Source organism: Cereibacter sediminicola (genome assembly GCF_007668225.1).
GTDB lineage: Bacteria > Pseudomonadota > Alphaproteobacteria > Rhodobacterales > Rhodobacteraceae > Cereibacter_A > Cereibacter_A azotoformans.
In genome coordinates this window covers 1-113,043 of record NZ_VDEK01000002.1, presented here as the reverse complement: position 1 = coordinate 113,043, position 113,043 = coordinate 1, and the positions used below count along the sequence as shown (strand labels likewise).

Here is a 113,043-nt window from a genome sequence, read left to right as displayed (position 1 = left end):
CCTTTGCGGCGCCGGCGGCGGGGCGTGCGTCGAACGTGTTGGCGAGCGGGTCGCGGCGACGGGCCGGTCCGGCCGATTTCGGCGCTGTCCCGGCATTGCGGCCGCGCGAGGCGCCTTTCAACCCGCCGGGCGCCTCATCGGGCGGAAGGGATTTCGATGCCGCGGGCCGGGCGCCGGGGTGCGGGCGGCCGGAGGCCGCGCCGGCCGCGCGCGGAGGCCGTGCAGCTTTGGGCGGGCGCCCTTCCTCTTCGCGCGGATCGAGGCCGAGCTGGTCGCGCAGGACCTTGGGGCGGACCTCCTCGACCATGCCGGGCTGAAGCTCGTTCAGCCGGAAGGGGCCGTAGCTGATGCGGATCAGCCGGTTGACCGTCAGGCCGATCGCGGACATGGCGCGCCGGATCTCGCGGTTCTTGCCCTCGCGCAGGCCGACGGTGAGCCAGGCGTTGGCGCCCTGCACCCGGTCGAGCGTGACGGTCATCGGCTGGAAACGCTCGCCCTCGACGGTGATGCCCTTGCGCAGCGGCTCGAGATCGGGATCCGTGGGGTTGCCCTTCACCCGGACGCGATACTTGCGCAGCCAGCCGGTCGAGGGAAGCTCGAGCCGGCGCTTGAGTTCGCCGTCGTTGGTCAGGAGCAGCAGCCCCTCGGAGTTGAGGTCCAGCCGGCCGACCGACATGACGCGGGGCAGGTCCTCGGGCAGATGGTCGAAGACCGTGTCGCGGCCCTTCTCGTCGGAGGCCGAGGTGACGAGACCCTCGGGCTTGTAATAGAGCCAGAGCCGCGCGGGTTCGGGCGGGGCGAGCGGCTGGCCATCGACGGTGATCCGGTCCTTCGGACCCACGTTCAGCGCGGGACTGTCGATGGTGCGGCCGTTCACGGCGACGCGGCCGAGTTCGATCATCCGCTCGGCGTCGCGTCGCGAGGCGACGCCCGCGCGGGAGAGAACCTTGGCGATGCGCTCGCCGTCTGTGCTGTCGGTCATGGAGGGTCCCGGGTTGAGGATGTTCCGCTGGCGGAACCCCCGGGGGTTTTCCACCCCCGGACCCCCGGAGGATATTTGGACCGGAGTGAAAGGGCAAGGCGGGTGCCGGGGCGGCGGTCGGGCTTGCGCGGGGGCGGGGGGCGCGGCAAGAGGGGGCATGAGCCGGTTCAGGAGTTTCATGGGGGAGGCGCTGGCCGAGGCGCTGGCCGCGGGGGCGCGGGGCGAGGTGCCGGTGGGCGCCGTGGTCGTGTCGCCCTCGGGTCGGGTGGTGGCGCGGGCCGGCAACCGATGCCGCGAGCGGTCCGATCCCACGGCCCATGCCGAGATGCTGGCGATCCGGGCGGCCTGTGCGGAGCTGGGCGAGCGGCTGACCGGCTGCGATCTCTATGTGACGCTGGAGCCCTGCCCGATGTGCGCGGCGGCGATCTCGGCGGCGCGGATCGCGCGTCTCTATTACGGGGCGGCCGACCCCAAGTCGGGCGGTGTGGCGCAGGGGGCGCGCGTCTTCGCGCATCCGCAGTGCCATCATGTGCCCGACGTCTATGACGGGATCCGCGAGGAGGAGGCCGCGGCGCTGCTTCGGGACTTCTTTGCCGCGCGGCGGGTGGTCTGACCGGGGCGGTTTGCAGGCCGTCGGGAGGAGGAGCGGGGGGCCGCGAGGGCCCCCGGCGGGTCAGATCGTGATCGGCTCGAGCACCTCGGGCTCGATGACCTCGACCCCCGGCAGGCCCTGGCGCAGGGCCTCGGCGGATTGCTCGAGGAGCGGGAAGGTGCGGTAATGGCAGGGGATCACGGTTCGGAAGTCGAAATACTTGCGGGCGGCGAAGGCCGCGCGTTTCATGTCCATGGTGAAATGGCCGCCGGCTGCGAGGATGCCGATGTCGGGGCGGTGATACTCGCCCATCCAGCCCATGTCGGCCGTGATGTCGGTGTCGCCCGAGAGGTAGATCGTGTGCCCCTCGCCCGCGATCATGTAGCCCGATTCGGTGCCGGTATAGACCGGGCCCGCCTCGCCCGTGATGGAGGAGGAGTGGGTGGCATTGACCATCGTGACGCGGGCGCCGTCCAGCGTGACCGTGCCGCCCTTGTTGAAGCCGATGCCGTCCACCCCGTCCCGCGACTGGAGCCAGGTGACGAGGTCGTAGATGCCCACGATCGGCAGGCCAAGGTCGGAGGCGATGGCGACAGCATCGCCGGAATGGTCGCCGTGGCCGTGGGTGAGCAGGATGTGGGTGGCGCCCGCGATCGCCTCGTCGCGCCGCTCGATGGGGAACATCGGATTGCCGTTGAGCCAGGGATCGACGAGCAGCACGGCCTCCTCGATCTCGATGCGGAAGCCGGAATGGCCGAGCCATGTGATCTTCATATCAGAGCCTCAGGTTGAATGAACGGGCCTTCGGTCGGTGAACGGGGCAAGTGTAGCGCAGGAAGGGCGAGAGAGAATGGACTGGTTTGCCGCTGTCGATGCCTATTGCGAGCGACCGGGGCCGGGCTACTGGGCCGAGCCGGTGAACGCGCTGACCAATCTCGCGTTCCTGCTGGCCGCGGCCGTGATGTGGCCGCGGGTGCGGGCGCAGGCTGCGGGGCGGAGGCTCTGCGCGCTGCTGGCGGTGATCGGCGTGGGCTCGTGGCTCTTTCACACCCATGCGAACCGGCTGACGGGGCTGCTCGATGTGCTGCCGATCCTTGCCTTCATCCTGCTCTATCTGCAGGCCGCCTCGCGCGACATGCTGGGGCTGGGGCGCTGGCAGGCGGTGGCGGTGACGCTGGGTTTCCTGCCCTACGCGGCTCTGACCGTCCCGCTCTGGTCGCGTGTGCCGGGGCTTGGCTCTTCGGCCGCCTATGCGCCGGTGCCGGTGCTGATCCTTGGGTTCGCGGGCCTGCTGTGGCGGAGCGCGCCCGCCACGGCGCGGGGGCTGGCGGCGGGGGCGGGGCTTCTGGTGCTGTCGCTCACCTTCCGCTCGCTGGACGGGCCTCTGTGCGCGGCGCTGCCCTTTGGCACGCATTTCCTGTGGCATCTGCTCAACGCGCTCATGCTCGGCTGGATGATCGAGGTCTGGCGCCGGCACCGGCTTGCAGCGGCAGGGCGGCCTCGCTAAACGGACCCAAACGGCAAGCGGAGCGAAGGACATGTCGATCGACATCGAGACCGCGCGGCGGGTGGCGCATCTCGCGCGGATCCGCGTGGACGAAGCGGACCTGCCGGCGCTGGCCGGCGAGCTTTCGGGCATCCTCACCTTCATGGAACAGCTGAACGAGGTCGATGTCGAGGGCGTCGAGCCCATGACCTCGGTCACGCCCATGCGGCTGAAGCGCCGCGCCGATGTGGTGACGGATGGCAACATGCAGGACAAGGTGCTGTCGAACGCGCCCGACGCCCGCGAGGGCTTTTTCGCCGTGCCGAAGGTGGTGGAATGAACGCGAACGAACTGACGATCGCCGACGCCCGCGACGCGCTGGCGAAGGGCGAGCTTTCGGCGGTGGACCTGACCATGGCCTGCCTCACGGCCATCGACGCGGGCACGCCGCTCAATGCCTTCGTGCATCTGACGCCCGAGATCGCGCTGGATCAGGCGCGCGCGGCCGATGCCCGCCGAGGCGAGGGTGCGCTGAACGGTATCCCGCTGGGGATCAAGGACCTGTTCTGCACCCGGGGCGTCGCCTCGCAGGCGGCCTCGAACATCCTCAAGGGCTTCAGGCCGGAGTATGAGTCGACCGTCACCTCGAAGCTGTTCGAGGCGGGGGCGGTCATGCTCGGCAAGCTGAACATGGACGAGTTCGCCATGGGCTCGTCGAACGAGACCTCGTGCTATGGCGATGCGGTGAACCCGTGGAAGGTCGATGACCGCAAGCTGACGCCCGGCGGCTCGTCGGGCGGCTCGGCCGCGGCGGTGGCGGCGGATCTCTGCCTTGGTGCCACGGGCACCGATACCGGCGGCTCCATCCGCCAGCCCGCGGCATTCACCGGCATCGTGGGGATCAAGCCGACCTATGGCCGCGTCTCGCGCTGGGGGATCGTGGCCTTCGCCTCGTCGCTCGATCAGGCCGGGCCGATGACCAAGACGGTGCGCGATTCGGCGATCCTGCTGGGCGCGATGGCGGGGCACGACCCGAAGGATTCGACTTCGGCCGACATTCCGGTGCCGGATTTCGAGGCGGCGCTGACCGGGGACATCCGCGGGCGTAAGATCGGCATTCCGCGCGAATACCGCATGGACGGCATGCCCGCCGAGATCGAGGCGCTGTGGGCGAAGGGCCGCGAGATGCTGGCCGATGCCGGCGCCGAGATCGTGGACATCAGCCTGCCGCACACGAAATACGCGCTGCCGGCCTATTATGTCATCGCGCCGGCCGAGGCGTCCTCGAACCTCGCGCGCTATGACGGGGTGCGCTACGGCCACCGCGCCAAGCTCGGTCAGGGCGACGGCATCGTGGACATGTATGAGAAGACCCGCGCCGAAGGCTTCGGCAAGGAAGTCCAGCGCCGGGTGATGATCGGCACCTATGTGCTCTCGGCCGGCTTCTACGACGCCTATTACAACCGCGCGCGGAAGGTGCGGGCGCTGATCAAGCGCGACTTCGATCAGGTCTTTGCCGAAGGGATCGACGCGATCCTGACGCCGGCCACGCCGTCCTCGGCCTTCGGTCTGGGCGAGATGGCCAATGCCGACCCGGTCGAGATGTATCTGAACGACGTCTTCACCGTGACGGTGAACCTTGCCGGGCTGCCGGGGATCTCGGTTCCGGTGGGGCTCGACGCCAAGGGGCTGCCGATGGGACTGCAGCTGATCGGGCGTCCGTGGGACGAGGCCGGGCTGCTCAATCACGCCCATGTGCTTGAACAGGCGGCGGGATTTGTGGAAAAGCCCCGCAAATGGTGGTAAGGGCGCCCGGATCCATGCGTCACAGGACCAAAGCCATGCGCGCTTCCGCGGCCCTTCTTCTCGTCGTTGCCACTGCCGCCTGCCAGCCGACGGTGCCCGACTCGGGCGCCGGGTTCGAGGATTACTCCTCGTATCTTCAACGCCGCGAGGCCGAGCTGATGGGCCAGCGCGGCGCGTCCGCGATGCCGCAGGCGGGCGCACCCGCCGCGCAGCCGCAGTTCTCGCCCGAGATCATCGGCTCGGCGATCGACGCGGCCGAACAGGGCGGCCGCGCGCCTGCGCCGGCCTATGGCGCGCCGGGATCGACCTATCCGGCCGCGCCCGCGCCCGGGGCGCTGATCGGCGGCACGACAAGCTACACGACCGGCGAGGCGGGGCTGCCGGCCAATCGCCCGCGGGGAGATGCCCCGGCCGGGATCCGCACCGAGTCGGGCGAGATGGCCCGCGCGGGCAGCCATACCGGGATCTCGGACGAGAATGACTTCAACGCCGTCTCGGAACGCCGGAGCCGCGAGGACGATGCCGAATTCATGGCGCAGAACCGGGCCAGCTACACGGTGATCCCGCCCCAGCCCGTGCCCGAGCGGGTGAATGCGAACGGGCCGAACATCGTGCAGTTCGCCCTTTCGACGAGCCACAATCCGGGCACGCCGGTCTACAAGCGGTCGTCGCTGCGCCTGTCCAATCCAGGGTCGGCCTGCGCGAAATACGCCTCGCCCGATCTGGCGCAGCAGGACTTCCTCGCGTCCGGTGGGCCCGATCGCGACCGCAAGGGGCTCGATCCCGACGGGGACGGCTTTGCCTGCGGCTGGGATCCCCGACCGTTCCGCGCCGCCCGCTGAGGCGTGAGTCTCTCGCCCAACCACGGGCCGCGGCGCGAGGGCGCCCGGCCCGATCTCGTGGTGATCCACTATACGGCCATGGCGAGCGCCGAGGCGGCCTGCGCGCGGCTCTGTGATCCGGCGGCCGAGGTGTCGGCCCACTGGCTGATTTCCGAAACGGGAAAGTGCCGGGCCCTTGTGCCGGAAGAGCGGCGCGCCTGGCACGCAGGGGCGGGCGCCTGGGGCGCGGTGACGGATGTCAACTCGCGCTCGATCGGGATCGAACTGGCCAATCCGGGCGACAGGCCGTTCCCCGAGCCGCAGATGGCGGCGCTCGAGCGGCTTCTGGCGGGCATCCGTGACCGCTGGTCGATCCCGCCCGAGCGGGTGATCGCCCATTCCGACATGGCGCCGGGGCGCAAGATCGATCCGGGTCCGCGCTTCGACTGGCGCAGGCTGGCGCGCGCGGGGCTGTCGGTCTGGCCCGAACCGCGCACCCCCGGCGACTTCCGCGCCGCCGCCCGCGCCTTTGGCTATCCCGATCTGGCGGAGGAGGTGATCCTTGCCTCGTTCCGGCTGCGGTTCCGCCCCTGGGCGCGCGGACCGCTGGAGACCGAGGATGCGGCGCTCGCCGCCGACCTCGCGGCGCGCTTCCCGGTTGACGGACGCGGGGCGGCGGCGTAAGCCCCCGTCGTGCGGGTGGCCGGATGACCGCGTGCCTTCGGGCGCGAGGAAAGTCCGGACTCCATGAGACAAGGGTGCCGGGTAACGCCCGGCCGGGGCAACCCGAGGGAAAGCGCCACAGAGAAGAGACCGCCCCACCGGCCGCAAGGCCCGGGGCAAGGGTGAAACGGTGGGGCAAGAGCCCACCGCGGGACTGGCAACAGGACCGGCACGGCAAGCCCCACCCGGAGCAATGCCGAATAGGGGTCTCGCGCGGGGCTGATCCGTCAGGATATCGCCGCAGGGAAGTCTCAGCCCGAGAGACCCGGGTTGGCAGCTCGATCCCGTCGGCAACGGCGGGGCCAGAGGAATGGTCATCGAAGGGGGCAACCCCGGAACAGAATCCGGCTTACAGGCTGCCCGCACATCCAAGCCCGGCCCGCCGCCGGGGGCTTCGCGCCCCCGGACCCCCGCGGGATATTTGGGCAGAGTGAAAGACGGGGCCGGTCCGTGACGTACTGGTGCGGCGGGGGACCTCAGCCGTAGGTTCGGCGGTCTTCGATCACCTTGCCGTCGTTGGGCAGGGTGCCGGGCGTCACGATCTCGATCCGGCCGCGGAGCTTCAGCGCGGCGAGAACCGAGGCCTCGTACACCGCCGGGTTGGTGGCGCGACTCTCGATCTGGACCGTCATCGCGTCCATCTCGCCCTCGCGGGTGGCGATGACGCGGGCGCGGCTGACCTCGGAGTGCCGTGCCACGAGATCGGCCACCTGTTCGGGGCGGACGAACATGCCCTTGATCTTGGTGGTCTGGTCGGCGCGGCCCATCCAGCCACGGATGCGGCGGTTGGTGCGTCCGCAGGGGCTGGTGCCGGGCATGAGCGCGGAGAGGTCTCCGGTGGCGAAGCGCACCAGCGGGTAGTCGCGGTTCAGGGTGGTGACGACGACCTCGCCCACCTCGCCCTCGGGCACCGGATCGCCGGTGCCGGGGCGGACGATCTCGACCAGCACGCCCTCGTCGAGGATCATCCCCTCCATCGCCTCGCTTTCGTAGGCGATGTTGCCAAGATCGGCCGTGGCGTAGCATTGCAGGGTCAGGATGCCGCGATCGGCGTAGTCCTTGCGCAGGCTGGGAAAGAGTGCGCCGCCGCCGACGGCCGCGCGGGTGATCTTCAGCCGCTCGCCCATCTCCTCGGCGCGGTCGAGGATGACCTTCAGGTAATCCGGCGTGCCGGCATAGGCGGTGGTGCCGATATCGGCCGCGGCGCGGACCTGAAGGTCGGTCTGGCCGGTGCCGGCGGGCAGGACACGGGCGCCGACCGCGCGGGCCCCGGATTCGAAGATCATGCCCGCAGGCGTCAGATGGTAGCCGAAGCAGTTCTGGACAATGTCCGCGGGCCCCACGCCGCAGGCGTGCAGGAAGCGGCCCATCCGCCACCAGTCGGGCGTGGTGCGGCCGATCTCGTAGATCGGCCCCGGTGACTGAAAAACATGTTCATAGGCGCCGCCCTCGGGGGTGAACCCGCCGAGCGGCGGGTGCGCCTTCTGGGCCGCCGTGAGGTCCGACTTGCGGATCACGGGCAGGCGGGCCAGCGCCTCGAGGCTGGTGATGCCGGCGGGATCGACGTCGGCCAGCGGATCGCGCAGGGCGGGCGTGGCCCGGGCGTGGGCGATCAGGCCGGGCAGGTCGCGGGCAATGGCGGCCGCGCGCTCGTCGGCGGAACGGGTTTCGAGTTCGTCGAAGTGGGTCATGGTCCGTTCTCCCCTCATGCCAGCCACCGCTTGCGGCGACGGTAGGAGCGCACGTCGCGGAAGGACTTGCGGCCCTTGTCGGACATGCCGAGGTAGAATTCCTTTACGTCCGGGTTCTCGCGCAGCTCTTGCGCGGTGCCCTCCATCACAACCCGGCCGCTTTCGAGGATGTAGCCGGTGTGGGCATAGCGCAGCGCCACGTTGGTGTTCTGCTCGGCCAGGAGGAAGGTCACGCCCTCGCCCTCGTTCACCGCCCGGACGATCTCGAATATCTGTTCGACAAGCTGCGGGGCGAGGCCCATCGAGGGCTCGTCGAGCAGGATCATCTCGGGCCGGCTCATCAGCGCGCGGCCCATCGCCACCATCTGCTGCTCGCCGCCGGAGGTGTAGCCCGCCTGGCTGCGGCGCCGCTCGCGCAGGCGCGGGAAATACGTGTAGACCATCTCGAGATCGTCCATGATCGCGGCGCGCCCGTCCGTGCGGGTGTAGGCGCCGGTCAGCAGGTTCTCTTCGACGGTCAGATGCTCGAAGCAGTGGCGGCCTTCCATCACCTGGATCACGCCGCGCCGCACCAGCGCCGCCGGGTCCAGATCCTGCACCCGCTCGCCGCGGTAGAGGATCGAGCCCTTGGTGACCTCGCCGCGCTCGGACTGCAGCAGGTTCGAGATCGCCTTCAGCGTGGTGGTCTTGCCCGCGCCGTTGCCGCCCAGAAGCGCCGTGATCCCGCCCTTCGGCACATGCAGGCTCACCCCCTTCAGCACGAGGATGACGTGGTTGTAGATGACCTCGATATTGTTGACCTCGAGCAGGGTCTCGGTCTCGGCTTGGGGGCGTTCGTCAAACATGGGTCTGGCCTCGGCGGGGGAGGGGGGAGGCCCCGGGCGGGGCCTCCCGTGTCGTCAGTTGCAGCGTTCGGAAAGGCCCGCTTCCTTGGCGTAGGCGGCGGAGTCCTCCATCACGAGCGGGGTCAGAACCTCTTCATCCGGGGCGATCCAGTCCGAGATCAGCGTCCATTTGCGCTCGGTGGCGTCCCACTGCTGGATGCGCGCCATGCCGGGGCCGCCGTGATCCTCGCAGGAGGCGGCGAAGGGTTGGCCGAAGTCGGGCAGGCCGAGTTCCTCCATCCGCGCCTCGGTGATCTCCAGCGCCTCGAAGCCGTCGCGCACCTGCGCCGCATTCACCGCCGACGTGCCGGCCAGTTCCTGCGCCTTGCGGATCGCCTCGGAGATGACCATCGCCGCATACATGCCGCGCGAGTAGAGCACCGTGCCCACGTTCGAGCCGTCGCCCGCCGCCTTGCCCGCGTCATGCACATACTGCTTCAGGTCGGCATAGACGGGATAGTCCGAGCCCACGCCGTGCATGGTCAGCGACTTGTAGCCGTTCGCGCCCGCGCCCGCCGGGATCACGTCATTCTCGGAGCCCGACCACCAGATGCCGATGAAGTTCTCCATCGGGAAGCGGATGTTGGCGGCCTCCTGCACCGCGACCGAGTTCATCACGCCCCAGCCGTAGAACACCACGAAGTCGGGCTTTTCGCGGCGCACCTGCAGCCACTGGCTCTTCTGCTCCTGTCCGGGGCTGTCGATGGGCAGCAGCGACAGGCCGAAGCCGTGCTTGCGCGACAGTTCCTCCAGCGTGCGGATCGGCTCCTTGCCGTAGGCCGAGTTGTGGTAGAGCAGCGCGATCTTCTTGCCCTCGAGGCTGCCGCCGTTCTGGTCGAGCAGGTATTTCACCGCAACCGAGGCGGCGTCCCAGTAGTTCGCGGGATAGTTGAACACCCACTCGAAAACCTTGCCGTTGGCGGCCGAGGTGCGGCCGTAGCCCGGCGTGTAGAGCGTGATCCCGTCGGCCTGCATCTTCGGGATCAGCTGGTAGGTGATGCCGGTGGATAGCGGGTTGTAGACCAGTGCGCCCTGGCCCTTGGTGGCCTCGTAGCACTCGACGCCCTTCTCGGTGTTGTAGGCCGTCTCGCATTCCGGGGTCAGCACCCTCTCGCCGCCGATGCCGCCGTCGCGTTCGTTCAGCAGGGTGAAGTAGTCCTGGAACCCGTCGGCGTAGGGAATGCCGCCCGCGGCGAAGGGGCCGGTGCGGTAGCTGAGGTTCGGCACGACGAGATCCGCCTGCGCCGCACCCGCCGCTCCGGCCGCGATGGCCGCCGCCGCGAGCAGGGTGAAACTCTTTTTCATGGACACTCCTCCCGTTGGTCCTGTGCCGGTTGACCCGGCGTTCATCCAGCCGCGCCCCGCCTCAGTGCGGGAAGGGCCACAGTCGCAGTTTCTCCTTCAGCACGCGCCAGAGCTGGGCCAGCCCGTGCGGTTCGACAATGAGAAAGCCGATGATGAGGCCGCCCACGATCATCAGCTCGATATGGGCCGCGAGGTCCGAGGGCCAGCCGAGGCCACCCACCAGCACGTTCTTCAAGAATACCGGCAGCAGGACGAGGAAGGCCGCGCCGGCAAAGCTGCCGAAGATGCTGCCTAGGCCCCCGATGATGATCATGAAGAGGATCAGGAACGATTTCTGGATGCCGAAGGCCTCGCCCACCTCGGCCGCGCCCAGATAGACCGCAAAGAACAGCGCCCCCGCGATGCCGATGAAGAAGGACGAGACGGCGAAGGCCGACAGTTTCGTGGTCAGCGGGTTCACCCCGATGATCTCGGCCGCGATGTCCATGTCGCGGATCGCCATCCACTTGCGCCCGATGGTGCCGCGGGTCAGGTTCCGCGCGATCCAGGCCAGCACGAACAGGAAGGCCGCGCAGAAGAGATACTTGGCCCACGCCGGCGTGTTGGCGCCGGTGACGGCGATGCCGAAGAGCGTGCGTTCGGGCGCGGTGATCTGCCCCGAGGCCGAGTAGTTGTAGAACCACGGCACCTTGTTGAAGAGCCAGACAAGGAAGAACTGCGCGGCCAGCGTCGCCACGGCCAGATAGAAGCCCTTGATCCTGAGCGAGGGCAGGCCGAAGAGCACGCCTACGGCCGCGGTGATCCCGCCGGCGAGGATGACGTGGATCACGATCGAGATCTCGGGGAAGGCGGTCATCAGCTTGTAGACCGCATAGGCCCCCACCGCCATGAAGCCGCCGGTGCCGAGGCTGACCTGCCCGCAGTAGCCGGTCAGGATGTTCAGCCCGATCGCGGCGATCGCATAGATCAGGAAGGGCACGAAGACCGCGTTGGCCCAGTAGTCGGTCATGAAGAACGGCAGGACGAGGAAGCCCACCACAAGTGCCACCTGATACCAGAGCCGGTCCCACCAGATCGGGAAGGTCTGGCTGTCCTGGGCGTAGCTTGTCTTGAACTCGCCCGCTTCACGGTAAAGCATGGATCAGACCCTCTCGATGATGCGTTCGCCGAACAGGCCCTGTGGCCGGAAGACGAGGAACAGGAGTGCGAGGACGTAGGCGAACCAGTTCTCGGTCGCGCCGCCGATCAGCGGGCCCGCAAAGAACTCGAACAGCTTCTCGCCCATGCCGATGATCAGCCCGCCGACGATGGCGCCCGGGATCGAGGTGAAGCCGCCCAGCATCAGCACCGGCAGCGCCTTCAGCGCGATCAGGCTCAGCGAGAACTGCACGCCGGACTTCGCCCCCCACATGATGCCCGCGATCAGCGCGACAAAGCCCGCGATCGACCAGACCAGCACCCAGACGAAGCGCAGCGAGATGCCGACCGACAGGGCCGCCTGGTGGTCGTCGGCCACCGCGCGCAGCGCCCGGCCATATTTGGTGTACTGCGAGAAGAGCGTCAGCGCCGCGACCAGCGCCGCCGCGACGAGGGCGGCCACCACATCGAGCTTGTCGATGAAGAAGCCATAGCCGAACCAGGCGTCGGTGACGCTTTCGATGCTTTCCGAGATGCCCTGCGGCAGGCCCACGTCCAGCTTCTTGATGTCAGCGCCCCACATGACGTCGCCCAGGCCTTCCAGGAAGTAGGCCAGCCCGATGGTGGCCATGAAGAGAATGATCGGCTCCTGGTTGACCAGATGCTTCAGCACCAGCCGCTCGATCAGGAAGGCGAGCCCCACCATCACCAGTGCGGTCAGCGCGATCGCCACGACGCTCGGCAGCGTCCAGCCGAAATGGTGCAGCTTGGTGCCGAAGGTCGCGTTGATGAGATGGGCAAAGGGGATCTGCCCGTTCTGGAGGCCTACCAGCGTCAGCGCGGCAAAGAGAGCCAGCACCCCCTGTGCATAGTTGAAGATGCCCGAGGCCTTGAAGATCAGCACGAAGCCGAGCGCCACGAGCGCATACATCACGCCCGCCATCAGGCCGTTCAGCGTGACCTCCATCGCGAAGAGAAGCTGGTCAGGCAGCATCGGGGCGGACCTCCTCGGGGCGAGTGCTGGGGCCGCGAGGGCCGGGTATGGGGGGCGGGGCGTCCTCGGCCAGAAGGCGCGGTCTCGGGACGGCGATCAGCGTGTCGGGCGGCAGGCGGTCAGTCATGCTGCACCCCCAGATAGGCCTCGATCACGGCCTGGTTACTGCGCACCTCGTCGGGGGTGCCGTCGCCGATCTTCTTGCCGTAGTCCATCACCACGACCCGGTCGCTGAGGTCCATCACCACGCCCATGTCATGCTCGATCAGGCAGATGGTGGTGCCGAACTCGTCGTTGGTATCGAGGATGAAGCGGCACATGTCCTCCTTCTCCTCGACATTCATGCCGGCCATCGGCTCGTCCAGAAGCAAGAGCTTCGGCTCGGTCGCCAGCGCGCGGGCCAGTTCCACCCGCTTCTTCAGGCCGTAGGGCAGGCGGCCCACCGGCGTCTTGCGGATGTGCTGGATCTCGAGGAAGTCGATGATCTTCTCGACCTTGGCTCGGTGCTCGACCTCTTCGGCCTGCGCGCGGCCCCACCAGAGCGCCTGGCTCCAGAGGCCCGTCTTCATCAGCGTGAGGCGGCCCGTCATGATGTTGTCGAGAACGCTCATCCCCTCGAACAGGGCGATGTTCTGGAAGGTGCGGGCGATGCCCTGCTGGGCGACCTCGTAGGGCTTCATCTGCGGGCGGCGCTTGCCCTTGAACCAGACCTCGCCCTCCTGCGGGACGTAGAAGCCCGAGATCACGTTCAGCATCGAGGATTTGCCCGCGCCGTTCGGGCCGATGATGGCGCGGATCTCGCCCTCGCGGATGTCGAAGCTGATGTCGGTGATCGCCTTCACGCCGCCGAAGCGCAGGGTGATGTTCCTCATCTCCATCAGCACCCCGCCGATGCGGGGAGCCTCGGCTGCGGCCGGGGCCGCCTCAATGTCCATCGCGTTCATTCCGCTGCCATCCTCTGCGCGGGGCCGGGGTGGGTCGCGGCCTCCTCGATCCTCAGCGTGGCGCGGATCGCGCCCTTGCGGCCGTCCTCGTAGGTGACTTCCGTCTCGGTGTAGATGCTGGTGCGCCCGTCATAGAGCGCGGCGATCAGGTCGTGATACTTCTCCTCGATGATCTTGCGGCGCACCTTGCGGGTGCGGGTCATCTCGCCGTCGTCGGCGTCGAGTTCCTTGTGCAGGATCAGGAAGCGGTGGATCTGGCAGCCCGACAGCATCGGGTCGGAGGCGACCGAGGCGTTCACCTCCTCGACATGACCGCGGATCATGTCATAGACGGCCGGGTTCGCTGCCAGCTCCTGGTAGGAGGAATAGGCGATGTTGTTGCGCTCGGCCCAGTTGCCGACCGCGTTCAGGTCGATGTTGATGAAGGCCGTGCACATCGGCCTGCCGTTGCCGAACACCACCGCCTCGAGGATTGAGGGGAAGAACTTGAGCTTGTTCTCGACATATTTCGGCGCGAAGAGGCGCCCGTCGGCCATCTTGCCCACGTCCTTGGCGCGGTCGATGATGCGCAGGTGGCCCGTCGCCTCCTCGAAGAAGCCCGCGTCGCCGGTGGCGACCCAGCCCTCGGCGTCCTTGGTCGAGGCGGTGCTTTCGGGGTTCTTGTAGTAGGAGACGAAGGTGCCGGGCGAGCGGTAGAAGACCTCGCCATTCTCGGCGATGCGGACCTCGACGCCCGGCGAGGGCACGCCCACGGTGTCCGAGCGCACCTGCCCGTCGGGCTGCTGGGTGATGAAGACCGAGGCCTCGGTCTGGCCGTAGAGCTGTTTCAGATTGATGCCGAGCGAGCGGTAGAAGTCGAAGATCTCGGGCCCGATCGCCTCGCCGGCCGTGTAGCCCACGCGCACGCGGCTGAACCCCAGCGTGTTCTTCAGCGGGCCATAGACCAGCTTGTCGCCGATGAAGTAGGCCAGCCGGTCGGCGAGCCCCACGGGCTTGCCGTCGAGGATGTCGGGGCCGACGCGGCGGGCCACGTTCATGTAATGGTGAAACAGCGCCTTCTTGATCCGGCCGGCATCTTCCATGCGGATCATGACGTTGGTCAGCTGGCCCTCGAACACGCGGGGCGGCGCGAAGAAGTAGGTCGGCCCGATCTCGCGCAGGTCGTTCATCATGGTGGTGGCGCTTTCGGGGCAGTTCACGCAGAAGCCCGTCCACATCGCCTGGCCGACCGAGAAGATGAAATCGCCCACCCAGGCCATGGGCAGATAGGCGAGGATCTCGTCGCCGGGGCGCAGCCGGTCGAACTCGGCCGAGTTCTTCGAGGTCTCGATGATGTTGCGGTTCGACAGGACCACGCCCTTCGGCTTGCCGGTCGTCCCCGAGGTATAGAGCATCACGCAGGTCGAGTCGTAGTCGAGTTCCGCGATCCGGTGGTTCAGTTCCTCGTCGAAGCGCCAGTGCGCGGCGCGGCCCTCGGCCACCACGTCGGCCAGCCAGTTCATGCGGGAATGGTCGTATTTCCGCATGCCGCGCTTGTCGACATAGACCACCTGCTCGATGTGGTGGATGCGGTCCTGCACCTCGATGACCTTGTCCACCTGCTCCTGGTCGCCGCAGACGACGAAGGTGGCGCCGCAATGATCCAGCACATAGGCCATCTCGTCGGCCGCCGCGTCCTGATAGAGCGGCACCGGCACCGCGCCGCACATCTGCGCCGCCACCATCGACCAGTAGAGCGCGGGGCGGTTGCGCCCCACCACGGCGACGAAATCGCCGCGCTTCAGACCCAGCGCCATGAAGCCCAGAGCGATCGCGCGGACCTCGTCGGCGGCCTCGGCCCAGGTCCAGACCTGCCAGATGCCGAATTCCTTCTCGCGATAGGCGGGCTGGTTGGCAAACTGGCTTGCATTGCACGCCAACAGCGCCGGAATCGAGACGAGATCCCCCGTTTCGGCCATTCCTCTCCTCCCTGATGCGGCCTGCCTCCTCCTCCGGGGCGGGCCGGGCCGAGGGATGGTTCTTCATGACCCTTTCCCTCGCAATCGGAGCCTCGCCCGCAATGGTTGCGCGACTTTTTCGCAATCCTTGCGAATTGTAACAGGCCGCCGGCGGCGCCTGTCCGCTCGTCCCGCGCGCCGTGACGCGGCGCCCTGACGGCCGGAACCCTCTTCCGTGGAGCGCCCGTGCAATGCTAGCCAATCTTCGGGGAGGACATGCGATGCCGGAGAGAGAGGAGGCGCTCGAGGCCCTGACGCGGGCCGGGCTGAACCTGATTCAGCAGGCGCTGTCGATCTATGACAGCGACCTGAAGCTCGCCGTCTGGAATCGCCGCTTTCGCGAGATGTTCGACCTGCCCGAGCGGCTGGCGACCTCGGGCGCCGACTTCACCGAAACGATCCGCTATCTTGTCGAGCGGGGGGAATACGGCCCGGTGGACGATCCCGAAAGGGCCGTTCAGATCAGGGTCGCCGCGGCGCGCACCTTCCAGCCGCATTACATGGAACGCGAACGCCCCTCGGGCCGCTGGATCTCGGTCGAGGGGGCGCCCCTGCCGCAGGGCGGATGGGTTACCGTCTATACCGACATCACCGAGATCAAGCTGCAGGAAAGCCTGCTTCGGGCACGCTCCGAGGTGCTGTCGGGCGAGGTTCTGGCCAATGCCGAGCGGTTGGCGCAGGCGAACCGGGCGCTGGCGGCCACCAACGCGGCGCTGGAAGAGGCGCAGCGCGAGCTGACCGAGATGGAGGCGCGCACCCGGCTGACTACCGAGATGATGCCGGCCCACATCGCCCATGTCGGCCGCGACCTGCGGTACACCTATTCCAATCGCCGGCTGTCGCAGGTGATTCCGGGGCGCCCGTCCGACATCCTCGGCTTGACGGGACGCGAGGCCCTGGGCGACGAGGTCTTCGCCCGGATCCGCCCCTGCCTGCTGCGCGCGCTGGAGGGCGAGCCGTCGGTGCTGGAATTTACCGCCGAGGACAGCGGCACCCGCATCCGCTCGGCCTTCACGCCGGACCGGATCGGCGAGGGGCCGATCAACGGCGTCTATATCCTGTCGATGGACGTGACCGCCGAGACGCAGGCCCGCGAGGCGCTGATCCAGACCCGCAAGCGCGAACTGACGGCGCAACTGACCAGCGGGCTCGCGCATGATTTCGCGAACCTCCTGACCGTGATCCTCGGGTTGCAGGGCCGGCTCGAGCGCATGGACCTGTCCGAAGAGGGCCGGCAACTGGTCGCGGCCACCGTCGCCGCGGCCCGGCGGGGCGGGGGGCTTCTCGACCAGATCGCCTCGATCTCGGGCAAGCGCGCCCTCAACCCCGTCGCCACGGTGCTCGCGCGGTTCCTGTCGGACCTGAGGCTGATGGCGGGCCCGACCCTGCCCGACGGGGTGGCGCTCGAGATCGTCATGCCGGAGCCGATCCCGCCGGTCATGCTCGATGCGGGGGCGCTGCAGGATGCGGCGCTGAACCTGATCCTGAACGCGCGGGACGCGATCGGAGGGCGGGGGGGCACGATCCGCCTGACGGCGCGGGCGGTGCGCGATACCTGGATCGAGATCCTCGTCGAGGATGACGGGCCGGGCTTTTCCGAAGCGGCGCTGGAACATGCGCTCGACCCGTTCTTCACCACGAAGGGGGGCGTCGGGTCGGGCCTCGGCCTGTCGATGGTCTATGACCAGATCAAGCTGGCGGGCGGCACGGTGCGGATCGGCAACCGCCCGGGCGGCGGTGCGGCGGTGCAGCTCCGCCTGCCACTCCGGCGCGCGGACGAGCCCGCCGCGCCGATGCTGGTGGTGCTGGTCGAGGACGATCCCGACATCCGCGAGGCGGTGCGCGGGATGCTTCGGGCCGCCGGTCACAGCGTGATCGAGGCGGCCTCGGCCGATGAGGCGCTGACGCTGATCGACCTGCCGGGGGTGGGGCTTGTCCTGTCGGACGTGAACCTGCCCGGCCAGCGGTCCGGTCTCGACCTCGCCGCAGAGCTGGCCGCGCGGACCCCTCCCGCGCGGCTGGTCCTGATGACCTCGCTGCCCGCGGGCGACGCCCGCCGCCAGCGCGCCGAGGCGCTGGCGCCTGTCCTCGCCAAGCCTTTCGACGCCACGCAACTTGCCGCCTGTCTCGGAGCCTTTGCATGAGCCGCGTGCCCCATGTCGCCATCCTCGACGACGAGCCCGAGATCCGCCGGATGCTGGCGCTCGCGCTGGAAGAGGCCGGTTTCCAGACCACCGCCTTCGGCCGCGCGACCGAGTTCGAGGCGGCGCTGAAGCGGCGGACGCCGGACGTGTGCCTTGTGGATCTCGGGCTTCCCGACCGTGACGGGCTGGCCGTCGTTCACCGGCTGGCGCTCGAATCCGGGGCTGCCATCATCATCGTGTCGGGCCGGGCGCAGGTGCAGGACCGGGTGACGGGGCTCGAACTCGGGGCGGACGACTACATCATCAAGCCCTTCGATCCGGCCGAGGTGGTGGCGCGGGTCCGGGCGCGGCTGCGCAAGGGCCGGGCCGAAAGCGCCCCCGCCACCCAGACCGCGCGGTTTTCGGGCTGGACCGCCCATTTCGGCCGCTATCTCCTTGTGGCGGATGACGGGACCGAGGTGGCCTTCAGCCATGCCGAGGGCGAGGTGCTGCGGCTGTTCCTCGAAAGTCCGCGCCGGCTGATCTCGCGCGCGCAGATGCAGGAGAGCCTCGGCGGCGCGGCCGGAGAGAGCTTCGACCGGGCGATGGATGTGCGCATCTCGCGCCTGCGCACGAAGCTGGGTGAGGACCCGCGCAACCCGACCCTGATCAAGACGATCTATGGCGCGGGCTACATCTTCCTCGGCGAGGTGGAGTGGCGCTGACCGTAACGGTCTGCGGTGTGTGCTTGCGCCTGGTTCGGGGGCGTTGACTCTCCATCCGGGGCCTGTATAAGCGCGCATCCCCGGGTATTCGGCCCGGGGTTTTCATTGGTGTTGGTGGCCCCCGCAAGGGGATGACCTGTCGCCCGGGGATCCGGGAAAGGACAACGCCCTTCACGCTCGAAGGAGATCAGCGGTGACCAAACGCACCTCTGCCAAATACAAGATCGACCGCCGCATGGGCGAAAACATCTGGGGCCGTCCGAAGTCCCCGGTGAACAAGCGCGAATACGGCCCCGGCCAGCACGGCCAGCGCCGCAAGAACAAGCTGTCGGACTTCGGCACGCAGCTGCGCGCCAAGCAGAAGCTCAAGGGCTACTACGGCGACCTGACCGAAAAGCAGTTCCGCAAGATCTATGCGGAAGCCGAGCGCGTCAAGGGCGACACCGGCGAGATGCTGGTCGGCCTGCTCGAGCGTCGGCTCGACGCCATCGTCTATCGCGCCAAGTTCGTGCCGACCATCTTTGCCGCGCGCCAGTTCGTGAACCACGGCCATGTGACCGTGAACGGCCAGCGCGTGAACATCGGTTCCTACCGCTGCAAGGAAGGCGACGTGATCCAGGTGCGCGAGCGGTCGCGCCAGCTCGCGATCGTTCTCGAGGCCACCCAGCTCTCCGAGCGTGACGTGCCGGATTACATCGAGGTCGATTACTCGAAGATGACGGCGACCTTCGTCCGCACCCCGTCGCTGGGCGACGTGCCCTACCCGGTGGTGATGGAACCGAACCTCGTGGTCGAATTCTACGCGAAGAACTGATCCTGAGACCCGCGGCGTCACCCGGCGCCCGCGTCCAGGGACCTTCCGGCCGTTCCGCTTGCGGAGCGGCCTTTTTCTTCCGCAACATGCAGGGCAGGTGGCTAGGTCTTGTGGCCTGCGGGTCGCATCGCCCCAGCGCCTTCTGTTCCTGATCAGTTCGCACTGGTCTCATGACCTCGCCCCGGCTAGAACCCGCTGGCCAGAGGAAGGTGACCCATGAGCGACGCGATACGCCCCCAGCCCGGAATTCTCGACATTGCCCTGTACGAGGGCGGCAAGAGCCATGTGGCAGGCATCCAGAACGCGCTGAAACTCTCGTCGAACGAGAATCCCTTCGGACCCTCGCCCAAGGCGAAGGAAGCCTTCCTGCGCTCGGTGCATACGCTGCATCGCTACCCCTCGACCGATCACGCGGGCCTGCGCCAGGCCATTGCCGAGGTGCACGGGCTCGATCCGGCGCGGGTGATCTGCGGCGTCGGCTCGGACGAGATCATCACCTTCCTGTGCCAGGCCTACGCCGGGCCGCACACCGACGTGATCTTCACCGAGCACGGCTTCCTGATGTACCGGATCTCGGCCCTTGCGGTGGGCGCGAACCCGGTCGAGGTGCCCGAGCGCGAGCGCACGACGGACGTGGATGCGATCCTCGCCGCCTGCACGCCCCACACGCGGCTCGTGTTCCTGGCCAACCCGAACAACCCCACCGGCACGATGATCGGGCAGGCCGATCTGGCGCGGCTGGCCGAGGGGCTGCCGCCGCAGGCGATCCTCGTGCTCGACGGTGCCTATGCCGAATATGTGCCGGGCTATGACGCGGGCCTCGCCCTGGTCGAGAAGCGGACGAATGTCGTCATGACGCGGACCTTCTCGAAGATCTACGGGCTTGGCGGGCTGCGGATCGGCTGGGGCTATGGGCCGAAGGCGATCATCGACGTGCTGAACCGGATCCGGGGGCCGTTCAACCTCTCGACCACGCAGCTCGAGACGGCCGAGGCGGCGGTGCGCGATCAGGACCACGTGGCCCGCTGCCGCGCCGACAACGCCCGCTGGCGCGTCTGGCTGGCCGAGGCGCTGGCCGAGATCGGCGTTCCCTCGGACACGTCCATGGCGAACTTCATCCTCGCGCGCTTCTCGGACAGCGAAGAGGCCGAGGCCTGCGACCTCTACCTGCAGAGCCAGGGGCTGATCGTGCGGCGGGTGGCGGGATACAAGCTGCCGCACTGCCTGCGGATCACGATCGGCGACGAGGCCTCGTGCCGCCGGGTGGCCCACGCCATCGCCCAGTTCAAGAGGATGCGCTGATGGCGCTGCATGACCGCGTGGCGCTGATCGGGCTGGGGCTCATCGCCTCGTCGATGGCGCACGCGATGCGCGAGGCGGGCCTGTGCCGGGAGATCGTGGGCCACGCCCGCAGCGCCGAGACGCGGGCGACCGCGCTCGAGATCGGCCTCTGCGACCGGGTGTGCGAGACGGCGGCCGACGCGGTGGAGGGGGCCGACCTGATCGTGCTCGCCGTGCCGGTCGGAGCGATGGGCGCCATCGCCGCCGAGATCGCGCCGCATCTGAAGCCGGGCGCCACGGTCACGGATGTAGGGTCGGTCAAGCAGGCCGTCATCACGGCGGTCGCCCCGCACATCCCCGCGGGGGTGCATTTCATCCCCGGCCACCCGCTCGCCGGCACCGAACATTCCGGCCCGCGATCGGGCTTTGCCACGCTCTTTCGCAACCGCTGGTGGCTGCTGACGCCGCCCGAAGGCGCCGATCCGGCCGCGGTCGCGCGGCTTCGCGCGCTGTGCGAGGGGATGGGTGCCAATGTCGAGGAGATGGACGCGGCGCACCATGATCTGGTGCTGGCCGTCACGAGCCACACGCCCCACCTGATCGCCTACACGATGGTGGGCGTGGCCGATCACCTCCGCCGGGTCACCCAATCGGAAATAATCCGCTACTCGGCGGCGGGTTTCCGCGACTTTACGCGCATCGCCGCCTCGGACCCCACGATGTGGAGGGATGTCTTCTTGACAAACAAGGAGGCGACGCTGGACATTCTCGGCCGTTTCACCGAAGAACTTTTCGCGCTGCAGAGAGCCATTCGATTGGGTGATGGGGATCATCTTTTCGAATATTTCACGCGCACGCGCGCCATCCGCCGGGGGATCATCGAGGCGGGTCAGGACACGGCAGCACCGGACTTCGGCCGCGCGGCCGAGGCCACCAACGGGACAGGGAAGGGCTAGGGACGATGCGGGCATTCGGGGTGATGGTTCTCGTCACGGGATTCATGGCAGGAACCGCGCTCGCAGATGCCCCTTCGGTGTCTCCGCGTCCTTCGGCGCGCCCGGCTGTCGCCGCAGCGCCGGTTCCGGTCGCCGCCGCGCCCGAGCAGATGCTGCGCCCGCGGGCCCGTCCGGCCCTGAAGGTCGCGGCGGCCGAGGCCCTGCCGCGTGGTCCGGCCATGAGCCTTGTCGCGCCCGCACGGGCAGAGCCGCGGCGCGCGGGGCTTCTCGAGACGTTCTTCCGCCCGAAGGCCCGCCCGCCCGAGACCGTGACCCGCGCCGCCGCCGTCCGCACCGTGCCGGGCGGCGCGATGATCCAGAGCCGCAAGGGCTCGGTCTGCGGCGACCCGACGATCCGGGGCGCCACCCTCGCCCCCATCGTCGGAAGGATCCGCGGCTGCGGCATCGCCGAGCCGGTGCAGGTGACCTCGATCGACGGGGTGGCGCTGAGCATGGCCTCGACCATGGATTGCGGCACCGCCCGCGCGCTCAAGACCTGGATCAACCGGGGCCTGCGTCCGAACGTGCCCTCCGACGTCGTGAGGCTGGAGATCGCTGGCGCCTACACCTGCCGCAGCCGCAACAACCAGCGCGGCAACCCGATCAGCGAACATGGCCGCGGCAAGGCGGTGGATATCTCGGGCTTCACGCTCGCCAACGGCAAGTCTGTCACCATTGCCCGCGACTGGGGACGCGAGAAGATGATCCGCGCCTCGCACAAGGCGGCCTGCGGGATCTTCGGCACCACCCTCGGCCCCGGCTCGGACGGATTCCACGAGGATCACCTGCATTTCGACACGGTCGCGCGCCGCACGCCCTACTGCCGCTGAGCGATGCCCCGGCCGCTCTGGGTCTTTGGCTACGGATCGCTGATCTGGAACCCCGGCTTTCCGGTCGAGCAGAGCGTGACCGCGCGGCTCGACGGGTGGCGCCGCAGCTTCTGCATGACCTCGATCCACTACCGCGGCACCCTCTCGGTGCCGGGGCTGGTGCTGGCCCTCGATGCGGCGCCCGGAGAGGGGTGCGCGGGCGTGGCGTTCCGGGCCGCGGCGGGCACAGAGGCCGAAACCCTCGCTGCCCTGCGCGAGCGTGAACTCATCAGCCACGCCTATCTCGAGCAGTGGCTGCCGGTGGAGCTGACGACGGGCGAGACGGTCGAGGCGCTCGTCTATGTGATCGATCCCGCGCACGAGCAATATTGTGGCCGTCTCGACCTCGAGGCACAGGCCCGGATGATCGCGCGCGCCGTGGGCGAGCGGGGACCGAACCGGGACTACCTGCTGAACACCGTGGCGCATCTGCAGGAACTGGGCATCGACGACCCCGACCTGTGCTGGCTTGCAACACGGGTGCGTGCATTGGGCAACGAACCGGCGTCCTGACACTTTCCCCCGTTGGCAGCCGGTGGTGCCGCGCCTATTGTGCACAGGCAGAAGAAAGGGGCCTAACCCGCAATGCCGAGAACCGCCGTCGAGGCCGAGCCACACTTCACCCAGCCGGTCCGGCAGATCGTGATGATGCTCGTCGTCGTCGCGCTGGTCGCCATCGGCGCCTTCGTGGCCTTCACCACGCTCGAACGGGTGTTCCTCTCGAACCCCTATCTCAACGCCCTGATCTTCTTTGTCTTCCTTCTGGGGCTCTCCACCTGCTTCCTGCAGATGGCGCAGCTCGTCCAGTCCGTGAGCTGGATCGAGAATTTCGTCCGGGATCGGCCGGGGTTCGAATACGTGCGCGCGCCCCGCCTGCTTGCCCCGCTCGCCTCCCTTCTGCGCTCGCGCGGCAAGCGGATGCAGATCTCCTCGACCTCCTCGCGCTCGATCCTCGACTCCGTCGGCACGCGGCTCGACGAGGCGCGCGACATTACCCACTATCTGGCCAGCCTGCTGATCTTCCTCGGTCTGTTGGGCACCTTCTACGGGCTTGCAACCACCGTGCCGGCCCTCGTTCAGACCATCCGCGCGCTGTCCCCGCAGGAAGGCCAGAGCGGCGTCGAGCTGTTCGGCGAACTCATGGAAGGATTCGAGAGCCAGCTGGGCGGCATGGGCACGGCCTTTTCCTCCTCGCTGCTGGGGCTTGCGGGCTCGCTTGTGGTGGGCTTGCTCGAACTCTTTGCCAGCCACGGGCAGAACCGCTTCTATCGTCAGCTCGAGGAATGGCTCTCGTCCTTCACGCGCCTCACGCCCGCGGGTGTCGAGGGCGACGGGGCGGACGCCTCGCTGGTCGCGGGCGTGCTCGAGCAGATGATGCAGCAGATGGACCGGATGCAGGAGCTTTATGCCCAGGCAGACGTGAGCCGGAGCCTCGTCGATGCGCGGATGGCCGATCTCGCCGGCGCGGTCCAGATGCTGGCCGAGCGGATCGAGGCCCAGTCGAGCGGTCAGGCCGAGCTTCTCGAGCGGGTGGCCGCAGGGCAGGAGCGGCTGGTGACAGCCCTCGCGGGCGCGGAGGCTTCGGCCTTCGCGGATGCCGAGGCGCGCATGCGGCTGCGGTCGATCGACGTCCAGCTTCTGCGCATCCTCGAGGAGATTGCGGCCGGCCGCCAGGAAAGCACCTCGGACCTGCGCAGCGACCTCGCCGCGCTGACCGGCGCCGTGCGACAGCTGTCGCGCTCGGCGGCGGCGCGGGGCTAGGCGATGGCGCTGGTGCGGCGAAACGGGCGGCGCGAGACCAACATCTGGCCCGGCTTCGTCGATGCCATGACGGCCCTGCTTCTGGTGCTGATGTTCGTGCTGACCATCTTCATGGTGATCCAGTCGGTCCTGCGCGAGACGATCAGCACGCAGGACACCGAGCTTGACAGTCTGACCGGCCAGCTGGCCGATCTCGCCGACGCGCTGGGGCTCGAGCGTCAGAAGACGTCGGATCTGACCGCGGCCGTCGATGCGGCCCGCGCCGAGGGTGAGCGGCAGGCTGCCACCATCGCCACGCTGACCGCCACCCTGTCCGCCCGCGAGGGTGAGCTGTCGGCCGCCCAGGGCCGCATCGCCTCGTTCGAAGAGCAGGTGGCGACGCTCCTGTCCGAGCGCGATCGGGCGAGGGGCGAGGCGGAGCGGCTGTCGGCCTCGGTCGAGGAGCTCGAGGCGGCGCGGGCCGCCCTCATCTCGGAGCAGGAGGCGGCGCAGCTTGCACTGGCCCGGGCGCGCAGCGAGATCGATGCGCAGGCCGAGGCGGCGCGTCTTGCCGCCGCCCGGCGCGAGGCCCTGGATGCGCTGGTGGCGGATCTGCGCGGACAGGTCGCGGAAAGCGAGAAGAAGCTGTCGGACGAAGAGGCTGCCCGGCTGGTCGATGCGGCCGCGGCCGAAGCCCTGCGGGCGCGGCTGAGGGCGTCCGAGACCGAGCTGACCGCCATGACGCTGGCGCTGGAAGAGCAGCGCAAACGGGCCGAAGAGACCCTGACGCTGCTGGCGGCTGCGCGCACCGACGCCGCCCGGGCGGCGACCGAGGCGGAAGAACGGGCGGCCGCGCTGGCCGCCGCGCGCGAGCTTCTCGCCTCGCGGGAGGGGGAGGGGGCCGAGGCCGCCCGGCGCGTGGCGCTGCTGAACGAGCAGGTCGCCGCCCTGCGGGCGCAGCTCGGCTCGTTGCAGGGGCTGCTCGACGCGGCGCAGGAACGCGACGAGGAGAACATGGTCCAGCTGCAGAGCCTCGGGACCCAGCTCAACTCGGCGCTGGCGCAGGTGGCGGCCGAGCAGAAACGCCGCGCCGAGCTTGAGGAGGCGGAACGCCTCCGGCTCGAGGCGCAGAACAAGGATCTGGAACGGTTCCGGTCCGAGTTCTTCGGCCAGTTGCGGCAGGTTCTGGCCGGCCGCGAGGGGGTTCGGATCGTGGGCGACCGCTTCGTCTTTTCCTCGGAAGTGCTGTTCGAGCCGGGATCGGCCCAGCTTGCCCCCGAGGGCCGGGCGCAGATCTCGGGCGTGACGCGGACGCTGAGTGAAATCCGCGAGCAGATCCCGGACGGGATCGACTGGATCATCCGTGTGGACGGGCACACCGACGATGTGCCGCTGTCGGGCTTTGGCGCGTTCCGGGACAACTGGGAGCTGAGCTCGGCCCGCGCCCTCTCGGTCGTGCGCTACATGCAGCAGACGCTGGGCTTTCCGCCCTCGCGGCTGGCGGCGACGGGCTTTGGCGAGTATCGCCCCGTGGTGGAGGGCAGCAGCCCCGACGCCCGTGCGCAGAACCGCCGCATCGAACTCAAGCTGACCGAGCGTTAGGCCGCCCCGCTCCCGCGCCCCAACGGACGGGAGCGAGGCCGGATCATGCAGAAGGGCGGGGTTTCCCCCGCCCTTCGCACCCGTCTTCGGCCCGGAGAGACCGTCGGTCAGTCCGCCGTAAGCAGCGGCGGCTTGGAGCCCGTCAGGCGCGGTTTCGGCTCTTCGATCCTGAGATCGATCGTGCCGTCCTTGACACCCACCTTGACCAGCCCGCCCTTCACCAGCCGGCCGAACAGCAGCTCCTCGGCCAGCGGTTTCTTGATGTTTTCCTGGATCACGCGGCCCAGCGGTCGCGCGCCCATCTTGTCGTCGTAGCCCTTGTCGCCCAGCCAGGCGGCGGCCTCGGGCGACAGCTCGATATGAACGCCGCGGTCCATCAGCTGCGCCTCGAGCTGGAGGACGAACTTCTCGACCACCTGGAGGATCACCTCCTTGCCCAGCGGCGCGAAGGAGATCACCGCGTCGAGGCGGTTGCGGAACTCGGGCGTGAAGGTCCGCTCGATCGCGGCCGTATCCTCGCCCTCGCGCCGGTCACGGCCGAAGCCGATGGCCGATTTCGCCAGCTCCGATGCGCCCGCGTTCGAGGTCATGATCAGGATCACGTTGCGGAAGTCCACCGACCGGCCGTTGTGGTCGGTGAGCTTGCCGTGGTCCATCACCTGCAGGAGGATGTTGTAGACATCCGGGTGGGCCTTCTCGATCTCGTCGAGCAGCAGCACGCAATGCGGATGCTGGTCCACACCGTCGGTCAGCATCCCGCCCTGATCGAACCCGACATAGCCCGGAGGCGCGCCGATCAGGCGCGAGACCGCGTGCTTCTCCATATATTCCGACATGTCGAAGCGCAGCAGTTCCACGCCGAGGATCGAGGCCAGCTGCTTGGCCACTTCGGTCTTGCCGACGCCGGTGGGGCCGGCGAAGAGATAGTTGCCGATCGGCTTCTCGGGCTCGCGCAGACCCGCCCGCGCCAGCTTGATCGCCGAGGACAAAGCCTCGATCGCCTTGTCCTGCCCGAAGACCACGCGCTTGAGGGTCTTTTCCAGATCGCGCAGCACCTCGGCATCGTCCTTCGAGACGCTCTTCGGGGGAATGCGGGCGATCTTGGCCACCACGGCCTCGATCTCGCGCGGGCCGATGGTCTTGCGGCGCTTGCTGTCGGCCAGCAGATGCTGGGCCGCCCCCGCCTCGTCGATCACGTCGATCGCCTTGTCGGGCAGCTTGCGGTCATGGATGTAGCGCGCCGACAGTTCCACCGCCGAGCGGATCGCATCCTGCGTGTAGCGCAGGTCGTGATGCTCCTCGAAATAGGGTTTCAGACCCATCAGGATCTTCACCGTATCCTCGACCGAGGGCTCGTTCACGTCGATCTTCTGGAAGCGCCGCGACAGGGCGCGGTCCTTCTCGAAATGCTGGCGATATTCCTTGTAGGTGGTCGAGCCCATGCAGCGCAGCTTGCCGCCCTGCAGCGCGGGCTTCAGCAGGTTCGAGGCATCCATCGCCCCGCCCGAGGTGGCGCCGGCGCCAATTACGGTATGGATCTCGTCGATGAAGAGTATGGCGTCGGGATGCTCCTCCATCTCCTTGACCACGGCCTTCAGACGTTCCTCGAAATCGCCGCGGTAGCGGGTGCCGGCCAGCAGCGCGCCCATGTCGAGCGAGAAGATCGTGGCGCGGGCGAGGATGTCGGGCGTCTCGCCGTTGACGATCTTGCGCGCGAGCCCTTCGGCGATGGCGGTCTTGCCCACGCCCGGATCGCCCACCAGGAGCGGGTTGTTCTTGCGACGGCGGCAGAGCACCTGGATGCAGCGTTCCACCTCATGCTCGCGGCCGATCAGCGGGTCCACGTCGCCCTTGCGGGCCTTCACGTTCAGGTCGACGCAATATTTGGACAACGCAGACTCCTTCGCTTCGCCAGCTTCAGCCTTCGGGGTCTCATGATGCTCCTCCGCGCCGGTGACGGGGCGGGGCTCGCCATAGGACGGGTCCTTCGCCACGCCATGCGCGATGAAGTTGACCGCGTCATAGCGGGTCATGTCCTGCTCCTGCAGGAAATAGGCGGCGTTCGACTCCCGTTCCGCGAAGATGGCGACGAGCACGTTGGCGCCCGTCACCTCGGTCCGGCCGGAGGACTGCACATGGATGGCGGCGCGCTGGATCACGCGCTGGAAGGCGGCCGTCGGCACCGCCTCGGAGCCTTCGACGGTAGTGACGAGGGTGGACAGGTCGTCGTCGATGAAGTCGACGAGCGTCTTGCGCAATTCATCGAGATCCACCGAACAGGCCTTCATCACGCGCGAGGCGTCGGGCTCGTCGATCAGGGCGAGCAGCAGATGCTCGAGCGTGGCGAGTTCGTGACGGCGGGCATTCGCAAGCGCCAGAGCGCCGTGGATGGCTTGCTCGAGAGTGGTCGAAAAAGATGGCACGATCGGGTGCTCCTGTCCTGCGGGTCGAAGGGGCATCAGCTCCTCGGACCTTGGCCTCGTAAGTTTAAAGTTCGGTTTTCTTGGCCGCCCTTCAAGTGTTATTTCGGACAAGTTCTGCTTTCTGACAGCCTCCTCGCAAAAAGTGATCGCCCCTTCGCGCACGCATCAGAAATTGTCCTTCCGCCTTCGGATTTCGGCGAAAACCTCGGCATCTTCTGCATCGGCCATGCCAACGGCAGCCTTCACGGCGGCTTCTCCCGCCCGAAGGAAGGGATTGGTCGCGATTTCATCGGAAAGTTGTGAGGGAACGGTGGGACGACCCTCTTTGCGGGCCGCAGCGATGGATCCGACCCGAAAGATAAGCACAGGATTTTCGGGTTCAAGGGTGCAGGCAAAGCGGGCATTTGCCTGCGTATATTCGTGGCCCGAGCAGATCAGCGTGTCGGCGGGCAGTGCCGAAAGTTTGCGCAGGCTCTGCCACATCATCGGGGGCGTGCCCTCGAAGAGCCGCCCGCAGCCCATCGCCATCAGGCTGTCCCCGGTGAAGGCAAGGCCGGAGTCCGCGAAGTGAAAGGCGATATGTCCGACCGTGTGGCCGGGCACCTCGATGACCGTGCCTTCCTCGGAGCCGATCCGCACCCGGTTGCCCTCGGCCAGCGCGAGGTCGAGCGGCGGCAGGCGGTGGGCGTCGGCCGCCGCCCCCGCGACCCGGGCGCCGGTGGCCTCGCGCAGCGCCGCCACGCCCGCCACATGGTCGCCGTGGTGGTGGGTGAGGAGGATCTGCGTCAGGCGCCAGTTCCGCTCCGCGAGGGCCGCCATCACCGGTTCGGCCTCGGGCACGTCCACGACGGCGGTCTCTCCGCTCGCCGGATCATGGACGAGGAAGGCGTAATTGTCGCTGAGACAGGGCACCGTTACCAGTTCGAGCGGCATGGTTTCTTCTCCCTTTCCTTAGTAGTGTGGCCCGGACCTCTGCCCGGACAAGGCTTGCCTGCAATGCATCTCGACGTGCTCGACCTGCACAACTTCTACTACAGGACACCACTCGGACGGGTCGCGCAACGCGCCGTGCGGGATCAGGTCCAGAAGCTCTGGCCCGACGCCAAGGGCCAGACGGTGGCAGGCTTCGGCTTTTCGGTGCCGCTGCTGCGGCCCTATCTCGAGCAGGCCCGGCGGGTCATCGCCCTGATGCCCGGACCCCAGGGCGTGATGCCCTGGCCGGTGGGTATGGGCAACGTCTCGGTGCTTTGCGACGAAGGCTCCTGGCCGCTCTCGACCGGGATGGTGGACAAGCTCGTGATGCTACACGGGCTGGAAACGTCCGAGCACCCGTCCGAGGTCCTGGCGGAGGCCTGGCGCGTGCTGGGGCCCGGCGGAAAGGCGCTCTTCATCGTGCCGTCGCGCTCGGGGCTCTGGGCGCGGCGGGACGGCACGCCCTTCGGCTTCGGCCGGCCCTATTCGTTCAATCAGCTCGAGACGCAGCTCAAGCGCCACGACTTCACCCCCGAACGCACGCTGGCCGCGCTGTTCGCGCCGCCGCTTCATCAGCGGTTCTGGCTCAAGACCGCCGACTTCTGGGAGGCGGGGGGGCGGCGCTTCGCGCCCTGGCTGGTGGGCGGGGTGCTGATCGTCGAGGCCTCCAAGCAGATGTATGCGCCGACGCGCTCCGGGCTCAAGTCCGTCGTCACCAATCCGCTGCGCGCGCTCGAGGGCATTCCGCAGCCGCTGCCTGCGCCCGCAAGCCGCACTTCGGGCCGCTCGGGCCCCTGCAGCGACGGATGTTAGCGGCACCACGATTCCGATGTTAGCGGCACCAGCGCCGGTCATCTCGTCGCATGACAGAAAGCGACCTTGAAAGCCCTTTCCGCAGGCATCGTGCGAAAGGCGGAGGAGGGCACGGAGCGCCAAGGAAACAAAGGCTTCGCCCCGTCGCCGAAGGGCTGACCTTCGTGGTTGCGAGGCTGCAAGTCCTCTGCTACACCCGCCGCGAAACTTGAGACGCGCGGGAAAGATCCTTCGCGCCACACAGTGCCTCTGGCCTGCGGGACGCAAGACCCGCTGCCGGGGCCAAGATATCGAAAGGGTTGACGTGTCCGAACCGGCTTCGATTTCCTCTGGCATCGCCGCGCGCTACGCCGCCGCCGTCTTCGAACTGGCGAAGGACGAAGGTGCCCTGCCCGCACTCGAGAAGGATATGGACGCCCTCGGCGCCGCCTGGGCCGAGAGTGCGGATCTGCGGGATCTCGCCACCTCTCCGGTCTATGCGCGCGAGGATCAGCAGAAGGCCATCGCCGCGGTTGCCGCGAAGATGGGTCTCTCGCCCCTGACATCGAACACGCTCTCCCTGATGGGCTCCAAGCGCCGCCTCTTCGTGCTGCCCCAGATGGTGGCCGACGTGCAGAACCGCATCGCGACGGAAAAGGGCGAGATCACCGCCGAGGTGACCGCCGCCGCGCCGCTCAGCCCCGAGCAGGCCGCGCGTCTCGCCGCCACGCTGAAGGCCCGCGCGGGCAAGGATGTCAAACTGAAAACCACCGTCGATGAAAGCCTCATCGGCGGTCTTGTCGTCAAGCTGGGTTCCTCCATGATCGACACCTCGGTCAAGGCGCGGCTCGCAGCTCTCCAGAATGCAATGAAAGAGGTCGGATAAATGGGTATCCAAGCTGCTGAGATCTCTGCGATCCTCAAGGAGCAGATCAAGAACTTCGGCCAGCAGGCTGAAGTCGCCGAAGTGGGGCGCGTTCTCTCGGTGGGCGACGGGATTGCCCGCGTTCATGGCCTCGACAACGTGCAGGCTGGCGAGATGGTGGAATTCCCCGGCGGGATCCGCGGCATGGCGCTCAACCTCGAGGTTGACAACGTCGGCGTCGTGATCTTCGGCGACGACCGCTCGATCAAGGAAGGCGACACCGTCAAGCGCACCAAGTCCATCGTGGACGTGCCGGCCGGCGACGCGCTGCTCGGCCGCGTGGTCGATGGCCTTGGCAACCCGATCGACGGCAAGGGCCCGATCGCGGCGACCGAGCGTCGCGTGGCCGACGTGAAGGCCCCCGGCATCATCCCGCGGAAGGGCGTGCACGAGCCGATGGCCACCGGCCTCAAGTCGGTGGACGCCATGATCCCGATCGGCCGCGGTCAGCGCGAGCTGATCATCGGCGACCGCCAGACCGGCAAGACCGCGATCGCGCTCGACACGATCCTGAACCAGAAGAGCTACAACGAAGCCGCCGGCGACGACGAGAGCAAGAAGCTCTACTGCATCTATGTCGCCATCGGCCAGAAGCGTTCCACCGTCGCGCAGCTGGTGAAGAAGCTGGAAGAGACCGGCGCCATCGCCTACACGCTCGTCGTGGCCGCGACCGCCTCGGACCCGGCGCCGATGCAGTTCCTCGCGCCCTACGCCGCGACCGCGATGGCGGAATATTTCCGCGACAACGGCCGCCACGCGCTGATCATCTACGATGACCTCTCGAAGCAGGCCGTGGCCTACCGCCAGATGTCGCTGCTGCTCCGCCGTCCGCCGGGGCGTGAAGCCTACCCGGGCGACGTGTTCTACCTCCACTCGCGCCTGCTCGAGCGTTCGGCCAAGCTGAACAAGGACCACGGCGCGGGCTCGCTGACCGCCCTGCCGATCATCGAGACCCAGGGCGGCGACGTGTCGGCCTTCATCCCGACCAACGTGATCTCGATCACCGACGGTCAGATCTTCCTCGAGACCGAACTGTTCTACCAGGGCATCCGCCCGGCCGTGAACACGGGTCTCTCGGTGTCGCGCGTGGGCTCCTCGGCCCAGACCGACGCGATGAAATCGGTCGCGGGCCCGGTGAAGCTGGAACTGGCGCAGTACCGCGAGATGGCGGCCTTCGCCCAGTTCGGCTCGGACCTCGACGCCGCCACCCAGCAGCTGCTGAACCGCGGCGCGCGCCTGACCGAGCTGATGAAGCAGCCGCAATACGCGCCGCTGACCAACGCCGAGATCGTCTGCGTGATCTTCGCAGGCACCAAGGGCTACCTCGACAAGGTTCCGGTCAAGGACGTCGGCCGCTGGGAGCAGGGCCTGCTCAAGCACCTGCGCACCAACGCCCGCGATCTGCTGGCGGACATCACCAACAACGACCGCAAGGTCAAGGGTGAGCTGGAAGACAAGATCCGCGCCGCTCTCGACGCCTACGCCAAAGACTTCGCCTGAGGGCGGGGCAGGGGAGATAACGGATGCCCAGCCTCAAGGACCTGAAGAACAGGATCGGAAGCGTCAAGAACACGCGGAAGATCACCAAGGCCATGCAGATGGTCGCGGCGGCCAAGCTCCGCCGCGCCCAGGAGGCTGCCGAGGCCGCCCGTCCCTTTGCCGAGCGGATGACCGCCGTCATGACGGGCCTCGCGGGCTCCGTCGGCTCTTCGGAAAGCGCGCCGCGTCTCCTTGCGGGGACCGGCAGCGACAAGGTGCAGCTTCTGGTGGTGATGACCGCCGAGCGCGGCCTCTGCGGCGGCTTCAACTCGTCGATCGTCCGGCTTGCCCGGGCCCATGCGGCGAAGCTGCTTGCCGAGGGCAAGACGGTGAAGATCCTCACCGTCGGCAAGAAGGGGCGCGAGCAGCTTCGCCGTGACCTCGGCCAGCATGTCATCGGCCATGTGGACCTTTCCGAGGTCAAGCGCATGGGTTATTCGGTGGCGCAGGGCATCGCCCGTGACGTGCTCGACCGCTTCGACAAGGGCGAGTTCGACGTGGCGACGATCTTCTTCGCCCGCTTCCAGTCGGTCATCAGCCAGATCCCGACCGCGCAGCAGGTGATCCCCGCCGTGTTCGAGGGCGACGGCGAGGTCAGCTCGCTCTACGACTACGAGCCGTCCGAGGAAGGCATTCTGGCCGACCTCCTGCCGCGGGGTGTGGCCACGCAAATCTTCACGGCTCTGCTGGAGAACGCAGCGTCCGAGCAGGGTGCCCGGATGTCCGCCATGGACAACGCCACCCGCAACGCCGGCGACATGATCAACCGGTTGACCATCCAGTACAACCGGTCGCGTCAGGCCGCGATCACCAAAGAGCTCATTGAAATCATCTCGGGCGCCGAGGCGCTCTGATCCGACGGAGAAACGACATGGCAACAGCATCCCAAGGCAAGGTGACGCAGGTCATCGGCGCCGTCGTGGACGTGCAGTTCGATGGTGGCCTGCCGCCCATCCTGAACGCGCTCGAAACCGAGAACAACGGCAAGCGTCTGGTCCTTGAAGTGGCCCAGCACCTCGGCGAGAACACCGTCCGCACCATCGCCATGGACGCGACCGAAGGTCTCGTGCGCGGCGCCCCGGTGACGGACACCGGCAGCCCGATCTCGGTCCCGGTGGGCGACGCCACCCTCGGCCGCATCCTGAACGTGATCGGCGAGCCGATCGACGAGAAGGGCGACCTCGGCCAGGCCTCGACCCGCGCGATCCACCAGCCGGCCCCGACCTTCGCCGAACAGTCCACCACCTCGGAAATCCTCGTCACCGGCATCAAGGTGATCGACCTTCTGGCCCCCTACTCGAAGGGCGGCAAGATCGGCCTCTTCGGTGGCGCCGGCGTGGGCAAGACCGTTCTGATCATGGAGCTGATCAACAACATCGCCAAGGTGCACTCGGGCTACTCCGTGTTCGCCGGCGTGGGCGAGCGGACCCGTGAAGGGAACGACCTCTACCACGAGATGATCGACTCCGGGGTTATCAAGATCGACAATCTCGCGGAATCGAAGGTGGCGCTGGTCTACGGCCAGATGAACGAGCCTCCGGGGGCGCGTGCCCGCGTGGCGCTGACCGGCCTGACGCTGGCCGAGCAGTTCCGCGACCAGTCCGGCACGGACGTGCTGTTCTTCGTGGACAACATCTTCCGCTTCACCCAGGCGGGTTCGGAAGTGTCGGCGCTTCTCGGCCGTATCCCCTCGGCCGTGGGCTACCAGCCGACGCTCGCGACCGACATGGGCGCCCTGCAGGAGCGGATCACCTCGACCAAGGCCGGCTCGATCACCTCGGTGCAGGCGATCTACGTGCCCGCCGACGACCTCACCGACCCGGCGCCGGCGACCTCGTTCGCCCACCTCGACGCCACGACCGTGCTGTCGCGTGCGATCTCGGAACTCGGCATCTACCCGGCCGTGGACCCGCTCGACTCGACCTCGCGGATCCTCGACCCGCAGATCGTGGGCGAAGAGCATTACAACGTCGCCCGCGCCGTGCAGGGGATCCTCCAGCGCTACAAGTCGCTGCAGGACATCATCGCGATCCTCGGCATGGACGAACTGTCGGAAGAGGACAAGCTGACCGTGGCCCGCGCCCGGAAGATCCAGCGTTTCCTCTCGCAGCCGTTCGACGTGGCGAAGGTCTTCACTGGCTCGGACGGGGTTCAGGTCCCGCTCGAGAAAACCATCGCCTCCTTCCAGGCTGTGGTGAACGGGGAATATGACCATCTGCCGGAAGCCGCCTTCTACATGGTCGGCGACATCGAGGATGTGATCGCCAAGGCCCAGCGTCTCGCGGCGCAGGCGGCGTAAGGGGGCAACATGGCGGGAACGCTGCAATTCGACCTCGTGTCGCCCGAACGGAGGCTGGCCTCCTTCGCGGCGACCGAGGTGCAGGTCCCGGGGACCGACGGCGACATGACGGCGATGGAGGGGCATGCCCCCACCATCACCACCCTGCGCCCCGGCATCCTTCGGGCCCAGGGTCCTTCGGGCGTGCAGTCCTATGCGGTGACCGGCGGCTTTGCCGAGATCAACGCGACCTCGATCTCGGTCCTGGCCGAGAAGGCCGTTGCGGTCGAGGAACTGACCGGCACCGTGCTCGACGAGTTCATCGCCGAAGCGCGGGAACTGGTCTCGGTCGCTCTGCCCGAGGACAAGGACATGGCCGAGCGCACGCTGAACGACATGCTGGCGCTGAAGGCTTCGGCCGGTCACTGAACCCTGTTCGAGATAAGAATAAGGCCCCGGATTTCCGGGGCCTTTTTCGTTGCGGTCCGGGAAGGTCTGGCTGCGCCAGGCGCCGCCTTCGACAGTTGCCCGGTGGGAATGGAAAGGCCGCCGGAGGAGGTCCTCCGGCAGCCTTTTGACGAGAAGGGCAAGCCGCCCGGGAGGGATCAGCCGCGCTGATACATGCCTTCGTAGATGGGGACGAGCGTCTCGGTCTCGAACAGGGACGAGACCGAGGTGCCGCTCCAGATGTTCAGGATCGCCTGGGCGAAGATCGGGGCCGTGGGCACGATGCGGATGTTCGGGGCACCGCGAACAGCGGCCGAAGGTTCGATCGAGTCGGTGATGACAAGGCTCTTCATGACCGACTTGGTCACGCGCTCGACCGCAGGACCGGAGAGGACGCCGTGGGTGATGTAGGAATGGACCTCGAGTGCGCCATTCTCGATCAGCACCTCGGCCGCCTTGCAGAGCGTGCCGGCCGTGTCGCAGATGTCATCGACGATGATGCATTTCTTGCCGGCCACATTGCCGATCACCGTCATCTCGGCGATCTCGCCCGGCTTTTCACGGCGCTTGTCCACGATGGCGAGGGGCGCATTGATCCGCTTGGCGATCTCACGCGCACGGGCCACGCCGCCGACGTCGGGCGACACCACCATCAGGTCCTGCATCTGGCCCTTGAAGTGGTGCTCGATGTCCAGCGCGAAGATCGGCGCGGAATAGAGGTTGTCCACCGGAATGTCGAAGAAGCCCTGGATCTGGGCCGCGTGCAGGTCCAGCGTCAGCACGCGGTCGATCCCGGCCTCGACGATCAGGTTCGCCACCAGCTTGGCCGAGATCGGCGTCCGGGCCTTGGCGCGCCGGTCCTGCCGGGCATAGCCGAAGTAGGGGATCACGGCCGTGATCCGATCCGCCGAAGAGCGCCGCAGCGCGTCGGCAATGATCAACAGCTCCATCAGGTTGTCGTTGGCCGGGTTCGAGGTCGGCTGGATCACATACATGTCCTCGCCGCGGACATTCTCGTAGACCTCGACGAAGATTTCCTGATCGTTGAACCGTTCGACCCGCGCATCGACCAGCGAGACCGCCATGCCGCGATGAACCGACATCCGCCGCGCGATGGATTTCGCGAGCGTCAGGTTGGCATTGCCGGAGATCAGCTTCGGCTCGTTCATGGCTGGCATCGGATATTCCTCGAGGAGGCCGCAGGAGTGCGGATTCGTGACTGTGCCCCCCCCTCTAGCATCGGTCCGGGGGCTTGGAAACCGCACCGAAAGCGCCGTCCCGAAATGCCGTCCGCGCGGCACGAAAGCCGCCGGGGCAGGTTCAGGCGAGGGCCGCGAGGAAGGCATCGACCTCGGCGTCGGACGTGTTCCAGGAGCAGACGAGCCGCACCCGCACGCGGTCCCCGTTGCCGCCCATGTCGTAGAAGACCGCACCGGCGGCGCGGGCGCGGTGGGCGAGGGTCCGGGGCAGGTCGGCGAAGATCAGGTTCGCCTCGGTCGGGGCCACCAGACGCACGCCCGGCAGCGCCGCCAGCCCCTCGGCCAGCCGGGCCGCCGCCGCATTGGCGCGCCGGGCGAGCCGCAGCCACAGCCCGTCCGCCAGATAGGCCCGCATCTGCAGCGCGAGATAGCGGTGCTTCGACATCAGATGCCCGGCGCGCTTGCGCCGGATGCGCAGTTCGTCGGCCCGGGCGGGGTCGAAGACCACCACCGCCTCGACCCCCATCAGCCCGTTCTTGGTGCCGCCCAGCGACAGGATGTCGATGCCCGCCCGCCAGCTCATCTCGGCCGGAGAGGCATCGGCCGCCACCAGCGCATTGGCAAGGCGCGCGCCATCAAGGTGGCAGCCGAGGCCCCTCGTCCGGGCCACGGCGGTAAGGGCCGCGATCTGGGCCGGGCGATACAGGGTGCCAAGCTCGGTCACGTTGGTCAGCGACAGCGCCGCGGGCCGTGCCGCATGGAGATCGCCCGGCGCAAAACGGGCCAGAGCGGCGGCCAGTGTCTCGGGGGCGAGCTTGCCCTGGTCGCCCGGCAGGGTGACGAGCTTCGCGCCGCCCGAGAAGAACTCGGCGGCGTTGCACTCGTCCGCCTCGATATGGGCCTCCTCGCGGCAGAAGATCGCGCCCCAGGGCGGGCTCAGCGTGGCGAGTGCCAGCGCGTTGGCGGCCGTGCCGCTGGTGACCAGCGCGATCTCGGCCTCGGGCGCCTCGAAGAGGGTGCGGATCAGGGCGGTGACCTCCGCCGTCACCGGGTCCGCGCCGTAGGGCATCGCCGGCCCCTGATCGGCCGCCAGCGCGGCCAGCACCTCCGGGGCGACGGCCGAGCCATTGTCCGAGGCAAAGAACATCAGGGGGTTTCCTCGATGATGTGGTCTTCCCAGTCCTCCTCGGCCACCTCGAATTCGGGCACCGTCCAGCCCCGAACTGAGGCGCCCGCGTCATGCACCGAGTTGGGGTCGCCGGTCAGCAGAGGGTGCCAGCCGGGCAGGGACTTGCCCTCGTGAAGGAGCCGGTAGGCGCAGGTGCGCGGCATCCAGTAGGCGATCTTCGGCAGCGTCGCGGGCGAGAGCTGCACGCAATCCGGCACGAACTGCCGGCGGATCGCGTAGTTCGAGCAGCGGCAGGTGTCGCCGTCGAGCAGCCGGCAGGCGATGCGGGTGAAGGCCACCTCGCCCGTGTCCTCGAACTCGATCTTGTTCAGGCAGCACTTGCCGCAGCCGTCGCAGAGCGCCTCCCATTCGGCGGGCGTCATCCGGTCGAGGGGCACGCGCTCCCAGAATCGGGCGCGGAGGGCAGGGGGCTTGGTCATCGCCGCTAGATGCGCGCTCGCGCGCGGAAAGGGAAGGGGTCAGCTGCCGACGATGTCGCGCGCGCGCGCGCAATCGGCGTCCATCTGTGCAATCAGGCCGGGCAGGTCGTCGAAGACCATCTCGGGGCGCAGATAGTCCACGAAGGCCACCGAGAGGTGCTGGCCGTAAAGATCGCCCGAGAAATCGAACAGGTGGCTTTCCAGATTGGGGCGGTTGGTGCCGAACATCGGCCGGACGCCAAGGCTTGCGGCGCCGGCGTAGCTGCCCCTCTTTGGCCCGGTCAGCACGTCCACCTTCACCGCATAGACTCCGAGCCGGGGCAGATGCAGCCCGCTGACCGACATGTTGGCCGTCGGATAGCCGAGGTCGCGCCCCCGCTTGTCACCGTGCAGCACCTCTCCCTCGATCCGGTGCCAGTGGCCGAGCATGGCGGCGGCATCCCGCGGCCTGCCCTCGCTGAGGGCGGTGCGGATCGCCGTCGAAGAGATCTCGAGATGCTCGACCTTCAGCAGATCGGCGATGGTGACATCAAAGCCGTGCCGACGCCCGAGGTCCACGAGGTCCGCGGTCGTGCCGGACCGGCCCTTTCCGAAGCAGAAGTCGGCGCCCACGACCACATGGGCCACGCCCAGACCGTTCGCCAGCACATCGCGCGCGAACTCTTCCGGCGTCAGCGCGGCAAGGTCGCGGGTGAAGGGCAACTCGTAGAGCCGCTCGATCCCGAGCTTGGCGAGCCGGTTTGCCCGCGCCTCGGCGTTCATCAGCCGGAAGGGGGGCGCATCGGGGGCAAAGACCTCGCGCGGGTGGGGCTCGAACGTGACGATGCCCAGGGGGCCGCGCCCGCGGGCCAGGTCGATGACATGCTGGTGGCCAAGATGGACGCCGTCGAAATTGCCCATCGCGATCGAGGCGCCCCGGTCCGAAGCCTCGAGCCCTTGCCAGTGGTTGTAGATGCGCATCGGTCCCCGCGGGCGGGGACCCCGCCGTCAGTCGAATTTCCGGCTTGGCGCCAGCACCAGCGCCTCGCCCTTCAGGACGGTGGTATTGCCCACCAGACAGCGGGTTTCAAGCGTTACCCGGCGCTTGGCATGGTCGATCGCGGTGACGGTCACTTCCGCAAGCACCGTGTCGCCCGGACGCACCGGGGCAAGGAACTTCAGCGACTGGCCGAGATAGACGGTGCCATGGCCCGGAAGCTGCTCGCCGATCACGGCCGAGATCAGGCCGGCGGTCAGCATTCCGTGGGCGATCCGTCCCTCGAAGATCGTGTCGCGGGCGTAATCGTCGTCGAGATGCACGGGGTTCCGGTCGGTCGAGACCTCGGCGAACAGCTCGATGTCCCGATCGGTCACTTCCTTGCGGAGATGTCGGCTCATGCCGATCTCGAGGTCTTCGATGCAGATCGTCCCGCGGGGCATGTTGTCGAGCATCCTGCGAATCCCTTGGCTGGTGCGGCAAACCTAGATCCCGCTGCATTGCAGCACAAGATACACGGGCAATATAAGTTCCGACATGCGACTAAAGGCGCAAGAATATTGCCGCCACGTCAGGATTGCAGCCGGCGCGCCGCCGCGGTCGTGCCGACGCGGGCCGGCAGGGATGCCTGCGGCCGGCGGCATGCGCCCGGTGCGGTCGGTTCAGCGCAGGCGCGATATGGCGAACGGCGGGGAAAGCTCGGCCTTGGCCAGCCAGTCATCGAGGAGCGGCTGTTCGAGCCGTTCGCCGTTCTCGCCGAAGATGTCCGAAGCGAGGCCCCCGGTGATGAAGAGCGAATCGAGCCCTTCGGCCACGGCGCCGCGGATGTCGGTGGTGATCCCGTCGCCCACGCACAGGATCTCGTCGGCGGGCACGCCGGGGCGGATCGCCTCGAGCCGGCGCCGCGCCAGATCGTAGATCGGCGGATGGGGCTTGCCGAAATAGAGGCTCCGGCCGCCCATCTCATCGTAGGCCGCGGCGATGGCGCCCGCGCAATAGATGCGCTTGTGACCGTAATCCACGACGATGTCGGGGTTCGCGCAGAGCAGCTTCAGCCCTTGGGTCTTGGCATGGAGAAGGGTCGCCCGGTAATCCTCGGGCGTCTCGGTCAGGTCGTCGAAGAGGCCGGTGCAGACGATGCCCTCGGCCTCCGCAAGCGGCACCTTCACGATGGGGGCCTCGGTCGCGGCCACCTTCTGCAGGTCGGGCGAGAGTTCGGTGAAGAAGCTGTCGTCCTTCGGCGGGCCGAGGTGATGGACGCGGCGCCCGACGGCCCCGGTGATGAGCGCGTATTGCGCCGCATCGCCCGACGAGGTCACCTCGTCATAGCAGTCGGCGGGCACACCCAGCGCCTCGAGCTGGCGGACGATCGAGGGCTTGGGCCGCGGCGCATTGGTCAGCAGCACCACGGTGCCACCCTTGGCCCGGAAGGCCCGCAAGGCCTCGACCGCTTCGTCGAACGGGCGCTTGCCGTCGTGCAGGCATCCCCAGAGGTCGCAGAAGAGGGCGGTGTAACTTGCCGATACCTCGGAGAGCGAGGCGATGATGCGGGTCATCGGAAGGCCTTTCTGATCGGCGCAAGCGGCCGGTAGCGGAGGCCGGACGGGGTCCGGCCTGCGGAAGATGGGGCGCCCCACGCCTCTGTCGAGGGGCCACCGGAGCGCGCCCGGTGGCCACTAGCCGGGTCAGAGCTTGAGGACGGGGATGATCTGCTTCTTGCGGCTCATGACGCCCGGCAGCACCACCGTGTCGCCGGTGACGGTCGCGCCGAAGCTCTTCTCGGCCAGCTCTTTCACGAGGTCGTTCGGCACGAGCAGCGTGGCCTCTTCGCGCAGGATATCGACGATGAAGAGCACGACCTGATCGGCGCCATCCTCGGCGGCGACGCCCGGCATCGAGGCCATCAGGCTGTCCTTGCGGTCGAGCAGCACCTGCGGCGCCGTGGTCTCCAGAACCGAGATGCGGAACTGCTTGCCCTCGATCTCGTATTCCTTCGAGTCCATGCGCAGAAGCTCGGCATCCGAGAAGGCCGAGACGTCGGACTTGGCGGCGAACAGCTCGGCCGCGAAGGCGGGGATGTCCACGCCGAGATCGGCGGCCAGCTTTTCGGCCACGGCGCGGTCGTGCGGCGTCGTGGTGGGCGAGCGGAACTCCAGCGTGTCGGACAGGATGCAGGACAGCATCGCGCCCTTGATCTCGCGCGGGGCGCGGGCGAGGTCCTCGCCCATCAGATCGTGCATGATGGTCGCGGTGCAGGCCAGCGGCCGGATCGTGATGTCGATCGGCGCCTTGGTCTTGATCCCGCCGACGAGCAGGTGGTGGTCGATGATGCCCACGACCTTCGCCTCGTTGATCGAGGGGGGCAGTTCGGCCGGGTTGTTGGTGTCCACGATCACGCAGCTGTCCTCGGCGGTCACGTCCGAGATGATCTCGGGCTTGTCGAGACCCCAGTGGCGCAGCACGAAGGCGGCCTCGGTGTTCGGCTCGCCGAGCAGGACGGGCCGGGCCGGCGTGCCTTTGACCTCCGTGAGGTACCAGGCCCAGATGATGGGCGAGCCGGTCGAGTCGGTGTCGGGGGACTTGTGGCCGAAAACCTTGATCATGATGTTTCCCGATGCGGATGAGATTGGCGGCCTTATAGAAGCCGCGAGACCTCTTGTCACGCCCGCGGCAGGGTTTGTGCTGCATCGCGGCATGGGGGCGGGGGTCGCGCTCGCTCCGCACCGGAAGAGCGTCGGAGGATGGCCGCCGGATCGCGGGCCCAGCGGGACGGGCGCCCGTCACCTGCGGCACCGCGGGTGCGACGACAGGGAAATTGTGGGCCGTGCCTGATCGGCGCATCGTCCGCGTCAGGCCGCGACTCGTGCGGCATGAGGCGCCTCGGCGCCGCGACCGCAGACCCAAGGAGCTTGCCATGCGCGATCCCCGCTCTCACCTGCCCTACGAACTCGTCCTGGCCGAGCTGAGCCGCTCGCTCAAGCCCGCCTCGGTCTTCACCAGCCTCTTCGGCGCGCCCGGCCGCGGGTGATCCCCGAGACTGTCGGGGTGGCCGTCCGTCCACTGCCGCCCCGACGTCAGGATCAGCCGAGCGGCTCGATCCGGTAGCCCGCCCGGTCCAGCAGTTCCAGCACGCCCTCCTGCCCCGGCAGGTGCAGGGCGCCCACGGCAACCACCACCGGGCCGTTGGCCGCGGCCTCTTCGATCACCGGCAGCCAGCCGTGGTTGCGCCGGCTGATCAGCGTCTGCTCCATCCGCGCGAATTCGGCATCCGCGGCCTCGGGCGTGTAGCCGGGCATGCCGTGCGCCTCGATCCGCATGTATTCCCAGACAAGACGCGATTGGCCGGCAAAGTAGCGGTCGGCCAGCGTCACGGCGAGATCCTCGACCCGATCCTCGAGCGGCAGGGCCGTCCGAATCATCGCCAGCTGCTCTTCCGGCGTCAGTTCGGCAAAGAGGTCGAAGACCGTGTTCCAGGGCTCGAGCGACCGAACCGGCACCCCCGCATCCTCGGCCGCGCGCATGGCGAGCCTGTCGAGCCCGTCGGGGTTCCTCGCCGCCTCGACCGCGCAAGGCGGCAGGGCAAGCGTCATCGAGACATACCAGGGCTGGAACTTCGAGGCGAGCACCGGGGGAACGCCGCGGGCGCGCAGCGCGTCCGACAGGGTCTGCCATTCCTCTTCGCTCAGCACCTCGGGCAGGGTGGGCCCGTCCGAGATCATCAACGACGGATCGCGCGCCATCGCCTCCTTCAGCCGTGCTTCCTCTTCGGGGCCCGCCTCGACCAGCAGCGCCGAGGCTTCCGCGATCAGCGGCCGCAGCCGCTCGAGACTGGCGGCGTGCCGGGGGTCCGCGAGGTGATAGGTGCCCGCGAGCACGACCTGCCGCCCGTCGCGCGTGGCGCGCCAGAAGTTGCCCGTGGCGTAGGGCTGGGCGGCGGCCTCGGCCTCGACGCGCTCGCGCGCCTCCGGCGGCAGGGCCGCGATCAGGTCGGTTCCGGTGCAGGCAGCCTGCACAGCCGGGGCCGAGAGAAGGAAGAAAACACAGAGAAACTTCGTGAGACGCGCCATGCACCTTGTCCTTTGGAGGGGCGCGGCAAGGGTGGCACGCCGTGCCCGCCGCGCCAAGGCCGCGTGTGCATTTTGACGCATCCTCCCCGTTGACAGCCGCGTGAGCCTTTCCTATCTCTCGCGGCGTTGGCACTCGCCGATGCTGAGTGCTAACCGGATTTAACCTGGAACCTAGGGAGTGTTCTCAGATGGCTTTCAAACCGCTGCATGACCGTGTGCTGGTCCGCCGCGTCCAGAGCGACGAAAAGACCAAGGGCGGTCTGATCATCCCCGACACCGCCAAGGAAAAGCCGGCTGAAGGCGAAGTCGTGGCCTGCGGCGAAGGCGCCCGCAAGGACTCGGGCGAGCTGATCGCCATGTCGGTGAAGGCGGGCGACCGCGTGCTGTTCGGCAAGTGGTCGGGCACCGAAGTCACCATCGACGGTGCGGAACTGCTCATCATGAAGGAAAGCGACATCCTCGGCATCCTCAGCTGATCCCGAGCTGACCGCGGCTTGGCCCAGGGGGCTTCGAGCCGCGTCGAGACGATCGCATCAACCAGACAAACAGGAGCAACAACATGGCTGCCAAGGACGTCAAGTTCGATACCGATGCCCGCGACCGCATGCTGCGCGGCGTGAACATCCTCGCCGATGCCGTGAAGGTCACGCTGGGCCCGAAAGGCCGCAACGTCGTGATCGACAAGTCGTTCGGCGCGCCGCGCATCACCAAGGACGGTGTGTCGGTCGCCAAGGAGATCGAACTCTCCGACAAGTTCGAGAACATGGGCGCCCAGATGGTGAAGGAAGTCGCTTCCCGCACCAACGATGAGGCGGGCGACGGCACCACCACCGCCACCGTTCTGGCCCAGGCCATCATCAAGGAAGGCCTCAAGGCCGTGGCCGCCGGCATGAACCCGATGGACCTCAAGCGCGGCATCGACCTCGCCACTGCGAAGGTCGTGGAGTCGATCAAGGCCGCCTCGCGTCCGGTCAACGACCAGCATGAAGTCGCCCAGGTCGGCACCATCTCGGCCAACGGCGAAGCCCAGATCGGCCGCTTCATCGCCGACGCGATGCAGAAGGTCGGCAACGAGGGCGTCATCACCGTCGAGGAGAACAAGGGCCTCGAGACCGAAGTCGAAGTCGTCGAAGGCATGCAGTTCGACCGCGGCTACCTCTCGCCCTACTTCGTCACCAACGCCGACAAGATGACGGCCGAGCTGGAAGACGTGTTCATCCTGCTGCACGAGAAGAAGCTCTCGTCGCTGCAGCCGATGGTCCCGCTGCTCGAGTCGGTGATCCAGGCCCAGCGTCCGCTGCTGATCGTGGCCGAGGACGTGGAAGGCGAAGCCCTCGCGACCCTCGTGGTCAACAAGCTGCGTGGTGGCCTGAAGATCGCCGCCGTCAAGGCTCCGGGCTTCGGCGACCGTCGCAAGGCCATGCTGCAGGACATCGCGATCCTGACCGGTGGTCAGGTGATCTCGGAAGACCTCGGCATGAAGCTCGAGAATGTCACCATCGACATGCTCGGTCGCGCCAAGAAGGTCTCGATCAACAAGGACAACACGACCATCGTGGACGGTGCCGGCGAAAAGGCCGAGATCGAAGCCCGCGTGTCGCAGATCCGCACCCAGATCGAAGAGACCAGCTCGGACTACGACCGCGAGAAGCTGCAGGAGCGTGTGGCCAAGCTGGCGGGCGGCGTGGCCGTCATCCGCGTCGGCGGCATGACCGAAGTCGAAGTGAAAGAGCGCAAGGATCGCGTCGATGATGCCCTGAACGCGACCCGCGCGGCCGTTCAGGAAGGCATCGTGGTTGGCGGCGGCGTCGCCCTGATCCAGGCGGGCAAGGTGCTCGACGGTCTGACCGGCGAGAACCCGGACCAGAACGCCGGCATCACCATCGTGCGCCGCGCGCTGGAAGCCCCGCTGCGCCAGATCGCCCAGAACGCGGGCGTGGACGGCTCGGTCGTGGCCGGCAAGGTGCGCGAGTCGGACGACAAGGCCTTCGGCTTCAACGCCCAGACCGAAGAATATGGCGACATGTTCAAGTTCGGCGTGATCGACCCGGCCAAGGTGGTTCGCACCGCTCTGGAAGACGCGGCCTCGGTCGCCTCGCTGCTGATCACCACCGAAGCCATGATCGCCGACAAGCCCGAGCCGAAGGCGGCTCCGGCCGGCGGCATGGGCGGCATGGGCGGCATGGACGGCATGATGTAAGCCTCTGCACCGCAGAGCTGACAGGAAAGGGGGCCTTCGGGCCCCCTTTCTCATGTCGCCCGCTGCAAAAGGGCCTGCGCCGTTCCCCGGTGACGGCGGCCGGAGTGGCCGCGGATGCGCCGGGCGGGTCTCTGGAGTTGATCCTGCGTGGGTCACACCCGCCTTGCGCCGGCTCGACGGCGCGGCCATACCCGCGGCGCAGAGGGCACGTGGCACCGCCGGGAAAGGGCTCTTCCGAAGATCGTCCGAGAGGCCGAGGCGGAAGGCCCGGCGGGTCTTCTTGCCGGAGTTGAGGGGCCGGGCCTTTACTCGAGGATCTCGGCCGGGTCCACGCCCCAGAGCGCCGTCTTGATCACCCAGCCGCGGTTGCCCTCGGCGCTGACGCGGCACCAGTCGCGGATGCAGGACAGCAACCGGACCACCACGCCCCGCTGGACATGGACCGTGACGGTCGAGCCGCTGGCCGGATCCTCATGCAGGTCGGCCATCTCGGCCACGACCATCGCGCTGCGCACCCCCGACAGCAGCGAGTAATGCACCCAGCCGCCCGCGCCCTCGAAATCCTCGACGCGGCGCCAGTGCTCGTATTCCGCCGTCACGCGGAGAGGCATCCCGGCGCGCGTGAAGACCCAGTCGATCCGGTGCGTCAGGCCCGGCCCGCGGCGCGCGTTGCCCTCGGACGTCTTCAGCGAGACATAGCGCGGCAGGGGCAGGCTCGTGACCGGGCCGACACCGGCGACCGCTGCCGCCTGAGCCGCCGAGGCGAAGCCAGCGGGATCGTCCGCGGGAACGTCGGCTTCCTGCGCCGTCGCGCCGGTGGCAAGCGCCAGCGCCAACGCGAGCGCCTTGATCATGCGTCCCATCGCTCTTTTCCGCCTTTCACGCAGCCATGCCGTCATGCCGCGCCGTCCTGCCTCTGCCGGGGCTTGTGCCGCGCCCCGCTTGGCGGCACCTTGCCACCACATGTCCGGATTTGGAAGTGCAGGGGAGACAGAGAATGCCCGTGGAACGCCTTACTGTTGTCGTCACGCGACGCCTGCCGGACGTGGTCGAGACCCGCCTGAAGGAGCTGTTCGACGTGCAGCTCCGCGACCCGGACACGAAGATGTCGCGGGATGACCTGGTCGAGGCGATGGGGCGGGCGGATGTTCTGGTGCCCTGTCTCAACGATGAGATCGACGCCACCATGCTGGCGCAGGCAGGTCCGAGGCTGAAGCTGATCGCGAACTACGGCGCGGGCGTGGATCATATCGACGTGGCCACTGCTCGGCAGCGCGGCATCCTTGTTTCGAACACGCCCGATGTGGTGACCGAAGACACGGCCGACATGACCATGGCGCTGATCCTCGCCGTCACCCGCCGCATCCCCGAGGGGCTGGCCGAGATGCAGTCGGGCAACTGGGCGGGCTGGGCGCCGATGGCGCATCTGGGCGGACGGCTGCGCGGCCGGCGGCTGGGCATCCTCGGCATGGGGCGGATCGGGCAGGCGGTGGCGCGGCGCGCCAGGGCCTTCGGGATGCAGGTGCATTACCACAACCGCAAGCGCCTCCGCCCCGAGATCGAGGAGGAACTCGGCGCGACCTGGTGGGAAAGCCTCGACCAGATGGTCACGCGGATGGACATCATCTCGGTCAATTGCCCGCACACGCCCTCGACCTTCCATCTGCTGAACGCCCGTCGGCTGAAGTTGCTCAAGCCCACCGCGGTGATCGTGAACACCTCGCGCGGCGAGGTGATCGACGAGAACGCCCTGACGCGCGGCCTGCGCGCCGGAGAGATCGCGGGCGCGGGGCTCGACGTGTTCGAGCATGGGCACGAGATCAACCCGCGGCTGCGCGAACTGCCGAACGTGGTGCTCTTGCCGCACATGGGCTCGGCCACGCTCGAGGGGCGGATCGAGATGGGCGAGAAGGTGATCCTGAACATCAAGACCTTCGCCGACGGCCACCGGCCGCCGGATCAGGTCCTGCCCTCGATGCTGTGAGGCACGGGTCACGCCGCCCGGCCGGGCGGCGCGGCTTGCCTCAGAGAGGCTCGACCAGGGCCCCCGCGGCAAGGCGCTTGGCCCAGGCATGGACGTCGTCGCCGATCCGCTCGCGCAGGTCCTTCACCTGGGCCACCAGCGCCGCGGCGGCGCGCTCGCGTATCCCGGCCACGTGCGACAGGGCGGACTCGCGCACAGGGCGCCAGTCGGTCTCCTCGTCCAGCCGCAGCAGCATCTCGCCACCGATGTCGCGCACCTCCCAGCCGAGGCCATAGAGGTCGAAGCCGTTTGCGCCGCCGGCCTCCTGATCCTCGCGGCGCCGGATCATGTGCATCCGCACATATTCCTCGAGCGCGTTGCGGGTGCGCTGAAGGATCTCGGCCGCGATCTCGGACCAGCCGGCCGCCAGGTCGGACTCGAGTTCGCGCCAGGGCGAGGCCGCATCGGTGCGGAAAGCGAGCGCGTCGCTGTCAGGCCAGCCCGCGATCTCGTAGACCGAGGCGCCGATCTTCAGGCGGGCGATGGGGTCCGGCCCCTGGCGAGAGACGTCCGCCGCCGCCGCCACGGGTGCCGCAGGCTGCGGGCGGCTCTCGGTTTCGCAGCCGAGCACCGCCAGCCCTTCGGGCGTGATGGTCGGTTGGCCCTGATCGAGCGTGACGAGCCCCGCGATCTGCAGGCTCGTGCGTTCGGCCAGCGTCGGCTGCTGGCCCGCCGCCAGCCGCAAGAGGCCCGTCAGCGTGTGCGAGGCGGGGGCGCTGTCATATTCGCCGATGGCCCCGACCAGCGCGAGCATGCGCTGCGCCGTGGCCCGCGGAAGCGCCGTCTCGGGGTAGATGGGGGCTGGGGCGGCTTTCTCGGTCACGGCGGCTCCTCCGTCTTGGATGCTTCAGCACGCCAACGGACAAGCGGTCGCGGGATTTAGAGCGGGCACGGCCTGCAGCGCCGCGCAGGCGCAAAAAAACTTCGCCGGGCCCGGCGCCGTTAAGGCCTTGGAAGGGGACTCCATACTTATTGTTGTAAAGGGCCATCCGCCTGTTCCGGGGCCCGGAGGAAGCATTTGCACTAGGATTGAGGGCGGCCGTGATCCGTCAGCCGCCCCCACCACAAGCGAGAGACAAGCATGAGCGACAGCCTCACCCTTCGTGCCCCGCGCCACATGATCGTCGCCACGGCCCCTGCCGAGGCGGACGAGATCGCCGATCCCGAAGGCAAGCTGCCCTCCGGCTGGTGGCTGCTGCCCGCCGTGATCTGCGGGATCGGCATGTGGGTGGGGATCGGGATGCTCATCTTCTGACAGCCCGTCCGGGCGCCCGTGACCAGTTCAGCCTGAAGGATCGGTTCCGCCAATGACGGACATGCCCAATCTCCGCAGCAGGCTGACGGGCCAGCCCCAGGGCCCGGCCGAGGAATGCTGGGTGGCGCTGTTCGACGGCGTCGCGCATCCCGTCCTGATCAAGAACCCCGAGTCGCGCGTGATCTTCATGAACAGCGCGGCCTGCGATCTGCTCGGGTGCCAGCGGGGCGACCTTGAAGGGCGCGCCGAACATGAGCTTGTCGGCGGGCTGACCGCCGCCCGGCTGCACGATCTCGATGCCGATGCGATGCGCAATGGCTCGCTCACCGTCGAGCAGGTGGTGCCCGGCCCCGCGGGCGTGCGCCGCTTTCTCGTGTCGCGCAAGCCGGCCGGAGAGCATCTCGTCGTCACCTTCTTCGAGATCACCGAACTTCGCCAGACGGAACAGGTCCTGCGCGAGCGTGAGGCGCATCTGCGCGGCCTACTCGATCTCCACCCGGTGATCCCGTTCAGCTTCGCACCGGACGGGACGCTTTCGGACGTCTCGGATCGCCTGGTGGATCTGACCGGACTGCCGCGCGACACCTCGCATGTCGATGCCTGGTGGGGGGCCATGCATCCCGACGACCGGCCCGAGCTTCGCGCCGCCTGGGCGCAGGCCGTGTCGGACGGCGGCCCCTTCGACGCCGAGCACAGGCTCCGCATGCCGGACGGCCAGTATCGCTGGTTCCGGGCGCGCGTCGTGGCGCGGCGCGATGAAAAGGGGCGGATCGACCGCTGGTTCGGCATCCTCGAGGATGTGCATGAACGGCACGTCTCGCTCGACCATCTGCGCGAGAGCGAGGCGCGTTTTCGCGCCTTCGCCGACGATGCGCCGGTGATGGTCTGGGTGACCGATGTGGACGGGCACAATGTCTTCGTGAGCCGGGGCTGGCTGAAGGCGACGGGCCAGTCCCTCGATGACGCGCTCGGCGATGGCTGGATCGATGCCGTTCATCCCGAGGACCGCGAGGCGACGGTCGCGGTGTGCGAGAATGCCATGCGCCGCCGGATCCCCTACACGAACGAGTTCCGGCTGCGTCGGCCGGATGGCAGCTGGTGCTGGGTGATCGACGTGGGCCAGCCGCGCGTCCTGGCCGACGGCACCTTCATCGGCTTCATCGGCTGCTGCGTGGACATCAGCGCCCGCCGCCAGGCCGAGGATGACCGGGTGATGGCGCAGCTGCAGGTCTTCCACATGGCGCGCCATGACATGCTGACCGGCCTGCCCAACCGTCACTATTTCGGCGACTGCTATGAGGAAGCCGTGGCAACCCTGACGCCCGGCCGCACGGTGGCGGTTCACATGCTCGATCTCGACGGGTTCAAGGCGGTGAACGACACCCGCGGGCATCCGGTGGGCGATCAGGTTCTGCGGCAGGTCGCCGACCGGCTGCGCACATCGGTGCGCAGCAGCGACACGGTGGCCCGGCTCGGCGGGGACGAATTCGCCGTGATCCAGACGCCGGTCCGAACCGAGCAGGAGGCCTGCGATCTCGCTCGTCGCCTGATCACCGCCGTGTCGAAGCCCTTCGACATCGAGGGCACGGTGCCCGAGGTGGGGGCGAGCGTCGGCATCGCGTTCGCGCGCGGCCGCGGCGACAGCGCCGAAGAGGTCATGCGCTTTGCCGATGTGGCGCTCTATGCCGCCAAGCAAGCCGGCCGGGGCACTTTCCGCGTCTTCGACGAAGCGACCGACATCCATCTCCAGAGCCGGCAGAAGATGAAGTCCGCGCTGCGGGCGGCGCTGGGGCAGGGCGAGCTGTCGGTGTTCTACCAGCCGCTGATCGGGCTGGCCGACGGGCGCGTCACCGCCTGCGAGGCGCTGATGCGCTGGCACCGCAAGGGGGCCGGCTGGATCACGCCCGACCAGTTCATTCCCGTGGCCGAAGAGGCGGGCCTGATCGGCGGAATGGGCGAGTGGGTTCTGCACGAGGCCTGTGCCCATGCTGCCCGCTGGCCGGACAATGTGTCGCTCGCCGTGAACCTCTCGCCGCTCCAGTTCCACGGCGGCGGGCTTGTCGATGTAGTCGTGTCGGCCCTGCGAGCCTCGGGCCTTTCGCCCGAGCGGCTGCAACTCGAGATCACCGAGTCGGTGCTGCTCGACCCGACCGACCGCAACATCACGGTGCTGCAGGAACTGCGCGCGGTGGGTGTGAAGATCGTGATGGACGACTTCGGCACCGGCTACTCATCGCTGGGCTACCTGCGCAGCTTTCCGTTCGACAAGATCAAGGTGGATCGGTCCTTCATCCGCGATCTGCCTCATGCGCGCGAGGCGCTGGCGATTCTCAAGGCGGTGGCGGGCCTCGGCCGCAGCCTCGACATGCGCACCACCGTCGAGGGGGTCGAGACCCAGGCCCAGCTCGATTGCGCCATCGCCGAAGGGGTGGACGAGGCGCAGGGCTTCTTCTTCTCCCGCCCGCTGCCGGCGCCCGCGATCACCAGCTTCATCTCGGGCCGCCTGGGCCGCAGGTTCGCGGCCTCGCAAGCCTCGGAAGGGGCTGCCTGACGCGGCGTGGCGCCACTCACGCCATCCGGCCGGTCTCCGTCAGCCGGACGTGCCAGGACAGGGCTTCCTCGAGCAGATGCGGCGTGTGGCCGCCGCGCTGGCAGGCGCGCGCGACATAGTCCTGCAGCATCGGCTGATAGTCGGGGTGGACGCAGTTGGCGAGGATGGTTGCGGCCCTCTCGCGCGGGGCAAGGCCGCGCAGGTCGGCCAGCCCCACCTCGGTCACGAGGATGTCCACGTCATGCTCGGTATGGTCCACATGGCTCACCATCGGCACCACCGACGACACCGCCCCGTGTTTCGCGATCGACTTGGTCACGAAGACCGACAGATAGGCGTTCCGTGCAAAATCGCCCGAGCCGCCGATCCCGTTCATCATCTGCGTGCCGGTAACATGGGTCGAATTGACGTTGCCGTAGATGTCGAACTCGAGCGCCGTGTTGATGCAGATGAGGCCGAGGCGCCGCACGACCTCGGGGTGGTTCGAGATCTCCTGCGGGCGCAGGATCAGCCGGGGCTTGTAATCGGCCAGGCGCGACAGCACCTCCTGATACTTCCGCGCCGAAAGAGTGATCGACGAGCCCGACGCAAAGCGGAGCTTGCCCGCGTCGAACAGGTCGAAGGTCGAGTCCTGCAGGACTTCGGAATACATTTTCAGGTCATGGAAGGGCGTGTCGATGAAGCCATGCAGCACGGCGTTCGCGATCGTGCCGATCCCGGCCTGCAGCGGCTGGAGCGTCTGGTCGAGCCGCCCCGCCCGCACCTCGTGCAGCAGGAACTCGGTAAGGTGACCGGCAATGGCGCGTGTATCCTCGTCGGGATCGAGAATCGTGGCCGAACTGTCGAGTTTCTCGGTGACGACGATGGCCGCGATCTTCTCGGGCGGGATCGGGATGAAGGGGAGGCCAACGCGGCTCTCGGGTGTCACGACCGGGATCGGCATCCGGTTGGGCCGGTAGGTCGGGATGTAGATGTCGTGCAGCCCTTCAAGCTCGGCCGGCTGGCTGAGGTTGATCTCGACGATGACCTTCTCGGCCAGGATGGCGAACGAGGCCGAGTTGCCGACCGAGGTGGTGGGCACGATGCCGCCGTTCTCGGTGATAGCCACCGCCTCGATCACCGCCACATCCACCCTGGGCAACTGCCGGGTGCGCAGCATCTCGACGGTTTCGGACAGATGCTGGTCGATGAACATGACCTCGCCGCGGTTGATCGCCTTGCGGAGGGCGGGATCGGACTGGACCGGGATGCGACGGGCCAGCACATGCGCCTCGGTCAGCGTCTTGTCGAGGTCGTTGCCGAGCGAGGCGCCGGTCATCAGCGTGATCTTCAGCGGCTTGGTCCGCGCGCGGGCGGCGAGCGCCATGGGCACGGCCTTGGCCTCGCCCGCGCGGGTGAAGCCGGACATGCCGACCGTCATGCCATCCTCGATCAGCGAGGCTGCCTCTTCCGCGCTCACCAGCCGGCTGCGAAGGCCGGGGTGACGGATCCTCTCGTTGTGAACGCCGTCCAGCATGGGGCCCCTCCTCCCTGAAAAAGCAATCCGGCCGACGGGAAGTTGCGCGGACCTCAGACGGCCAGCAACTTTCGTAGTCGGCCGTCGGGCCGTTCACAACCGTAGCTTCGCCTTCGGAGCGGCATGGCAGCCATGCAGTTTTCGCATGACGCATGCGCAAGGGTCATGGGTCGCGGCGCCGTGCCAGAACCGCGGCGGTCGCAATCGCGGCCCCGGCGAGGAGAAGGCCGCCCGCCGCAAGACCCGTCCGCGCGGTGGGGCCAGAGAGGCTGAGGACGCTGTCTGACGCCTCTTCCCCGAAACGACCGGCCGCGCCCATGTCGCGCTCGACGGGTTCCATCAGGTTGTCGGCCTTCGCTTTTCCCGGTCCGATCTGGCTCTCCCACGCCTTACGGGCCATCATGCGGTCCATCCAGCCGGGCGCGACCATCGTGCCGAGGATGGCCTGCATCGAGGGGCCGCCGATCCAGATCTCGCGCGGGGCAGAGCGGGCTGCGGCGACCACCGCCTCGGCCACGGCCTCGGGCGTGTGGATCGGCGGGACGGGTTGCGGGCGGCCACGGACATGGGCGCGGGCCCAGTCGAACTGGGGCGTATCGACGGCCGGAAGCTGCGCCATGCTGAGGCGGATACGGCTCTGGTCGTGGAGCAACTCGGACCGGAGCGAGTCGGTGAAGCCGCGGACGGCGGCCTTGGCGGCGCAATAGGCGGCCTGCAGCGGGATCGAGCGGTAGGCGAGGGCCGAGCCGATCTGAAGGATCGTGCCGCCGTCCTGCGGCCGCATGTGCCGGAGGGCGGCCAGCGTGCCGTGAACCGTGCCGAGATAGGTGACCGAGGTGACGCGCGCATATTCCTCGGGCGTGGCGCGCTCGGCCGGTCCGAAGACGGTGACCATGGCGTTGTTGATCCACAGGTCGATCCGGCCCCAACGCTCCATCACCGCCTCGGCCGATGCGAAGACCTGCTCGGCGTCGGCCACATCGGCGCGCAGGGGCAGGGGCTCTCCGCCGAGGCGCGCCACATCGGCGGCGGTTGCGGTGAGACCCGCCTGCCCGCGGGCCAGAACGGCCACCCGCCATCGTCGCCGTGCATAGGCCCGTGCCAGCGCCCGGCCGACGCCCGCCGTTCCGCCCGTGATCACCACAACCGGCCCCTGCCGCATCTGGAACTCCTCCGTTGATCCGCAGGCAGAACGGACCGGCGGGAGGATCGTTCCGTCCTCCTGCGGCTGCGGAGTGCCATATCCGTCACGGCAGGCGCCGGGAGGCACGCCTTGACCGGCGCGCGCGGAACCGGGGCGCAGGGCGGGCGTTGCCGGGGCATGGACGAGTGATTGACCAGTCCGATGAATGCGCGCGGCCAAGGCGCCGCGCGGACGAAGTCATGCCTTCCTCCCGGAGAGACCGAATGAGCCGTGCGGCCCCCTTTCTTGTCGATGACCTCCTGCCGGACGGCGTGCGTCTGCGCGCCATCCGTCCGGTGAATTGCCGCCGCATTCCCGAGGCGCGGTCGGTGGCTGCCCTGACGCTGCGGGACGGCGACGGGCGCAGTCTGGCGCGGCGCCTGACGATGCTGGGCGAGGGCGTGGCGGTTCTCGTGGCGGTGGAAACGCCCGCCGCGGCGGACGAGGCGGTGCGCCTTCTTGCCGGGCAGGACCTTGCGGGTCTGGTCCTCGTGCTCGACGCGCAGGCCGAGGTGGACTGGATCGGGCGGCTCCGGGCGCTGGCGGGGCGGCTTGTCCCGCAGGCGCCGCCCGTGATGCAGGAGCCCGCGGGCGCGGATGCGCTGCGCTACCTCGCCAAGATGCGCGAACTCGAGGCGCTGATCGACCCGGACGCCGCGCAGGACGCGCCGCGCGGGCGGCCCCTGGCCGATGCGCGGAGCTGGCATTCGCGGCTTCATGCGCGGGCCGTGGCGCGGTTTCTTCATGGTCAGGGGCGGGCCTCGCAGCACGCCGTCCGTCTGCTCGACCGGACGGCGGTTCCCCGCGCGACGGCGCCGGGCACCTTCCGCGCCCTCTGGAGCGCGCTGGATGATGCCGCGCGGCCCACTGCAAGCCTCGGGCAGGACGAGATCGCGCGAGAGGAGGCGCTGCTTGACGGCTTCATCGCACAGGAGAAGGCCCGGCAGGCGGCGCTGGTGCGCCCCGCCCCGTGGCGTGGGCACCGCCGTCTCGCGGTCATGGGCCTGCGCGCTTGACTTGCGCCCGGGGCTTTCCGATGATCTCGCCGTGGGAAAGTCGGGCGGAACCGGCCGAACGGATGAGCGCGGCAATTTTGGCCGCGTGACGGGCGCGAGGCGCTCCCCGACAGATTGACCGGCGCCTGCCGGAACCAGTTGCTTTGAAAAACGCCGCCAGACGGCACGAATTGATCGGAGATGTTGATGCCCCTGAAGGTCCTTTTCACAGGCGCGGACGGCTACGTCGGCGCCCTTCTTGGCCCCTATCTGCTGGAAAGAGGCATCGAGGCCGTGGGGCTCGACACGGGTTTCTACCGCAAGGGGTGGCTCTATCCGACCTCGGCGCCGCGCCCGGCCGTCATCACCAGGGACATCCGGCAGGTCACGGTCGAGGACCTGGAGGGATTCGATGCGGTGGCCCATCTGGCCGAACTGTCGAACGATCCGCTGGGCCAGCAATCGCCCGGCCTCACGCATGAGATCAACCACGGCGGCTCGATGCATCTGGCCGAGATGGCCCGCAAGGCGGGTGCGAAGCGGTTCGTCTACATGTCCTCCTGCTCGGTCTATGGGGTGGGGCGGCCTGACCAGATCCTCGACGAGACGAGCCCGGTCAATCCGCAGACCGCCTATGCCGAGTGCAAGGTGAAGGTCGAACAGGATCTCGCCGACAGGGCCGGTGCGGATTTCGAGCCCTGCTTCCTGCGCAACGCAACCGCCTATGGCGCCAGCCCGCGCCAGCGGTTCGACATCGTGCTCAACGACCTCTGCGGCCTGGCCTGGACCACGAAGAAGATCACGCTCCAGTCCGATGGCTCGCCGTGGCGGCCGCTCGTCCACGCGCTCGACATGTGTCAGGCGGTGTGGCGTTCGCTGATCGCGCCCGCCGACGCGATCACGGGCCATTGCTTCAACGTGGGCTCCAACGACCAGAACTACCGCGTGATCGAGATTGCCCGCATCGTGGCCGACAGCTTTCCGGGCTGCGAGCTTGAGGTGGGCCAGCCCTCGGCCGACAACCGCTCCTACCGGGTGAACTTCGACAAGATCCAGCGCGTGCTGCCCGACTTCCGGTGCGAATGGACCGCCGAGAAGGGCGCACGCCAGATGCGCCAGGTGTTCGAGCGCATCGACATGACCCCCGAGGAGTTCCGCGCCGAGCCCTACACCCGGCTCAAGATGCTGATGCGGCTGCGCGCCGCCCGGCTTCTTGACGACAAGCTCTACTGGGCCAATCCGGCTCTGGAGGCGGTGGCATGATCATCGTCGACAAGGCGCTGGCCCGGCGCGCGGCCGAGGGCCGGCCGATCCGCGTCGGCATGATCGGCGCGGGCTTCATGGGGTCGGGCATTGCGTTGCAGATCGCGAACTCGGTGCCCGGGATGCAGCTCGTGGCGATCGCGGCGCGGCGGGTCGAGCAGGCGACCGTGGCCTTCGAGTCCAGTCGGACGGGCGAGAGCGTGCGCCGTGTCTCCACACAGGCCGAACTCGAGGCCGCGATCGTGGCCGGCGAGCCTGCCGTCACCGACGATCCCGCCCTCGTGGGCTGCGCCCGCGGGATCGAGGCCATCATCGAGGTGACGGGCTCGATGGACTATGCGCTGCTCGCGGTTGAGGCGGCCATCGCCACCGGCAAGCATGTGATCCTGATGAACGCCGAGCTGGACGGGACCGTCGGGCCGCTCCTGAAGAAGCGGGCCGATGCCGCGGGCGTGGTGATTACCAACTGCGACGGCGACCAGCCCGGCGTGCAGATGAACCTGATCCGGTTCGTGAAGGGGATTGGCGTCAAGCCGGTCCTGTCGGGCAACATCAAGGCCCTGCAGGATGAATACCGCACGCCTGAGACCCAGCGCGGCTTTGCCGAGAAATGGGGTCAGAACGTCCATATGGTGACCTCCTTCGCCGATGGCACCAAGATTTCCTACGAGCAGGCGATCGTGGCCAATGGCACGGGGATGCGGGTCGCGCGGCGCGGAATGCTCGGGATCGACCCCACGGGCAAGAACCCGACGCTGCCGCTGCGCCCGCTCGAGGAATATGTAGAGATGTTCGCGCCGCACCTCGATCCCGAGGGGCCGGGCATCGTGGATTATGTCGTGGGCGCGCGGCCGGGGCCGGGGGTCTTCGTGATCGGCACCCATGACGACCCGCGGCAGAAGCACTACCTCAATCTCTACAAGCTGGGCGAGGGGCCCTACTACCTCTTCTACACGCCCTACCACCTTTGCCATTTCGAAGTGCCCATGACGGTGGCGCGCGCGGTGCTGTTCGGGGATGCGGCGCTGACGCCGCTCGGCGCGCCGCAGGTGGGTGTCGTGGCGGTGGCCAAGCGGGATCTGAAGGCGGGCGAGGTGCTCGACGGGATCGGCGGCTTCACCGCCTACGGCCAGTGCGAGAACATCGAAGCGGTGGCCGCCGAGCGGTTGCTGCCGATGGGCTTGGCCGAAGGGGGGGTGCTGCTGCGCGACATCCCGCGCGACCAGACGCTGACCTTCGCGGATGTGCGGCTCCCCGAGGGCCGGCGCATCGACGCGCTTTACGCAGAGATGGAGCAGGAGTTCGGCCTCGCGCAACCGGCCGAGAGCTTTGCTCTGATCGGCTGACGGGCCGGAGCGCGGCCCGATGCCGCGCTCCGCCTGCGCCTATCCCGGCGTATGGTCGGGCCAGGCCGCGTCCTTTTCCGAGATCACCGAGACCTCGCCGGCCCATTCGATCCCGAAGATCGGATCATCCCAGCGCACGCCGCCCTCGGCGCCCGGCGTGTAGGCGGTCGAGACGAGGTAGGAGACCGCCGTCGCATCCTCGAGCGTCAGGTAGCCGTGCGCGAACCCTTCGGGGATATAGAGCTGGCGGTGGTCGCCTGCGCGCAGGTCGAACCCCTCCCATTTCATGTAGGTGGGCGAGTCCGGGCGCAGGTCGATGATCACGTCCTGAATGCGCCCCCGCGTGCAGGTGATCACCTTCACCTCGGCGTGCGGGCTGCGCTGGTAGTGCATGCCGCGCAGCGTGCCGGCCGCATGGTTGTACGAGCTGTTGTGCTGGACGAAACGGGTCGCGAGTCCGGCCTTCGCCATCTCCTCCTCGCAGAAGGTTCGCTCGAACCAGCCGCGGTGATCCTCTCTCGGCTCCGCCTCGATGAGGACGGCATCCTTCAGCGTCGTCGGAATGAAGCGCATGCGGCAAGTCTCTCCTGTCAAGATCCGCCCCGGCCCGGTGCCGGCGTCGTAATGCGACGGAAGTCGGCGTGAGGGGACTGTGTCCGGGATTGCATCGGCGAGCAAGCGCCAATCGGCACTGGTTCGGAACGGCGAACAGCCGCCCGAATCGATTCGCGGGCCGAGGCAGGAGGGCTGACGGGCGAAGTGCCGCCGTATCGTGCGCAGCTTTTCGCCGAACGGGAGCGGAAGTGGCTTGGCTCTCCCCTCGGTTGCGCCGCAACGGGCTTCCGGTTGCACTTTTAGCCAAAGGATGAAGGAAGCGTTGACGCAGCGGGCGGGGGGATACACAAGTTAAAACACATTATCACTAAGAGTAGTGCCCAAACTTTTGAACGTATTCATTCCATAACGAAATGATTGTCGGCAAGAAGACGAAGGGGCGGCGGGAGCGAGCCGCCCCTTCGCTTGTCCGGCGCAGGCTTCCACGGTCACGCCTTCTCTCGCTGTCGGACCATCTTGCCCGGACGCGACCAAGGCACTAGGGACATCCGATCCCTCAGATCAGGAAGAGTGCCGTGATGACCCCTCTCGACCAGGCGCATGAAGCGATGGAAGCGGCCCCCGGGGACGATGCCGCGCGGCTGCGCTTCTACGGGCAACTGGCGGATGGTGAGCTGTTCCTGCTGCTCGAGAGCGAGCCCGAGGATGAGACCCTGACCCCGCAACTGTTCGAGCTGGAGGAAGGGCCCGTGGTCCTCGCCTTCGACCTCGAAGAGCGGCTGGCGGCCTTCACCGGCGTGCCCGCGCCCTACGCCGCCTTGCCGGGGCGTGTGGTGGCGGGGCTGCTGGCCGGGCAGGGGGTCGGACTGGGGCTCAACCTCGGCGATGCGCCCTCGGCCATGCTGCTGCCGCCCGAGGCGGTGGACTGGCTTGCGGAAACCATCGCTCATGCGCCCTCCGAGGCCGAGGCCCGTCCCGCAGGCTTTGCCCCGCCGCGACTGCCCGAGCCGCTCGTCTCGGCGCTGGATGGCAAGCTTGCCCGTGCGGGGGGGCTTGCGGCCCACGCCCTGCTTGCGGCCGTGCGTTACGATGACGGGCGCGAGGGACATATGCTGGCCTTCGTCTCCGCCCCCGACGGGGCACAGCCGGCGCTGGCGCGCGCGGTCTCGGAGGCGCTGACCTTCTCGGGGCTCGAGGCGGGGACGCTCGACGTGGCCTTCCTCGCCGAAGGAGACGCGGCCGCGGGCGCCATGGCCCGTGTGGGGCTGCGGTTCGACTTGCCCGTGCCGGCGACCCCGGAGCTGCGCGAGGAACATGTCCCCGCCGCGCCGGGCATGGATCCCGAGCGTCCGCCGATCCTGAAGTAGCGGCGTCCGCGGGCGGAGAATCCGCAGAAGGGACGCGCGGTTTTCCGGCGCTGCGGAACGACTTGGGGAGGGGTATCTGGATACCTATTTTGCAGACCATTGAAATGACAGGCTTATTCCGCGCGCGATCCTCTTGACCTGCACGGCGAAATGCCGGAAACAGCCGCATCCGAATTCGCGGGGGCTGCCCTCGCTCCATTCCAGGAATTCCCGATGAAAACCTTCACCGCTACCCCGGCGGATATCGAGAAGAAATGGATCCTGATCGACGCCGAAGGCGTGGTTCTGGGCCGTCTCGCCACGATCGTCGCTAACATCCTGCGCGGCAAGAACAAGCCGACCTTCACCCCCCACATGGACATGGGTGACAATGTCATCATCATCAACGCCGACAAGGTGCAGATGACGGGCAACAAGCGCGCCGACAAGCGCTACTACTGGCACACCGGCCACCCGGGCGGCATCAAGTTCCGCACCGCCGCCCAGGTGCTGGACGGCGCCCACCCCGAGCGCGTGGTGATCAAGGCCGTCGAGCGCATGATCTCGCGCAACAGCCTCGGCCGTCAGCAGATGACCAACCTGCGCGTCTATGCCGGCGCCGAGCATCCGCACGAAGCGCAGCAGCCCACCGTTCTCGACGTCGCGTCGCTGAACCCGAAGAACACCCGGAGCGCGTAAGCCATGGCCGACATCAAATCCCTCGACGATCTGAAATCGGTCGTTGGCGACGCCCCGGTGGCCGAAGCCGCCGTCACGCGCGAGCCGGTGCGTGACTCGCTCGGCCGCTCCTACGCCACCGGCAAGCGCAAGGACGCGGTTGCCCGCGTCTGGATCAAGCCGGGTTCGGGCAAGGTCACCGTCAACGGCAAGCCGATGGACGAGTATTTCGCCCGTCCCGTGCTGCAGATGATCCTGCGCCAGCCCTTCACCGTTGCCAATGTGACGGGTCAGTTCGACGTGATGGCGACCGTCGCGGGCGGCGGTCTTTCGGGCCAGGCCGGTGCGGTCAAGCATGGCATCTCGAAGGCGCTGCAGCTCTATGAACCCTCGCTCCGCGCCGCCCTCAAGGCCGCGGGCTTCCTGACCCGCGACAGCCGCGTCGTCGAGCGGAAGAAATACGGCAAGGCGAAGGCCCGCCGCAGCTTCCAGTTCTCGAAGCGCTGATCCTTCGGCACGCTCTTTCGGAAAGGCCCGCCTCCTGGCGGGCCTTTTTGCGTGTTGGTGGCGTGGGCCCCATCAACAAAAAGACCGGGCAGGGCCCGGTCCAGTCATGGGGACTGTTGGGCAGGATCACTCCTGCCAGAAGGGCTTTGACGCCTCGATCTCGGCGGCGCGCGCGGTCAGGCCGATGTCGCGCAGCAGGTGCGGGTCGAGCCGCGAGAGCCCGAGCCGCGTCTGACGTCGCTCTTCCCAGCGAAGCACCAGCAGGCCGAGGCCGAACAGGGCGCGCGCAAGCGGCGGCAGGGGCCGGTTCAGGATCAGGGCGGGCGGGATTTGCAGGATCGCACGAGTCATCGGAACACCTTTGTATTGATACAATGCACTGCATCAACTAATGAAAGCATACAAAGTTGAATTGACTCGCTCCAGAGGAACATTGTGACTGATACAATATGGCGGCCGGATCTGGCACAATATCCCGGTCCAAAGTATCTCGCCCTGACCCGCGCCTTGCGGGACGCCATCCGAAGGGGCCGGCTGAAGCCCGGCGCGCAGCTTCCGACGGTGCGCGATCTGGCCTGGACGCTCTCGGTCACGCCGGGCACCGTCTCGCGCGCCTATCAGCTGGCGACGCAGGAGGGGTTGCTCGCGGCGACGGTGGGACGTGGCACCTTCGTTGCGGCCGCCGAGCCGAGGCTCGGTCCGACGCAGGAGCTGTTTGTCGAGCGCGATCCGCAGGAGGCGCCGGGTCTGCTCGATCTCCGTTCGCCGCAGTTGCCGGACGTGGGGCAGATGCCGCTGTTCTCCGAGGCCCTGAAGCGGGTGGCGGCCGGGCTGGGCGGTGACTGGCGCGACTATCCGACCCAGCGCGAAGAGGCGGCGCTGCGCGCGGCGGTGCGCGACTGGCTGGCCGACCGGGTGCTGGGGCCGATCGTCCCCGAGGACATCGCCCTCACCCATGGCGGGCAGAGCGCCATCGGGTTGGTGATGCTCTGTTGCCTGCGGGGGGACCGGCCCGTGGTGCTGACGGAAGAGCTTGCCTATCCCGGCTTCCGCCATGCGGCGCGGCTGGCTCGGGCCGAGGTGGTGGGGGTGGAGCTTGACCAGCACGGCCTGCGCCCGGATGCGCTGGAAGCCTGCTGCCGCAAGCACGGGCCGCAGGTCCTTTGTGTGACGACCGAGGCGCAGAACCCCACCGCGGCCCGGATGCCCGAGGAGCGGCGCGCCGAGATCGTCGCCATCGCCCGCCGGCACGAGCTTCAGATCATCGAGGACGATTGCTACACCGTGGCCGAAAGCACCCTTCCCGCCCTGCGCGCGCTGGCGCCCGAGCGGACCTGGTATGTGGGCAGCCTCTCCAAGACCGTGTCGGCGGCGCTGCGCTTTGGCTACATCCTGTGCCCGACGGGGCGCGGCGAGGCGGGGCGGCTGACCGCGCAGCACGCCTTCTTCGCGCTTGGCCGGCCGGTGTCGGACCTCTGCCTCGACCTGTTCCAGAGCGGGCAGGCCGCCGAGATCCGCCGCCGGGTCCAGAGCGCCTTCGCCGACCGCCTGCAGGCCGTGGTGAACGGACTTGGCGCGCACGAATTGTCCTGGCAGCCGGGGCTGCCCTTCGTCTGGCTGCGGCTGCCGGTCGGCTGGCGCACCTCGAGCTTCACGCGCACCGCCGAAAGCGAGGGCGTGCTGCTGCGCTCGGCCGATGAATATGCGCTGGTGCATGGCCGCTCGCCGAACGGGGTGCGGCTGGCCATTGCGGGGCAGGTGCCGCGCGCCCGGCTGGAAGCGGCGGTCGATCGGCTCTCGCGCCTGCTGGCGTCTCCCCCCTCCGAGCTTCCGGTGTGACGGCCTGGCTACCCCCGAGTCTCTTCCCTTGGCCCGCGAGCTATGCCAGAAGTTCGAGGCACGGCGGAACGGGGGCGCGATGGAGCAGGAAACGCGGTGGAGTCGCTTGCGTCGGTCCGAGGCGGCTCATGGCTATCTTCTCGTGGGACCACCCGCCCTCTATGCGATCCTGCTGCTGGCGGCGCCGCTGGGGACGATCCTGGTCTACAGCTTTCTGACCGACGGCTATCTCGAGATCATCCGCGAGTTCACGCTGGCCAACTATCGTGAGGCCTGGACGAACGAGCTTTACCGCAGCGTGATGCTGCGCTCGCTCGGCGTGGCGATGGCGGTGACGACGGTGACCGTGCTGCTGGCCTTCCCGGTGGCCTATTTCGTCTCGTTCCATGTCGCGCCCGAGCGCAAGTCGCTCTGGCTGTTCCTGATCACCATTCCGTTCTGGACCAGCTACCTGATCCGCGTCTTCCTGTGGAAGGTGATCCTCGGCTTCAACGGGGTGATCAACTCGGGGCTTCTCGGCCTCGGGATCATCGACGAGCCGCTGACCTTCATCCTCTACAACGTCAACGCTGTGGTGATCACGCTCGCCCACGCCTACGCGCCCTTCGCGATCCTGCCGATCTTCGTCGCGCTGGAGAAGATCGACCGCTCGCTGCTCGAGGCCGGGCAGGATCTGGGGGAATCGAAGCTGATGACCTTCTGGCGGGTGACGCTTCCGCTGGCGATGCCAGGGGTGATCGCCTCGGTGCTGATCGTGTTCATCCCGACCATCGGCGACTATGTGACCCCGCAACTGGTGGGCGGGCCCGAGGGGCGGATGGTGGCGAACCTCATCCAGCTCCAGTATCTGAAACTCGACAACTACCCGCTGGGTTCGGCCATCGCCGTCTCGGCCATGAGCATCGTCACGGTGGTGAGCCTGATCTTCCTGTTCCTGAACCGCCGCTTCCTCCGGGGGCCGAAATGAAGGGGGGCGGGTTTCGGATCTATGCGCTGGCCTACCTGATCTTCCTCTATGCGCCGATCATCCTGCTGCCGCTCTTTGCCTTCAACGAGGGCACGGTCATCGCCTTTCCGCTGACGGGCTTCAGCACCAAGTGGTTCGTGGCCGCGGCCAACCAGCCGACGCTGTGGCTGGCGGTGAAGAACAGCCTGATCATCGCGGCCTCGGCCTCGGTCATCTCGACCGCACTCGGCGTCTTTGCGGCGCGCGCCTCGACGCGCTACCACTTCCCCGGCAAGGGGAGCGTCATGGGCCTCATCATGCTGCCGCTGGTGCTGCCCGAGATCATCGTGGCGGTCTCGCTGCTGGTGGTGCTGCTCGGGCTGGGGATCAACCTGTCGATCGTCACCGTGATCCTCGGGCATGTGCTGATCTGCACGCCCTTCACCATCGCGATCCTGACCTCGGCCTTCCAGTCGCTCGACCGCTCGCTCGAGGAGGCCGCCTATGACCTGGGTGAGACCGGGATCTCGACCTTCCGGCTGATCATCCTGCCGCTGGTGATGCCGGGGATCATCTCGTCGCTGCTGATCAGTTTCACCATCAGCCTCGACGAGTTCATCATCGCCTTCTTCCTCGCGGGCACCCAGCCCACGCTGCCGATCTACATCTTTTCGCAGTTCCGCTTTCCGCAGGCGGTGCCCGTCATCATGGCGCTCGGAACGGTGCTCGTCGCCTGCTCGATCGTGCTGCTCGCCAGTGCCGAATATTTCCGCCGCCGTGGCCTTGCCCGTTCCGGCGCCAAGGATACCGGAGGCTTCCTGTGACCGCTGCCGCGAAACCCACGATGATCGAGTTCCGCGACGTCCACAAATACTACGGCGACTACCACGCGCTGCGCGGCATCACGGCGACGATCCGGGCGGGCGAGTTCTTCTCGCTTCTGGGCCCCTCGGGCTGCGGCAAGACCACGCTCCTGCGCACCATCGCGGGGTTCGAGGAGATTTCTTCGGGCGCCGTGATGATCGACGGCCGGCACATGGAGGGCGTGCCCGCAAACAAGCGGCCGACCAACATGGTGTTCCAGAGCTATGCGATCTTTCCGCACCTGACGGTGGCCGAGAACGTGGGCTTCGGCCTGCGCCGCGCCAGGCTGGCGAGGGAGGAACTGAATCGCCGCGTGGGCGAGGCGCTGGAGATGGTGGGGCTGCGCGGCTACGGCGCGCGGGCGGCCCATGCGCTCTCGGGCGGCCAGCGGCAGCGGGTGGCGCTGGCCCGCGCGCTGATCCTGAAGCCCAAGGTGCTGCTGCTGGACGAACCGCTCTCGGCCCTCGACAAGAAGATGCGCGAGCAGATGCAGGTGGAGCTGATCAAGCTGCAACGCCAGGTGGGCATCACCTTCATCCTGGTGACCCACGACCAGGAAGAGGCGCTGGTCATGTCCGACCGGATCGCCGTCATGTTCGAGGGCGAGATCGCGCAGCTCGCCGATCCCGAGACGCTCTACCGGCGGCCCAACTCGCGCAAGGTGGCGGATTTCATCGGCACGATGAACTTCCTGCCGGCGCGGATCCTGTCCGAGAGCGAGCAGGGGATCGAGGTCGAGGCGCAGGGGCTCGGGCGGATGCTGCTCGACCCGAGCCAGGCGCCCGGTGCGGCCTCGGGCACGGGCAGCTCGGTCGGCTTCCGCCCCGAGACGGCCACCATGCTGTTCGAGGGCCAGAAGGCGGACCGGGAGGCGATGGGGACCGTCGATGAGGTCGTCTATTACGGCGACATGACCTATTACGACGTGCGCCTGGACGGGACGGAAGCGCCGATCCGCATCTCGATGCGCAATGTCTTCGGCCGGCCGGTGCTCGAGATCGGGGCCCGCACGCGCGTCGGCTGGAGTCCGGGGGCCATCGTCCTGTTCCGCTGAAGGCGGTGGTTGCCGTCGGGCCAACTGGGTGGGCGGTCGGCCGTGGGATCGCGCCGGGGGGCTGTCTGCCCCCCGGACCCCCCGAGGATATTTGGACGGAGTGAAAGGGCCGGGGCCTTCAGCGATCGGGGGGCAGCAGGCCCAGGCCGCGCAGATAGATGCCGATCCCGGCCTCGAGCAGATCCTCGGGCGGAAACGGGGACTTGGCACCGGGGGCGCCGCGGGTGAAGAGCTCGACGACTCCGTGGCTGAGGGCCCAGACATGGGCCGAGAACATCGCGGGCGGCGGGCGCTTTTCGGGTGGGATATGTTCGGACAGGCGCGTCGCCGCCCGCTCGAGCACGTCCCGCGCCCCCTGGGCGGCGGCCGCAAGCTCGGGGTTCGACTGGAGGGAGATCCCGCTTTCGAACATGGCCATGTAGTGGCCGGGATATTTGCGCGCGAAGGCGAGGTAGGCCCGCCCCGTCGCCTCGAAGGCCGCGAGCGCCGAGGGGCGGCCCTCGTCGTAGGCATAGTCCATCAGCGCGCCGAAGATCTCGTAGCCCTGCCGAGCCGCTTCGGCGATCAGCTCGTCGCGTCCGGCGAAATGGCGATAGACCGCAGCCGGCGTGACATCGGCCGCCTTGGCCGCCTCGGACAGGGTGAAGCCCTGAGGCCCCTTTTCGGTGATGAGCCGGAGCGCCGCCTCGACCAGGGCCTGGCGGAGGTTGCCGTGATGGTAGCCGCGCTTGCTCATGATCGGCCGCGGCCGTCGCTCCAGAGGTCGGGGCCGCCGCAGATCGCGGGGTCGGGCGTGCCGATCAGCTCGTCCCTGCGGCCGTCGAAGGGGACCGCGCGCAGGATCGTCTGGATCGCCGCGATTCGTGCCCGGCGCTTGTCGTCCGAGCGGATCACCGTCCAGGGCGCGGTGCCGGAGTGGCTGCGGCTGAGTGTGTCCTCGATCGCATCGCTGTAGTCCTGCCACTTCTTCAACCCCTCGATGTCGATCCACGAGAGCTTCCACTGTTTCAGCGGGTCCTGCTCGCGGGCGAGGAAACGGCGGAGCTGCTCGGCGCGGCTGACATTGAGCCAGAGCTTGACGAGCGTGATCCCGTCCTCGACGAGCATCTCCTCGAAGCCGGGAAGCTGACAGAAGAACTGTTCGCGCTGGCGCTCGGTGCAGAAGTCGAAGACCTTCTCGACCACGCCCCGGTTGTACCAGCTGCGGTCGAAGAGCGCGATCTCGCCGCCCGCGGGCAGCCAGTCCACGTAACGCTGGAAATACCATTGCCCCGCCTCGCGGTCCGAGGGGGCGGGCAGCGCCACCACATTGGCCACGCGCGGATTGAGGTTCTCGGTCACGGCCTTGATCGTGCCGCCCTTGCCGGATGCGTCCCGGCCCTCGAAGACGACCACGATGCGCTTGCCCGACGCCTTCACATCGGCCTGAAGGCGCACGAGTTGCGTCTGCAGATCCTCCATCCGCTCGGCGTAGGATTTCTTCTTCATCAGCGTCCGGTAGGGATAGGAGGCGTCGAGTACCTCCTCGTCCGACGCGTCGCTGATCGCCTCGCGGATGTGCCGGGGGGCCTCGGCGCGGAAGTAGTGACTGATCGCCCCGTCAAACGGCAGCTCCATCGGATCCTCCCTCTCTGGCGGCAGTATGGCCAAGCCCGGCCTCAGCGCAATCCGGCCCGGGAGGCGGCGCGGTCGATGGCGGCGGCCACGGCGTCTGGCGCCACATGGTGCGGCATGTGGCCGATCCCCTCGAGAATCGTGACACGCGCGCCCGGTATCAGCCGGCCCAGAGGCTGGGCGTGGATCTCGACCGGCACGACGCGGTCGTCGCCGCCGTGCAGGATCTCGACCGGCATCGGCAGCTTGGGGTAATTCGGCTCCATGAGCCTGAGGTAGGGCTTGAGACCGGTCACCTGGCGGGCGTTGATGCGGAAGCTCTCGCGGCGCAGCGAAAGGCCCACCCCGAAATAGTCCGAATAGCCCGGCGGCACCTTCTGGGGCGCGAAGATCTGCCCCACGATGCGGTCGGCCCGGTCGGGTGAGACGAAGGCCGAGATGAGCGGCACCACCGCCGCCTGCCCGAAGCTGCTGGCCGTGAGCGAATAGAGCGGGCCGAGATCGCCCGGCCAGGGCATCACCGCGCCCGAGACCGTCACGATGGCCGCCGTGTTGCCCGGATCGCGCAGGCCCCAGGCCAGCGCCACCGCGGCGCCGTAGGAATGGCCGAGCACGATGGGCCGGCGCACGCCGAGCTGTGCGGCGGCCTTGCGCAGCACATCCGCCTGCACGAGCGGGCTGGTCCCGTCCGGCCCGATATCGTCCGACCAGCCGAGGCCGGGCCGGTCGAGGGCGATCACCCGGTAGCGCCCCTTCATCTGCTCGACGAAGGAAAAGGTGAAGTCACGGGTCGAGCCCGAGGCGCCGTGGATCAGCACGAGGTCCGGCCCGCGTCCCTCGACATGGGCGTGGATCCGGTGGCCATCCACCTCGAGAAGCTGTCCGGTGGGCGGAAAGGAGGCCTCGGCCACCGCCTCGCGGTCCGAGGCACGCTGAGAGACGGCGGCGCCGCAGCCTCCGAGCGCAAGCGTTCCGGCGATGAGGAGACTAACGGCCAATCTGCTGAATGTCATACGGGGTGGACTGATAGATCTCGTTGATCCAGTTCCCATATAGGAGGTGGGCGTGGCTTCTCCACCTGTTCAGCGGCGGTTTTGTCGTATCGTCGTTGGGATAATAGTTGCGCGGCACGTTGATCGGCTTTCCGTTGCCGATGTCGCGATCATACTCCTGCTTCAGCGTGTCGCTGTCATATTCGAAATGGTTGAAGATGTAGAGCGCGCGGTGGCCCGCATCCTCGACGAGGCAGGGGCCCACCTCGTCCGAGGCGAGCAGCGTGCGCAGGCCCGGCGCCGCGTCGATCTCGTCCTGCCGCATCTCGGTCCAGCGGCTGACGGGGATCACGAAATCGTCCGAGAAGCCGCGCAGATAGGGCGAGACGGGCGCCACGTTGCGGTGACGGAAGCAGCCGAAGGCCTTGGCGGCCAGCATGTGCTTCGGCACGCCGTGGAAGTGGTAGATCATCGCCATGCCGCCCCAGCAGACGCCGAAGGTGGAATGGACGTGGGTCTGGGTCCAGTCCATCACCTCGCAAAGCTCGTCCCAGTAGGTGACCTCCGAGAAATCGAGATGCTCGATCGGGGCGCCGGTGATGATCAGCCCGTCGAACTTCTCGTGCTTCACCTCCTGGAAGGGGCGGTAGAAGGCGGCCATGTGCTCGGCGGCGGTGTTCTTCGTCTGATGCTCCGTCATGCGGATCAGCTGGAAGTCGATCTGCAGGGGCGTCGCGCCGATCAGCCGGGCGAACTGGTTCTCGGTCTGGATCTTCTTGGGCATCAGGTTCAGAAGCCCGATGCGCAGCGGACGGATGTCCTGCCGGGCCGCCCGCTCCGGTGTCATCACCATGACGCCCTCGTGGGTCAGCACGTCGAAGGCGGGCAGGGTGGCGGGCAGGGTGATCGGCATGGGCGTCTCTCTCCGGGAGGGCGGGTTCTAGGCCTCGGTCCTGGCTCTGTCCAGTGTCCGGGCGATCAGCTCGACGAAGGCATGAGCATCCCCGGCTTCGGCCACCTCTTCCGCGGTCACCGTGATGCCCCAGCGCGCCATCGCCGCGTAGCGCGGCTGACGGTGGGCGAGGGCGCGGGCATAGGTCCAGCGGATGAAGTCGTCGGGATCGACCTGTTCTTCGGTCAGGCCCTTCTCGACGCGGTAGTCGGTCCAGGCGGCACGGAGGAAGGCCGGCTGGTAATACATCGGCTTCGGCGCCTTGTCGAAGCGGCGGACCAGTTCGGCCGTATGGGCCTCGGAGCCCTTGATCCAGACCATCAGCAGGTTGCCGGCCAGATCCGACATCACCGGATCGTTCGGATTGTCGGGGTCCACCACCTCGCAGATCGAGCCGCCCGAGTCGCAGACGAAGTTCTGGTAGCCGTAGATCTCGGTGGCGCGGCGGATGAAGCGTTGCGTGTCGTGCAGCGCCGCCACCTCGGCCTCGCGATGCTGGCCCTGTCGTTCGAGATAGTCGGCGAAGGCGAGGCCGCCGCGGTTGGGGTTGCCGGGCTTGCCGAGGTAGGTCGAGAGCGGGGCCAGATTGTCGAAGGTGATGTTCGAGGCGATATAGACCGAGTCGGTCCGCAGCAGCTCGCGCAGGAACGGGACCTTCATCGCCTCGCGTTTGAAGTTGTCGGCGATATGCTCGCCCATGTAGCGGGTGCCGATGCGGTAATCGACCGAGTAGTGGAACCAGTCGCCGCTGTCGCGAAGCAGCGTCGAGACATGGGTCTTTCCCAGGCCCGACATGCCGAACAGCAGCACCCGCTTGGCCTGTGCCGCCCGCCATTCCGCCCCGGTCCTGTAGATCATCTCGCGTCCCCTGCCTCGGATCGCGCCCCTGTTACAGCGCCGGGCGCGGCAGTTCACGCGAAATCTGGGAGATGCGACGTCGGGCCGGGCGTCGGAAGGCGGCTTGCCCGATGCCGCCCTCGGATCGCAAAAGGGCCCCGCAAGGGGCCCCGCGCCGGCACGATCGAGAAGATCAGAAGGTGAAGCCAACCCGGATGCCGGCGGCCAGAGCCTCGTTGTCATCGAACTTGGCGCCCACCCCGCGCGTGGTGGCGCTGCCGAGTTCCACATAGCGGATGCCGCCCGTGATCTTCATGTTCTCGTGCGTGTAGGTGGCGCCGATGCCGATCGACCGGAACCCGTCGTTGGGCCCGAGGTTGCCGGTGTCATCTCCGGTTTTCGGTTCGTAGGAGACCGTCACCGCACCCGACCATTTCTCGGTGAAGCGACGGCCGAGACCCAGCGTGTAGGTCCAGCGGTCGGATTCGTAAGCCACCAGCGGAACGCCCGGGAAGTAATACTGGTAGATCTCGGGATCGATCAGGAACTCGGTCCAGTCCACCCAGCGGACCGAGCCGAAGAGCAGCGTGTCCGGCGCAATCCCGGTCTGGAACTCGAGGTTCACGGACTGCGGCACGGTCGTATCGAACTCGCTCACGCCGGCGCGGTCGCCGAAGGCCGCGTTCGTTCCCGTCTCGTCGGCCTCGAGCGTATGGTCGATCGCCGAATTGTAGGTGAGGGCGACGCGAGCGGCGATTTCGGGCTTTTCCCAGGCGACGCCCACCACATAGCCGAAGGCATAGTCGGTATTGGTCTCGAGATTGTAGTCCGTCGTCGCGACGTAGTTGCCCGCCTGATAGATGTCGAACAGGATGTTCGCCTTGCCCTTTACCGACTGGGCGCGAAGGCCACCGTAGAGCGACACGTCATTGTCGAACTTGTAGCGCAGGAGCGCGGTCACCGCGTTGGACCGCAGTTCCGCCGTGGTTCCGGCGAGCGGGTAGATGCCTCCCGGATAGTCCACATCGGCGCCGATCGGCTGGTCGAGCACCAGCGCGATGTCCATGTTCGATCCGAGAGCCTGCTTGTAGGCAAGTGACCATGTCGAGAAGTTTCCGGCCATGTTCCCGGACTGGAACGGCGAGTTCGGAATGTTCCCGCTGACATCCGGCTTGACGAAGCCGTAGGTCAGCTCGACATACCGGCCTTCCTCGAACAGGATGCCCACGCTCTGTGTCGAGCGCTCGATGTCCCCGGCCGAGGCCGCGCCGGCGCTCAGCGCCAGCCCTCCCAATGCTCCCGCGATCTTTTTCATTTCCGCTCCTCCGCTTGCCGGATCATCTTTCCGATCCCTCACCTTTCGGTCAATCACTGACGCCGCGGAACGAAATGTCACTTCGCCCGCTGTGGCTGCGGCGCCCCAGCGGCGGCCCGGATGCTGATCCAGTTGGCCAGCAGGATCACGCCGCCGCCGAGGATAACCATCGCATCGAGCGGCTCGGCAAAGAGGATCATGCCGAGGATCGCAAAGACTGGCAGCCGCAGGAAATCCACCGTCACCACGAACCCGGCCGTGGCCAGCGAGAGCGCCTGGGTCAGGCAGAGATGCGCGGCCAGACCCGACAGGCCGATCATCACCAGCCAGAAGCCCGAGGTGAGCGTGGGCCAGGTGGTCTCGCCGTCGGCAAGGGTGCAGGCGATCCCGAGCACCGCCTGGATCAGCGTGAGCCAGAACATGATCGAAACGATCGACTCATGGCGCGTCAGGCGCTTGGTCAGGATGATCGAGCCCGCGAAGAAGATGGCCGAGCCCGCAGCGGCAAGCACCCCCACGTCCATCTGCGCAAAGTCGGGCCGGGCGACGACGAGGATCCCGGTGAAGCCCACGACGGTCGAGAGAGCGCGCATCCTTGTGATCCGCTCTCCGAGCAGGAGCGGCGACAGCAGGATGACCCAGATCGGCGAGGTGAACTCCAGCGCGATCACCTGCGCGAGGGGGATCAGGCCCAGCGCCCAGAACCAGAGGTTCTGCCCGGTGAAATGGCACAGGTTCCGCACGAGATGCCGCCCGAAATGGTCGGTGCGGATCTCGGCCATCCGCCCGGCGGCCATGGCCCAGAGGCCCACCACGGCCAGCCCCACCAGCGAGCGCCAGGCCATGATCTCGAACGTGTCGTGCACGCCCGAAACCATGCGGCCCGAGACCGCCATGGCCGAGAAGGACGTGATGGCACCCGCCATCCAGAGGGTGGCGGCGGGAAGATGTTGCTGGGGAGGCATTTTTCAGGTCCGGTCGCTGGGGCCGGCCACCATTGCCCCGCCTGCGGCGGATTGTCCAGCGCGGCGCGCTTGACAGGGGCCGCTCGCGACGGCCGGGCCGCGGCGGAGGCCCGGCCCGGCCGGTGCGGATGGCCCTGCCGGGCCTTGCCGATGACGGCGTGCCGGCCGGGAGCGGGGCTTGGCAAGCCCTTCGCCTTGCGTGTAAGACGAAGGCACCAGCGAGGGAGAGGGCCTTGAGCAACCCCGAGAGTTTCATCGACGAGGTGACCGAGGAGGTCCGCCGCGAGCGGCTGTTCGGCTATTTCCGCCGCTATGGCTGGATCGCTCTGGTCATCGTTCTGGCGATCGTCGGCGGGGCGGCCTTTGTCGAGTGGCAGAAGGCGCAGCACCGGGCCGAGTCGCAGGCCTTCGGCGACGCGCTGCTGGAGGCGCTCGAGGCGCCGGATGCGGCCGCGCGCCGGGCGGCGGTCGAGGCCGTTCCGGCGGCTGGCGACCGGGCCGCGCTGCGCGATCTGATGGCCGCGTCGGATCCCGCGGGCGATCGGGCGGCCGCCATGGCCGCGCTGGAGCGTGTGGCCGCCAACGCCACGCTGTCGCCGGTCTATCGCGACCTCGCGGTGCTGCGCCGGGTGATCCTCGGCGGGGCCGAGCTGCCGGTGGCCGACCGCCGCGCCGCCCTCGACGGGATCGCCGCGCCGGGACGGCCCTACCGCGCGCTTGCGCTGGAGCAGATGGCCTATCTCGAGATCGAGGCGGGCGAGCCTGCGCGGGCCATCGAGACGCTCCGCAGCCTCACGCAGGATCAGGAAGCGCCGCAGGGTCTTCGCCGGCGCGCCGAACAGATGATCACCGCGCTGGGCGGCGGAACCCAGGCCGGCTGAGACCGGCAACAAGGGGACGGGCAGGGACTTGAAGAGGGGTTTCACGGTGAAGCGGACGGCTGCGGTCACGGGATTTGCGCTTCTTGGCCTGCTCGGCGCCTGCGGCGAGCGCGAACTGATCCTTCCGGGCGAGCGGTTCGACGTTCGCGCGCCGCTCGAGGCGAGCGTGCCGACCGAGGGCAATCCGACACCCGCGGACCGCAGTGGCCTCAGCGCCAACCGGTCGCTGCCTGTGGCGCTGCCGGCTGCCACGGCGAACGCCTCCTGGCCGCAACGGGGGGGCAATTCGGCCCATCTCGCGCCGCATGCAAGCCTGTCCGCCGCGCCGCAGCTGGTCTGGAGCAGCGACATCGGCGCGGGCAACAGCCGCCGCAACCGGATCTCGGCCGCCCCGATCGTGGCCGAGGGGCGCGTCTTCACCATGGACGCCATGAGCGACGTTCAGGCCACTTCGACGGGCGGCGCGCAGCTCTGGCGGGTGGACATCACGCCGCCCTCCGACAGGGCCACGGCCATGTCCGGCGGCGGGCTCGCCTACGGCGCCGGACGCCTCTTCGCGACGACAGGCTTTGGTGAGCTGGTGGCGCTCGATCCCGCCACGGGCGCGGTTCTCTGGCGCCAGAAGCTCGGCGCCCCGGCCACGGGCGCGCCGATGGTCGAGGGCGACACGGTCTATGTCACCGGCCGCGACAGCTCGGCCTGGGCGATCGACGCCTCGAACGGGCGCGTCCGCTGGCAGCTTCCGGGGGCACCCTCCAGCACCGGCATGATCGGCGGCTCGGCCCCGGCGATGGCGGGCGGCACGGTGCTCTTCCCCTTCAACAGCGGTCAGATGATCGCCGTCCTGCGTGAGGGCGGATCGCAGGTCTGGTCGTCGCAGGTGGCGGGCGAACGGCTCGGGCGCGCCTACACCGGCTTCCGCGACATCACCGGCGATCCGGTCGTTTCGGGCGGCACGATCTATGTCGGCAGCTCGGCGGGGCGGACTCTTGCGATGTCCGCAGCGTCGGGCGAGACGCTGTGGTCGGCCGACGAGGGCGCCCTTGCGCCGGTGGCCGTGGCGGGCGGCTCGGTCTTCCTCGTCTCGGACGAGGCGCGGCTCGTGCGGCTCGACGCGGCGACCGGCTCGGTGATCTGGTCGGTGGACATGCCCTACTGGGAAAATGCCACGCCCAAGCGGCGCAAGGGGATCACCGCCCATTACGGCCCCGTGCTGGCGGGCGGGCGCCTCCTCGTGGCCTCGTCGGACGGGCTGGTGCGCTTCTTCAACCCGGCGGACGGTGCGCTTGTCGGCTCGGTCGAACTGCCGGGCGGGGCGGCGGCGCAGCCGGCGCTTGCAGGGGGAACGCTCTATGTCGTCGCGGCCAACGGGAAACTTCTCGCTTTCCGCTGAGCGTTGTTCCTGCTAGGGACCCGGGCTTGACCTGCCCAAGCCGCCTTCGGAGGCATCGATGAGCTTTACCCTCGCCATTGTCGGCCGCCCCAACGTCGGCAAGTCCACCCTGTTCAACCGCCTTGTCGGCAAGCGGCTGGCGCTGGTGGACGACCAGCCCGGCGTCACGCGCGACCTGCGCGAGGGCGATGCCAAGCTCATTGACCTGCGCTTCACCGTGATCGACACGGCGGGACTGGAGGAGGTGACCGACGACAGCCTTCAGGGCCGGATGCGCCGCCTGACCGAGCGCGCGGTGGAGATGGCCGACGTCTGCCTGTTCCTGATCGACGGCCGCGTGGGCGTGACCCCCTCGGACGAGGTCTTTGCCGACATCCTGCGCAAGAAGAACGCCCATGTGATCCTTGGCGTGAACAAGGCCGAGGGCCGCGCGGGCGACGCCGGCGCGATCGAGGCCTGGTCGCTGGGGCTGGGAGAGCCGGTGCGCCTCTCGGCCGAGCACGGCGAGGGGATGGACGATCTCTACCACATCCTGCGCCCGATCGCCGAGGGCTTTGCCGAGCGCGCCGCCGCCGACGCGCCGGTGGTCGATGTGGACGTGTCCGAAGAGGAGGCCGATCTCGAGGCCGATCCCGATGCGCACAAGCCCACCGTCAAGCGCCCGCTGCAGATCGCGGTGATCGGGCGGCCGAACGCGGGCAAATCCACCCTCATCAACAAGATCATCGGCGAGGACCGGCTTCTGACCGGGCCAGAGGCCGGCATCACTCGCGACGCGATCTCGGTTCGCTCGGAATGGCAGGGCACGCCGATCCGCATTTTCGACACCGCCGGCATGCGCAAGAAGGCGCGGATCTCGGACAAGCTGGAAAAGCTGTCGGTCGCCGATGGCCTGCGCGCGGTGCGCTTTGCCGAGGTGGTGGTGGTGCTTCTCGATGTCGAGATCCCATTCGAGCAGCAGGATCTGCGCATCGCCGACTTTGCCGAGACCGAGGGCCGGGCGGTCGTCGTCGCGGTCAACAAGTGGGACCTCGAGGGCGAGAAGCAGGAAAAGCTCGCCGAACTCAAGGAGATGTTCGACCGGCTGTTGCCGCAGCTGCGCGGCGCGCCGCTGGTGACGGTCTCGGCCAAAACGGGCCGTGGGCTCGACCGGCTGCATGCTGCGATCCTGAAGGCGCATGACATCTGGAACCGGCGGATCACCACCGCGCGGCTGAACAGCTGGCTGGGCGCGATGGTTGAGGCGCATCCGCCGCCGGCGCCCGGCGGGCGGCGGATCAAGCTGCGCTACATGACGCAGGTCAAGACCCGCCCGCCGGGCTTCGTGGTCATGTGCTCGCACCCCGACGAGATGCCGGACAGCTATCGCCGCTACCTCGTGAACGGCCTGCGGGATCACTTCGACATGCCCGGCACGCCGATCCGGCTGACCATGCGCGGGCAGGGCGACAAGAACCCGTTCAAGGAGCGCAAGTTCCGCACGCCCTCGCGGCTCAGGAAGCACCTCGGCAAGAAGGAGTGAGAGGCGCCGCAGGGCGCCTTTCCTCATCCGGCGGCTGCTTGCGCAACTCCTCGGGCGCGAGGTGGCACCGGATCGTGTGGCCCGGCGCGACCTCGGCCAGCGGCGGCAGGCGGTCGGTGCAGAGCGTGCCGGGCACTTCGGCCCGTCGGGGACAGCGGGTGTGGAACGGGCAGCCGGACGGCGGATCGAGGGCCGAGGGCGGGTCTCCGGCCGGGGCGGGGCGCAGGGCCGCCGCCGGATCGGAGCGCGGGGCGGCGGCGAGAAGCGCCCTGGTGTAGGGATGGGCGAGCGGGCCGAAGACCTGCGCGGCCGGCCCGATCTCCAACACCCGGCCGAGATACATCACCATCACCCGGTCCGCGATCTGCCGCACCAGCGCGAGGTCGTGGCTGATGAAGAGGAGCGTGGCCCGCCGGCTCCGCTGCAACGCGAGCAGCGTCTCGATCACGGCGGCCTGCACGCTCGCATCAAGGGCCGACACCGGCTCGTCCGCCACGAGGATCGCCGCATCCCCGGCCAGCGCCCGGGCGATCCCAACCCGCTGCCTCTGCCCGCCCGACAGTTGCCGCGGCATCCGTGCGGCCAGTGACTCGGGCAGGCGGACGAGGCCGAACAGCTCGGACAGCCGGGTGCGGAGGTTTGCTGCAGAGTCGGTGCCCCGGAACAGCTCCAGCGCGCGCATCACCTGCCGCCCGACCGGCGCCGAGGGGTTGAGCGTGTCGGCGGGGTTCTGGAACACCATCTGCATCGCCGCGGTCAGCGCCGCGGGCCTCCGCCCCGCCGGCCGGTCCTGCACCTCGACCCCCGTCAGCCGGATCCGCCCCGCGTCGGGCCGGTCAAGCCCCATGATGAGCCGGGCGAGCGTGCTCTTGCCGCAGCCGGATTCCCCGACGATGGCGAGCGTCTCGCCCTCAAGGGCGGCAAAGCTCACCCCCTCCACCGCATGAACCGTGCCGCGGGCCGTGCGGAAGCGGCGGGCCAGCCCCTCGACCTCCAGCACCGCGGGGCCGGGGCGGGCCTCTGGCAGCGGCTCGGCCACGCAGGGGGCCTCGCGGATCTCGCGCCAGCGCAGGCAGCGCACCGTCTCGTCCGGCCCGGCGGTCTCGAGAGGCACCGGCGTCACGTCGCACCGGCCGCCCTGCGCGTGGCCGCAGCGGGGGGCAAAGGCGCAGCCCTGCGGACGTTCGTGGGGCAGGGGCTGGCCGCCCGCCAGCGGCACCGGAGGGCGGCGCGCGCCCTCGATCCTTGGCAGCGCCCGCAGCAGCGCGCGTGTGTAGGGATGGCGTGGGGAGGCAAACAGCCGCGGCGCCGGCGCGCTCTCGACCAGCCGCCCGGAATAGAGCACCGCGATCCGGTCGCAGATCCCGGCCATGAGCGCCAGATTGTGCCCGATGAAGAGCATCGACGTCCCGTGCTCCTGCCGGATCTCGCGCAGCAGCGCGACGATCCCCGCCTCGACCGTCACGTCGAGCGCCGTCGTCGGCTCGTCAAGGATCAGCAGCCGCGGGCGGGCCATCAGCGCCATGGCGATGGCGACCCGCTGGAGTTGCCCGCCCGAAAGCTGGTGAGGGTAGCTGTCGAGGATGCGGTCGGGATCGGGCAGGCGCACCTCCTCGACGGCCCGGCGGGCGGCCGCGCGGGCCTCGGCGCGCGAGACGCGGGCGTGCAGGCGCGGCACCTCGGCCAGTTGCGCGCCGATCCGCATCGAAGGGTTCAGCGCCGCCATCGGCTCCTGGCCCACCATCGCGATGCCCGCGCCGCGGATCGGGCGCAGCGCCCGCTCGCCCAGGCCCGCAAGCTCGCGCCCCTCGAAGCGGAGGCTTCCCCGGTCGATCCGGCCCGCGGGGCCCAGATCGCCCATCACGGCCAGCGCCACCGTGCTCTTGCCGCTGCCGGATTCGCCCACAAGCCCCAGCACCTCGCCCGGCGCGATCGCAAGCGACAGATCCTCGACCGCGGGAAACCGGCCGCGACGGGTGCCGAAGCTGACCGTCAGCCCGTCGAGGCGCAGGACGGGCTCAGTCATGCAGGCTCTCCTCGCGCAGCGCATCGGCGAGAAGGTTGAGGCCGAGCACGAGGCTCATCAGCGCCAGCGCCGGCACCACGGCCGCATGAGGGTAGATCGCGAGAAACCGGCGCCCGTCATTGATGGTCGAGCCCCAGTCCGGGCTCTCGGGCGAGACGCCGAGGCCGAAGAAGCCAAGCGTTCCGAGAAGGATGGTCGTGTAGCCGACCCGCAGGCAGGCATCGACGATCAGCGGCCCGCGGGCGTTCGGCAGGATCTCCCACAGCATGATGAACCAGGGGCCCTCGCCGCGCGTGCGGGCGGCGGCGACATAGTCGCGCGCCCTCAGATCGAGCGCGAGGCCCCGCACGATGCGGAAGGCGGTGGGCGCGTTCACGAAGACCACGGCCACGAAGACGGTGAGCAGCCCCGGTTCCAGCCGCCAGACCCCAAGCGGATCGGCATCAAGCGCCAGCCCCGACCACATCCAGAGACCCAGGCCGAGGATCGGGATCATCCCCACCGCCCACGGCCTTGCCCGCGTGCGGTATCGGCTGTGCCAGAGGAGGAGGAGGAACACGAGCGGGAACAGGAACAGCAGCGCCGCGAACGTCCGCGGCAGGGCGGTCTCGCGGATCTCGGGCGTGACGAGAAGGTAGAAGAGCAGGATCACCGGGAAGGCCAGCACGAGATTGGCCAGAAAGGAGAGCGCGGCGTCGAGCCTTCCGCCGACGTAGCCCGCGGGCAGCCCGAGCAGCACGCCCACCGCCATCGCGCAGAGCGTGGCCGCCGGGGCGATCGCCAGCACCCGGCGCGCGCCCGCGACCATCCGGCTGAAACTGTCCCGCGCGAGGCTGTCGCCGCCGAGCAGGTAGAACGGATAGGCGGAGCCCGGCGCGGGACTGCCGGGAGCTGCGTTCTTCAGCCCCGACAGCTGCGCCAGCGGATCGTGCGTGGCGATCAGATCCGCAAAGAGCGCGGTCAGGAGCCAGAAGAGCACGATCGTCAGCCCGGCCAGCCCGATCCCGTTGCCGAAGAGGCGGCCGGCCAGCCCCAGCCGCCCGCGCAGCGCAAACCCCGCCCCCAAAACCAGCGCAAGGCCCGCCCAGACGGGCGCAAAGCGCAGCGCCATCCGGCCGAGGATCTCGAGCCAGCCCAGCGTCTCCATCAGCCCACCCTCAGCCGCGGGTTCAGCGCGCGGTAGGCCAGATCGGACAGCGCCTGCGTCGCCAGCACCAGCGTCACCGCCACGACCGAGCAGCCGAGCAGAAGGGCGATGTCGTTGTTGCCCGCCGCCTGCACCAGCGTCCAGCCGAAGCCCTTGTAGGCAAACAGCGTCTCGACGATCACCACACCGTTCAGCAGCCACGGAAGCTGCAGCAGGATCACCGTGACCGGCGCCACGAGCGCGTTGCGCAGCGCATGGACCAGCACGATCCGCGCGAGGCCCGCGCCCTTCAGCCGGGCGGTGCGGATGTAGGGCTGCGCCATCACTTCGGCCATCGAGGCGCGGGTAATGCGCGCGATGTAGCCCGTGCCATAGAGCGCGATGGTCGCCACCGGCAGGGCAAAGTTCCAGAAGGTGATGCGCGTCATCGCCCCCGAGGCGGTGCCCTGGAACAGCGTGCGCCTCTCGATCCAGCCCGCCTCGTGCAGCAGCGGCGACAGCCCCGCCGTGGCCGAGGCGAACAGCGCCACGAGCACCACGCCCGAGACATATTCGGGCGTCGCCGCCGTGAGGATCGTCGCCACCGAGATCGTGCGGTCCGTCCTCGAGCCCTCGCGCATCCCGGCCAGCACCCCGAGGGCCAGCGCCGTCGGAACCATCACCGCCATCACCCACAGCATGAGCCACCCCGTCGCCGCAAGACTGCGCAGGATCACCGCGCCGACCGGCTGGCGGAAGACGGTGGACTGGCCCCACTCGCCTTGCATCACGCCGCAATGGCCGCAACCGGCGCGCGGCAGCACGCCCAGCCACTCGCCATAGAGCACGGGGAGCGGCCGGTCGAAGCCGGAGCGTTCCAGCCAGCTTGCCACCTCGGCATCGGACATGCGGGCCGAGCCTTGCGACTTGGCGAGCTTCTCGAGGTTCGGGGGCAGGTGGGTCAGCCAGAAGACGAGCAGGCTCAGGCACAGGGCGGTGCCGAGCATGGCGCCAAGGCGGCGCAGGAGGAGGGCGGCGCCCCGCAATGGCTCAGGCGTCGATCCACCACTTGTAATGGTGATGCTCGAAGGTCGGATGGGCCTCGGCACCCTTCACCTTCGGATCGACATGGCGGAAGATCGAGCGCCAGTAGGGCTGGATCAGCACGCCCTCCTCCTGCAGGATCCGCTCGAGATCGGCCATGAGCGTGCGGCGCCCGTCGGGATCGACGATCGACATGGCTTCATCAAGTTTTGCGTCGAACTCCTTGTTGGCAAAGCCGGATTCGTTCCATGGCACCCCAGAGCGATAGGCGAGCGCCAGAACCTGCACCCCCAGCGGGCGCATGTTCCACTCGGTCGCCGAGAAGGGGAACTTCAGCCAGTCGTTCCAGTAGGTCGCGCCGGGCAGGACCGTCCGCCGGATCGACACGCCCGCGTCCCGCAGCTGCGCCGCCACGGCATCGCACGAGGCCGCCTGCCAGGCGTCGTCGAGCGAGACCAGCTCGAACTCGTGGCCCTCCATCCCGGCCTCTTCCAGCAGGGCCCGGGCCTGCGCGCGATCGACGGTCAGCGGCGGCAGCTCGGCATATTCGGGATGGATCGGGCTGACGTGGTGGTTCTCGGCCACATGCCCGTGCCCGGAATAGCCCAGCTCCAGCACCACGGCATTGTCCACCGCCATCTGCAGCGCCCGGCGCACGCGGACGTCGCGATACTCCTCGGACTGCTGGTTGAACCGGATCGCAAGGGTGGTCGCGGTGCGCGCTTCGGACTTGTCCCAGCCAAGGCCGTCCAGCACCTCGATGAACTCGCCCACCGTCTGATAGGTCGCGTCGATCTCGCCCGATCCCGCCGCGGCCACTGAGGCCGAGGGATCGCTGCCGAAATCGAGATATTCGATCCGGTCGAGCCAGGGGCCGCCATGGACGTCGCTGCCCCACCAGGGATGCGCGTCGTTGCGGACCAGCACCATGCGGATGCCCACCTCGACCGCTTCGGGGCGGTAGGGCCCGGTGCCGATAGGCGTCGCGGCCGGATCACCGCCCTCATAGGATGCGTGAACGACCGCGGCCGGATAATCCGCAAGGTTCGCGATCAAGGCGATGTCGGGCCGCGACAGATGGAGCCGCAGTGTCGTCTCGTCCACCACCTCGATCGCGTCCGGCCGCAGCTTGCCGTCGGCCTGCAGGGCCCCCATCTGCGCGGCCATCGCGTTGCCCTCGACCGAGGCGTCGCACCACCGCTCGAAATTGTGGCGGACATCCTCGGCGGTAAACGGGTCGCCGTTGCTCCAGCGGACGCCGGGGCGGATGTTGAGCCGGTATTCCGTGGCGTTATCGTTGGCCTCCCAGCTTTCGAGGAGCATCGGGCGGAAGGTTCCGTCGGACTGATATTCCACCAGATATTCCAGCCAGCCGCGGGTGAAATTCGCGATCTGCGACCAGTCGGCCGTCCGCGGATCCTTGAGCGCCCGGGTCTCCATCTCCATGCGCAGGGTGCCGCCGGGCCGCGGCGCCTCCTGCGCGCGGGCGGGGGACGGCAGCCCCAGCAGGCCGTAGGCCGCGCCCGCCGAAACGCCGAGCGCGGTGGCCCGGCTCAGGAACTCGCGTCGGCTCATCCGGCCCGCCGCAACTTCGACCTGATGCATCAGGGCCGCGGGATGGAGTCTCTCGCTGGTCATGTCGGTCTCCCTGCTCGTGCGGTGCTGCCCATTCGGCCCGGATTTTCCGCGTGCGTCAACGCCCTGCGGCCGTCTCCGTTCCGTCTTCAGGAGGCGCGGCGGAAGGCCGAGGGCGACTGTCCGGTGAGATGGCCGAAGGCGCGGGTGAAGTAGGCAGGCGAGGTGAAGCCGAGGCTTTCGGCGATCCGATGCACCGGCAGGTCCGTCTCGGCCAGCATCCGGCGGGCCTCGAACAGCACGCGGTCATGCAGCAGCGCCGAGGCCGGGCGGCCGCAGGTCTGGCGGCAGCACCGGCTGAGATGGGTGGGCGTCACGCCCAGCTCGCCCGCGAAATGGCCCACGCCCAGGCCGCGGCGGAACTCGCGCTCGAGCAGCATCGTGTAGCGGGCGACGAGCCGGCGGCTCGCATCCTGCGGCTCGGCCCCCCGTTGCGCGACCTGCCGCTCGAGCCAGACGCCGAGCAGGCCGGCCTGGTGCACAAGGGCTCGCTCCCATGCGAGGGGCCGGGTCTCGATCTCGCGGGCGATCGTGTCGAGCATCCGGCCCAGCTCCTGCTGCGCCGCGGGGTCACGGACAGGCAGATGCTGGGGCTGAAGGGGCAGAAGGACAGAGCCGCCGCGGGTGAAAAAGACCGCGGTTCCAAGGCTCTGCGGCCCGACCTCGAAGCCGTGCATCGTGCCTGCGGGGATGAAGATCGCGGTCCGGGCGCTGTAGCCCCGCGTCGCACCCGCCACCGTGATGCGCCCCTGTCCTGCGGTGAACCACAGCAGCATCGGCTCGCAGAGCGAGCGCATCGCCTCGACGCGCCAGCGCCCGGCAGCGGCAAGGCGGGGGATCGCGACAAGCCGCACGGCCGCAAGCGAGGCACTGTCGGACATGGCAACCCTCCGAACCGCTTTCCGACAGATAAGCAGCGCCGGACGCAAGTCCCAAGCGAAAAGATTAACGTCGGATCACGGCAGGCGGATCTCGCGCCAGTCGCGCATCCGGTTGCGGAACCAGGTCCGCTGGCGCTTGGCATATTGCCGACTGGCCAGCTTTGCGGCCGCGATGGCCTCGTCGAGCGTCAACTCACCCTTCAGGTGGGCCACAAGCTCGGGTCCGCCGATGGCGCGCGAAGAAGGCAGCGCCGGGTTCCAGTCCGCCAGCGCGGCGCGCGCCTCCTCCAGCGCGCCGGCCCCGATCATCAGGTCGAACCGGCGGTCGATGCGCTCGGCCAGCCAGTCCCGGTCGGGCCGGAGCACGAGCGCGACCGCGCTGGCCAGCGGCAGGAGCGGCGCCCCTGTCGCGGCCTGCCAGTCGGCCAGACCTCGGCCGGTGGCGCGCAGGACCTCCCACGCGCGCTGGACGCGGGCGGGATTGCGCAGGTCGATCCGCGAGGCCGTGGCCGGATCGAGATCGGCCACCATCGCGGCAAGGCCCGCCCGCGCCAGAAAGGCATCCGCCTCGTGGCGCATTTCGGGTGGCGTGTGAGGAATAGAGGCCAAGCCGTTCGTCAGGGCCGAGAAATAGAGACCCGTCCCCCCCACGATCACCGGGCGCAGACCTTCCCCGAGCACCGCCTCGACCTCCTTCAGCCAGTGGCCGGCCGAGTAGATCCCCTGCCGCGGGACGTGGCCATAAAGGCGGTGCGGAAGGGCGGCCTCTTCGGCGGCCGACGGTCGCGCCGACAGGATGCGCCAGCAGTCATAGACCTGGAGCGCGTCGGCATTGACCACCACGCCGCCGTCGCGGCCGACGATCCCGGCCGCCAGCGCCGACTTGCCCGATGCGGTCGGGCCCGCGATCAGGACGGGACGGTCTGGGGGGATCGGGAGGGGCGGCAACATGGCGCTGCGGGCCTTGGCAAGGAAGGGTGACGCGGGAGGAAAGCGGTCGGACAATCCGGTGGCTGGCGATCCCGGTTGAACCCGGTGTCGTTTTCCGACATTTTGCGCCGCAGTCAATTCCAATCAACAAGACGGACGGGAAGATCCCATGACCAGCGAAGCCGCGCCGGCGAGCACAGCCGTGACCTACAAACGCGTGATGCTCAAGATCTCGGGCGAGGCGCTGATGGGCGACCAGGGATACGGGCTGCATCCGCCCACCGTGCAGCGCATCGCGCGCGAGGTGCAGGCGGTGCATCGGCTTGGCGTCGAGATCTGCATGGTGATCGGCGGCGGCAACATCTTCCGCGGGCTGCAGGGTTCGGCGCAGGGGATGGAGCGGACGACCGCCGACTACATGGGGATGCTGGCCACGGTGATGAACGCGCTCGCCATGCAGGCGGCGCTGGAATCGCTCGGCATCTTCACCCGCGTGATCAGCGCGATCCCGATGGATCAGGTGTGCGAGCCCTACATCCGCCGCCGTGCGGTGCGCCACCTGGAAAAGAAGCGGGTGTGTATCTTCGCCGCAGGGACGGGCAACCCCTACTTCACCACCGACACCGCGGCCACCCTGCGCGCGAACGAGATGGCCTGCCAGGCGATCTTCAAGGGCACCAAGGTGGACGGCGTCTATGACAAGGACCCGCGCAAGTTCGCCGATGCCCGGCGCTACGAGACGGTTTCCTACGACGAATGCCTGCAGAAGCACCTTGGCGTGATGGATGCCTCGGCCATCGCGCTCGCCCGCGACAACGATCTGCCGATCATCGTCTTCTCGCTCGACGAGCCCGGCGGCTTCTGCGGGATCCTGCGCGGCGAGGGCACCTATACCCGCGTCCAGGGCTGAGGCCCTCCCCGAGCCTATACCAATGGCGAAGCGGTGCTGCTATAGAGCGGCAGAACCGCCCGCGCGGAACGTGAAGGAACCAGAACATGTCGCAAGATGATCTCGAGATCGACCTCGACGCGATCCAGCGCCGGATGGATGGCGCGATGCATGCGCTGCGCACCGAGTTCGGCTCGCTGCGTACCGGGCGCGCCTCGGCCTCCATCCTCGAGCCGATCCATGTCGATGCCTACGGCCAGCAGACGCCGCTGAACCAGCTGGGCACGATCAACGTGCCCGAGCCGCGGATGGTGGTGATCAACGTGTGGGACAAGGGCATGATCTCCAAGGTCGAGCGCGCGATCCGCGACAGCGGCATCGGCATCAACCCGGTGGTCGATGGTCCGATCATCCGCCTGCCGATCCCCGAACTGAACGAGGAGCGCCGCAAGGAGCTGACCAAGGTCGCGGCCCATTACGCCGAGCAGGCCCGTGTCGCCATCCGCAACGTGCGCCGCGACGGCATGGACCAGATCAAGAAGGCCAAGTCCGCCGGCATGGCCGAGGACGACCAGAAGATGTGGTCGGACGAGGTGCAGGCCCTGACCGACAAGGCCATTGCCGCGGTGGACAAGGCTCTCGAGGAGAAGCAGAAGGAAATCATGCAGGTCTGAGCACCTTTCATGAGGCCCTTCACCCGCCCCAGCCCGATTGACCAGCCCGTAGAAAAGGGGAATGCCTTGGCCGTGACCGAGCCGCGAGAGGCGGATCCTCCCCGCAGACGTGCAGATCACGTCGCCATCATCATGGACGGCAACGGACGCTGGGCGGTGAACCGGGGCTGGCCGCGCCTCGTCGGTCACCGTCGGGGCGCCGAGAGGGTCCGCGAGATCGTGAAGGCCTCGCCCGGCCTCGGCATCCGCTGGCTGACCATCTACGCCTTCTCGACCGAGAACTGGAAGCGTTCGACGGAAGAGGTGCTGGGCCTCATGTCGATCTTCGCGCGCTACATCGAGCGCGAGGCCGACCGGCTGGCGCAGGAGGGCGTGCGGATGCGCTTCATCGGCGACCGGACCCGGCTGGATGCCAAGCTGCAGCGGCTGATGGCGAACATCGAGGCGCGCACGCAGTTCAACCAGCGGCTTCACCTGACGGTGGCGATCAACTACGGCGGCCGGGACGAGCTGGCCCGCGCCGCCCGCCGCATGTGCGAAGATGTGGCCGAGGGGCGGCTTCGCCCCGAGGAGGCGGACGAGGCGGCGCTGGCCGCGCGGCTCGACACGGCGGGAATGCCCGACCCGGACCTCGTGATCCGCACCTCGGGCGAGACCCGGACCTCGAACTTCCTGCCGTGGCAATCGGCCTATGCGGAATACGACTTCTCGCCCACCCTCTGGCCGGATTTCACCGCGACCGAGCTTGCCGCCATCATCGAGCGCTATGGCGTGCGCGAGCGTCGCTTTGGCGGAGTGCTGCGCGCATGAGCCGGCCGGAAAAGCCGAAGGGCCGCTGGGGCGACCTGCGCCGTCGGATGATCTCGGCGGTGATCATGCTGTCGGTGGGCGCCATCGAGGTGTGGCTCGGCGGCGTTCCGTTCGCGCTGCTGGTCATTGCCCTGACCGGGCTGATGCTGTGGGAGCTGGCGCGGATGACGGCGCCGGCGCGGCTGGTGGCCAACATCGTCGTGGGGCTGGCCGCCTCGGCCGTGCTGATGGGGGTGCTGGCCCTGGTCTTCCAGGAAGACATGATGGTCGCGCTGGCGGGCCTTGCGCTCGCGCCGGCCGCGGGGCTGATCGGCGCGCGGCGCGACCGGCGGATCTTCTTCATCTACGGCATCGCGCTGATGGCCGCGGGGGCGGGTCTCGTGATGCTGCGCGAAGAGGGCGGGTCGGTGGCGATCCTGTGGCTCATCCTCGTGGTGGTGACCTCGGACGTGCTGGGCTATTTCGCCGGCCGCAGCTTTGGCGGGCCCAAGTTCTGGCCCGCGGTCAGCCCCAACAAGACATGGTCCGGCACGGTCGCGGGCTGGGCGGGTGCGGCAATTGTGGGTCTTGGATTCTCCATTGCCGCGGGTGCAGGCTGGGGCCTCATCATCCTGTCGCCCGTCATCGCGCTGGCAGGACAACTCGGGGACATTGTCGAGAGCTGGATCAAGCGGCGTTCCGGGGTCAAGGACAGCTCGTCGCTGATCCCGGGCCACGGCGGCGTGCTGGACCGGTTCGACGCGCTGACCGGGGCGGTGCTCGCCGTTCTCGTTCTGGGAATGCTCGGTGACCTTCCGCTGCCGGAATTGGGGAACTGAACGGCATCATGCGCAGCCTGTCGATCTTCGGGGCCACCGGCTCCATCGGCGAATCCACCTTCGATCTCGTCATGCGGAAAGGGGGCCCGGAGGCTTTCCGAACCGTGGCCCTGACCGGGGGCCGCAACGTGGCGCGGCTGGCCGAGATGGCGCGCGCGCTGAAGGCGGAGCTGGCCGTCACCGCGCATGAAGAGTGCCTGCCCGCGCTGCGCGAGGCGCTGGCGGGATCGGGGACCGAGGTCGCGGGCGGAACGCAGGCGATTGCCGAGGCGGCCGACCGGCCGGCTGACTGGACGATGTCGGCGATCGTGGGGGCCGCGGGCCTCGTGCCGGGGATGCGGGCGCTGAAGCACGGCCGGACGCTGGCGCTGGCCAACAAGGAAAGCCTTGTCACCGCGGGCCAGCTGCTGATGCGCACCGCCGAGGCGAACGGCGCCACCATCCTGCCGGTGGACAGCGAGCATTCCGCGGTCTTCCAGGCGCTCGCGGGGGAGGACACGACCTGCGTCGAGCGGGTGATCATCACCGCCTCGGGCGGGCCGTTCCGCGACTGGAGCCTCGAGCAGATCCGGGGCTGCACCGTGGCGCAGGCGATGGCGCATCCGAACTGGTCGATGGGCCAGCGGATCTCGATCGACAGCGCCTCGATGTTCAACAAGGCGCTCGAGCTGATCGAGACGCGCGAGTTCTTCGGCTTCGAGCCGGACCGGATCGAGGCCGTCGTCCATCCGCAATCGATCGTCCACGCGCTCGTGGGCTTCTGCGATGGCGGGATCATGGCGCATCTGGGGCCGGCCGACATGCGCCACGCCATCGGCTTTGCGCTGAACTGGCCGGGCCGCGGCGAGGTGCCGGTGGCGCGTCTCGACCTCGCACAGATTGCGAACCTCACCTTCCAGAAGCCTGACGAGGAACGCTTTCCCGCGCTGCGCCTCGCGCGCGAGGTGATGGCGGCGCGCGGGCTTTCGGGTGCGGCCTTCAACGCGGCCAAGGAGATCGCCCTCGATCATTTCATCGCGGGCAACATCGGCTTCCTCGACATGGCGGCGGTCGTCGAAGAGGCGCTTTCGGCGGTTTCTGCCGATCCGCTCTTCGGAAAAGTGCCCTCGACCCTTGAGGAAGTGCTGGCAATGGACCATCTCGCTCGGAAGGCGGCAGAAGAAGCCGCCAGCGTCCGCCAGCAGAAAAGGTAGCAGCTCTTGGACATTGTCGGTCTCGTTCCCCAGTTCGGCGGGGCAGTCTGGACGATCATTGCCTTCATCGTCGCTCTTTCCATCGTCGTGGCCGTCCATGAATACGGGCACTACATCGTCGGCCGCTGGTCGGGGATCCATGCCGAGGTCTTCTCGCTGGGCATGGGGCCCGTCATCGCCTCGCGCGTGGACCGGCGCGGGACGCGCTGGCAGCTCGCGGCGCTGCCGTTCGGGGGCTATGTCCGCTTCCTGGGCGATGCCGACGCCGCCTCGAGCCGGGCGAGCCTGACGGTCCACCAGCTGAACGAACAGGAGCGGGGGCGGACCATGCACGGCGCGCCGCTCTGGGCGCGGTCGGCCACGGTCGCCGCAGGCCCGCTGTTCAACTTCGCGCTCTCGATCCTCGTCTTCTGCGGCTTCTTCATGGTCAAGGGCGTGGCGACCGAGCTGCCCGTGGTCGGACAGGTGAAGGAGCTTCCCTGGGCGGGGCAAGAGCTTGAGCCGGGCGACCGGATCCTCTCGGTCAACGGGCAGGAGACGGCGACGCTGGCCGATTTCGTCCGGGTTGCGAACGAGCTGCCGCCCGCACCGACGGCCGACTACCGGATCGAGCGTGCGGGCTCCGAGCTGGCCGTGACGACGGCCTATCCGTTTCCGCCGGTGGTCGACTCCGTTCAGGCGCCCTCGGGGGCCCATGACGCGGGCATCGAGGCGGGGGATGTCATCCTCTCGGTGAGCGGCACCGAAATTGCCTCGTTCCGCGAGTTGCGCGAGGCCGTCGGCGCCTCGAACGGGGCGCCGGTGACGCTGACCGTCTGGCGGGCAGGCGAGACGTTCGAGGCCACCCTCAGCCCGCGGCGCATGGACATTCCGCTGGCGAGCGGAGGGTTCGAGACCCGCTGGCTGATCGGCCTTTCGGGCGGGCTGCTCTTCGAGCCCGAGACCCGCACGCCCGGCCCGATCGAGGCGATGGGTCTCGGACTGCAGCAGACCTACACGATCATCACCACCAGCCTGTCGGGCCTCTGGCACATGGTCACGGGGGCGATCTCGTCCTGCAACCTGCAGGGCCCGATCGGGATCGCCGAGATCTCGGGCGCGGCGGCCTCGCAGGGGCCGAGCAACTTCATCTGGTTCATCGCCATGCTTTCGACGGCCGTGGGGCTCATGAACCTCTTTCCGGTGCCGATCCTCGACGGGGGGCATCTGGTGTTCCACGCCTACGAGGCCGTGGCGGGCAAGCCGCCCAGCGACCGGGCGCTGCGCATCCTGATGACGGCGGGGCTTGCGATGCTGCTCTCGCTCATGGTCTTCGCGGTGACGAACGACCTGTTCTGCTGACACCCCTCACGCGACGAGCCGGGCCGCCTTCGAGGGAAGGCGGCCTCTTGCCTATCCGGCTGCGCCCGGCGCGGATTGCCGCGGGCGCCCATGCGCGGCGCTCGGGGCCGCAATGCGGCCACAATCCTCTGGCAGGTCCGCGGCAGGCGCATTGCTTGCGGAGCGGCAGATGAAAAGCGTGATCGACGGCACCCGTGGCCTTCTCCTCCTCGTCAACCTGAACCGGGATCTCCTGCTGTCCCTCGGCTCGGTCGCCCTTGCGCTGGCGGCGGCCGCGCTGCTGTCGCCGGCTCCGCAGCCGTGGTGAGGTGATGCGGCATCACATGACCGCCGGATCGCTTGCAGGGCGCCTGCGCTTTTGACAAAACCTGCCATGTCCAGTAGTCAGGACGGAAAGAAAATGACCGAGGGCAGGCGAATGGCGAGGAACCGTACGACGAGCGGACGGGCAGGGCAGGACCGTGGGTTGATCAGGCCGGCCGCCGTGTCGGTGTTCCTCGGGGTGGCAGGCGTCGCGGCAGGGCTGACCCTGCCTGCGCTGGCGCAGAACTATTCCTTCAGCGACGTGCGGATCGAGGGCAACCAGCGGGTCGATGCCACGACCGTTCTGGGCTTCGCGCGGATCAACCGCGGGCAGGCGGTCTCGGGCGGCCAGCTGAACGAGGCCTACCAGCGGCTCGCCGACTCCGGTCTCTTCGAGACGGTCGAAATCGTGCCCCAGGGCAACACCCTGGTGATCCGGGTGCAGGAATATCCGACGATCAACGTCATCAACTTCGAAGGCAATGCGCGGATCAAGGACGAGAACCTCGCCTCGCTGATCAAGTCGCAGTCGCGGCGGGCCTACAACCCCTCGCAGGCCGAGGCGGACGCCGCCGCCATCACCGAGGCCTACCGCGTGCAGGGCCGCATCGCCGCGACCGTCACGCCCAAGATCATCCGCCGCTCGGGCAACCGCGTCGATCTGGTCTTCGACATCGCCGAGGGCCGCGTGGTCGAGATCGAGCGTCTGTCCTTCGTCGGCAACCGCGCCTATTCCGACCGTCGCCTGCGTCAGGTGCTGGGCACCAAGCAGGCGGGCCTGCTGCGCAGTGTCATCGCCTCCGACACGTTCATCGCCGAGCGGATCGAACTGGACAAGCAACTCCTGCGCGACTTCTACCTTTCGCGCGGCTTCATCGACTTCGAGGTGCTCGACGCCACGGCCGAGGTGACGCGCGAGCGTGACGCCTTCTTCCTCACCTTCACCGTGCAGGAGGGGCAGAGCTACAGCTTCGGGCAGGTCACCGCCTCGTCCGAGGTCGAGGGCGTGGATGCGGCCGATTTCAGCAGCGCGCTGCGCATCCGCCGCGGCGTGACCTACTCGCCCTCGGTCGTCGAGAACAACATCGCCCGGCTCGAGTCGCTTGCGCTGCAGAAGGGGTTGAACTTCATCCGGGTGGAGCCGCGCATCACCCGGAACGAGCGCAACCAGACGCTGGACGTGAACTTTGCCCTCGTGCGCGGCGAGCGCATCTTCGTCGAGCGGATCGACATCGAGGGCAACACCACGACGCTCGATCAGGTGGTCCGGCGCCAGTTCCGCACGGTCGAAGGCGACCCCTTCAACCCGCGTGAAGTGCGCCAGTCGGCCGAGCGGATCCGGGCGCTGGGCTATTTCGCCAACGCCGATGTGAACACCAAGCCCGGCTCGGGCCCGGACCAGGTGGTGGTGAATGTCGATGTCGAAGAGCAGCCCACCGGCTCGCTCTCCTTCGGCGTGAGCTACGGTGTCAGCTCGGGTGCGGGCTTCTCGATCGGCTTCTCCGAGCAGAACTTCCTCGGCCGCGGCCAGATCCTCGGGCTCGACATCTCGACCGGGACCGACAACATCAACACGCAGATCAACTTCGTCGAGCCGGCGTTCCTTGGCCGCGATCTGCGCTTCCGGTTCAACACCTACTATCGGGAAACCGACAACCAGTATTCGCGCTATGACACGCGCAGGATCGGCATTTCGCCCTCGATCGAATTTCCGATCAGCGAGAACGGTCGCCTCGAGATGCGCTACACGCTGTCCGAGGACAAGATCCAGAACGTGGATCGGGGTCTCGCGGAGGACGGCGACACGGATGCCTCGTCGATCATCCTGCAGAACGAGGAAGATCGCGGCGCGTTGATCGCCTCGTCGCTGGGTTACAGCTACTCGTGGGATTCGAACCGGGGCGGCATGAACCCGACCGGGCGGAACCTCTTGCGTTTCAGCCAGGATTTCGCGGGTCTCGGCGGGGATGTGGAATATGTCTCCACCACCGCGCTCGCCATGGCCGAGCGCAAGGTCTGGAACGAGGAAATCACCGTCCGCGCCGTGGTCGAGGGCGGCGTGCTGAACATGATCGGCGACGATCCCTCGCGCGTGACCGACCGCTTCTTCGGCAATGGCAAGATCCGCGGGTTCGAGCCGAACGGCATCGGTCCGCGCGATCAAGTCGCAGGCAACGAGGATGCGCTTGGCGGCAACTACTTTGCCGTGGCCCGGCTCGAGGCCGAGTTCCCGCTGGGCCTGCCCGAGGAATATGGCTTCATGGGCGGGGTCTTCATGGATGCGGGCTCGGTCTGGAGCCTGGATGACGTGAACGGCGGCGAGAACGGTGGTGATCCGGTGGATGACGACTTCCACCTCCGCTCGTCGGTCGGTGTCTCGGTCTTCTGGACCACGCCCATCGGGCCGCTCCGGTTCAACTTTGCCAAGGCAATCGAGAAGCAGGACTACGACAAGGAGCAGTTCTTCGACCTGACGATCTCGACCCGGTTCTGATGCGCCGGCTTCCGGTCGTGGCCCTGGCCTGTGCGCTGGCCCTGCCGGGGATTGTGCGCGCGCAGGCCGAGGTGCCCACGGTTCCGGCCGGGGTCGCGGTCATCGACCAGAGCCGGCTCATCACCGACACCTCGCTCGGGCGCGCGCTCGAGCAGCGATTTCAGGCCGCCTCGCGCGCCCTGATCGCCGAGAACCGCGAGATCGAGGCCGCGCTCGAGGCCGAGGAGCGCGCGCTCACGGCGCAGCGCAGCAGCCTCGAACCGGACGAGTTCCGGCGTCTGGCGGCCGATTTCGACACAAGGGTCGAGGGCATCCGCGACGCTCAGGAAGCCAAGTCGCGCGGTCTGACCCGGCAGCGCGATGAAGAGCGGCAGCGCATCGTCGAGCAGGCCCTGCCGATCCTCGCCCGCCTGATGCAGGAGCGGGGGGCCGTGGTGCTCATCGACCGCGGCTCTGTCGTCCTGTCGCGCGACGCGGCCGACATCACCGATGAGGCGATCGAACGGCTGGATGCCCGCACGCCCGCAGATGCGGCGCCTGCCGAGGGCGAGGCCGCCCCTTCTTCCGGCGCCGCGCCGCCGCAGGGGGGCGACGGGGCGCCCCTGCCGCCACCCGCCTCACCATGACCCTGCGGCTTGCCGCCGTGCCGCTGCCTTGCTAGCAAGGTTCGGGAGGCCAGGCCGCTCCACCCTCCGCCAAGGAACCCATGCGATGACCGAAGCCGCCGAAGCGACGCTCTCCGCCGATATCCAGTTGATCCAGCGGATCATCCCGCACCGTTACCCGTTTCTCCTTGTGGATCGGGTGCGCGACATCGTCCCGAACCAGAGCGCCGTGGGCATCAAGTGCGTGACCATGAACGAGCCGCAGTTCACCGGGCACTTCCCCGGCCTGCCGATCTTTCCGGGCGTTCAGATCATCGAGGCGATGGCCCAGACCGCCGCCGTTCTGGTGGGCGTGTCGCTCGACCTCGCGGACAAGGGGGCCAAGGTCTATTTCATGGGCATCGACGGCGCGAAGTTCCGCCGCAAGGTGGTGCCGGGCGACGTGCTCGAGATGGTCGTGGCGGTGAAGCGCGGCGGCGGCAAGGTCTGGAAGTTCGAGGGGCGCGCCTCGGTCGATGGGGAACTGGCCGCCGAGGCCGAGTTTGCCGCCATGCTGGACATACCGAAAGGATAAGAGATGGCCGAGATCCATCCCTCCGCCATCGTCGAACCGGGTGCCGTGATCGGTGAAGGATGCCGGATCGGCCCCTTCGCCCTGATCGGGCCGGAGGTGACGCTCGGCCCCGGGGTCGTGGTCAAGAGCCATGCCGTGGTGACGGGCTGGACCGAGGTCGGGGCCGAGACGGTGATCTTTCCCTTCGCGGTGGTGGGTGAGGTTCCTCAGGACCTGAAGTTCAAGGGCGAGCGCACGCGACTGGTCGTGGGCGCGCGCTGCCGCATCCGCGAGGGCGCGACGCTCAACTGCGGCACCGAGGGCGGCGGCGGCGTGACGCGGGTCGGCGACGACTGCCTGCTGATGACGGGCGCCCATGTGGGCCATGATGCGACGCTGGGCAACCGGGTGATCCTGGCCAACCAGGCCGCCATCGCGGGTCACTGCTGGATCGGCGACGACGTGATCGTGGGCGGGCTTTCGGGGGTGCACCAGTGGGTGCGCGTGGGCCGCGGCGCGATCATCGGCGCGGTGACGATGGTGACGAACGACGTGCTGCCGCACGGGCTCGTGCAGGCACCGCGGGGGGAACTCGACGGGCTGAACCTCGTGGGGCTCAAGCGCCGGGGCGTCAGCCGGGCCGAGATCACCGCGCTGCGGGCGGCCTATCAGATGCTGGCGCAGGGCGAGGGCACCTTCCTCGACCGGGCCCGCCGTCTGGCCGACGAGACCGACAGCCCGCATGTGCGCGAGATGACCGACTTCATCCTTGCGGCCACCGACCGCTCGTTCCTGACGCCGCAATGACGGTGGCCTCGACCGCGATCATCGCCGGGGCGGGGGCCCTGCCGCGCCATCTGGCCCTCGCGCTGCGTGCGGCGGGCGAGGTGCCGCTGGCGGCCGCGCTCGAGGGGTTTGCGCCCGAGGGGCTCTCCGTTGACATCACCTTCCGGGTCGAACGGCTCGTGCCTTTCCTGCGCGAACTCGAGACGGCGGGGGTGTCGCGGCTGGTCTTTGCCGGGGCGGTCAGCCGTCCACGGCTCGATCCGTCGCTGTTCGATCCGCTGACCGCGCAGATGGTGCCCCGGCTGATCGGGGCCATGCAGGCGGGCGATGATGCCACGCTGCGCGCGGTGATCGCGATCTTCGAGGACGAGGGCTTCGCGGTGGTGGGGGTCTCCGACATTGCGCCCGATCTGGTGCCCGAGGCGGCCACGCTCTGCGGGGCCCCGCGCGAGGGCGACGTGCGCGACGTGGCCCGCGCCGCGGCCATCGTCGAGGCGATCGGGCGGGTGGATGTGGGGCAGGGCGCGGTGGTGGCGCAGGGCCTCTGCCTGGCGGTCGAGGCGCTGCCCGGCACCGATGCCATGCTCGACTGGGTGGCGGCCACGGCGGGGCGGCCCGATCCCGCGGGCGCGCGGGGCGTGCTCTACAAGGCGCCGAAGCCGGGGCAGGATCGCCGGATCGACCTGCCGACGCTCGGACCCGCCACCGTGGCGCGCGCGGCCGCGGCGGGCCTGGCCGGCATCGCATGGGAGGCGGGCGGCGTGATCCTGCTCGACCGCGAGGCGACGGTGCGCGCGGCCGAAGAGGCGGGCCTCTTTCTCTGGGCGAGGGAGCCATGAAGCTCTTCCTGATCGCCGGCGAGCCGTCCGGCGACCGCCTGGGCGGCGCCCTGATGGCGGGGCTCTCGGAACTCGCGCCGGGGACGGAGTTCGCCGGGGTGGGCGGGCCCGCGATGCAGGCCGAGGGCCTGGTGAGCCTCTTCCCGATGGAGGAGCTTTCGGTCATGGGTCTGGCCGAAATCCTGCCGAAGTATCTTCACCTGCGACGCCGGGTGCACGAGGCCGCCGAGGCCTGTCTGGCCTCGGGTGCCGAGGCGCTGGTCACGATCGACAGCCCCGACTTCGGCCTGCGCGTGGCGGCTCTTGTCAAGCGGGCAAACCCCTCGCTGCGCACGATCCATTATGTCGCCCCCTCGGTCTGGGCGTGGCGTCCGGGGCGGGCGGCGCGAATGGCGCGCCATGTCGATCATGTGCTGGCGCTGTTGCCGTTCGAGCCGCCCTACATGACCGCCGCCGGCATGACCTGCGATTTCGTGGGCCATCCGGTCGTGGCCGAGCCGCGCGCCACCGAGGCCGAGGTTCAGGCGCTGCGCGAGCGGGTGGGGACGGGGCCGGTGATCCTTGTGCTGCCGGGCTCGCGCCGGTCCGAGGTGACGCGGCTTGCGCCGGTCTTCGGCGATGTGCTGGCGCGGCTGCGCCACCGGCATCCGGGCCTCACCGTGCTGGTGCCGACGGTGCCGCATGTGGCGGATCTGGTGCGCGAGCAGGTGGCGGGCTGGCCGGTTCATCCGCTGGTGATCGAGGATTCCGAGCGCAAGCGGGCGGCCTTCGCGGCGGCCGACGTGGCGCTGGCCGCTTCGGGCACCGTCTCGCTCGAGTTGGCGGCGAACGGCACGCCGATGGTGATCGCCTATGACATGAACCCGCTCTCGATGTGGGTCATCTCGCGGATGGCGCGGATCGACACGGTGACGCTGGTCAACCTCGTGTCGGACAGCCGCGTGGTGCCGGAGTTTCTGGGCCCGCGCTGCCGCGCCGAGCGGATCGCCCCCGCCCTTCTCGCGCTGCTCGAGGACGCGCCCCAGCGGTCGGCGCAGCAGGCCGCGATGCAGCTCACGATGGAGCGGCTGGGGCAGGGCGGCGAGGCGCCGGGCCTGCGGGCCGCCCGGTCGGTCCTGTCGGTGCTGCCGGGCGGCGGCGCGCCGCAGGAGACGCGCTGACCGATCCGTGCCCGCGGACACGTTGACGCGGGCCACGACCCCCTGTAGCGGACGGTCATGGCACGCGCACCCCTCCTTCAGCTCTCGGGCATTTCCCTCACCTTCGGCGGCGAGCCGGTCTTCGACGGGCTGGACCTCGTGGTCCAGCAGCAGGACCGGGTGGCCCTCGTCGGCCGAAACGGCTCGGGCAAGTCCACGCTCCTCAAGGTCATGGCGGGGCTGGTCGAGCCTGACCGCGGCGACCGGGTGGTGCCGGCCGGCACATCGGTCGGCTACATGGAGCAGGACCCCGACCTGTCCGCCTTCGCCACGCTGGGGGACTACGCGGCCTTGGGGCTGACGCAGGGCGAGGAATATCGCGTCGAGATGGTGGCGGAGGGGCTGAAGTTCCGCCCCGACACGCCGGTTGCGACCGCCTCGGGCGGTGAGCGGCGGCGGGCGGCTCTGGCCAAGCTGATGGCCGAGGCGCCGGATCTGATGCTGCTCGACGAGCCGACGAACCATCTCGACATCCAGGCGATCCAGTGGCTCGAGGCGCAGCTGTCCGAGACGCGGGCGGCCTTTGTCCTGATCAGCCACGACCGCGCCTTCCTGCGCGCCCTCTCGCGCGCGACCCTCTGGATCGACCGCGGTCAGGTGCGGCGGCGCGAGTCGGGGTTCGAGGGCTTCGAGGACTGGCGCGAGCAGGTCTGGGCCGAAGAGGACGACCAGCGCCACAAGCTCGACCGCCGGATCATGGCCGAGGCGCGGTGGGCGGTCGAGGGGATCTCGGCGCGGCGCAAGCGCAACCAGGGCCGTCTGCGCGCGCTGGCGGCGATGCGCGACGAGCGCCGGTCGCAGATTCGCCGGCAGGGGACGGCGGCGCTCGAACTCGAGTCCGGTCCGACCTCGGGAAAGCGCGTGATCGAGGCAAAGGGCCTCACGAAACTTTTCGACGGGCAACCGATCGTGAAGGATTTCTCGCTGCGCGTGCTGCGCGGCGATCGTGTGGCCTTCGTCGGGCCGAACGGCGTGGGCAAGACCACGCTTCTGAAACTGCTGACCGGCGAGATGGAGCCGGACGCCGGCACCGTCACGCTGGGCACGAATCTGCAGGTGGCGATCTTCGACCAGACGCGGTCCCAGCTCGACCCCGAAGCCTCGCTCTGGGACAGCCTGACCTCTGATCCGGCGATGCGCGTCTCGGGGCAGCAGGATCAGGTGATGGTGCGGGGCCAGCCGCGGCATGTGGTGGGCTACCTCAAGGATTTCCTCTTTGACGAGCGTCAGGTGCGGGCTCCGGTCCGGTCGCTGTCGGGCGGCGAGAAGGCGCGGCTGCTGCTGGCGCGGATCATGGCGCGCGAGTCGAACCTGCTGATCCTCGACGAGCCGACGAACGACCTCGATGTCGAGACGCTGGATCTTTTGCAAGACATTCTCGGGGATTACGAGGGAACGGTCCTGCTGGTGAGCCACGACCGCGACTTCATCGACCGGGTGGCCACCACCACCGTGGCGCTGGAGGGGCAGGGGCAGGCGACGGTCTATGCCGGTGGCTGGAGCGACCTTCTGGCCCAGCGGGGCACCCCCGAGGCCGCCGCCCCCGAGCCTGTGCGCGAGGCGCCGAAGGCCCCGCCGCGGCCCGAGGTGAGGAAACCGGCCGAAGGCCTGACCTTCACCGAGCGCAAGCGCCTCGAGGCCCTGCCCGGCATCATCGAACGGCTCGAGGCCGAGATCGCAAAGCTCTCGGAGTTCCTTGCGGCCGAGGATCTCTTCACCCGCGAGCCCGTCAAGTTCCGCAGGGCCACCGAGGCCATGGCCGAGCGGCAGGCCCTTCTGGCGCAGGCGGAAGAGGAGTGGCTGACGCTGGAAGACAAGGCCGGCGCCTGATTGCCGATGATTCTCTCGTCTTGAGCGGGAATTGGCGCAAGACCACTCGCCCGCTTCACCACAGCGTGAGTGGCTCTGGCGCCGACCATGCGCGATACATACGACATGAGGCACGGAAAGCGCCGCCACATCCGGCGGTGCGAGACCGTCAACGACAGATCCGGCGTGACCGCAACGCAGCAGCGCGGAAGCCGGAAGCTTGATTGGAGACAGAGATGAAACGCATTGCAGCGCTCGCGCTCGGTGGCCTCCTGGCCGCTCCCGCCTTCGCGGGCGGCCCGATCACCGTGGCTCCGGAGCCCATTGTCGAGCCGGTGCCTGCCCCCGTCGTGGTCGCTCCGGTGACCGACTGGAGCGGCTTCTACGTCGGCGGCCAGCTCGGCTATGGCGACGTCGATACGAATGTGAGCGGCCTGGACGGCAACGGCGCCATTGGCGGCGTGCACGCCGGCTACCGCTACGACTTTGGCCGTGCCGTTGTCGGCGCGGAAATTGCCTATGACATCACCAACATCGACATCGGCGACAGCGCAGAGCTGGACAACGTGGCGACGGTGAAGCTGATGGCGGGCGGCAAGATCGGTCGTGGTCTGCTCTACGCCACCGCCGGCGGTTCCTGGGCCGACGTGACTTCGGATGCGGGCGACCCGGACGATGGCTACGTCTACGGCATCGGCTACGACCACATGCTGACGGACCGCTGGACGGTGGGCGCCGAACTGCTGCGCCACAAGTGGGACACGTTCGACGACGCGGGCACCGACGCGGACGCGACCACGCTTCAGGCGAAGGTCGGCTTCCGGTTCTGAACCGAAGGCACCGGATCGGAGGAAAGGGCGCGGAGAAATCCGCGCCCTTTTCACGTCCGCGATCGCGATGGACGGGAGGTGACGCCTGTGTTACAGGAATAATTCTCGTGTGAAGCGTTGTGGGCGGGTAATCGGGCTGTGCTGGACGATATCGACCGTGAAATAGCCGGACTTCTGGCCGAGGATGCCCGCCGGTCCCTGACCGAAGTGGCCGGGCAGGTCGGCCTGTCCACCTCTGCCGTCAATGAGCGTGTGAGGCGGCTTGTGGCGCAGGGCGTGATCCGCCGCTTCACCCTGGATGTCGCGCCCGAGGCCCTGGGCCTGCCGGTTCTGGCGCTGATCTGGGTGGATGTGCCCCACGCGCGCGAGGAGGCCTTTCGCGCCTTCGCAACCACGCATCCCGGCATTACCGAATGTCATCATGTGACGGGTGTCTGGTCCTATCTGATCCACCTGCGTGTCGCGGACCTTGACGGGGTCGAGGCCTTTCTCGGGCAGATGAAGGGTGACGGGCTGATCGCCCGCTCCGAGACGATGCTCGCGCTGTCCACGCTTCGGACGGCGCCGCTGGTGCCGCGATGATGCTGTTCTTCAAGGCCGCGCTCATGGGGCTTGCCGTGGCCGCGCCGCTTGGGCCCATCGGCGCGCTCTGCATCCAGCGGACGCTGTCACACGGGTTCCGGGCGGGCGTGGCGGGGGGGCTTGGCACAGCACTCGCGGACGCCTCTTATGCCGCCGCCGCAGCCGCGGGATTTGCGGCCTTCGCGGCCCTCCTCGACCGCATCGCCCTGCCGCTCGGCCTCGGGGGAGGGGCGTTCCTGATCTGGCTGGGCCTTCGCAGCCTGCAACCCCGGCCCCCGACGGGCGCGGCGCAGGTCGCGGCCGGCGGCCTCGGGGCCACGCTGGCCGCGACCTTCCTCCTCACGCTCGCCAATCCGGCGACGATCCTGACCTTCGCGGCCATCTTTGCGGGCCTCGGCCTCGCGCGCGAGGCGGATCCGGTCTCGGCGGCCCTTGTCGTGGCGGGCGTCTTCACCGGCTCGATGCTGTGGTGGATCTTGCTGGCGGGGACGGTTGCGGCTGCCCAGCGCCGTTTGCCACCCGCGTTCGGGCCGTGGGTGGCGCGCGTCTCGGGGCTTTTCATGCTGGGCTTCGGCCTCTGGGCCATCGTGCGCGCGCTGGGCTGACGCGCATCCCGTATCCTGGCGTCAAGCCTTGGCGCGGTCCGTGGCGTCGTCGTCAGATCGGCATTGTGCTGCCGCAAGGTTGCCGGTAGTTCTTCGCAGCGCCGGGCGATGCCGTCCCGGCTGCCCTGGAAGAGTGGCAGAGTGGTCGATTGCAGCGGTCTTGAAAACCGCCGATGGGCAACCATCCGTGGGTTCGAATCCCACCTCTTCCGCCAAAATACCGCCATCGCGGGCCGCTTTTCCGTTCCCTCCACGGTCGTGATATGAGAAGCCCGCGCGCAGGCAGCCTTGCGAGGACCCATGACGACGATCCGCCTCACCAACACGAAGACCCGCCGGAAAGAGGCGTTCACGCCCATCGACCCGACCAACGTGCGGCTCTATGTCTGCGGGCCGACGGTCTATGACCGGGCGCATCTGGGCAACGGGCGGCCGGTTGTGGTCTTCGACGTGCTGTTCCGCCTGCTTCGGCACGTCTATGGGCCGGATCATGTGACCTATGTCCGCAACTTCACCGATGTGGACGACAAGATCAACGCCGCCGCGCAGGCGCGGAAGGCCGCGGGCGATCCGCGCAGCCTGGAAGAGCTGATCCGCGAGCGCACCGACGAGACGATCCGCTGGTACCACGAGGACATGGACGCGCTCGGCGCGCTCCGTCCCACGCACGAGCCGCGGGCGACCGAATGGATCGGCGCCATGATCGCGATGATCGAGGATCTGGTCGCCAGGGGCCACGCCTATGCGGCCGAGGGCCATGTGCTGTTCCGCGTGCGCAGCTACCGCGACTATGGCGCGCTCTCGGGGCGCTCGGTCGATGACATGATCGCGGGCGCGCGGGTCGAGGTCGCGCCCTTCAAGGAAGATCCGATGGACTTCGTGCTCTGGAAACCGTCGGACGACGAGCTTCCGGGCTGGGACTCGCCCTGGGGCCGCGGCCGCCCCGGCTGGCACATCGAATGCTCGGCCATGTCGCACGAGCTTCTGGGCGCCTCGTTCGACATCCACGCGGGCGGGATCGACCTGCAGTTCCCCCACCACGAGAACGAGATCGCGCAAAGCTGCTGCGCCCACCCCGAGGGCGGCTTTGCCAACGTCTGGATGCACAACGAGATGCTGCTGGTCGATGGCAAGAAGATGTCGAAATCGCTCGGCAACTTCTTCACCATCCACGATTTGAGAAAGGATCGCGGCATTCCCGGCGAAGTGATCCGCATGGTGCTTCTCGGAACGCACTACAGCAAGCCGATGGACTGGACCGCGGAAAAGGCTGCTCAAGCCAAGGCGACGCTCTGGAAGTGGCGGAAGTTGACGGCCGATGTCGAACCGACCGCAATGCCGGACTCTACGGTGCTTTCTGCCCTTGCGGATGACCTAAATACACCTGCTGCGATCACTCGCTTGCACAGTATCGCCGCGCAAGAGGATGGCGCGCTTCTGAAGGCTTCAGCTTCCCTCTTGGGCCTTCTTGAGGATGAGCTGCGAGGATGGACGCTGCCGCCGGTGACTGGCACCGGGAACGCTGTCCTAGAAGTGTCTGGCAGCGGTACTGGGATCGTCGGCACTCTGCAGTATCGCAAGACGATCGAGAGGTTGCTGGACGAGCGGAAGCAGGCCCGCATCGGCAAAGATTTCAGGCGTTCGGACGCGATCCGCGATCTTCTGGTGGGAGCGGGCGTCATCATCAAGGACACGCCTGCAGGCGCCGAGTGGGATTTGGGGCCTGACTTCGATCCCGCTAGGCTGGGGGAGCCGGAATGACCGACGCGCCGGGTGAGCGGGGTCCTGAAGGCGAAGCCGGGGGGCTGTCTGCCCCCCGGACCCCCCGAGGATATTTGGACCAGAATGAAGGGCACGAACGCGTGGCGGGGCAAGGCGAGGCGTCAGGGTTGGTGAAGGAGCGCCTCTACCTCTACGACACCACGCTGCGCGACGGGCAGCAGACGCAGGGCGTGCAGTTCTCGACCTCGGACAAGCGGCAGATCGCGCTGGCGCTCGATTCGCTGGGGGTGGACTACATCGAGGGCGGCTGGCCGGGGGCGAACCCGACCGACAGCGACTTCTTCGCCGGGGCTCCGCGGCTCAGGGCGCGGCTCTCGGCCTTCGGGATGACCAAGCGCGCCGGACGCTCGGCCGAGAATGACGATGTGCTCGCGGCGGTGCTGGATGCGGGGACAGGCACGGTCTGCCTCGTCGGCAAGGCGCACGAGTTCCATGTGACCACCGCGCTCGGGGTGACGCTGGAGGAGAACCTTGCCTCGATCCGTGCCTCGGTTGCGCATGTGGTGGGCAAGGGGCGCGAGGCGATCCTCGATGCCGAGCATTTCTTCGACGGCTACCGCGCGAACCCCGGATATGCGCTCGACTGCCTGAAGGTGGCGCTGGAGGCGGGGGCGCGCTGGGTGGTGCTCTGCGACACCAACGGCGGCACGCTTCCGGCCGAGGTGGGGCGGATCGTGGCCGAGGTGATCGCGGCGGGCGTGCCGGGCGAGCGGCTCGGCATCCACACCCATGACGACACGGGCACGGCGGTGGCCGCGACGCTGGCGGCGGTCGATGCGGGCGCGCGGCAGGTGCAGGGCACGCTGAACGGGCTGGGCGAGCGGTGCGGCAACGCCAACCTCACCGCGCTGATCCCGACCTTCCTGCTCAAGGAGCCCTACGCCAGCCGGTTCGAGACCGGCATCTCGCGCGAGGCGCTGGCCGGGATGGTGCGGATCAGCCGGATGCTCGACGACATCCTGAACCGGGTGCCGCGCCGCGCCTCGGCCTATGTCGGGGCCTCGGCCTTTGCGCACAAGGCGGGGCTTCATGCCTCGGCCATCCTCAAGGACCCCGCGACCTACGAACATATCGATCCCGCGCTGGTCGGCAACGTGCGGGTGATCCCGATGTCGAACCAGGCGGGCCAGTCGAACCTGCGCGCCCGCCTCGCCGCCGCCGGGATCGAGGTTCCGGCGGGCGATCCGCGCCTCGGCCGCATCCTCGAGGTGATCAAGGCGCGCGAGGATCAGGGCTATGCCTACGACTCCGCGCAGGGCAGCTTCGAGCTGGTGGCGCGGCGGGAACTGGGGCTCATGCCCTCGTTCTTCGAGGTGAAGCGGTATCGCGTGACGGTCGAGCGGCGGCGGGTGGGCGAGGGCACCATGACGCTCTCGGAGGCCGTGGTGGTCGTGATCATCGACGGGCAGCGGGTGCTGTCGGTCTCGGAGAGTCTGGACGAGAACGGGACCGAACGGGGTCCGGTCAACGCGCTCTCGAAGGCGCTGGCCAAGGATCTGGGGCGCTGGCAATCGGTGATCGCCGACATGCGGCTCGTCGATTTCAAGGTGCGGATCACGCAGGGCGGCACCGAGGCCGTCACGCGCGTCATCATCGACAGCGAGGACGGACAGGGGCGGCGGTGGTCCACCGTCGGCGTCTCGCCGAACATAGTGGATGCCTCGTTCGAGGCGCTGCTGGACGCGATCAACTGGAAGCTCGTGCGCGACGCACGGCGCGAGGAGGGATCATGACGCCGGAAGACGCCTTCTTCACCCTGCATTCCACCCTCGAGCGCGAGGGGCCGGGCGATGACGAGAGCCTCGCCTGGGCGCTCGGGGTCGCACGGGTGCCGCCCTCGGGCCGGGTGCTCGACGCCGGCTGCGGGCCGGGAGCGGACGTGGCGGGGCTTCTGGCGGCGGTGCCGGATGGGCAGGTGGTGGCGATGGACCTGCACCAACCCTACATCGACGAGCTTGTGGCGCGGCTGGGGGTGGACGCGCGGCTGCGGGCGGTGCCCGGCGACATGCGCGCGCCCGAAGGCATGTTCGACCTGATCTGGTGCGCGGGCGCGATCTACAATGTGGGCATCGCCGAGGCGCTTTCGGCCTGGCGTCCGCATCTGAAACCGGGTGGCCGCGTGGCCTTTTCGGAGCTCGGCTGGCGGATCGACAATCCGCCGCTCGAGGCGCGCGAGTTCTGGACGCGCTATCCGGCCATGACCGATCGGGCGGGCATCCTTGCCCAGGTGGAGGCGGCGGGGTGGCGGGTGCTGGCCGACCGCTGGCTCCCCGAGGGCGGCTGGTCCGCCTATTACGAGCCGCTCGCCGCCCGTCTGGCCCATCTGCGGGCCGAGGCCGAGCCGACCCTGGCCGGCATCCTCGACGAGGAGGCGCGGGAAATCGACATCTGGCGCCGCCACGGATCGAGCTATGGCTACCTGCAGGTCGTGGCGGAGCCTTTGGCATGACCCTTGAGGCCTGCGCCGGGCTGGTCGAGCGCGGCGATCCCGACCGCCATGCGGCGGCGATGGCCGCACCGCCGGCCGCGCGGAGCCGCCTTCTGCCGCTCTACGCCTTCAACCTCGAGGTGGCGCGGGCGCCCTGGGTCACGCGCGAGCCGATGATCGCCGAGATGCGCCTTCAGTTCTGGCGCGACGTGATCGAGGAGGCGGCGCAGGGACGGGTGCGGGCGCATGAGGTCGCGGCGCCGCTGGCCGAGGTGATCCGCGAGGCCGGTCTGCCGGTGCCGCTGCTCGACGCGATGGTCGAGGCGCGGCGGCGCGACATCTGGGCGGAGCCGTTCGAGGATGAGGCGGCCTTTGCCGCTCATATCGAGGCGACGGCGGCGGGTCTCATGTGGGCCTCGGCCCTGGCACTCGGGGCGCCGGGCCACGCCGAGGGCGCGGTGCGCGGGATCGGCTGGGCGGCGGGTCTGGCCGCCTGGCTTCAGGCGGTGCCCGAGCTTGAGGCGCGCGGGCGCCAGCCGCTGCCCGACGGGCGGCCCGAGGCGGTGGCGCGGCTGGCACGGCGGGGTCTTGCGCGGCTGGCCGAGGGCCGGCGCGGTCGGCTGCCTGCCGTCGCCCGTCCCGCGCTCCTGCCCGCCTGGCAGACGGGCGCGCTTCTGCGGCTGGCTGCGGCCGAACCCGGCCGCGTCGCGTCGGGCACGCTGCAGCTGTCGGAATTCTCGCGCCGCTGGCGGCTGCTCCGGTCGGCCTTTACCGGCCGGGTCTGAAGCCTCAGCCCTCGTTCGGGCGCAGGGCGAGCCAGATCAGCGCCCCTCCGGCCGCCACGAGGAACGGCAGCATGGCGAGGTTCACGGCCTGCCAGCCGGCCTCGACCGTCCCGCCCGAGCAGTTCATCAGCCCGCCCGAGGCGAGCGAAGCCGCCGCCACGCCCGCGAACACGATCAGGTCGTTCAAACCCTGCACGCGCCCCCGCTCTTCCGGCGCATGGGCCGAGGCCAGCATGGCCGTCGCGCCGATGAAGCCGAAGTTCCAGCCGATCCCGAGCAGCACCAGCGCGCCGAAGAAATGCCCCAGCTCGACCCCCGAAAGCGCGACCGCACCCGAGGCCGCAAGGATGGCCAGCCCCGCCGCCATCACCTTTTCCGCCCCGATCCGGGCGATCACATGGCCGGTGAAGAAGCTCGGCCCATACATGGCCAGCACATGGGCCGTCACCACGTCGGCCGCGTCCGACGTGGCAAAGCCGCAGCCCACCACCGCAAGCGGCGACGAGGTCATCACGAGGTTCATCAGCGCATAGGCGACGGTCGCGCAGATCACCGCCACGGCGATCCGGGGATCGCGGATCAGCTCGGCCCGGCTGCGGCCGCGCGGGCTGCCCAGGGCGGGCGCCGCGGGGCGCGGAATGTCGAGAAAGGCAAAGAGCAGCATCCCCCCGAGGTTCAGCCCGATCGCCGCGAGGTAGGTGCCGAGAAAGGGCACCACCATCGACTCGGCCGTCAGCTTGACGACCTGCGGGCCGATCACGGCCGACAGCAGCCCGCCCGCCATGACCCACGAGATCGCCTTGGGGCGAAAGGCCTCGGAGGCCGTATCGGCGGCGGCAAAGCGGTAGAACCCCTGAGCCGACATGTAGATGCCGGTCAGAAGCGAGCCCGCGAGGAACAGCGCGAACGAGCCCTGCATCAGCCCCAGCGCGCAGACCCCGGCCCCGGCGGCCCCGGCGACCGCGCCAAGGACGAACCCGGCCCGCCGCCCGAACCGCTGCATGATCGCCGACAGCGGCGTGGCCGAGAGCATCGATCCCGTCACGGCCAGCGTGATCGGAAGCGTCGCCCAGCAGGGGTTCGGAGCGAGCGTCTGCCCCGAGAGCCCCGCCACGATGAAGACCATCGAAAGCTGCGAGCCGAGGATCGCCTGCGCGGCCACGAGGACGATCACGTTGCGGCGGGCGCGGGCATCGGAGGCGGGCAGGGCGGACGTCTGGCTCATGCCCTTCCCTAGTGCGCCGCCCGCGCCCCCGTCCAGCGAAAAGCTGAAGGCGCCGGGCGCGCGCCACCGCGTCGGGCTGGACGCCCGCGCCCCGATCCGCCATGGCTTGGGGATGACCGGCCGCATCCTGACCTCGCCCGCCTGCATCGCAGAGGGCCTCGACTGGCTCGCCCGGCGCGAGCCGCGCTTTGCCGCCGCCCATGCCCTGACGGGGGATCCCCCTCTGCGCCGCAGGCCCGAGGGCTTTGCCGAGCTGGTGGGGGCGATCCTCGGACAGCAGGTCTCGACCGCGGCGGCGGCGGCCATGCGGGCGCGGATGGAGACCGCGGGCCTCATGTCGCCCGAGGCGGTGGCGGCGGCCGACGAGGCGGCCCTGCGAGGATGCGGGCTCTCGGCGGCCAAGATCCGCTATGTCCAGGCGCTGGCGCGGGCGACGCTGGATTATCGCGCGCTGGCGCAGTTGCCGGACGCCGAGGTGGTGGCGCGGCTGACGGCCCTTCCCGGCATCGGTCGCTGGACGGCCGAGCTTTATGCCATGACCTCGCTCGGCCGGGCCGACATCCTCTGCGCCGGGGATCTTGCCTTGCAGGAGTCCGCCCGGCTTCTCTTCGATCTCGAGGCGCGGCCGAGCGAGCGTGCGCTGCGGGCGATGGCCGAAGACTGGAGCCCGTGGCGGGGCGTTGCGGCGCGCCTTCTCTGGGCCTATTACCGTCATGCCAAGGGACGGGAAGGAACCGCATGACACGCAAGCTGAAATTCGGGCGCCGCGGCCCGGCGCAGGGCGAGGCGCGGAGCCTCGTGATCTTCCTGCACGGCTACGGAGCCGACGGGGCCGACCTGCTGGGCCTGGCCGATCCTCTGGCGCCGCATCTGCCGGGCACGGCCTTCGTGGCCCCCGATGCGCCCGAAGGCTGCCGCGCAAGCGGTTTCGGCTGCCAGTGGTTTCCGATCCCGTGGCTGGACGACTCGTCCGAGGCCGAAGCCGCCGAGGGGCTCGAGGCGGCCGCCCTGGATCTCGACGCCTTCATCGACGAACAGCTTGCGGCCGAGGGGCTGCCGCCCTCCGCGATCGCGCTGGTGGGCTTTTCCCAGGGCACGATGATGGCGCTTCACGTCGCCCCCCGCCGGGCCGAAGAGATCGCGGGCATCGTGGCCTTCTCCGGCCGGCTCCTCGCGCCCGAGCGGCTCGCGGAGGAGGCGCGGGTGAAGCCGCCGGTCCTCCTCATCCACGGCGATGCCGACCCGATGGTGCCCTTCGCCGAAATGAGCCTTGCGGGTGAGGCGCTCACCCGCGCGGGCTTCACGACCTACGGACATGTGATGAAGGGCACCGGCCACGGCATCGCGCCCGACGGGCTCTCGGTGGCGCTGGCTTTCCTGAAGGACCGCCTGCCCGACTGACCCAAGTCCCGCCATCTTCATCGTCTGGCGAAAAAAGCGTCACATCCCCGTCACCTGAGGCCGCCACAACCGTTCCGGGAACCCAGGGCCGGTTGCGGGGCTTGCCTGAGGGTGACCGCCATATATAGTTGTGTCATCGGGGCGGGTTCCCCGCTCTGGTGCCGACAAACGGCAGACAGGGCGGAGAAGGAGTCACTTCGGCGATGGACGGCGATTTCAGAACCAGCTTCGTGCGCGAACCGGCGGCACTGAAACACTATCCGGCGCTCGTTCTGAACGCGGATTACCGGCCGCTCTCCTACTATCCGCTGTCTCTCTGGCCCTGGCAGGAGGCGATCAAGGCGGCCTTTCTCGACAGGGTCTCGATCGTGGCCGAGTACGATCAGGTCGTGCGCAGCCAGCGTGCGGCCTTCCGAATACCCTCCGTCGTGGTGCTCAAGGAATTCGTGTCCCCCCAGAAGCGCGTGGCCTTCACGCGCTTCAATCTTTTCCTGCGGGACGAATTCCGGTGCCAGTATTGCGGCGCGAAGGGCGACCTGACCTTCGACCATGTCCTGCCCCGTGCCCGGGGCGGCGTGACGAGCTGGCAGAACGTGGTGGCCGCCTGTTCGTCCTGCAACCTGCGCAAGGGGTCAAAGACGCTGCGGCAGGCCGGCATGCGCCTGTTCCGCGCCCCGAAGGAGCCCACGCCCGCCGAGATGCAGCGCCACGGCCAGCGCTTCCCGCCCAACCACCTGCACGAGAGCTGGCTCGACTATCTCTACTGGGACGCGGAACTCGAAGCCTGAGCGGCGTTGGTGCAGGGGCTGTGTAGAGGTAATGATAGTTGTCACCATAGGTCGGTTTCTGCTTCCTGTATGGTAGCATCGATTTCACCACCCCCCTGCTTCATTGACCCCTCACCCGATGCCCCCGCGCCGCGCAGTTCCTCCTTGGTGCTGCTCGGGGTGTGTGACGGGGAAAGCTTCGGCCCTATTCGGCCGGTCGGCCACGTTGGCGCCGTCCTTCGGACTGGTCGCTTGAGTTCACTGCAGCGAGATGCGCTCGCAGCCCTTCTCAGACCTTCGAGTTCACTGCAGTGTGGCCGGCGGCACCGACGCGGCGGGCGGAGAGCCGCCTGACGCTGCTGCGGCATGGCGCCCGCAGTGTCCCGCGAAACCGGTCACTCAGGCCGACGGCTCGAACGGGCGCGATGCGCAGATCGCGACCGCCCCGCCTCGGCGCCGTTGAGCGTGGCGGATCTGCAAGGTCGGCCCCTTGCGGCCGGTCGACCCTCTCCACGAGCGCGCCGAAGCGGTCGGTCAAGCGCACCGCAGCGATGGAACCGAGCAGCCCCTCTCAGACCTTCGAGTTCACTGCGGCATGGCCGGCGGCACCGACGTGGCGGGCGGAGAGCAGCCCGTGAGGCAGCGGTATCGCGCCTGCGGCAATCAGCGACAGCGGACCTTCGCATCCCGCTCAGAGGGCTAAGCGACGGGCAGAAAAAACGGACTTAGCTCCCAAGAAGTACTCTTCATACGCGCCCTTTGACCAGCTTCACCGATGGGCGGCATCGCCGCCCATCGGGATACTCGCTGCGAGAGAACATCGAAGCTGAGACGATCTTGCGCTTTGCCTGCTTATCCGCTCCACTTCGGGAAGTGCGGGTTGCCATAATTTATTTCCGGCGCTTCGCCTACTTATGAAGAGTTTCTCGCCCATGACGATGCAACGCGACGAAAAGTCGATTATCGAGGACCTTCGGACCAACCTGAAGGAACGCTACCATTTCGAGGGCGGACGGACGCTCCTGCGAGAACTTCTCCAAAACGCGGATGATTCTGGTTCAGAGCAAGTCAGGATCGCAGTTCTGCCCGGCTGGCCCGAGGCGGATCACCCGCTCCTGAGGGTTCCGGGGCTGATGGTCGCTAACGACGGCCGATATGACGCGGCATCAGCGCAAGGCATTGCGCGCTTCGGCGGCAGCATCAAAGCCACCGACACCGCCGCCATCGGGCGGTTCGGAATGGGACAGAAGACAGCGTTCCACGTCTGCGATGCCTTCCTCGTTGTCTCTGATGGCCACGAAAACGAGGTGCCTTCCCTCGTGGTCAATCCCTATATCGTCATAGGGAAACCCGGTGATGCATGCGTCGAATGGAAAGCCGCGCTGACCACGCGGGACCGTGATCTGCTTCTGTCGAGTGGCATCGCAGGCTCCGCCCGTCAGATGGTCCAATGGTATCCCCTCCGAAGCCCAACCCTCAAACCGAAGACGACCACCAGCGGCTTCCTACCCAAGTCCTACGACACAAGCTTGCTGGATGATGCCAACGACCCGTTCTGGCTGTCTGGCATCGTTTCGCTGTTGCGTAACGTCCGGAAACTCGAAGTTGTCGTGATCGATGGCACGTCCAGTGTCATTGATCGGGCCGCTTCCCCGCGCTTGCGCTTTGATCCTGCAACGCCGCAGCAGACTGATTTCGGTGGTCCGCTGTGCGCCGGAATCCGCAGCGTCGGCAAAGAAATGATGGCGCCGGCGGATTTTGGCACCGACCTGACCGCCTCGGAGGGTTGGCCGGATATCCTCGACCGGCAGGACGATGCCATGGTTCCACAGAAGGCGTTGCCGCATGGTGCCGTGGCGCTTCTCGTCGATCCCGACGGACAAGATGAACTCGACATCACGTGGTCCGTGTTCCTTCCTGTAGCGAGCGAAAGCGCGCCCCGCGTCGTCGGGACCGGACAGGTGCGGCTGTTCCTGCATGGCTACTTCTTCGTAACGAGCGGAAGGGACGCCATCCTCGGTCATGACAAGGACACGCCGGACGACGTCAGCGCCGCGTGGAACGCGCGGGTGCGCGACGAACTCGTGCTGCCTCTGCTGCCGGGTTTGTTGATGGATGCGCTCGAGTCAGACGTATTGACCGAGATGAGGCTACAGGCAGTCGTATCCGGCTTGAATGCGTCCGGGCTCATAAGGAACCATCGCAATGCAATATCGTCGCGGCAGGTTCTGGCGCGGACCTTGAACGACCGAAAGATCGGCTGGACGCTGAACGCGCCGAGTCTTCAATTCCGCGCACTGCCCGCGCCGGAAGATACCCGGCTTCCCCGGATCCTAGAACTGATCCCCGACCTCGAGCAACGCATGGCTGAGTGGAACCTTGTTCCAACAGTCGGGTCCAACGCAGTCCTGGCGCCAGTTGCCGCGGCCTGGCAGGACGAGGAACTTGCAAAAATGGCCGGGCTCCTGACCGGCGGCGCATTTGGTCAAGGGGGAAAGCTCGCACGGTTCGGCGAATTCCTTGATTTTGCACGCCGCGAGCGTCTGGCCAAGTCGGCAGCGCTTGTCGCGCCTGTCCTGAGCCTGCTTCGCCAGGCGATGACAAAGCGTGATGTCGATATGGCACAGGGCGAACACATCCGGATGGTCCTTCGCCATCTTCCGGATGATTGCGTGCTGCCCATGCCACCCAGCGTGATGCGCAGCAGCCAGATGCGCAGGACGCTGGCCGCGGTCGAGGCCGCGCCGCTGTGTATTCACCAAGACTGGCGTCCGACAAGCTTCGGAGCCCGAACCCTGTCGCTGATCGAAGCGAAGGTTCTGTTGACGGCCCTGCAACCGCTGTTGAAGCACACCGCGACCGAGGACGCGGCCGCAACCGCCGCAATTGCCATCCTGAAGGCGATGGGAGACAATTTGGCCGAGGCGCAGAGCGATCCGGAGTTCCGGACACTGCACATCGTCCGTGTCGACAAGGGGCTTGGCTTCCCGCGCAGCGCCAGCCTCGACGATCTGTCAAAGGCAGCAAGCAGCGGTCGCCTTTTCGCTTACAATAACGAGAACCGGAAGCTTGTCGAGCTGCTCGAACGTGCAGCTCCCGGTGCCGGCGCCATGATGATCAACTACGCCGAGGCTGCCCAGCTCCTGACCGAGCTCGGAGCCGGTCTGACCTATGCGAAAGATCCTTCCTACGAAACGGCGCGTCTTGCCGCAGAGGCAGATGCTTCGGGACCAGATGAAGCGCGTCTCGACCTGATGCACAAGCTCTGGAGCACCGAGAGCAAGTACCGCCCGTACCTACGCGCGCTCCTTGCCGGACGCCGCGAAGCCCGCTTCGATGACCGCGACCTGCTGTGGATCGAAGGGGGGAACGGCCAACTCGACACTTTCGCGCGCAGCCTTGTCGGAAGAGACGACAAGACCATCTTGCTGAATTCGACCCTGATGATGCGCATTGACGCCGTGAAACAGGGACAGCTTGGCGTCCGGAAGTTCGATGGTGCGACACTTGGCGAAAATTTCTTGGCCAATCAGAGGCATATCGCAGCCACTCCGATTTCGCCCGAACTGTTCTCGGCCTTTTTCATGGCGAATATCCCGGACGAAGATCTCGAACTTCTGCCGATCTTCGAGACCAACCAGGGGCGCGTTGCTGCCGTGCATGGCTTTCGCCAGAACCCGGACTTGCCCTTTCCGGACGGCATCGACGTGCCTATCTTGCACGCCCCGTTCGGCAACGCGGCGCAGGAACAGTTTCGCCGGATCACTTCGGCGCGCATCTGGTCCGCGGAGCGGCAACTTGCCTTCCTGCTCGGCCAACCCGAGCCTGCAAAACATGTTGCACAAATTATCGCAGCCATTCGGGATGGCAGGACAGCGGAAACGCTACCTCTGCTTGCTGAGACGCAATGGCTCACCCTGATCGACGGGCGCACAGTCGCGCCCGCAGCCGTAATGGATCTACCTGGCTTGAATTCGGGCCTGCTCCCCTCGGACATGGCAACACGCAAGGATGTACCAGTCGGCCTGCTCGACGAGGACACCTTGCGTCTTCTGGTGAAGGACGGTGTGCTGAAGGACACCGCCGCAAGCAAAAGTGCGCTTCCGGACCGTCTCTCTGATGGAAGCCTCCCGTGCTGGATCGGCGAGCGGCCCGGTGACATCGCCCCTTACCTGCAATCCCTCGCAAAAGACGGCGCAGACCTGACCTTGCCGGGATGGCCCCTTCTGGCCTGGCTGTTGTCGGCGCCAGGCGCCGAGGCACAGACCATCGTGCGCGAGGTTCAGCAGCACGGGGCTCCGGAGCCTGACCATTTCCATGGTTGGATGAATTCTCTCTCGCGCATCGCCGCTTCAGGGAACCAGTCTGCCCGTGCCGTCTATGACTCGGGTTTCCGCTTTCTGGCGAGAACGTCGAACGATCAGATCGGGAAAATCCTTTCCGGAACACGGGTGCCAACGCGCGACGGAACCTGGCGTGCCGCAGACGAGGTGGTCGCGCATGGCGGTGCCGTCGCCTTCGCGCATCGTCTTGACCCCGAATTGTCGCGGCTTCTCCCGCAATCGGCACAGGGTTCGGGTGACGACCCGCGAAAGCTTCGCCCAAGTGACGCACCCGCTGAACTGACGGAAAAGCAGTCCGCCGATAGCCTGAGGCCGATCCTCGCCCGTGCGAAAGTTGCCGTTCCCGCCGAGATGCTCGCCGTTCTGGTGTTCATGCTCGGTCGGTCGGATTGCTGGCGCGCGCTGATGCGTGAAGAGCTTGGGCTGGCCACCCCGGTGATCGAGGGGATCGAGCGCGATTTCGAGAACCAGGTTGTCAATCGGCATCCAAAATTGACCCCCAATCGGCGTCCAATTTTGACCCCCCGGCTCCGTGAGATCAGGGCCTGAGCCGACGGAACGGTCAGGTTGTGGAGGCGGCTCAGGCCCTGATCGGGCTCGCGTGCTGAGGGTCAGGCGCGGTTCTTGAAGCGCCAGCTCTCGTTGCCAGTCTCGATGATCTCGCAGTGGTGGGTGAGCCGGTCGAGGAGCGCGGTGGTCATCTTGGCGTCGCCGAAGACGGTCGGCCATTCGCCGAAGGCGAGGTTGGTGGTGACGATGATCGAGGTGCGCTCGTAGAGGCGGCTGATGAGATGGAAGAGCAACTGCCCGCCGGCTTGGGCGAACGGCAGGTAACCGAGTTCGTCCAGGATCACAAAGTCGAGGCGGCCGAGGTAGTCAGCGGTTCGGCCTTGCTTGCCGCTGCGGGTCTCGGCTTCAAGCTTGTTCACGAGGTCGACGACGTTGAAGAAGCGACCGCGGGTGCCAGCGCGGATGAGCGCGCGGGCGATGGCGATCGCGAGATGGCTCTTG

General features: G+C 68.3%; 104 protein-coding genes, 1 tRNA gene and 1 other RNA gene (1 of these 106 only partly in view). 66 read left to right on the top strand and 40 right to left on the bottom strand.

Annotated elements, in window-relative coordinates:
* On the bottom strand, positions 1 to 982 hold the 5' portion of the coding sequence (locus tag FG154_RS01865) for a pseudouridine synthase (RefSeq protein WP_186312265.1). 383 nt of this gene lie to the left of the window's left edge; 982 of the gene's 1,365 nt are visible here — the first part of the coding sequence; its start codon is at positions 980 to 982; its stop codon lies beyond the left edge, outside the window.
* Positions 983 to 1,139: 157 nt separating this feature from the next.
* On the opposite strand from FG154_RS01865, the gene FG154_RS01860 reads away from it, so the two are divergent.
* Positions 1,140 to 1,595: a nucleoside deaminase gene (locus FG154_RS01860; RefSeq protein ID WP_145103821.1), complete on the top strand. Its 456-nt coding sequence runs from the start codon at positions 1,140 to 1,142 to the stop codon at positions 1,593 to 1,595.
* A 60-nt stretch (positions 1,596 to 1,655) separates the two neighbouring features.
* Here FG154_RS01860 and FG154_RS01855 read toward each other — a convergent pair whose 3' ends face one another.
* Positions 1,656 to 2,348, bottom strand: coding sequence for a metal-dependent hydrolase (locus FG154_RS01855; RefSeq protein ID WP_145103819.1), 693 nt, complete (start codon positions 2,346 to 2,348; stop codon positions 1,656 to 1,658).
* Positions 2,349 to 2,424: 76 nt separating this feature from the next.
* On the opposite strand from FG154_RS01855, the gene FG154_RS01850 reads away from it, so the two are divergent.
* The 6 genes from FG154_RS01850 to rnpB all read left to right on the top strand — a co-directional run bounded on the left by FG154_RS01850 (position 2,425) and on the right by rnpB (position 6,778).
* On the top strand, positions 2,425 to 3,081 hold the full coding sequence (locus tag FG154_RS01850; protein ID WP_145103817.1) for a ceramidase domain-containing protein: 657 nt from the start codon (positions 2,425 to 2,427) through the stop codon (positions 3,079 to 3,081).
* 31 nt (positions 3,082 to 3,112) lie between these two features.
* On the top strand, positions 3,113 to 3,400 hold the full coding sequence (gatC, locus tag FG154_RS01845; protein ID WP_145103815.1) for an Asp-tRNA(Asn)/Glu-tRNA(Gln) amidotransferase subunit GatC: 288 nt from the start codon (positions 3,113 to 3,115) through the stop codon (positions 3,398 to 3,400).
* Complete coding sequence (gene gatA, locus FG154_RS01840) at positions 3,397 to 4,866, top strand: Asp-tRNA(Asn)/Glu-tRNA(Gln) amidotransferase subunit GatA (RefSeq protein WP_145103813.1); 1,470 nt, start codon at positions 3,397 to 3,399, stop codon at positions 4,864 to 4,866. Before gatC ends, gatA begins: the two co-directional genes overlap by 4 nt.
* Before the next feature lie 35 nt (positions 4,867 to 4,901).
* Positions 4,902 to 5,708, top strand: coding sequence for a hypothetical protein (locus FG154_RS01835; RefSeq protein ID WP_145103811.1), 807 nt, complete (start codon positions 4,902 to 4,904; stop codon positions 5,706 to 5,708).
* 3 nt (positions 5,709 to 5,711) lie between these two features.
* Entirely contained in the window at positions 5,712 to 6,371 is a 660-nt protein-coding gene (locus FG154_RS01830; protein ID WP_145103809.1) for an N-acetylmuramoyl-L-alanine amidase, read from the top strand.
* Between the two features lie 11 nt (positions 6,372 to 6,382).
* Positions 6,383 to 6,778: RNase P RNA component class A (gene rnpB, locus FG154_RS01825), an RNA gene on the top strand.
* Between the two features lie 108 nt (positions 6,779 to 6,886).
* Here rnpB and FG154_RS01820 read toward each other — a convergent pair.
* The 7 genes from FG154_RS01820 to FG154_RS01790 all read right to left on the bottom strand — a co-directional run bounded on the left by FG154_RS01820 (position 6,887) and on the right by FG154_RS01790 (position 15,323).
* Positions 6,887 to 8,101 (bottom strand): phenylacetate--CoA ligase family protein, encoded by a 1,215-nt coding sequence (locus FG154_RS01820; protein WP_145103807.1) that lies wholly within the window; start codon positions 8,099 to 8,101, stop codon positions 6,887 to 6,889.
* A 14-nt stretch (positions 8,102 to 8,115) separates the two neighbouring features.
* Complete coding sequence (locus tag FG154_RS01815; protein WP_145103805.1) at positions 8,116 to 8,946, bottom strand: ABC transporter ATP-binding protein; 831 nt, start codon at positions 8,944 to 8,946, stop codon at positions 8,116 to 8,118.
* Positions 8,947 to 9,000: 54 nt separating this feature from the next.
* On the bottom strand, positions 9,001 to 10,290 hold the full coding sequence (locus tag FG154_RS01810) for an ABC transporter substrate-binding protein (protein ID WP_145103803.1): 1,290 nt from the start codon (positions 10,288 to 10,290) through the stop codon (positions 9,001 to 9,003).
* A gap of 61 nt (positions 10,291 to 10,351) precedes the next feature.
* Positions 10,352 to 11,428 carry a branched-chain amino acid ABC transporter permease gene (locus FG154_RS01805; protein ID WP_145103801.1) on the bottom strand — a complete coding sequence of 359 codons (1,077 nt, stop codon included), beginning with the start codon at positions 11,426 to 11,428 and terminating at the stop codon, positions 10,352 to 10,354.
* A 3-nt stretch (positions 11,429 to 11,431) separates the two neighbouring features.
* A complete protein-coding gene (locus FG154_RS01800; RefSeq protein ID WP_145103799.1) occupies positions 11,432 to 12,421 on the bottom strand; it encodes a branched-chain amino acid ABC transporter permease in 990 nt (329 codons plus the stop codon).
* Between the two features lie 119 nt (positions 12,422 to 12,540).
* Complete coding sequence (locus tag FG154_RS01795) at positions 12,541 to 13,365, bottom strand: ABC transporter ATP-binding protein (protein ID WP_145103797.1); 825 nt, start codon at positions 13,363 to 13,365, stop codon at positions 12,541 to 12,543.
* Entirely contained in the window at positions 13,362 to 15,323 is a 1,962-nt protein-coding gene (locus tag FG154_RS01790) for a long-chain fatty acid--CoA ligase (protein WP_145103796.1), read from the bottom strand. The genes FG154_RS01795 and FG154_RS01790 overlap by 4 nt, the downstream gene beginning before the upstream one ends.
* 260 nt (positions 15,324 to 15,583) lie before the next feature.
* Between FG154_RS01790 and FG154_RS01785 the strand changes: the two genes are divergently transcribed.
* The 9 genes from FG154_RS01785 (at position 15,584) to FG154_RS01745 (ending at position 25,511) form a co-directional block, all read left to right on the top strand.
* Positions 15,584 to 17,506, top strand: a complete 1,923-nt coding sequence (locus tag FG154_RS01785; protein WP_145103793.1) for a PAS-domain containing protein — start codon at positions 15,584 to 15,586, stop codon at positions 17,504 to 17,506.
* Positions 17,503 to 18,210, top strand: coding sequence for a response regulator transcription factor (locus FG154_RS01780; protein ID WP_011909176.1), 708 nt, complete (start codon positions 17,503 to 17,505; stop codon positions 18,208 to 18,210). The genes FG154_RS01785 and FG154_RS01780 overlap by 4 nt, the downstream gene beginning before the upstream one ends.
* Positions 18,211 to 18,403: 193 nt before the next feature.
* On the top strand, positions 18,404 to 19,024 hold the full coding sequence (gene rpsD / locus FG154_RS01775; RefSeq protein WP_145103791.1) for a 30S ribosomal protein S4: 621 nt from the start codon (positions 18,404 to 18,406) through the stop codon (positions 19,022 to 19,024).
* Positions 19,025 to 19,240: 216 nt separating this feature from the next.
* On the top strand, positions 19,241 to 20,326 hold the full coding sequence (gene hisC / locus FG154_RS01770; RefSeq protein ID WP_011909174.1) for a histidinol-phosphate transaminase: 1,086 nt from the start codon (positions 19,241 to 19,243) through the stop codon (positions 20,324 to 20,326).
* Positions 20,326 to 21,261 (top strand): prephenate/arogenate dehydrogenase family protein, encoded by a 936-nt coding sequence (locus FG154_RS01765; RefSeq protein WP_145103789.1) that lies wholly within the window; start codon positions 20,326 to 20,328, stop codon positions 21,259 to 21,261. Before hisC ends, FG154_RS01765 begins: the two co-directional genes overlap by 1 nt.
* Positions 21,262 to 21,266: 5 nt before the next feature.
* Positions 21,267 to 22,130: an extensin-like domain-containing protein gene (locus tag FG154_RS01760; protein WP_145103787.1), complete on the top strand. Its 864-nt coding sequence runs from the start codon at positions 21,267 to 21,269 to the stop codon at positions 22,128 to 22,130.
* Between the two features lie 3 nt (positions 22,131 to 22,133).
* On the top strand, positions 22,134 to 22,682 hold the full coding sequence (locus FG154_RS01755; protein WP_145103785.1) for a gamma-glutamylcyclotransferase: 549 nt from the start codon (positions 22,134 to 22,136) through the stop codon (positions 22,680 to 22,682).
* Between the two features lie 72 nt (positions 22,683 to 22,754).
* Positions 22,755 to 23,930 (top strand): biopolymer transporter ExbB, encoded by a 1,176-nt coding sequence (locus FG154_RS01750; protein WP_145103783.1) that lies wholly within the window; start codon positions 22,755 to 22,757, stop codon positions 23,928 to 23,930.
* A 3-nt stretch (positions 23,931 to 23,933) separates the two neighbouring features.
* Positions 23,934 to 25,511, top strand: a complete 1,578-nt coding sequence (locus FG154_RS01745) for a peptidoglycan -binding protein (protein ID WP_145103781.1) — start codon at positions 23,934 to 23,936, stop codon at positions 25,509 to 25,511.
* 107 nt (positions 25,512 to 25,618) lie between these two features.
* On the opposite strand, the gene clpA is transcribed toward FG154_RS01745, so the two are convergent.
* The gene (clpA, locus tag FG154_RS01740) at positions 25,619 to 27,934 is read right to left on the bottom strand and encodes an ATP-dependent Clp protease ATP-binding subunit ClpA (RefSeq protein ID WP_145103779.1); all 2,316 of its coding nucleotides are present in this window, start codon (positions 27,932 to 27,934) and stop codon (positions 25,619 to 25,621) included.
* Between the two features lie 165 nt (positions 27,935 to 28,099).
* Positions 28,100 to 28,867 carry a hydroxyacylglutathione hydrolase gene (gloB, locus tag FG154_RS01735; protein WP_145103778.1) on the bottom strand — a complete coding sequence of 256 codons (768 nt, stop codon included), beginning with the start codon at positions 28,865 to 28,867 and terminating at the stop codon, positions 28,100 to 28,102.
* Positions 28,868 to 28,930: 63 nt separating this feature from the next.
* Between gloB and FG154_RS01730 the strand changes: the two genes are divergently transcribed.
* From FG154_RS01730 to FG154_RS01705, 6 genes are all read left to right on the top strand, one after another.
* Entirely contained in the window at positions 28,931 to 29,719 is a 789-nt protein-coding gene (locus FG154_RS01730; protein ID WP_145103776.1) for a class I SAM-dependent methyltransferase, read from the top strand.
* 304 nt (positions 29,720 to 30,023) lie between these two features.
* Positions 30,024 to 30,584: a F0F1 ATP synthase subunit delta gene (locus FG154_RS01725; protein ID WP_145103774.1), complete on the top strand. Its 561-nt coding sequence runs from the start codon at positions 30,024 to 30,026 to the stop codon at positions 30,582 to 30,584.
* Positions 30,585 to 32,123, top strand: a complete 1,539-nt coding sequence (gene atpA / locus FG154_RS01720) for a F0F1 ATP synthase subunit alpha (protein WP_145103772.1) — start codon at positions 30,585 to 30,587, stop codon at positions 32,121 to 32,123.
* A gap of 23 nt (positions 32,124 to 32,146) precedes the next feature.
* A complete protein-coding gene (locus FG154_RS01715) occupies positions 32,147 to 33,016 on the top strand; it encodes a F0F1 ATP synthase subunit gamma (protein ID WP_145103770.1) in 870 nt (289 codons plus the stop codon).
* A 17-nt stretch (positions 33,017 to 33,033) separates the two neighbouring features.
* The gene (atpD, locus tag FG154_RS01710; RefSeq protein ID WP_145103768.1) at positions 33,034 to 34,461 is read left to right on the top strand and encodes a F0F1 ATP synthase subunit beta; all 1,428 of its coding nucleotides are present in this window, start codon (positions 33,034 to 33,036) and stop codon (positions 34,459 to 34,461) included.
* A gap of 9 nt (positions 34,462 to 34,470) precedes the next feature.
* Positions 34,471 to 34,869, top strand: a complete 399-nt coding sequence (locus FG154_RS01705; protein WP_145103765.1) for a F0F1 ATP synthase subunit epsilon — start codon at positions 34,471 to 34,473, stop codon at positions 34,867 to 34,869.
* Positions 34,870 to 35,045: 176 nt separating this feature from the next.
* On the opposite strand, the gene FG154_RS01700 is transcribed toward FG154_RS01705, so the two are convergent.
* The 8 genes from FG154_RS01700 to FG154_RS01660 form a co-directional block, all read right to left on the bottom strand.
* Positions 35,046 to 36,065 carry a ribose-phosphate pyrophosphokinase gene (locus FG154_RS01700; protein WP_145103763.1) on the bottom strand — a complete coding sequence of 340 codons (1,020 nt, stop codon included), beginning with the start codon at positions 36,063 to 36,065 and terminating at the stop codon, positions 35,046 to 35,048.
* 142 nt (positions 36,066 to 36,207) lie between these two features.
* The gene (locus FG154_RS01695; protein ID WP_145103762.1) at positions 36,208 to 37,233 is read right to left on the bottom strand and encodes a threonine aldolase family protein; all 1,026 of its coding nucleotides are present in this window, start codon (positions 37,231 to 37,233) and stop codon (positions 36,208 to 36,210) included.
* Positions 37,233 to 37,694 (bottom strand): YcgN family cysteine cluster protein, encoded by a 462-nt coding sequence (locus tag FG154_RS01690; protein ID WP_145103760.1) that lies wholly within the window; start codon positions 37,692 to 37,694, stop codon positions 37,233 to 37,235. Before FG154_RS01690 ends, FG154_RS01695 begins: the two co-directional genes overlap by 1 nt.
* A 39-nt stretch (positions 37,695 to 37,733) precedes the next feature.
* On the bottom strand, positions 37,734 to 38,654 hold the full coding sequence (locus FG154_RS01685; protein ID WP_145103758.1) for a bifunctional riboflavin kinase/FAD synthetase: 921 nt from the start codon (positions 38,652 to 38,654) through the stop codon (positions 37,734 to 37,736).
* A 27-nt stretch (positions 38,655 to 38,681) separates the two neighbouring features.
* Positions 38,682 to 39,125, bottom strand: coding sequence for a MaoC family dehydratase (locus FG154_RS01680; protein ID WP_101341079.1), 444 nt, complete (start codon positions 39,123 to 39,125; stop codon positions 38,682 to 38,684).
* A gap of 207 nt (positions 39,126 to 39,332) precedes the next feature.
* Positions 39,333 to 40,226 carry a TIGR01459 family HAD-type hydrolase gene (locus FG154_RS01675; protein ID WP_145103756.1) on the bottom strand — a complete coding sequence of 298 codons (894 nt, stop codon included), beginning with the start codon at positions 40,224 to 40,226 and terminating at the stop codon, positions 39,333 to 39,335.
* A gap of 129 nt (positions 40,227 to 40,355) precedes the next feature.
* Entirely contained in the window at positions 40,356 to 41,273 is a 918-nt protein-coding gene (locus tag FG154_RS01670; protein WP_145103754.1) for a manganese-dependent inorganic pyrophosphatase, read from the bottom strand.
* Between the two features lie 477 nt (positions 41,274 to 41,750).
* Positions 41,751 to 42,737 (bottom strand): TraB/GumN family protein, encoded by a 987-nt coding sequence (locus FG154_RS01660; RefSeq protein WP_145103750.1) that lies wholly within the window; start codon positions 42,735 to 42,737, stop codon positions 41,751 to 41,753.
* 188 nt (positions 42,738 to 42,925) lie between these two features.
* Between FG154_RS01660 and FG154_RS01655 the strand changes: the two genes are divergently transcribed.
* Both FG154_RS01655 and groL read left to right on the top strand, forming a co-directional pair.
* Positions 42,926 to 43,213 carry a co-chaperone GroES gene (locus FG154_RS01655; RefSeq protein ID WP_011909151.1) on the top strand — a complete coding sequence of 96 codons (288 nt, stop codon included), beginning with the start codon at positions 42,926 to 42,928 and terminating at the stop codon, positions 43,211 to 43,213.
* 83 nt (positions 43,214 to 43,296) lie between these two features.
* The gene (gene groL, locus FG154_RS01650) at positions 43,297 to 44,937 is read left to right on the top strand and encodes a chaperonin GroEL (protein WP_145103748.1); all 1,641 of its coding nucleotides are present in this window, start codon (positions 43,297 to 43,299) and stop codon (positions 44,935 to 44,937) included.
* Positions 44,938 to 45,242: 305 nt separating this feature from the next.
* Here the strand turns inward: groL and FG154_RS01645 are convergent, their stop codons facing one another.
* Positions 45,243 to 45,836, bottom strand: a complete 594-nt coding sequence (locus FG154_RS01645) for an SH3 domain-containing protein (RefSeq protein WP_011909149.1) — start codon at positions 45,834 to 45,836, stop codon at positions 45,243 to 45,245.
* A gap of 98 nt (positions 45,837 to 45,934) precedes the next feature.
* Between FG154_RS01645 and FG154_RS01640 the strand changes: the two genes are divergently transcribed.
* A complete protein-coding gene (locus FG154_RS01640; protein WP_145103746.1) occupies positions 45,935 to 46,921 on the top strand; it encodes a 2-hydroxyacid dehydrogenase in 987 nt (328 codons plus the stop codon).
* 40 nt (positions 46,922 to 46,961) lie between these two features.
* Here FG154_RS01640 and FG154_RS01635 read toward each other — a convergent pair whose 3' ends face one another.
* Positions 46,962 to 47,783, bottom strand: a complete 822-nt coding sequence (locus tag FG154_RS01635) for a hypothetical protein (protein WP_145103744.1) — start codon at positions 47,781 to 47,783, stop codon at positions 46,962 to 46,964.
* Positions 47,784 to 48,041: 258 nt separating this feature from the next.
* Here FG154_RS01635 and FG154_RS21010 point away from each other — a divergent pair, with 258 nt between their 5' ends.
* Together FG154_RS21010 and FG154_RS01630 are read left to right on the top strand one after the other, a co-directional pair.
* Complete coding sequence (locus tag FG154_RS21010) at positions 48,042 to 48,215, top strand: hypothetical protein (protein WP_186312264.1); 174 nt, start codon at positions 48,042 to 48,044, stop codon at positions 48,213 to 48,215.
* A gap of 52 nt (positions 48,216 to 48,267) precedes the next feature.
* Positions 48,268 to 50,766: a sensor domain-containing protein gene (locus FG154_RS01630; protein ID WP_145103742.1), complete on the top strand. Its 2,499-nt coding sequence runs from the start codon at positions 48,268 to 48,270 to the stop codon at positions 50,764 to 50,766.
* A gap of 16 nt (positions 50,767 to 50,782) precedes the next feature.
* On the opposite strand, the gene scpC is transcribed toward FG154_RS01630, so the two are convergent.
* Both scpC and FG154_RS01620 read right to left on the bottom strand, forming a co-directional pair.
* The gene (scpC, locus tag FG154_RS01625) at positions 50,783 to 52,282 is read right to left on the bottom strand and encodes a succinyl-CoA:acetate CoA-transferase ScpC (RefSeq protein ID WP_145103740.1); all 1,500 of its coding nucleotides are present in this window, start codon (positions 52,280 to 52,282) and stop codon (positions 50,783 to 50,785) included.
* 163 nt (positions 52,283 to 52,445) lie between these two features.
* On the bottom strand, positions 52,446 to 53,444 hold the full coding sequence (locus FG154_RS01620; RefSeq protein WP_145103738.1) for an SDR family oxidoreductase: 999 nt from the start codon (positions 53,442 to 53,444) through the stop codon (positions 52,446 to 52,448).
* A gap of 245 nt (positions 53,445 to 53,689) precedes the next feature.
* Between FG154_RS01620 and FG154_RS01615 the strand changes: the two genes are divergently transcribed.
* The 3 genes from FG154_RS01615 (at position 53,690) to FG154_RS01605 (ending at position 57,069) form a co-directional block, all read left to right on the top strand.
* Entirely contained in the window at positions 53,690 to 54,481 is a 792-nt protein-coding gene (locus FG154_RS01615; protein WP_145103736.1) for a hypothetical protein, read from the top strand.
* Between the two features lie 186 nt (positions 54,482 to 54,667).
* Entirely contained in the window at positions 54,668 to 55,723 is a 1,056-nt protein-coding gene (locus tag FG154_RS01610; protein ID WP_145103734.1) for an NAD-dependent epimerase/dehydratase family protein, read from the top strand.
* On the top strand, positions 55,720 to 57,069 hold the full coding sequence (locus FG154_RS01605; protein WP_145103732.1) for an NAD(P)H-dependent oxidoreductase: 1,350 nt from the start codon (positions 55,720 to 55,722) through the stop codon (positions 57,067 to 57,069). Before FG154_RS01610 ends, FG154_RS01605 begins: the two co-directional genes overlap by 4 nt.
* A 39-nt stretch (positions 57,070 to 57,108) precedes the next feature.
* Here the strand turns inward: FG154_RS01605 and rfbC are convergent, their stop codons facing one another.
* Complete coding sequence (rfbC, locus tag FG154_RS01600) at positions 57,109 to 57,642, bottom strand: dTDP-4-dehydrorhamnose 3,5-epimerase (protein WP_145103730.1); 534 nt, start codon at positions 57,640 to 57,642, stop codon at positions 57,109 to 57,111.
* 560 nt (positions 57,643 to 58,202) lie between these two features.
* Between rfbC and FG154_RS01595 the strand changes: the two genes are divergently transcribed.
* The 3 genes from FG154_RS01595 (at position 58,203) to rpsI (ending at position 60,155) form a co-directional block, all read left to right on the top strand.
* Positions 58,203 to 58,991: an SseB family protein gene (locus FG154_RS01595; protein WP_145103728.1), complete on the top strand. Its 789-nt coding sequence runs from the start codon at positions 58,203 to 58,205 to the stop codon at positions 58,989 to 58,991.
* A gap of 213 nt (positions 58,992 to 59,204) precedes the next feature.
* Positions 59,205 to 59,669 carry a 50S ribosomal protein L13 gene (rplM, locus tag FG154_RS01590; protein WP_011909137.1) on the top strand — a complete coding sequence of 155 codons (465 nt, stop codon included), beginning with the start codon at positions 59,205 to 59,207 and terminating at the stop codon, positions 59,667 to 59,669.
* 3 nt (positions 59,670 to 59,672) lie between these two features.
* A complete protein-coding gene (gene rpsI / locus FG154_RS01585) occupies positions 59,673 to 60,155 on the top strand; it encodes a 30S ribosomal protein S9 (protein ID WP_011909136.1) in 483 nt (160 codons plus the stop codon).
* 126 nt (positions 60,156 to 60,281) lie between these two features.
* On the opposite strand, the gene FG154_RS01580 is transcribed toward rpsI, so the two are convergent.
* Entirely contained in the window at positions 60,282 to 60,506 is a 225-nt protein-coding gene (locus FG154_RS01580) for a DUF1127 domain-containing protein (RefSeq protein WP_145103726.1), read from the bottom strand.
* Positions 60,507 to 60,590: 84 nt separating this feature from the next.
* Here FG154_RS01580 and FG154_RS01575 point away from each other — a divergent pair, with 84 nt between their 5' ends.
* From FG154_RS01575 to FG154_RS01560, 4 genes are all read left to right on the top strand, one after another.
* Entirely contained in the window at positions 60,591 to 61,994 is a 1,404-nt protein-coding gene (locus FG154_RS01575) for an aminotransferase-like domain-containing protein (protein ID WP_145103724.1), read from the top strand.
* Between the two features lie 79 nt (positions 61,995 to 62,073).
* Positions 62,074 to 62,961 carry an ABC transporter permease gene (locus FG154_RS01570; RefSeq protein ID WP_011909133.1) on the top strand — a complete coding sequence of 296 codons (888 nt, stop codon included), beginning with the start codon at positions 62,074 to 62,076 and terminating at the stop codon, positions 62,959 to 62,961.
* Positions 62,958 to 63,764 (top strand): ABC transporter permease, encoded by an 807-nt coding sequence (locus tag FG154_RS01565; RefSeq protein ID WP_145103722.1) that lies wholly within the window; start codon positions 62,958 to 62,960, stop codon positions 63,762 to 63,764. Before FG154_RS01570 ends, FG154_RS01565 begins: the two co-directional genes overlap by 4 nt.
* Positions 63,761 to 64,858 (top strand): ABC transporter ATP-binding protein, encoded by a 1,098-nt coding sequence (locus tag FG154_RS01560; RefSeq protein WP_145103720.1) that lies wholly within the window; start codon positions 63,761 to 63,763, stop codon positions 64,856 to 64,858. Before FG154_RS01565 ends, FG154_RS01560 begins: the two co-directional genes overlap by 4 nt.
* 118 nt (positions 64,859 to 64,976) lie before the next feature.
* Here the strand turns inward: FG154_RS01560 and FG154_RS01555 are convergent, their stop codons facing one another.
* From FG154_RS01555 to FG154_RS01525, 7 genes are all read right to left on the bottom strand, one after another.
* Positions 64,977 to 65,594 (bottom strand): TetR/AcrR family transcriptional regulator, encoded by a 618-nt coding sequence (locus tag FG154_RS01555; RefSeq protein WP_145103717.1) that lies wholly within the window; start codon positions 65,592 to 65,594, stop codon positions 64,977 to 64,979.
* Positions 65,591 to 66,475 carry a polyphosphate kinase 2 gene (ppk2, locus tag FG154_RS01550; RefSeq protein ID WP_145103715.1) on the bottom strand — a complete coding sequence of 295 codons (885 nt, stop codon included), beginning with the start codon at positions 66,473 to 66,475 and terminating at the stop codon, positions 65,591 to 65,593. Before ppk2 ends, FG154_RS01555 begins: the two co-directional genes overlap by 4 nt.
* A 41-nt stretch (positions 66,476 to 66,516) precedes the next feature.
* Complete coding sequence (locus FG154_RS01545) at positions 66,517 to 67,470, bottom strand: alpha/beta fold hydrolase (protein ID WP_186312263.1); 954 nt, start codon at positions 67,468 to 67,470, stop codon at positions 66,517 to 66,519.
* The gene (metA, locus tag FG154_RS01540; protein ID WP_145103711.1) at positions 67,460 to 68,377 is read right to left on the bottom strand and encodes a homoserine O-acetyltransferase MetA; all 918 of its coding nucleotides are present in this window, start codon (positions 68,375 to 68,377) and stop codon (positions 67,460 to 67,462) included. The genes FG154_RS01545 and metA overlap by 11 nt, the downstream gene beginning before the upstream one ends.
* Before the next feature lie 27 nt (positions 68,378 to 68,404).
* Entirely contained in the window at positions 68,405 to 69,274 is an 870-nt protein-coding gene (locus tag FG154_RS01535) for an ATPase (protein ID WP_145103709.1), read from the bottom strand.
* A gap of 172 nt (positions 69,275 to 69,446) precedes the next feature.
* Positions 69,447 to 70,568, bottom strand: coding sequence for an outer membrane protein transport protein (locus FG154_RS01530; RefSeq protein ID WP_145103707.1), 1,122 nt, complete (start codon positions 70,566 to 70,568; stop codon positions 69,447 to 69,449).
* 77 nt (positions 70,569 to 70,645) lie between these two features.
* On the bottom strand, positions 70,646 to 71,533 hold the full coding sequence (locus FG154_RS01525) for a DMT family transporter (protein ID WP_145103705.1): 888 nt from the start codon (positions 71,531 to 71,533) through the stop codon (positions 70,646 to 70,648).
* 233 nt (positions 71,534 to 71,766) lie between these two features.
* Between FG154_RS01525 and FG154_RS01520 the strand changes: the two genes are divergently transcribed.
* The 3 genes from FG154_RS01520 to der are packed head-to-tail and all read left to right on the top strand — an operon-like array spanning position 71,767 to position 75,329.
* A complete protein-coding gene (locus FG154_RS01520) occupies positions 71,767 to 72,414 on the top strand; it encodes a hypothetical protein (RefSeq protein WP_145103703.1) in 648 nt (215 codons plus the stop codon).
* Positions 72,415 to 72,460: 46 nt separating this feature from the next.
* Positions 72,461 to 73,807, top strand: a complete 1,347-nt coding sequence (locus tag FG154_RS01515; protein ID WP_145103701.1) for an outer membrane protein assembly factor BamB family protein — start codon at positions 72,461 to 72,463, stop codon at positions 73,805 to 73,807.
* Between the two features lie 58 nt (positions 73,808 to 73,865).
* Complete coding sequence (der, locus tag FG154_RS01510; RefSeq protein ID WP_145103699.1) at positions 73,866 to 75,329, top strand: ribosome biogenesis GTPase Der; 1,464 nt, start codon at positions 73,866 to 73,868, stop codon at positions 75,327 to 75,329.
* On the opposite strand, the gene FG154_RS01505 is transcribed toward der, so the two are convergent.
* The 6 genes from FG154_RS01505 to miaA form a co-directional block, all read right to left on the bottom strand.
* The gene (locus FG154_RS01505; RefSeq protein ID WP_145103697.1) at positions 75,301 to 77,355 is read right to left on the bottom strand and encodes a dipeptide ABC transporter ATP-binding protein; all 2,055 of its coding nucleotides are present in this window, start codon (positions 77,353 to 77,355) and stop codon (positions 75,301 to 75,303) included. The two genes, der and FG154_RS01505, sit on opposite strands and share 29 nt — an antisense overlap.
* On the bottom strand, positions 77,348 to 78,502 hold the full coding sequence (locus tag FG154_RS01500) for an ABC transporter permease (protein WP_145103695.1): 1,155 nt from the start codon (positions 78,500 to 78,502) through the stop codon (positions 77,348 to 77,350). Before FG154_RS01500 ends, FG154_RS01505 begins: the two co-directional genes overlap by 8 nt.
* Complete coding sequence (locus tag FG154_RS01495) at positions 78,502 to 79,527, bottom strand: ABC transporter permease (RefSeq protein ID WP_145103694.1); 1,026 nt, start codon at positions 79,525 to 79,527, stop codon at positions 78,502 to 78,504. The genes FG154_RS01500 and FG154_RS01495 overlap by 1 nt, the downstream gene beginning before the upstream one ends.
* A gap of 4 nt (positions 79,528 to 79,531) precedes the next feature.
* Entirely contained in the window at positions 79,532 to 81,163 is a 1,632-nt protein-coding gene (locus tag FG154_RS01490; RefSeq protein ID WP_145103692.1) for an ABC transporter substrate-binding protein, read from the bottom strand.
* 86 nt (positions 81,164 to 81,249) lie between these two features.
* Complete coding sequence (locus FG154_RS01485; RefSeq protein ID WP_145103690.1) at positions 81,250 to 82,041, bottom strand: AraC family transcriptional regulator; 792 nt, start codon at positions 82,039 to 82,041, stop codon at positions 81,250 to 81,252.
* Positions 82,042 to 82,116: 75 nt separating this feature from the next.
* The gene (gene miaA, locus FG154_RS01480; protein ID WP_145103688.1) at positions 82,117 to 82,992 is read right to left on the bottom strand and encodes a tRNA (adenosine(37)-N6)-dimethylallyltransferase MiaA; all 876 of its coding nucleotides are present in this window, start codon (positions 82,990 to 82,992) and stop codon (positions 82,117 to 82,119) included.
* Between the two features lie 148 nt (positions 82,993 to 83,140).
* On the opposite strand from miaA, the gene pyrH reads away from it, so the two are divergent.
* The 22 genes from pyrH (at position 83,141) to FG154_RS01370 (ending at position 104,296) form a co-directional block, all read left to right on the top strand.
* Complete coding sequence (gene pyrH, locus FG154_RS01475; protein WP_011909114.1) at positions 83,141 to 83,881, top strand: UMP kinase; 741 nt, start codon at positions 83,141 to 83,143, stop codon at positions 83,879 to 83,881.
* 86 nt (positions 83,882 to 83,967) lie between these two features.
* The gene (frr, locus tag FG154_RS01470) at positions 83,968 to 84,534 is read left to right on the top strand and encodes a ribosome recycling factor (protein WP_101340781.1); all 567 of its coding nucleotides are present in this window, start codon (positions 83,968 to 83,970) and stop codon (positions 84,532 to 84,534) included.
* A 66-nt stretch (positions 84,535 to 84,600) separates the two neighbouring features.
* Positions 84,601 to 85,344: a polyprenyl diphosphate synthase gene (gene uppS, locus FG154_RS01465; protein WP_145103687.1), complete on the top strand. Its 744-nt coding sequence runs from the start codon at positions 84,601 to 84,603 to the stop codon at positions 85,342 to 85,344.
* Positions 85,341 to 86,162: a phosphatidate cytidylyltransferase gene (locus tag FG154_RS01460; protein ID WP_145103684.1), complete on the top strand. Its 822-nt coding sequence runs from the start codon at positions 85,341 to 85,343 to the stop codon at positions 86,160 to 86,162. The genes uppS and FG154_RS01460 overlap by 4 nt, the downstream gene beginning before the upstream one ends.
* 8 nt (positions 86,163 to 86,170) lie before the next feature.
* The gene (dxr, locus tag FG154_RS01455; RefSeq protein WP_145103683.1) at positions 86,171 to 87,355 is read left to right on the top strand and encodes a 1-deoxy-D-xylulose-5-phosphate reductoisomerase; all 1,185 of its coding nucleotides are present in this window, start codon (positions 86,171 to 86,173) and stop codon (positions 87,353 to 87,355) included.
* A 6-nt stretch (positions 87,356 to 87,361) separates the two neighbouring features.
* Complete coding sequence (rseP, locus tag FG154_RS01450; RefSeq protein WP_145103681.1) at positions 87,362 to 88,696, top strand: RIP metalloprotease RseP; 1,335 nt, start codon at positions 87,362 to 87,364, stop codon at positions 88,694 to 88,696.
* A 169-nt stretch (positions 88,697 to 88,865) separates the two neighbouring features.
* Positions 88,866 to 89,003: a hypothetical protein gene (locus tag FG154_RS01445; protein WP_101340784.1), complete on the top strand. Its 138-nt coding sequence runs from the start codon at positions 88,866 to 88,868 to the stop codon at positions 89,001 to 89,003.
* Positions 89,004 to 89,096: 93 nt separating this feature from the next.
* Positions 89,097 to 91,493 (top strand): outer membrane protein assembly factor BamA, encoded by a 2,397-nt coding sequence (bamA, locus tag FG154_RS01440; protein ID WP_145103678.1) that lies wholly within the window; start codon positions 89,097 to 89,099, stop codon positions 91,491 to 91,493.
* Positions 91,493 to 92,119: an OmpH/Skp family outer membrane protein gene (locus FG154_RS01435; protein ID WP_145103676.1), complete on the top strand. Its 627-nt coding sequence runs from the start codon at positions 91,493 to 91,495 to the stop codon at positions 92,117 to 92,119. The genes bamA and FG154_RS01435 overlap by 1 nt, the downstream gene beginning before the upstream one ends.
* An 85-nt stretch (positions 92,120 to 92,204) precedes the next feature.
* Positions 92,205 to 92,672, top strand: coding sequence for a 3-hydroxyacyl-ACP dehydratase FabZ (gene fabZ / locus FG154_RS01430; protein ID WP_145103674.1), 468 nt, complete (start codon positions 92,205 to 92,207; stop codon positions 92,670 to 92,672).
* Positions 92,673 to 92,675: 3 nt separating this feature from the next.
* Positions 92,676 to 93,458, top strand: a complete 783-nt coding sequence (gene lpxA / locus FG154_RS01425; RefSeq protein WP_145103672.1) for an acyl-ACP--UDP-N-acetylglucosamine O-acyltransferase — start codon at positions 92,676 to 92,678, stop codon at positions 93,456 to 93,458.
* Positions 93,455 to 94,276 carry an LpxI family protein gene (locus FG154_RS01420; RefSeq protein WP_145103670.1) on the top strand — a complete coding sequence of 274 codons (822 nt, stop codon included), beginning with the start codon at positions 93,455 to 93,457 and terminating at the stop codon, positions 94,274 to 94,276. Before lpxA ends, FG154_RS01420 begins: the two co-directional genes overlap by 4 nt.
* Positions 94,273 to 95,436, top strand: a complete 1,164-nt coding sequence (gene lpxB / locus FG154_RS01415; protein ID WP_145103668.1) for a lipid-A-disaccharide synthase — start codon at positions 94,273 to 94,275, stop codon at positions 95,434 to 95,436. Before FG154_RS01420 ends, lpxB begins: the two co-directional genes overlap by 4 nt.
* A 57-nt stretch (positions 95,437 to 95,493) precedes the next feature.
* A complete protein-coding gene (locus tag FG154_RS01410; protein ID WP_145103666.1) occupies positions 95,494 to 97,305 on the top strand; it encodes an ABC-F family ATP-binding cassette domain-containing protein in 1,812 nt (603 codons plus the stop codon).
* A 215-nt stretch (positions 97,306 to 97,520) separates the two neighbouring features.
* Positions 97,521 to 98,114, top strand: coding sequence for an outer membrane protein (locus FG154_RS01405; protein WP_145103665.1), 594 nt, complete (start codon positions 97,521 to 97,523; stop codon positions 98,112 to 98,114).
* Positions 98,115 to 98,252: 138 nt separating this feature from the next.
* Positions 98,253 to 98,696, top strand: coding sequence for an Lrp/AsnC family transcriptional regulator (locus FG154_RS01400; RefSeq protein WP_145103663.1), 444 nt, complete (start codon positions 98,253 to 98,255; stop codon positions 98,694 to 98,696).
* A complete protein-coding gene (locus FG154_RS01395) occupies positions 98,696 to 99,301 on the top strand; it encodes a LysE family translocator (protein WP_145103661.1) in 606 nt (201 codons plus the stop codon). The genes FG154_RS01400 and FG154_RS01395 overlap by 1 nt, the downstream gene beginning before the upstream one ends.
* A gap of 127 nt (positions 99,302 to 99,428) precedes the next feature.
* A tRNA-Ser gene (locus tag FG154_RS01390) sits at positions 99,429 to 99,516 on the top strand.
* An 85-nt stretch (positions 99,517 to 99,601) separates the two neighbouring features.
* Entirely contained in the window at positions 99,602 to 101,062 is a 1,461-nt protein-coding gene (cysS, locus tag FG154_RS01385) for a cysteine--tRNA ligase (protein WP_145103659.1), read from the top strand.
* Positions 101,063 to 101,163: 101 nt separating this feature from the next.
* Positions 101,164 to 102,816 carry a citramalate synthase gene (gene cimA / locus FG154_RS01380; protein ID WP_186312271.1) on the top strand — a complete coding sequence of 551 codons (1,653 nt, stop codon included), beginning with the start codon at positions 101,164 to 101,166 and terminating at the stop codon, positions 102,814 to 102,816.
* The gene (locus tag FG154_RS01375) at positions 102,813 to 103,532 is read left to right on the top strand and encodes a class I SAM-dependent methyltransferase (RefSeq protein ID WP_145103655.1); all 720 of its coding nucleotides are present in this window, start codon (positions 102,813 to 102,815) and stop codon (positions 103,530 to 103,532) included. Before cimA ends, FG154_RS01375 begins: the two co-directional genes overlap by 4 nt.
* On the top strand, positions 103,529 to 104,296 hold the full coding sequence (locus FG154_RS01370) for a squalene/phytoene synthase family protein (RefSeq protein ID WP_145103653.1): 768 nt from the start codon (positions 103,529 to 103,531) through the stop codon (positions 104,294 to 104,296). The genes FG154_RS01375 and FG154_RS01370 overlap by 4 nt, the downstream gene beginning before the upstream one ends.
* A gap of 4 nt (positions 104,297 to 104,300) precedes the next feature.
* Here the strand turns inward: FG154_RS01370 and FG154_RS01365 are convergent, their stop codons facing one another.
* Positions 104,301 to 105,521 carry an MFS transporter gene (locus FG154_RS01365; RefSeq protein ID WP_145103651.1) on the bottom strand — a complete coding sequence of 407 codons (1,221 nt, stop codon included), beginning with the start codon at positions 105,519 to 105,521 and terminating at the stop codon, positions 104,301 to 104,303.
* 112 nt (positions 105,522 to 105,633) lie between these two features.
* Here FG154_RS01365 and FG154_RS01360 point away from each other — a divergent pair, with 112 nt between their 5' ends.
* From FG154_RS01360 to FG154_RS01345, 4 genes are all read left to right on the top strand, one after another.
* A complete protein-coding gene (locus FG154_RS01360; RefSeq protein WP_145104068.1) occupies positions 105,634 to 106,263 on the top strand; it encodes a DNA-3-methyladenine glycosylase family protein in 630 nt (209 codons plus the stop codon).
* Entirely contained in the window at positions 106,260 to 106,922 is a 663-nt protein-coding gene (locus FG154_RS01355) for an alpha/beta hydrolase (protein WP_145103649.1), read from the top strand. The genes FG154_RS01360 and FG154_RS01355 overlap by 4 nt, the downstream gene beginning before the upstream one ends.
* A 203-nt stretch (positions 106,923 to 107,125) precedes the next feature.
* On the top strand, positions 107,126 to 107,710 hold the full coding sequence (locus FG154_RS01350; protein WP_145103647.1) for an HNH endonuclease: 585 nt from the start codon (positions 107,126 to 107,128) through the stop codon (positions 107,708 to 107,710).
* A 911-nt stretch (positions 107,711 to 108,621) separates the two neighbouring features.
* Positions 108,622 to 112,581 carry a sacsin N-terminal ATP-binding-like domain-containing protein gene (locus FG154_RS01345; protein ID WP_145103645.1) on the top strand — a complete coding sequence of 1,320 codons (3,960 nt, stop codon included), beginning with the start codon at positions 108,622 to 108,624 and terminating at the stop codon, positions 112,579 to 112,581.
* 62 nt (positions 112,582 to 112,643) lie between these two features.
* On the opposite strand, the gene FG154_RS01340 is transcribed toward FG154_RS01345, so the two are convergent.
* On the bottom strand, positions 112,644 to 113,043 hold a 400-nt coding region (locus tag FG154_RS01340), incomplete at its 5' end, for an ATP-binding protein (RefSeq protein ID WP_186312261.1).

Coding starts and splice junctions, on each gene's coding strand:
- FG154_RS01745 (WP_145103781.1), top strand. CDS start 23,934: ATGGCGCTGGTGCGGCGAAACGGGCGGCGCGAGACCAACATCTGGCCC.
- FG154_RS01460 (WP_145103684.1), top strand. CDS start 85,341: ATGAGCCGGCCGGAAAAGCCGAAGGGCCGCTGGGGCGACCTGCGCCGT.
- FG154_RS01525 (WP_145103705.1), bottom strand. CDS start 71,533: ATGCCTCCCCAGCAACATCTTCCCGCCGCCACCCTCTGGATGGCGGGT.
- FG154_RS01810 (WP_145103803.1), bottom strand. CDS start 10,290: ATGAAAAAGAGTTTCACCCTGCTCGCGGCGGCGGCCATCGCGGCCGGA.
- FG154_RS01355 (WP_145103649.1), top strand. CDS start 106,260: ATGACACGCAAGCTGAAATTCGGGCGCCGCGGCCCGGCGCAGGGCGAG.
- ppk2 (WP_145103715.1), bottom strand. CDS start 66,475: ATGGAGCTGCCGTTTGACGGGGCGATCAGTCACTACTTCCGCGCCGAG.
- FG154_RS01610 (WP_145103734.1), top strand. CDS start 54,668: ATGCCCCTGAAGGTCCTTTTCACAGGCGCGGACGGCTACGTCGGCGCC.
- pyrH (WP_011909114.1), top strand. CDS start 83,141: ATGACCAGCGAAGCCGCGCCGGCGAGCACAGCCGTGACCTACAAACGC.
- FG154_RS01555 (WP_145103717.1), bottom strand. CDS start 65,594: ATGAGCAAGCGCGGCTACCATCACGGCAACCTCCGCCAGGCCCTGGTC.
- der (WP_145103699.1), top strand. CDS start 73,866: ATGAGCTTTACCCTCGCCATTGTCGGCCGCCCCAACGTCGGCAAGTCC.
- FG154_RS01565 (WP_145103722.1), top strand. CDS start 62,958: ATGAAGGGGGGCGGGTTTCGGATCTATGCGCTGGCCTACCTGATCTTC.
- FG154_RS01630 (WP_145103742.1), top strand. CDS start 48,268: ATGACGGACATGCCCAATCTCCGCAGCAGGCTGACGGGCCAGCCCCAG.
- FG154_RS01530 (WP_145103707.1), bottom strand. CDS start 70,568: ATGAAAAAGATCGCGGGAGCATTGGGAGGGCTGGCGCTGAGCGCCGGC.
- FG154_RS21010 (WP_186312264.1), top strand. CDS start 48,042: ATGAGCGACAGCCTCACCCTTCGTGCCCCGCGCCACATGATCGTCGCC.
- FG154_RS01660 (WP_145103750.1), bottom strand. CDS start 42,737: ATGGCGCGTCTCACGAAGTTTCTCTGTGTTTTCTTCCTTCTCTCGGCC.
- FG154_RS01805 (WP_145103801.1), bottom strand. CDS start 11,428: ATGCTTTACCGTGAAGCGGGCGAGTTCAAGACAAGCTACGCCCAGGAC.
- FG154_RS01785 (WP_145103793.1), top strand. CDS start 15,584: ATGCCGGAGAGAGAGGAGGCGCTCGAGGCCCTGACGCGGGCCGGGCTG.
- FG154_RS01685 (WP_145103758.1), bottom strand. CDS start 38,654: ATGCGCATCTACAACCACTGGCAAGGGCTCGAGGCTTCGGACCGGGGC.
- FG154_RS01670 (WP_145103754.1), bottom strand. CDS start 41,273: ATGATCAAGGTTTTCGGCCACAAGTCCCCCGACACCGACTCGACCGGC.
- FG154_RS01795 (WP_145103797.1), bottom strand. CDS start 13,365: ATGAACGCGATGGACATTGAGGCGGCCCCGGCCGCAGCCGAGGCTCCC.
- FG154_RS01360 (WP_145104068.1), top strand. CDS start 105,634: ATGACCGGCCGCATCCTGACCTCGCCCGCCTGCATCGCAGAGGGCCTC.
- gatC (WP_145103815.1), top strand. CDS start 3,113: ATGTCGATCGACATCGAGACCGCGCGGCGGGTGGCGCATCTCGCGCGG.
- FG154_RS01690 (WP_145103760.1), bottom strand. CDS start 37,694: ATGACCAAGCCCCCTGCCCTCCGCGCCCGATTCTGGGAGCGCGTGCCC.
- FG154_RS01505 (WP_145103697.1), bottom strand. CDS start 77,355: ATGACTGAGCCCGTCCTGCGCCTCGACGGGCTGACGGTCAGCTTCGGC.
- groL (WP_145103748.1), top strand. CDS start 43,297: ATGGCTGCCAAGGACGTCAAGTTCGATACCGATGCCCGCGACCGCATG.
- rplM (WP_011909137.1), top strand. CDS start 59,205: ATGAAAACCTTCACCGCTACCCCGGCGGATATCGAGAAGAAATGGATC.
- FG154_RS01615 (WP_145103736.1), top strand. CDS start 53,690: ATGAGCCGTGCGGCCCCCTTTCTTGTCGATGACCTCCTGCCGGACGGC.
- FG154_RS01700 (WP_145103763.1), bottom strand. CDS start 36,065: ATGCCAGCCATGAACGAGCCGAAGCTGATCTCCGGCAATGCCAACCTG.
- fabZ (WP_145103674.1), top strand. CDS start 92,205: ATGACCGAAGCCGCCGAAGCGACGCTCTCCGCCGATATCCAGTTGATC.
- FG154_RS01620 (WP_145103738.1), bottom strand. CDS start 53,444: ATGCGGCAGGGGCCGGTTGTGGTGATCACGGGCGGAACGGCGGGCGTC.
- FG154_RS01595 (WP_145103728.1), top strand. CDS start 58,203: ATGACCCCTCTCGACCAGGCGCATGAAGCGATGGAAGCGGCCCCCGGG.
- miaA (WP_145103688.1), bottom strand. CDS start 82,992: ATGTTGCCGCCCCTCCCGATCCCCCCAGACCGTCCCGTCCTGATCGCG.
- FG154_RS01730 (WP_145103776.1), top strand. CDS start 28,931: ATGCATCTCGACGTGCTCGACCTGCACAACTTCTACTACAGGACACCA.
- FG154_RS01655 (WP_011909151.1), top strand. CDS start 42,926: ATGGCTTTCAAACCGCTGCATGACCGTGTGCTGGTCCGCCGCGTCCAG.
- FG154_RS01445 (WP_101340784.1), top strand. CDS start 88,866: ATGAAAAGCGTGATCGACGGCACCCGTGGCCTTCTCCTCCTCGTCAAC.
- FG154_RS01580 (WP_145103726.1), bottom strand. CDS start 60,506: ATGACTCGTGCGATCCTGCAAATCCCGCCCGCCCTGATCCTGAACCGG.
- FG154_RS01500 (WP_145103695.1), bottom strand. CDS start 78,502: ATGGAGACGCTGGGCTGGCTCGAGATCCTCGGCCGGATGGCGCTGCGC.
- hisC (WP_011909174.1), top strand. CDS start 19,241: ATGAGCGACGCGATACGCCCCCAGCCCGGAATTCTCGACATTGCCCTG.
- FG154_RS01405 (WP_145103665.1), top strand. CDS start 97,521: ATGAAACGCATTGCAGCGCTCGCGCTCGGTGGCCTCCTGGCCGCTCCC.
- rfbC (WP_145103730.1), bottom strand. CDS start 57,642: ATGCGCTTCATTCCGACGACGCTGAAGGATGCCGTCCTCATCGAGGCG.
- FG154_RS01645 (WP_011909149.1), bottom strand. CDS start 45,836: ATGACGGCATGGCTGCGTGAAAGGCGGAAAAGAGCGATGGGACGCATG.
- FG154_RS01535 (WP_145103709.1), bottom strand. CDS start 69,274: ATGATCTACAGGACCGGGGCGGAATGGCGGGCGGCACAGGCCAAGCGG.
- FG154_RS01760 (WP_145103787.1), top strand. CDS start 21,267: ATGCGGGCATTCGGGGTGATGGTTCTCGTCACGGGATTCATGGCAGGA.
- frr (WP_101340781.1), top strand. CDS start 83,968: ATGTCGCAAGATGATCTCGAGATCGACCTCGACGCGATCCAGCGCCGG.
- lpxB (WP_145103668.1), top strand. CDS start 94,273: ATGAAGCTCTTCCTGATCGCCGGCGAGCCGTCCGGCGACCGCCTGGGC.
- FG154_RS01695 (WP_145103762.1), bottom strand. CDS start 37,233: ATGTTCTTTGCCTCGGACAATGGCTCGGCCGTCGCCCCGGAGGTGCTG.
- FG154_RS01765 (WP_145103789.1), top strand. CDS start 20,326: ATGGCGCTGCATGACCGCGTGGCGCTGATCGGGCTGGGGCTCATCGCC.
- FG154_RS01370 (WP_145103653.1), top strand. CDS start 103,529: ATGACCCTTGAGGCCTGCGCCGGGCTGGTCGAGCGCGGCGATCCCGAC.
- lpxA (WP_145103672.1), top strand. CDS start 92,676: ATGGCCGAGATCCATCCCTCCGCCATCGTCGAACCGGGTGCCGTGATC.
- FG154_RS01705 (WP_145103765.1), top strand. CDS start 34,471: ATGGCGGGAACGCTGCAATTCGACCTCGTGTCGCCCGAACGGAGGCTG.
- FG154_RS01350 (WP_145103647.1), top strand. CDS start 107,126: ATGGACGGCGATTTCAGAACCAGCTTCGTGCGCGAACCGGCGGCACTG.
- FG154_RS01435 (WP_145103676.1), top strand. CDS start 91,493: ATGCGCCGGCTTCCGGTCGTGGCCCTGGCCTGTGCGCTGGCCCTGCCG.
- rpsI (WP_011909136.1), top strand. CDS start 59,673: ATGGCCGACATCAAATCCCTCGACGATCTGAAATCGGTCGTTGGCGAC.
- gatA (WP_145103813.1), top strand. CDS start 3,397: ATGAACGCGAACGAACTGACGATCGCCGACGCCCGCGACGCGCTGGCG.
- FG154_RS01485 (WP_145103690.1), bottom strand. CDS start 82,041: ATGTCCGACAGTGCCTCGCTTGCGGCCGTGCGGCTTGTCGCGATCCCC.
- FG154_RS01780 (WP_011909176.1), top strand. CDS start 17,503: ATGAGCCGCGTGCCCCATGTCGCCATCCTCGACGACGAGCCCGAGATC.
- FG154_RS01605 (WP_145103732.1), top strand. CDS start 55,720: ATGATCATCGTCGACAAGGCGCTGGCCCGGCGCGCGGCCGAGGGCCGG.
- FG154_RS01675 (WP_145103756.1), bottom strand. CDS start 40,226: ATGACCCGCATCATCGCCTCGCTCTCCGAGGTATCGGCAAGTTACACC.
- FG154_RS01815 (WP_145103805.1), bottom strand. CDS start 8,946: ATGTTTGACGAACGCCCCCAAGCCGAGACCGAGACCCTGCTCGAGGTC.
- FG154_RS01490 (WP_145103692.1), bottom strand. CDS start 81,163: ATGACCAGCGAGAGACTCCATCCCGCGGCCCTGATGCATCAGGTCGAA.
- FG154_RS01570 (WP_011909133.1), top strand. CDS start 62,074: ATGGAGCAGGAAACGCGGTGGAGTCGCTTGCGTCGGTCCGAGGCGGCT.
- dxr (WP_145103683.1), top strand. CDS start 86,171: ATGCGCAGCCTGTCGATCTTCGGGGCCACCGGCTCCATCGGCGAATCC.
- FG154_RS01835 (WP_145103811.1), top strand. CDS start 4,902: ATGCGCGCTTCCGCGGCCCTTCTTCTCGTCGTTGCCACTGCCGCCTGC.
- FG154_RS01680 (WP_101341079.1), bottom strand. CDS start 39,125: ATGCTCGACAACATGCCCCGCGGGACGATCTGCATCGAAGACCTCGAG.
- scpC (WP_145103740.1), bottom strand. CDS start 52,282: ATGCTGGACGGCGTTCACAACGAGAGGATCCGTCACCCCGGCCTTCGC.
- FG154_RS01715 (WP_145103770.1), top strand. CDS start 32,147: ATGCCCAGCCTCAAGGACCTGAAGAACAGGATCGGAAGCGTCAAGAAC.
- FG154_RS01420 (WP_145103670.1), top strand. CDS start 93,455: ATGACGGTGGCCTCGACCGCGATCATCGCCGGGGCGGGGGCCCTGCCG.
- FG154_RS01365 (WP_145103651.1), bottom strand. CDS start 105,521: ATGAGCCAGACGTCCGCCCTGCCCGCCTCCGATGCCCGCGCCCGCCGC.
- FG154_RS01850 (WP_145103817.1), top strand. CDS start 2,425: ATGGACTGGTTTGCCGCTGTCGATGCCTATTGCGAGCGACCGGGGCCG.
- FG154_RS01800 (WP_145103799.1), bottom strand. CDS start 12,421: ATGCTGCCTGACCAGCTTCTCTTCGCGATGGAGGTCACGCTGAACGGC.
- FG154_RS01820 (WP_145103807.1), bottom strand. CDS start 8,101: ATGACCCACTTCGACGAACTCGAAACCCGTTCCGCCGACGAGCGCGCG.
- FG154_RS01855 (WP_145103819.1), bottom strand. CDS start 2,348: ATGAAGATCACATGGCTCGGCCATTCCGGCTTCCGCATCGAGATCGAG.
- FG154_RS01755 (WP_145103785.1), top strand. CDS start 22,134: ATGCCCCGGCCGCTCTGGGTCTTTGGCTACGGATCGCTGATCTGGAAC.
- FG154_RS01410 (WP_145103666.1), top strand. CDS start 95,494: ATGGCACGCGCACCCCTCCTTCAGCTCTCGGGCATTTCCCTCACCTTC.
- FG154_RS01790 (WP_145103796.1), bottom strand. CDS start 15,323: ATGGCCGAAACGGGGGATCTCGTCTCGATTCCGGCGCTGTTGGCGTGC.
- FG154_RS01375 (WP_145103655.1), top strand. CDS start 102,813: ATGACGCCGGAAGACGCCTTCTTCACCCTGCATTCCACCCTCGAGCGC.
- metA (WP_145103711.1), bottom strand. CDS start 68,377: ATGCCGATCACCCTGCCCGCCACCCTGCCCGCCTTCGACGTGCTGACC.
- gloB (WP_145103778.1), bottom strand. CDS start 28,867: ATGCCGCTCGAACTGGTAACGGTGCCCTGTCTCAGCGACAATTACGCC.
- FG154_RS01860 (WP_145103821.1), top strand. CDS start 1,140: ATGAGCCGGTTCAGGAGTTTCATGGGGGAGGCGCTGGCCGAGGCGCTG.
- cysS (WP_145103659.1), top strand. CDS start 99,602: ATGACGACGATCCGCCTCACCAACACGAAGACCCGCCGGAAAGAGGCG.
- FG154_RS01640 (WP_145103746.1), top strand. CDS start 45,935: ATGCCCGTGGAACGCCTTACTGTTGTCGTCACGCGACGCCTGCCGGAC.
- FG154_RS01345 (WP_145103645.1), top strand. CDS start 108,622: ATGACGATGCAACGCGACGAAAAGTCGATTATCGAGGACCTTCGGACC.
- FG154_RS01395 (WP_145103661.1), top strand. CDS start 98,696: ATGCTGTTCTTCAAGGCCGCGCTCATGGGGCTTGCCGTGGCCGCGCCG.
- FG154_RS01750 (WP_145103783.1), top strand. CDS start 22,755: ATGCCGAGAACCGCCGTCGAGGCCGAGCCACACTTCACCCAGCCGGTC.
- atpA (WP_145103772.1), top strand. CDS start 30,585: ATGGGTATCCAAGCTGCTGAGATCTCTGCGATCCTCAAGGAGCAGATC.
- bamA (WP_145103678.1), top strand. CDS start 89,097: ATGACCGAGGGCAGGCGAATGGCGAGGAACCGTACGACGAGCGGACGG.
- atpD (WP_145103768.1), top strand. CDS start 33,034: ATGGCAACAGCATCCCAAGGCAAGGTGACGCAGGTCATCGGCGCCGTC.